This is a genomic window from Stenotrophomonas sp. GL_111, assembly GCF_057835245.1.
The window spans coordinates 1-114508 of record NZ_CM174421.1; the positions used below are offsets into that span (position 1 = coordinate 1).

General features: G+C 66.1%; 92 protein-coding genes and 2 pseudogenes (1 of these 94 cut by a window edge). 66 read left to right on the plus strand and 28 right to left on the minus strand.

Features of this window, described 5'->3' with window-relative positions; translation table 11 throughout:
* The 16 genes from dnaA to AC3IPM_RS00080 all read left to right on the plus strand — a co-directional run bounded on the left by dnaA (nt 1) and on the right by AC3IPM_RS00080 (nt 17781).
* Nucleotides 1-1335 carry a chromosomal replication initiator protein DnaA gene (gene dnaA / locus AC3IPM_RS00005; RefSeq protein ID WP_489301888.1) on the plus strand — a complete coding sequence of 445 codons (1335 nt, stop codon included), beginning with the start codon at nt 1-3 and terminating at the stop codon, nt 1333-1335.
* 276 nt (nt 1336-1611) lie between these two features.
* Nucleotides 1612-2712: a DNA polymerase III subunit beta gene (gene dnaN, locus AC3IPM_RS00010; RefSeq protein WP_019184048.1), complete on the plus strand. Its 1101-nt coding sequence runs from the start codon at nt 1612-1614 to the stop codon at nt 2710-2712.
* An 885-nt stretch (nt 2713-3597) separates the two neighbouring features.
* The gene (gene recF / locus AC3IPM_RS00015) at nt 3598-4701 is read left to right on the plus strand and encodes a DNA replication/repair protein RecF (RefSeq protein ID WP_489301889.1); all 1104 of its coding nucleotides are present in this window, start codon (nt 3598-3600) and stop codon (nt 4699-4701) included.
* A gap of 159 nt (nt 4702-4860) precedes the next feature.
* Nucleotides 4861-7320 carry a DNA topoisomerase (ATP-hydrolyzing) subunit B gene (gyrB, locus tag AC3IPM_RS00020; RefSeq protein WP_489301890.1) on the plus strand — a complete coding sequence of 820 codons (2460 nt, stop codon included), beginning with the start codon at nt 4861-4863 and terminating at the stop codon, nt 7318-7320.
* A gap of 73 nt (nt 7321-7393) precedes the next feature.
* Nucleotides 7394-8236 carry a CPBP family intramembrane glutamic endopeptidase gene (locus AC3IPM_RS00025; RefSeq protein ID WP_489301891.1) on the plus strand — a complete coding sequence of 281 codons (843 nt, stop codon included), beginning with the start codon at nt 7394-7396 and terminating at the stop codon, nt 8234-8236.
* 83 nt (nt 8237-8319) lie between these two features.
* Nucleotides 8320-9126 carry a M48 family metallopeptidase gene (locus AC3IPM_RS00030; protein WP_489301892.1) on the plus strand — a complete coding sequence of 269 codons (807 nt, stop codon included), beginning with the start codon at nt 8320-8322 and terminating at the stop codon, nt 9124-9126.
* Nucleotides 9127-9279: 153 nt separating this feature from the next.
* Entirely contained in the window at nt 9280-10476 is a 1197-nt protein-coding gene (locus AC3IPM_RS00035; protein ID WP_489301893.1) for a tetratricopeptide repeat protein, read from the plus strand.
* A 146-nt stretch (nt 10477-10622) separates the two neighbouring features.
* Nucleotides 10623-11291, plus strand: coding sequence for an energy transducer TonB (locus AC3IPM_RS00040; RefSeq protein ID WP_489301894.1), 669 nt, complete (start codon nt 10623-10625; stop codon nt 11289-11291).
* An 84-nt stretch (nt 11292-11375) separates the two neighbouring features.
* Complete coding sequence (gene exbB, locus AC3IPM_RS00045) at nt 11376-12137, plus strand: TonB-system energizer ExbB (RefSeq protein WP_038691528.1); 762 nt, start codon at nt 11376-11378, stop codon at nt 12135-12137.
* 57 nt (nt 12138-12194) lie between these two features.
* Entirely contained in the window at nt 12195-12620 is a 426-nt protein-coding gene (locus tag AC3IPM_RS00050; protein ID WP_489301895.1) for an ExbD/TolR family protein, read from the plus strand.
* 3 nt (nt 12621-12623) lie between these two features.
* Entirely contained in the window at nt 12624-13037 is a 414-nt protein-coding gene (locus tag AC3IPM_RS00055) for an ExbD/TolR family protein (RefSeq protein ID WP_489301896.1), read from the plus strand.
* A gap of 396 nt (nt 13038-13433) precedes the next feature.
* Nucleotides 13434-14894, plus strand: a complete 1461-nt coding sequence (cls, locus tag AC3IPM_RS00060) for a cardiolipin synthase (protein ID WP_489301897.1) — start codon at nt 13434-13436, stop codon at nt 14892-14894.
* 68 nt (nt 14895-14962) lie between these two features.
* On the plus strand, nt 14963-15220 hold the full coding sequence (locus tag AC3IPM_RS00065; protein WP_489301898.1) for a hypothetical protein: 258 nt from the start codon (nt 14963-14965) through the stop codon (nt 15218-15220).
* 4 nt (nt 15221-15224) lie between these two features.
* Nucleotides 15225-15968 (plus strand): pyridoxine 5'-phosphate synthase, encoded by a 744-nt coding sequence (locus tag AC3IPM_RS00070; RefSeq protein ID WP_489301899.1) that lies wholly within the window; start codon nt 15225-15227, stop codon nt 15966-15968.
* A 231-nt stretch (nt 15969-16199) separates the two neighbouring features.
* Entirely contained in the window at nt 16200-17291 is a 1092-nt protein-coding gene (locus tag AC3IPM_RS00075; RefSeq protein ID WP_489301900.1) for a PA0069 family radical SAM protein, read from the plus strand.
* 55 nt (nt 17292-17346) lie between these two features.
* Nucleotides 17347-17781, plus strand: coding sequence for a hypothetical protein (locus AC3IPM_RS00080; RefSeq protein WP_489301901.1), 435 nt, complete (start codon nt 17347-17349; stop codon nt 17779-17781).
* Between the two features lie 145 nt (nt 17782-17926).
* Here AC3IPM_RS00080 and AC3IPM_RS00085 read toward each other — a convergent pair whose 3' ends face one another.
* Both AC3IPM_RS00085 and AC3IPM_RS00090 read right to left on the minus strand, forming a co-directional pair.
* Nucleotides 17927-18766 carry an AraC family transcriptional regulator gene (locus AC3IPM_RS00085; RefSeq protein ID WP_489301902.1) on the minus strand — a complete coding sequence of 280 codons (840 nt, stop codon included), beginning with the start codon at nt 18764-18766 and terminating at the stop codon, nt 17927-17929.
* A 21-nt stretch (nt 18767-18787) separates the two neighbouring features.
* A complete protein-coding gene (locus AC3IPM_RS00090; protein WP_489301903.1) occupies nt 18788-19171 on the minus strand; it encodes a hypothetical protein in 384 nt (127 codons plus the stop codon).
* Nucleotides 19172-19319: 148 nt separating this feature from the next.
* Here AC3IPM_RS00090 and AC3IPM_RS00095 point away from each other — a divergent pair, with 148 nt between their 5' ends.
* A complete protein-coding gene (locus tag AC3IPM_RS00095) occupies nt 19320-19745 on the plus strand; it encodes a hypothetical protein (protein ID WP_489301904.1) in 426 nt (141 codons plus the stop codon).
* A gap of 84 nt (nt 19746-19829) precedes the next feature.
* Here AC3IPM_RS00095 and AC3IPM_RS00100 read toward each other — a convergent pair.
* Nucleotides 19830-19960: pseudogene (locus tag AC3IPM_RS00100) on the minus strand (2OG-Fe(II) oxygenase); the annotation flags it as partial.
* Nucleotides 19961-20157: 197 nt separating this feature from the next.
* On the opposite strand from AC3IPM_RS00100, the gene AC3IPM_RS00105 reads away from it, so the two are divergent.
* The 3 genes from AC3IPM_RS00105 (at nt 20158) to AC3IPM_RS00115 (ending at nt 21724) form a co-directional block, all read left to right on the plus strand.
* Nucleotides 20158-20577, plus strand: a complete 420-nt coding sequence (locus AC3IPM_RS00105) for a hypothetical protein (RefSeq protein ID WP_489301905.1) — start codon at nt 20158-20160, stop codon at nt 20575-20577.
* A 465-nt stretch (nt 20578-21042) separates the two neighbouring features.
* Nucleotides 21043-21381: a hypothetical protein gene (locus tag AC3IPM_RS00110; RefSeq protein ID WP_489301906.1), complete on the plus strand. Its 339-nt coding sequence runs from the start codon at nt 21043-21045 to the stop codon at nt 21379-21381.
* Between the two features lie 52 nt (nt 21382-21433).
* On the plus strand, nt 21434-21724 hold the full coding sequence (locus AC3IPM_RS00115) for an RHS repeat-associated core domain-containing protein (RefSeq protein WP_489301907.1): 291 nt from the start codon (nt 21434-21436) through the stop codon (nt 21722-21724).
* Nucleotides 21725-22106: 382 nt separating this feature from the next.
* On the opposite strand, the gene AC3IPM_RS00120 is transcribed toward AC3IPM_RS00115, so the two are convergent.
* The 3 genes from AC3IPM_RS00120 to AC3IPM_RS00130 all read right to left on the minus strand — a co-directional run bounded on the left by AC3IPM_RS00120 (nt 22107) and on the right by AC3IPM_RS00130 (nt 25296).
* Nucleotides 22107-22823 (minus strand): 2OG-Fe(II) oxygenase, encoded by a 717-nt coding sequence (locus AC3IPM_RS00120; RefSeq protein ID WP_489301908.1) that lies wholly within the window; start codon nt 22821-22823, stop codon nt 22107-22109.
* A gap of 124 nt (nt 22824-22947) precedes the next feature.
* Nucleotides 22948-23964, minus strand: coding sequence for a class 1 fructose-bisphosphatase (locus tag AC3IPM_RS00125; RefSeq protein WP_489301909.1), 1017 nt, complete (start codon nt 23962-23964; stop codon nt 22948-22950).
* A gap of 129 nt (nt 23965-24093) precedes the next feature.
* The gene (locus AC3IPM_RS00130; protein ID WP_489301910.1) at nt 24094-25296 is read right to left on the minus strand and encodes an amino acid aminotransferase; all 1203 of its coding nucleotides are present in this window, start codon (nt 25294-25296) and stop codon (nt 24094-24096) included.
* Nucleotides 25297-25469: 173 nt separating this feature from the next.
* Here AC3IPM_RS00130 and AC3IPM_RS00135 point away from each other — a divergent pair, with 173 nt between their 5' ends.
* Entirely contained in the window at nt 25470-27599 is a 2130-nt protein-coding gene (locus tag AC3IPM_RS00135; protein ID WP_489301911.1) for a TonB-dependent receptor family protein, read from the plus strand.
* An 11-nt stretch (nt 27600-27610) separates the two neighbouring features.
* Here the strand turns inward: AC3IPM_RS00135 and AC3IPM_RS00140 are convergent, their stop codons facing one another.
* Nucleotides 27611-27949, minus strand: coding sequence for a hypothetical protein (locus tag AC3IPM_RS00140; RefSeq protein WP_489301912.1), 339 nt, complete (start codon nt 27947-27949; stop codon nt 27611-27613).
* 142 nt (nt 27950-28091) lie between these two features.
* On the opposite strand from AC3IPM_RS00140, the gene AC3IPM_RS00145 reads away from it, so the two are divergent.
* Nucleotides 28092-28490: a hypothetical protein gene (locus AC3IPM_RS00145; RefSeq protein ID WP_489301913.1), complete on the plus strand. Its 399-nt coding sequence runs from the start codon at nt 28092-28094 to the stop codon at nt 28488-28490.
* 10 nt (nt 28491-28500) lie between these two features.
* Here AC3IPM_RS00145 and AC3IPM_RS00150 read toward each other — a convergent pair whose 3' ends face one another.
* The 3 genes from AC3IPM_RS00150 to AC3IPM_RS00160 form a co-directional block, all read right to left on the minus strand.
* Nucleotides 28501-28887, minus strand: a complete 387-nt coding sequence (locus AC3IPM_RS00150) for a hypothetical protein (RefSeq protein WP_489301914.1) — start codon at nt 28885-28887, stop codon at nt 28501-28503.
* A gap of 65 nt (nt 28888-28952) precedes the next feature.
* Nucleotides 28953-29591, minus strand: a complete 639-nt coding sequence (gene eda, locus AC3IPM_RS00155; protein ID WP_489301915.1) for a bifunctional 4-hydroxy-2-oxoglutarate aldolase/2-dehydro-3-deoxy-phosphogluconate aldolase — start codon at nt 29589-29591, stop codon at nt 28953-28955.
* Nucleotides 29578-30594 carry a sugar kinase gene (locus AC3IPM_RS00160; protein WP_489301916.1) on the minus strand — a complete coding sequence of 339 codons (1017 nt, stop codon included), beginning with the start codon at nt 30592-30594 and terminating at the stop codon, nt 29578-29580. The genes eda and AC3IPM_RS00160 overlap by 14 nt, the downstream gene beginning before the upstream one ends.
* Nucleotides 30595-30864: 270 nt before the next feature.
* Here AC3IPM_RS00160 and AC3IPM_RS00165 point away from each other — a divergent pair, with 270 nt between their 5' ends.
* Together AC3IPM_RS00165 and AC3IPM_RS00170 are read left to right on the plus strand one after the other, a co-directional pair.
* Nucleotides 30865-33624 (plus strand): TonB-dependent receptor, encoded by a 2760-nt coding sequence (locus AC3IPM_RS00165; RefSeq protein ID WP_489301917.1) that lies wholly within the window; start codon nt 30865-30867, stop codon nt 33622-33624.
* A 149-nt stretch (nt 33625-33773) separates the two neighbouring features.
* Nucleotides 33774-37586 carry a LamG-like jellyroll fold domain-containing protein gene (locus AC3IPM_RS00170; RefSeq protein WP_489301918.1) on the plus strand — a complete coding sequence of 1271 codons (3813 nt, stop codon included), beginning with the start codon at nt 33774-33776 and terminating at the stop codon, nt 37584-37586.
* Nucleotides 37587-37595: 9 nt separating this feature from the next.
* Here AC3IPM_RS00170 and AC3IPM_RS00175 read toward each other — a convergent pair whose 3' ends face one another.
* The 4 genes from AC3IPM_RS00175 to AC3IPM_RS00190 all read right to left on the minus strand — a co-directional run bounded on the left by AC3IPM_RS00175 (nt 37596) and on the right by AC3IPM_RS00190 (nt 41847).
* A complete protein-coding gene (locus AC3IPM_RS00175; RefSeq protein ID WP_489301919.1) occupies nt 37596-38435 on the minus strand; it encodes a PhzF family phenazine biosynthesis protein in 840 nt (279 codons plus the stop codon).
* Between the two features lie 80 nt (nt 38436-38515).
* Complete coding sequence (locus AC3IPM_RS00180) at nt 38516-39106, minus strand: cysteine dioxygenase family protein (protein ID WP_489301920.1); 591 nt, start codon at nt 39104-39106, stop codon at nt 38516-38518.
* Between the two features lie 129 nt (nt 39107-39235).
* Nucleotides 39236-40861, minus strand: a complete 1626-nt coding sequence (locus AC3IPM_RS00185) for a carboxylesterase/lipase family protein (RefSeq protein ID WP_489301921.1) — start codon at nt 40859-40861, stop codon at nt 39236-39238.
* Nucleotides 40858-41847, minus strand: coding sequence for an alpha/beta hydrolase (locus AC3IPM_RS00190; RefSeq protein ID WP_489301922.1), 990 nt, complete (start codon nt 41845-41847; stop codon nt 40858-40860). Before AC3IPM_RS00190 ends, AC3IPM_RS00185 begins: the two co-directional genes overlap by 4 nt.
* Before the next feature lie 140 nt (nt 41848-41987).
* Here AC3IPM_RS00190 and AC3IPM_RS00195 point away from each other — a divergent pair, with 140 nt between their 5' ends.
* The 9 genes from AC3IPM_RS00195 (at nt 41988) to AC3IPM_RS00235 (ending at nt 51456) form a co-directional block, all read left to right on the plus strand.
* Nucleotides 41988-42809 (plus strand): 2-keto-4-pentenoate hydratase, encoded by an 822-nt coding sequence (locus AC3IPM_RS00195; RefSeq protein ID WP_489301923.1) that lies wholly within the window; start codon nt 41988-41990, stop codon nt 42807-42809.
* 38 nt (nt 42810-42847) lie between these two features.
* Nucleotides 42848-43852, plus strand: a complete 1005-nt coding sequence (locus AC3IPM_RS00200) for a TRAP transporter substrate-binding protein (RefSeq protein WP_489301924.1) — start codon at nt 42848-42850, stop codon at nt 43850-43852.
* A gap of 11 nt (nt 43853-43863) precedes the next feature.
* Nucleotides 43864-44397 carry a TRAP transporter small permease gene (locus AC3IPM_RS00205; protein ID WP_489301925.1) on the plus strand — a complete coding sequence of 178 codons (534 nt, stop codon included), beginning with the start codon at nt 43864-43866 and terminating at the stop codon, nt 44395-44397.
* 3 nt (nt 44398-44400) lie between these two features.
* The gene (locus AC3IPM_RS00210) at nt 44401-45684 is read left to right on the plus strand and encodes a TRAP transporter large permease (RefSeq protein ID WP_489301926.1); all 1284 of its coding nucleotides are present in this window, start codon (nt 44401-44403) and stop codon (nt 45682-45684) included.
* Nucleotides 45685-45712: 28 nt separating this feature from the next.
* Nucleotides 45713-47299: a family 43 glycosylhydrolase gene (locus AC3IPM_RS00215; protein ID WP_489301927.1), complete on the plus strand. Its 1587-nt coding sequence runs from the start codon at nt 45713-45715 to the stop codon at nt 47297-47299.
* 42 nt (nt 47300-47341) lie between these two features.
* Complete coding sequence (locus AC3IPM_RS00220) at nt 47342-48403, plus strand: LacI family DNA-binding transcriptional regulator (protein ID WP_489301928.1); 1062 nt, start codon at nt 47342-47344, stop codon at nt 48401-48403.
* Nucleotides 48404-48588: 185 nt separating this feature from the next.
* Nucleotides 48589-49437 (plus strand): 5-dehydro-4-deoxy-D-glucuronate isomerase, encoded by an 849-nt coding sequence (gene kduI, locus AC3IPM_RS00225; protein ID WP_489301929.1) that lies wholly within the window; start codon nt 48589-48591, stop codon nt 49435-49437.
* A gap of 67 nt (nt 49438-49504) precedes the next feature.
* Complete coding sequence (gene kduD / locus AC3IPM_RS00230) at nt 49505-50260, plus strand: 2-dehydro-3-deoxy-D-gluconate 5-dehydrogenase KduD (RefSeq protein WP_489301930.1); 756 nt, start codon at nt 49505-49507, stop codon at nt 50258-50260.
* Between the two features lie 101 nt (nt 50261-50361).
* A complete protein-coding gene (locus AC3IPM_RS00235) occupies nt 50362-51456 on the plus strand; it encodes a GDSL-type esterase/lipase family protein (protein WP_489304228.1) in 1095 nt (364 codons plus the stop codon).
* Nucleotides 51457-51497: 41 nt separating this feature from the next.
* Here AC3IPM_RS00235 and AC3IPM_RS00240 read toward each other — a convergent pair whose 3' ends face one another.
* Both AC3IPM_RS00240 and phhA read right to left on the minus strand, forming a co-directional pair.
* On the minus strand, nt 51498-52154 hold the full coding sequence (locus AC3IPM_RS00240) for a DMP19 family protein (RefSeq protein WP_489301931.1): 657 nt from the start codon (nt 52152-52154) through the stop codon (nt 51498-51500).
* Between the two features lie 82 nt (nt 52155-52236).
* Entirely contained in the window at nt 52237-53133 is an 897-nt protein-coding gene (gene phhA, locus AC3IPM_RS00245; protein ID WP_489304230.1) for a phenylalanine 4-monooxygenase, read from the minus strand.
* Nucleotides 53134-53260: 127 nt separating this feature from the next.
* Here phhA and AC3IPM_RS00250 point away from each other — a divergent pair, with 127 nt between their 5' ends.
* Nucleotides 53261-53743, plus strand: coding sequence for an Lrp/AsnC family transcriptional regulator (locus AC3IPM_RS00250; RefSeq protein ID WP_489301932.1), 483 nt, complete (start codon nt 53261-53263; stop codon nt 53741-53743).
* Nucleotides 53744-53761: 18 nt separating this feature from the next.
* Here AC3IPM_RS00250 and AC3IPM_RS00255 read toward each other — a convergent pair whose 3' ends face one another.
* Nucleotides 53762-54760 carry a patatin-like phospholipase family protein gene (locus AC3IPM_RS00255; RefSeq protein ID WP_489301933.1) on the minus strand — a complete coding sequence of 333 codons (999 nt, stop codon included), beginning with the start codon at nt 54758-54760 and terminating at the stop codon, nt 53762-53764.
* A 269-nt stretch (nt 54761-55029) separates the two neighbouring features.
* On the opposite strand from AC3IPM_RS00255, the gene AC3IPM_RS00260 reads away from it, so the two are divergent.
* Nucleotides 55030-57297 carry a TonB-dependent receptor gene (locus AC3IPM_RS00260; RefSeq protein ID WP_489301934.1) on the plus strand — a complete coding sequence of 756 codons (2268 nt, stop codon included), beginning with the start codon at nt 55030-55032 and terminating at the stop codon, nt 57295-57297.
* 248 nt (nt 57298-57545) lie between these two features.
* Entirely contained in the window at nt 57546-58007 is a 462-nt protein-coding gene (locus tag AC3IPM_RS00265; RefSeq protein WP_489301935.1) for a hypothetical protein, read from the plus strand.
* 22 nt (nt 58008-58029) lie between these two features.
* On the opposite strand, the gene AC3IPM_RS00270 is transcribed toward AC3IPM_RS00265, so the two are convergent.
* On the minus strand, nt 58030-58881 hold the full coding sequence (locus AC3IPM_RS00270) for an acid phosphatase (RefSeq protein ID WP_489301936.1): 852 nt from the start codon (nt 58879-58881) through the stop codon (nt 58030-58032).
* 280 nt (nt 58882-59161) lie between these two features.
* Here AC3IPM_RS00270 and AC3IPM_RS00275 point away from each other — a divergent pair, with 280 nt between their 5' ends.
* Nucleotides 59162-60043 carry a lipase family protein gene (locus AC3IPM_RS00275; protein ID WP_489301937.1) on the plus strand — a complete coding sequence of 294 codons (882 nt, stop codon included), beginning with the start codon at nt 59162-59164 and terminating at the stop codon, nt 60041-60043.
* Between the two features lie 10 nt (nt 60044-60053).
* Complete coding sequence (locus AC3IPM_RS00280) at nt 60054-61253, plus strand: DUF4785 domain-containing protein (protein ID WP_489301938.1); 1200 nt, start codon at nt 60054-60056, stop codon at nt 61251-61253.
* Nucleotides 61254-61390: 137 nt separating this feature from the next.
* On the opposite strand, the gene AC3IPM_RS00285 is transcribed toward AC3IPM_RS00280, so the two are convergent.
* Nucleotides 61391-62221, minus strand: a complete 831-nt coding sequence (locus AC3IPM_RS00285) for an ABC transporter ATP-binding protein (protein WP_489301939.1) — start codon at nt 62219-62221, stop codon at nt 61391-61393.
* A 149-nt stretch (nt 62222-62370) separates the two neighbouring features.
* Between AC3IPM_RS00285 and AC3IPM_RS00290 the strand changes: the two genes are divergently transcribed.
* From AC3IPM_RS00290 to AC3IPM_RS00355, 14 genes and pseudogenes are all read left to right on the plus strand, one after another.
* Complete coding sequence (locus AC3IPM_RS00290; protein ID WP_489301940.1) at nt 62371-63573, plus strand: DesA family fatty acid desaturase; 1203 nt, start codon at nt 62371-62373, stop codon at nt 63571-63573.
* A gap of 3 nt (nt 63574-63576) precedes the next feature.
* On the plus strand, nt 63577-63948 hold the full coding sequence (locus tag AC3IPM_RS00295) for an EF-hand domain-containing protein (protein ID WP_489301941.1): 372 nt from the start codon (nt 63577-63579) through the stop codon (nt 63946-63948).
* A gap of 598 nt (nt 63949-64546) precedes the next feature.
* Complete coding sequence (locus AC3IPM_RS00300) at nt 64547-66157, plus strand: ShlB/FhaC/HecB family hemolysin secretion/activation protein (RefSeq protein ID WP_489301942.1); 1611 nt, start codon at nt 64547-64549, stop codon at nt 66155-66157.
* Between the two features lie 82 nt (nt 66158-66239).
* On the plus strand, nt 66240-77795 hold the full coding sequence (locus AC3IPM_RS00305) for a hemagglutinin repeat-containing protein (RefSeq protein WP_489301943.1): 11556 nt from the start codon (nt 66240-66242) through the stop codon (nt 77793-77795).
* Nucleotides 77796-78434: a hypothetical protein gene (locus tag AC3IPM_RS00310; protein WP_489301944.1), complete on the plus strand. Its 639-nt coding sequence runs from the start codon at nt 77796-77798 to the stop codon at nt 78432-78434.
* 18 nt (nt 78435-78452) lie between these two features.
* Complete coding sequence (locus AC3IPM_RS00315; RefSeq protein WP_489301945.1) at nt 78453-79214, plus strand: hypothetical protein; 762 nt, start codon at nt 78453-78455, stop codon at nt 79212-79214.
* Nucleotides 79215-79295: 81 nt separating this feature from the next.
* Nucleotides 79296-79583: pseudogene (locus tag AC3IPM_RS00320) on the plus strand (helix-turn-helix domain-containing protein); the annotation flags it as partial.
* 174 nt (nt 79584-79757) lie between these two features.
* On the plus strand, nt 79758-80540 hold the full coding sequence (locus AC3IPM_RS00325) for an Imm49 family immunity protein (RefSeq protein ID WP_489301946.1): 783 nt from the start codon (nt 79758-79760) through the stop codon (nt 80538-80540).
* A 191-nt stretch (nt 80541-80731) separates the two neighbouring features.
* Nucleotides 80732-80941, plus strand: coding sequence for a hypothetical protein (locus AC3IPM_RS00330; RefSeq protein ID WP_489301947.1), 210 nt, complete (start codon nt 80732-80734; stop codon nt 80939-80941).
* A gap of 547 nt (nt 80942-81488) precedes the next feature.
* Nucleotides 81489-82112, plus strand: a complete 624-nt coding sequence (locus AC3IPM_RS00335) for a hypothetical protein (RefSeq protein ID WP_489301948.1) — start codon at nt 81489-81491, stop codon at nt 82110-82112.
* 40 nt (nt 82113-82152) lie between these two features.
* Nucleotides 82153-82965 carry a bifunctional DNA-formamidopyrimidine glycosylase/DNA-(apurinic or apyrimidinic site) lyase gene (gene mutM / locus AC3IPM_RS00340; RefSeq protein WP_489301949.1) on the plus strand — a complete coding sequence of 271 codons (813 nt, stop codon included), beginning with the start codon at nt 82153-82155 and terminating at the stop codon, nt 82963-82965.
* Between the two features lie 65 nt (nt 82966-83030).
* A complete protein-coding gene (locus AC3IPM_RS00345; RefSeq protein ID WP_489301950.1) occupies nt 83031-83594 on the plus strand; it encodes an ECF-type sigma factor in 564 nt (187 codons plus the stop codon).
* A gap of 42 nt (nt 83595-83636) precedes the next feature.
* A complete protein-coding gene (locus AC3IPM_RS00350; RefSeq protein ID WP_489301951.1) occupies nt 83637-86174 on the plus strand; it encodes a protein kinase domain-containing protein in 2538 nt (845 codons plus the stop codon).
* Between the two features lie 79 nt (nt 86175-86253).
* Complete coding sequence (locus tag AC3IPM_RS00355; RefSeq protein WP_489301952.1) at nt 86254-87855, plus strand: OpgD/OpgG family glucan biosynthesis protein; 1602 nt, start codon at nt 86254-86256, stop codon at nt 87853-87855.
* A 66-nt stretch (nt 87856-87921) separates the two neighbouring features.
* On the opposite strand, the gene AC3IPM_RS00360 is transcribed toward AC3IPM_RS00355, so the two are convergent.
* Nucleotides 87922-88533 (minus strand): thymidine kinase, encoded by a 612-nt coding sequence (locus AC3IPM_RS00360; protein WP_489301953.1) that lies wholly within the window; start codon nt 88531-88533, stop codon nt 87922-87924.
* 130 nt (nt 88534-88663) lie between these two features.
* Here AC3IPM_RS00360 and AC3IPM_RS00365 point away from each other — a divergent pair, with 130 nt between their 5' ends.
* The gene (locus AC3IPM_RS00365) at nt 88664-90640 is read left to right on the plus strand and encodes a UvrD-helicase domain-containing protein (protein ID WP_489301954.1); all 1977 of its coding nucleotides are present in this window, start codon (nt 88664-88666) and stop codon (nt 90638-90640) included.
* Nucleotides 90641-90703: 63 nt separating this feature from the next.
* Nucleotides 90704-91234, plus strand: coding sequence for a GNAT family N-acetyltransferase (locus AC3IPM_RS00370; protein ID WP_489301955.1), 531 nt, complete (start codon nt 90704-90706; stop codon nt 91232-91234).
* Nucleotides 91235-91263: 29 nt separating this feature from the next.
* Here AC3IPM_RS00370 and AC3IPM_RS00375 read toward each other — a convergent pair whose 3' ends face one another.
* Entirely contained in the window at nt 91264-91932 is a 669-nt protein-coding gene (locus tag AC3IPM_RS00375) for a YceH family protein (protein WP_489301956.1), read from the minus strand.
* A 101-nt stretch (nt 91933-92033) separates the two neighbouring features.
* Here AC3IPM_RS00375 and AC3IPM_RS00380 point away from each other — a divergent pair, with 101 nt between their 5' ends.
* From AC3IPM_RS00380 to plsB, 5 genes are all read left to right on the plus strand, one after another.
* A complete protein-coding gene (locus tag AC3IPM_RS00380; protein ID WP_489301957.1) occupies nt 92034-92969 on the plus strand; it encodes a 5'-nucleotidase, lipoprotein e(P4) family in 936 nt (311 codons plus the stop codon).
* Nucleotides 92966-93697 (plus strand): orotidine-5'-phosphate decarboxylase, encoded by a 732-nt coding sequence (gene pyrF, locus AC3IPM_RS00385; protein ID WP_489301958.1) that lies wholly within the window; start codon nt 92966-92968, stop codon nt 93695-93697. The genes AC3IPM_RS00380 and pyrF overlap by 4 nt, the downstream gene beginning before the upstream one ends.
* A gap of 197 nt (nt 93698-93894) precedes the next feature.
* Nucleotides 93895-94734 carry a S1 family peptidase gene (locus AC3IPM_RS00390; protein ID WP_489301959.1) on the plus strand — a complete coding sequence of 280 codons (840 nt, stop codon included), beginning with the start codon at nt 93895-93897 and terminating at the stop codon, nt 94732-94734.
* 139 nt (nt 94735-94873) lie between these two features.
* Nucleotides 94874-95845, plus strand: coding sequence for a hypothetical protein (locus tag AC3IPM_RS00395; RefSeq protein WP_489301960.1), 972 nt, complete (start codon nt 94874-94876; stop codon nt 95843-95845).
* A complete protein-coding gene (plsB, locus tag AC3IPM_RS00400; RefSeq protein WP_489301961.1) occupies nt 95845-98547 on the plus strand; it encodes a glycerol-3-phosphate 1-O-acyltransferase PlsB in 2703 nt (900 codons plus the stop codon). Before AC3IPM_RS00395 ends, plsB begins: the two co-directional genes overlap by 1 nt.
* A 61-nt stretch (nt 98548-98608) precedes the next feature.
* On the opposite strand, the gene AC3IPM_RS00405 is transcribed toward plsB, so the two are convergent.
* Entirely contained in the window at nt 98609-98812 is a 204-nt protein-coding gene (locus tag AC3IPM_RS00405; protein ID WP_489301962.1) for a YdcH family protein, read from the minus strand.
* 96 nt (nt 98813-98908) lie between these two features.
* Between AC3IPM_RS00405 and ttcA the strand changes: the two genes are divergently transcribed.
* The 3 genes from ttcA (at nt 98909) to AC3IPM_RS00420 (ending at nt 101560) form a co-directional block, all read left to right on the plus strand.
* A complete protein-coding gene (gene ttcA, locus AC3IPM_RS00410; protein WP_489301963.1) occupies nt 98909-99793 on the plus strand; it encodes a tRNA 2-thiocytidine(32) synthetase TtcA in 885 nt (294 codons plus the stop codon).
* Entirely contained in the window at nt 99775-100680 is a 906-nt protein-coding gene (locus AC3IPM_RS00415) for a recombination-associated protein RdgC (protein ID WP_489301964.1), read from the plus strand. The genes ttcA and AC3IPM_RS00415 overlap by 19 nt, the downstream gene beginning before the upstream one ends.
* A gap of 103 nt (nt 100681-100783) precedes the next feature.
* Nucleotides 100784-101560 (plus strand): M48 family metallopeptidase, encoded by a 777-nt coding sequence (locus tag AC3IPM_RS00420; RefSeq protein ID WP_489301965.1) that lies wholly within the window; start codon nt 100784-100786, stop codon nt 101558-101560.
* A gap of 108 nt (nt 101561-101668) precedes the next feature.
* Here AC3IPM_RS00420 and AC3IPM_RS00425 read toward each other — a convergent pair whose 3' ends face one another.
* Entirely contained in the window at nt 101669-102541 is an 873-nt protein-coding gene (locus tag AC3IPM_RS00425) for a methylglyoxal synthase (RefSeq protein ID WP_489301966.1), read from the minus strand.
* Between the two features lie 167 nt (nt 102542-102708).
* Between AC3IPM_RS00425 and AC3IPM_RS00430 the strand changes: the two genes are divergently transcribed.
* Nucleotides 102709-102999: a hypothetical protein gene (locus AC3IPM_RS00430; RefSeq protein ID WP_489301967.1), complete on the plus strand. Its 291-nt coding sequence runs from the start codon at nt 102709-102711 to the stop codon at nt 102997-102999.
* 163 nt (nt 103000-103162) lie between these two features.
* On the opposite strand, the gene AC3IPM_RS00435 is transcribed toward AC3IPM_RS00430, so the two are convergent.
* The 3 genes from AC3IPM_RS00435 to AC3IPM_RS00445 all read right to left on the minus strand — a co-directional run bounded on the left by AC3IPM_RS00435 (nt 103163) and on the right by AC3IPM_RS00445 (nt 109676).
* Nucleotides 103163-104608, minus strand: a complete 1446-nt coding sequence (locus tag AC3IPM_RS00435) for an FAD-dependent oxidoreductase (RefSeq protein WP_489301968.1) — start codon at nt 104606-104608, stop codon at nt 103163-103165.
* Between the two features lie 53 nt (nt 104609-104661).
* Nucleotides 104662-109116, minus strand: a complete 4455-nt coding sequence (gene gltB / locus AC3IPM_RS00440) for a glutamate synthase large subunit (RefSeq protein ID WP_489301969.1) — start codon at nt 109114-109116, stop codon at nt 104662-104664.
* A gap of 182 nt (nt 109117-109298) precedes the next feature.
* Nucleotides 109299-109676, minus strand: coding sequence for an I78 family peptidase inhibitor (locus AC3IPM_RS00445; RefSeq protein WP_489304232.1), 378 nt, complete (start codon nt 109674-109676; stop codon nt 109299-109301).
* 152 nt (nt 109677-109828) lie between these two features.
* Between AC3IPM_RS00445 and AC3IPM_RS00450 the strand changes: the two genes are divergently transcribed.
* The gene (locus AC3IPM_RS00450; RefSeq protein WP_489301970.1) at nt 109829-110896 is read left to right on the plus strand and encodes a DNA topoisomerase IB; all 1068 of its coding nucleotides are present in this window, start codon (nt 109829-109831) and stop codon (nt 110894-110896) included.
* Between the two features lie 17 nt (nt 110897-110913).
* Here AC3IPM_RS00450 and AC3IPM_RS00455 read toward each other — a convergent pair whose 3' ends face one another.
* Complete coding sequence (locus AC3IPM_RS00455) at nt 110914-111255, minus strand: hypothetical protein (protein WP_489301971.1); 342 nt, start codon at nt 111253-111255, stop codon at nt 110914-110916.
* Nucleotides 111256-111280: 25 nt separating this feature from the next.
* Complete coding sequence (locus AC3IPM_RS00460; RefSeq protein WP_489301972.1) at nt 111281-112435, minus strand: serine hydrolase domain-containing protein; 1155 nt, start codon at nt 112433-112435, stop codon at nt 111281-111283.
* Between the two features lie 208 nt (nt 112436-112643).
* Between AC3IPM_RS00460 and AC3IPM_RS00465 the strand changes: the two genes are divergently transcribed.
* Both AC3IPM_RS00465 and AC3IPM_RS00470 read left to right on the plus strand, forming a co-directional pair.
* Nucleotides 112644-113030: a BlaI/MecI/CopY family transcriptional regulator gene (locus AC3IPM_RS00465; RefSeq protein WP_489301973.1), complete on the plus strand. Its 387-nt coding sequence runs from the start codon at nt 112644-112646 to the stop codon at nt 113028-113030.
* A 15-nt stretch (nt 113031-113045) separates the two neighbouring features.
* On the plus strand, nt 113046-114508 hold the 5' portion of the coding sequence (locus AC3IPM_RS00470) for a M56 family metallopeptidase (protein ID WP_489301974.1). The gene runs 298 nt beyond the window's last position; only the first 1463 of its 1761 coding nucleotides appear in the window; its start codon is at nt 113046-113048; its stop codon lies off the right edge, out of view.

Sequence of the window (114508 nt, forward strand, 5' to 3'; positions counted from 1 at the left end):
ATGGATGCCTGGTCCCGTTGTCTCGAGCGCCTCGAAGCGGAGTTCCCGCCCGAGGATGTTCACACCTGGTTGAAGCCGCTGCAGGCAGATCTGCGCGCGGACAGCCTGGTGCTTTATGCGCCAAACGCCTTCATCGTCGACCAGGTGCGCGAGCTGTACCTGCCGCGCATCAAGGAACTGCTGGCGCACTTCGCCGGTTTTGGCGACGTTTTTCTTGAAATCGGCTCGCGTCCGCGTCCGGTAGAGCCGCAGATCGCGTCGAATTCGGGCTTTTCCGCGCCTGCCGCGGTGGCCGAGCCGCTGGTGCCGTTCGCCGGCAACCTGGATTCGCACTACACGTTCGCCAACTTCGTGGAAGGCCGCAGCAACCAGCTGGGTCTGGCCGCGGCGTTCCAGGCGGCGCAGAAGCCCGGCGACCGGGCCCACAACCCGTTGCTGCTGTACGGCGGCACCGGTCTGGGCAAGACCCACCTGATGTTCGCGGCCGGCAATGCGATGCGTCAGGCCAACCCGGCCGCCAAGGTGCTGTACCTGCGTTCGGAGCAGTTCTTCAGCGCGATGATCCGGGCATTGCAGGAAAAGGCCATGGACCAGTTCAAGCGCCAGTTCCAGCAGGTGGACGCGCTGCTGATCGATGACATCCAGTTCTTCGCCGGCAAGGACCGCACCCAGGAAGAGTTCTTCCACACCTTCAACGCCCTGTTCGATGGCAAGCAGCAGATCATCCTGACCTGCGACCGGTACCCGCGCGAAGTCGAGGGGCTGGAAGCACGGCTGAAGTCGCGGCTGGCCTGGGGCTTGTCGGTAGCCATCGAGCCGCCGGACTTCGAAACGCGCGCCGCGATCGTGCTGGCCAAGGCACGCGAGCGTGGTACCGATATCCCCGACGATGTGGCGTTTCTGATTGCCAAGAAGATGCGCTCCAATGTCCGCGACCTCGAGGGTGCGCTGAATACCCTGGCCGCACGCGCCAATTTCACCGGCCGTGCGATCACCACCGACTTCGCCCAGGAAACCCTGCGCGATCTGCTGCGCGCCCAGCAGCAGGCGATCAGCATTCCGAACATCCAGAAAACCGTGGCCGACTACTACGGGCTGCAGATCAAGGATCTGCTGTCCAAGCGTCGGACCCGGTCACTGGCCCGTCCGCGCCAGGTAGCCATGGCGCTGACCAAGGAACTCACCGAGCACAGCCTGCCGGAAATCGGCGATGCCTTCGCCGGCCGGGACCACACCACGGTGCTGCATGCCTGCCGGCAGATCCGGACGCTGATGGAAACCGACGGCAAGTTGCGGGAAGACTGGGACAAGCTGATCCGGAAGTTGAGCGAATGATGCATGTACGCCGCTAAGGCGTCATCGCATAAAACGGTGCAGAATCCGGTAGTAAGCACGGGACAGCTTGTGGATAAAAAAGCCGGTTGATCCGGCGGTAAATTTATCCACAGCTTTCCCCACCCCCTGGGGGCGAGTAATGCATAGGGTTTCGAGGTTGGAAAACCTTTTGTTTACAAATACTTAGATGAGTTTTCCCGCGATTCTGGTCCTACCAGCACCACCAAGCTTTTGATTTATTCCACATTTTTTTAAAGCATAGGGGCACGGAACCACATGCGTTTCACACTGCAGCGCGAAGCCTTTCTCAAGCCGTTGGCACAAGTCGTCAACGTGGTCGAACGCCGCCAGACCCTGCCGGTTCTGGCTAATTTCCTGGTTCAGGTCCAGAACGGCCAGCTGTCGCTGACCGGTACGGACCTGGAAGTGGAAATGGTGTCGCGGATCGCGGTGGAAGATGCCCAGGACGGCGAGACCACCATCCCCGCCCGCAAACTGTTCGAGATCATCCGTGCCCTGCCCGATGGCAGCCGGATCACCGTCTCCCAGACCGGTGACAAGATCACCGTGCAGGCCGGGCGTAGCCGTTTCACCCTGGCAACCCTGCCGGCCAACGACTTCCCGTCGGTGGACGAAGTGGAAGCCACCGAGCGCGTTGCGATCGGCGAAGCCACCCTGAAGGAACTGATCGAACGCACTGCGTTTGCGATGGCCCAGCAGGACGTGCGCTATTACCTCAACGGTCTGCTGTTCGACCTGCGCGGTGATGCCCTGCGTACCGTGGCCACCGACGGTCACCGCCTGGCGCTGTGTGAAACCGAACTGGAAAAAGCCAGCGGCGCCAAGCGTCAGATCATCGTGCCGCGCAAGGGCGTGACCGAGCTGCAGCGTCTGCTGGAAAGCGGCGATCGCGAGATCGAGCTGGAAGTCGGTCGCAGCCACGTGCGGGTCAAGCGCGACGATGTCACCTTCACCTCCAAGCTGATCGACGGCCGTTTCCCGGATTACGAAGCGGTAATCCCGATCGGTGCCGATCGCGAAGTGAAGGTCGATCGCGAAGCACTGCGTGCCTCGCTGCAGCGCGCCGCGATCCTGTCCAACGAGAAGTACCGCGGTATCCGCGTGGAAGTCTCGCCGGGCAACCTGAAGATCAGTGCGCACAACCCCGAGCAGGAAGAAGCCCAGGAAGAGATCGAAGCCGATACCACGGTCAGCGATCTGGCCATCGGCTTCAACGTGAACTACCTGCTGGATGCCCTGTCGGCGCTGCGCGATGAGCATGTTGTCATCCAGCTGCGTGATTCGAACTCCTCCGCCCTGGTGCGTGAAGCCAGCAGCGAGAAGTCGCGTCATGTGGTGATGCCGCTGCGTCTGTGACCGGTTGACGGTTGGTTCCACGTGGAACCGCAGTAATTGAAGAAACCCGGCTTATGGCCGGGTTTCTTTTTGCACCGCTTCTGAGGTTCCACGTGGAGCATTGCAACGTGCAGGGTGTTGCAGGTCCTGGTGTTGTCGTGAACAGAGCGGCGGATCTGGTCTGGGGACCCGTTGCTCAATCGCTTGGTCTTGCTCCGCTCTGCGGCAACCGGGCTCAAGGCAGATTGCGATGTGAGTGGATGATTCTTCCAAACCAAACCTTGCCGGTGAGCGCCGCGCAGATTGTTCTCGCCGCACGTTGGGATTGCCCCTGGATTGCCCTCGAATCACAGCTCTAAGCTTTTAAAAACTGTATATAAATCTAAAGCTAGGTGGTGGTGGTAGGGTCAGATTTGGTTGAAAAGTACCTTAACTGCTTGTATTTAAACAAGAATATGGCCTTGAAACCCCCTGTAGAACAGGTGCTGAGCCTGGGGTTGAACCTGTGGGTATCTTTAAAGGGGTCCCAGGGCGTCCTTTTTATCCACAGCTTGTACATAGATTGTGCATAAGTCATACAGAGCCCCTGTGGATAGCGTATCTGAGACCTCTTCGGATTCTTTGAGATCTGAAAGCAGCTGCCCTGCCCTGCGCGCCAGATTTGAAGAAATTCACGAGCGTGTACGCGACGGCCTCGCGAACGACGTCGACCAAACGCTGAAATTCCTTGAAATCTGCAGGCCTGCACCCCTACCGCGGCAACAGATTTCAAGGATTTCGAGGCATCACCGGGTGACGGCCGCGCTGCGGATAGGGCTTACCGCGACCACGTGGAACCCAATCTATGCAGTAAGCTGATCGATTCCCCCGAACCGACCGCCGCAACCCGCGGCCTTGATCGACCGCATGCACATCCGTCGTTTATCCCTGCACCAGGTCCGCCGCTTCGACAGCGTGGAACTGGCCCCTCAACCGGGTATCAACCTGATCACCGGCGACAACGGGGCCGGCAAGACCAGTGTGTTGGAGGCCCTGCACGTCATGGCCTATGGACGCAGCTTCCGTGGGCGGGTCCGCGATGGCCTGGTGCGGCAAGGGCAAGACGCTTTGGAGGTATTCGTCGAGTGGGATGAACAGCGCGAAGGCGACACCAGCCCGACACGGCGCAAGGCCGGCCTGCGTCACAGCGGGCAGGAGTGGAAGGGGCGACTGGATGGCGAAGACGTTGCCCAGCTGGGAAACCTCTGCGCTGCGCTGGCTGTGGTCACCTTTGAGCCGGGTAGCCACGCGCTGGTCAGTGGCGGGGGCGAGCCCCGTCGTCGCTTCCTCGATTGGGGCTTGTTCCACGTGGAACCAGACTTCCTGGCCCTGTGGCGCCGTTACTCCCGTGCATTGAAGCAGCGCAATGCCCTGCTCAAGCAGGGCGGGCACCCGCACGCACTGGATGCCTGGGATCGGGAGCTCGCAGAGGCCGGTGAGCCGTTGACGACACGTCGCCAGCACTATCTGGAACGATTGCAGCAGCGGACCATCGCGCTGGCCGAGTCGTTGGCACCGAATCTGCAGATCCAGTCGATGACCCTGAGCCCCGGCTGGCGCAAGCACGAGGTTTCGCTGTCCGATGCCTTGCTGCTGGCCCGCGAGCGTGATCGGATGGCGGGCTATACCTCGGTCGGCCCGCACCGCGCGGACTGGAGTGTCGGTTTTGCCAGCATCCCCGGCCGCGATGCGCTCTCGCGCGGACAGGCCAAGCTCACCGCCCTCACCTGCCTGCTGGCCCAGGCCGAGGACTATGCGGAACAGCGCGGCGAGTGGCCGGTGATCGCGCTGGACGATCTGTCCTCCGAGCTGGACCGCCATCACCAGGCGCGGGTGCTGGACCGGTTGAAGGCGGGCCCGGCGCAGATCTTCATTACCGCCACCGAGATACCGGCCGCGCTGGCCAACGCTACCGACGTCACCCGGTTCCACGTGGAACATGGCACTGTGCTTCGCCAGGATCCGCTGTGAAACCGCACTCTCGCCGCCCAGCGCGCATGCTGACGCTGTGCCATAGTGGGTCTCCAGAGGCCACGGTGCCCGGCTGGTATAATTGCGGTTGAAACCCCTTATTCCTCGGCGCCCCGCCCCCCGGCGGTGGCCCGACCTGCGGAGCCTATGGCAAGCGCAATGACTGAAGAACAGAACACCCCGGCAACGAACGGCAATTACGACGCCAACAGCATCACCGCCCTGGAAGGCCTGGAGGCAGTTCGCAAGCGTCCGGGTATGTACATCGGTGACGTCCATGACGGCACCGGTCTGCACCACATGGTGTTCGAGGTCGTCGACAACTCGATCGACGAAGCCTTGGCCGGCCATGCCGACCACGTGGCCGTGACCATCCATGCAGACGGTTCGGTCTCGGTGACGGACAACGGGCGTGGTATTCCGGTCGGCAAGCATGCGCAGATGAGCGCCAAGCTCGGCCGTGAGGTGTCCGCTGCCGAAGTCGTGATGACGGTGCTGCATGCCGGCGGCAAGTTCGATGACAACAGCTACAAGGTTTCCGGCGGCCTGCACGGCGTCGGCGTCAGCGTGGTCAACGCGCTGTCGCAGAAGCTGCTGCTGGATATCTTCCAGGGCGGTTTCCACTACCAGCAGGAATTCGCCGACGGTGCCGCGGTCAACCCGCTGAAGCAGCTTGAGGCCAGCACCAAGCGAGGTACCACCCTGCGCTTCTGGCCGTCGGTGAAGGCATTCCACGACAACGTCGAGTTCCACTACGACATCCTGGCGCGCCGTCTGCGCGAGCTGTCATTCCTGAACTCCGGTGTCAAGATTGTCCTGGCGGACGAGCGTGGCGATGGCCGTCGCGACGACTTCCATTACGAAGGCGGCATCCGCAGCTTCGTGGAGCATCTGGCGCAGCTGAAGACCCCGTTGCATCCGAACGTCATCTCGGTCACGGGCGAGCACAACGGCATCGTCGTGGACGTGGCGCTGCAGTGGACCGACTCCTACCAGGAGACGATGTACTGCTTCACCAACAACATTCCGCAGAAGGATGGCGGTACCCACCTGGCGGGTTTCCGCGGCGCGCTGACCCGCGTGCTGAACAACTACATCGAACAGAACGGCATCGCCAAGCAGGCCAAGATCAACCTGACCGGCGATGACATGCGCGAAGGCATGATCGCGGTGCTGTCGGTGAAGGTGCCCGATCCGAGCTTCTCCAGCCAGACCAAGGAAAAGCTGGTCAGCTCGGATGTGCGCCCGGCGGTGGAAGCGGCCTTCGGCGCGCGCCTGGAAGAATTCCTGCAGGAAAACCCGAACGAAGCCAAGGCCATCTCCGGCAAGATCGTCGACGCCGCCCGTGCACGCGAAGCGGCCCGCAAGGCGCGCGACCTGACCCGCCGCAAGGGCGCGCTGGATATCGCCGGCCTGCCGGGCAAGCTGGCCGACTGCCAGGAAAAGGATCCGGCGCTGTCGGAACTGTTCATCGTCGAGGGTGACTCGGCAGGTGGTTCGGCCAAGCAGGGCCGTAACCGCAAGAACCAGGCCGTGCTGCCGCTGCGCGGCAAGATCCTCAACGTGGAACGTGCCCGCTTCGACCGCATGCTCGCCTCGGACCAGGTCGGTACGCTGATCACCGCGCTGGGCACCGGCATCGGTCGCGATGAGTACAACCCGGACAAGCTGCGCTACCACCGCATCATCATCATGACCGATGCCGACGTCGACGGCGCGCACATCCGTACGCTGCTGCTGACCTTCTTCTACCGGCAGATGCCGGAGCTGATCGAGCGCGGCCACATCTACATCGGCCTGCCGCCGCTGTACAAGATCAAGCAGGGCAAGCAGGAGCAGTACCTGAAGGATGACCCGGCGCTGGATGCCTACCTGGCCAGCAGCGCGGTGGAAAACGCTTCGCTGATTCCGGCCGACGGCGAACCGGGCATCGAGGGCGTGGCGCTGGAGAAGCTGTTGCTTGCCTACGCCGCGGCGCAGGAATCGATCACCCGCAACCTGCATCGCTACGATCGCCAGGTGCTGGAAGCCCTGATCGACTTCACCCCGATGGATCTGGAACACCTGCGCAAGGCCGGCGCCGACGAAGGTCTGGCGGCATTGGCCAAGCGCCTGAACCAGGGCAGCCTCGGCTCGCCGCGTTTCAGCCTGGAACTGCAGGAACCCAACGATGAGCGTCCGGCGGCTCTGCTGGTCACCCGTCGCCACATGGGCGAAGAGCTGATCCAGGTGCTGCCGCTGGGTGCGTTTGAAACCGGCGAACTGCGTGCGCTGCACCAGTCCTCGCTGCTGCTGCACGGTCTGGTCCGCGAGGGTGCCAAGATCAGCCGCGGCGCCAAGTCGGCGGAGATCAGCACCTTTGCCGAGGCGCGCAACTGGCTGTTGGACGAGGCCAAGAAGGGTCGCCAGATCCAGCGCTTCAAGGGCCTGGGTGAAATGAATCCGGAGCAGCTGTGGGATACCACGGTGAACCCGGATACCCGCCGCCTGCTGCAGGTACGGATTGAAGACGCGGTCGCCGCCGACCAGATCTTCAGCACCCTGATGGGCGATGTGGTGGAGCCGCGCCGCGACTTCATCGAAGACAACGCGTTGAAGGTCGCCAACCTGGATATCTGACACAATCGGGACAGGGCCGGCCGGTTGCGACCTGCAACCTGGCCGGCATCCGTCTCCCGATGCCAGGAATCCGATGTCTGCAACTGCTCCGGCGTCCCTGACGCCTCCGCTGCCTCCCGGCTTGCCGCCGTCACCGGCAAAGAAGCCTGGCTCTCCCGTTGCCGGTTTCCTGATCGATATGGGCATCGCCGTGCTGGCGTTGCTTGTGCTGAGCATGCTCAGCGGGCTGGTCTGGGGCCTGTACCGTGCCGTGGTGACCGTGCGCGACGGTGCCGTCATCGACACGACCGCCGGCATCGCGCAGCAGGTCGGCCAACCCGGCGCCCTCGCCCAGATCCTGATGGCGGTGACCGCTACCGGCGGCGCGGCACTGTTGCTGTATTTCCTGCGTCGCCGCGCTGACCGCAGCGAACGCAGCGCGTCCGCGCAGGCGGCACGACGTCCCTCGACGTGGGGATGGACCCTGTTGGTGGCGCTGGGCGTGGTGATCGGCAGCAATCTGATCGCGTGGCTGGCCAAACAGGCCGGGATCGAACCGGTGCCGACCAACCTGACCCTGATGGAACAAGCCCTCGCCCGCTTCCCGTGGTTCCTGGCGGTGTTCGCGATCGTGCTGGCCCCGGCCTACGAAGAGCTGCTGTTCCGGCGCGTGTTGTTCGGTCGCCTGTGGCAGGCCGGCCGGCCGTTGCTGGGCATGCTGCTGAGCAGCTTCGCCTTTGCCCTGGTGCATGAAATTCCCGGTACCAGCGCCAACGGGCCGTGGGAAATCGCGCAGTTGTGGCTGGTCTATGGCGGCATGGGCGCCGCGTTTGCGTGGCTCTACCAGCGCACCGGCACCTTGTGGGCGCCGATCGTGGCGCATGCGTTGAACAACGCCATCGCGCTGGCGGCCCTGGTTTTCCTGGGCCTGCATTGAACCTGCAATGCGCTTGACGCGGCCACAACAAAATTTTACGTCCCGCAGTTCCACACTGCGCATATGAACACGGGGGCTCATCGATGAAACCAGTCCTGTTGGGAATCGCCATCGCACTGCTGGTCAGTGCCTGCGCGACCACCACCTCACCTACCGGCCGCCGGCAGATGGTCGGTGGGGTGTCGCAAGCCGAGCTCGACCAGCTTGGGGCGCAGGCCTTCACCGAGACCAAGCAGAAGGAAAAGGTCAGCACCGATGGCCGCCAGAACGCCTACGTGCAGTGCGTGGTCAACGCGCTGGTCGCGCAGTTGCCGCCTCAGTACCGTGGCGTACGGTGGGAGACGGCGGTGTTCGTCGACAAGGAACCCAACGCCTTTGCCCTGCCCGGCGGCAAGGTCGGGGTCAACACCGGCATCCTGACCGTGGCCAAGAACCAGGACCAGCTCGCTGCGGTGATCGGCCATGAGATCGGCCACGTCATCTCGCGCCACCACGAGGAACGCCTGACCCGGCAGATGGGCGCACAGACCGGCCTGGCCGTGCTTGGCGCGCTGGCGGGCGCCGCGTACGGCGAGGGGGCGGTGGGTACGGTCAACCAGCTCGGCGGCATGGGCGCCCAAGCTGCCTTCCTGCTGCCCGGCTCGCGCACCCAGGAAAGCGAGGCTGACGTGGTTGGCCAGCGGTTGATGGCCGAGGCCGGGTTCGATCCCGCGCAGGCGGTCAACCTGTGGCAGAACATGATGGCCGCCAGTGGCGGACGGTCGCCGCAATGGCTGTCCACCCACCCCGACCCGGCCAACCGGATCCGTGAGCTGCAGCGCGACGCACCGGCCCTGTCCGGGGTGTATCAGCAGGCGCAGTCGGCGGGCCGCAAGCCGAGGTGCGGCTGAGGTGCGGCCGCGGCACGCCACTACGACTAAAGGATGCTGTATTGCAGCATCGGAAACGATTTCTCACGCCATCAGTTTCTGATACGTTTGGCGGCTCAGAGTTTTCTGACAGTCCGTTTTGATGCCGCTGCGGCGGTTCGATCGAGGTGAAAGATGATTTTCAGCAACCACAAGCAAGCCGTCCTTTCCGTCCTCATCGCGACCGCCATCGGTGGCGCCATGGTCACCGATGCCTTTGCACAGTCCTCGCGCTCGTCCGAGCGGGGTGACCGTCGCGGTGGAAAGCAGCAGGCCAAGGCCGAGGTGCTGTATCCGAACGCGACCCGCCAGGAGCCCGGCATCAAGGCCTCGCCCAAGCTCGGCAACAAGCTGCAGAAGCTCATTGACAGCTACAACGACCAGAAGTTCCCGGAGACCCGAGCCCTGGCCGACGAGATCCTCGCCAACAGCGCCGCCAACGAGTACGACAAGTCGCTGGCCGCCCAGCTGGCCTCGCAGGCCGCCTACCAGACCGACGACAACGCTTCGGCCAAGAAGTACCTGCAGCAGGTGTTGCAGTTCAACGGCCTGGAAAATAACGGCCACTTCCAGTCGATGCTGATGCTCGGCCAGCTGCAGCTGCAGGATGACGAGACCGCCGCCGGTCTGGCCACGCTGGACAAGTACTTCGCAGAGAGCAAGTCGACCAAGCCCGAAGAGCTGGTGGCCAAGGGCCAGGCCCTGTACCAGAGCGAGCGCTACGCAGAGGCCATTCCGGTGCTGCAGCAGGCGATCGCCGGCGCGACCGAGCCGAAGGACAACTGGACCCAGTTGCTGATGGCGGCCATGGCCGAAGCCGGTCAGACCGGTGAAGCGGTCAAGCAGGCCGAAGCCATCGTGGCGCGCAACCCGAACGACAAGAAAGCCCAGCTGAACCTGGCCAGCATGTACATGCAGGCCGACCAGATGGACAAGGCCGCAGCGGTGATGGACAAGCTGCGTGTGGCAGGCCAGCTCACCGACGAGCGCGAGTACAAGCAGCTGTACTCGATCTACGCCAATACCGAGAACAAGGAAAAGGACGTCATCGCGGTCATCAACGAAGGGTTGCAGAAGGGCATCCTGAAGCCGGATTACCAGGTATACCTGGCCCTGGCCCAGTCCTACTACTACTCCGACCAGGTGCCGAAGGCGATCGAAGCGTGGCAGAAGGCCGCCCCGCTCTCCAAGGACGGTGAAACCTACTTGAACCTGGCACGCGTTTTGCATGCTGAAGGTCGCATCCCGGAAGCCAAGCAGGCTGCCCAGCAGGCGCTGGCAAAGGGTGTGAAGAACCAGGCGGATGCCAAGAAAATCATCAACCTGAAGTAAGTAGGAATAACGCCTGAACGCCTGCCACATTGATGCGCAGGCGCTCAGGATTGGTATAAGCTTGGAGGTTCCTGCGGTGTCATGCACCGCTGATCATGGGCTACCTGTCCCCGGGTATCCCGGCCCCACTAATGAGCTCTTGGCGCATGACGGAACAACTAGTCGTTCACAGGTACGAACAACGCGATGACACCGGCTTTAGCTGGCCGCGCATCGTGGGTATCGCCTTTGTAATCTCATTGCATCTCGCCGCCTTCATGATGCTTCTGATCCCCGCCGTTGCCCCCAAGGCCGCCGCGGAGAAGGAACGCAACATCATGGTGACCCTGGTCGACGCTCCGCCGCCGCCCCCACCGCCGCCGCCGCCGCCGCCGCCGACTGATACGCCGCCGCCGCCGGTGAAGAATCTGTCGCCGCCGAAGCCGTCGCCGGTTCCGCCGCCGCCGCAGCCGCCGATCGTCGATGTGCCGCAGCCGCGCGCCAACGACATCGTCACGCCGCCGTCGCCGCCGTCCCCGCCGCAGCCGCCGAGCTCCATTGAGGCCAGCGTCGATATCTCCTCGAAGAACATGAATCCCCCGCGTTACCCGCCGGCTGCATTCCGCGCAGGTATCCAGGGTGAAGTCATCCTGATCATTGATGTCGATGCCAATGGCAACGTCACCAATGTGTCGGTCGAACGGTCCAGCCGTAACCGTGACCTCGACCGCGCCGCGATGGACGCCGCACGCAAGTGGAGCTTCCGTGCAGCGGAGTCGGGCGGGAAGAAGGTCGCAGGTCGCGTTCGCGTCCCGGTCAACTTTGCGCTGAACTGATGGTGTCGGTGGCCCGCCGGCCACCGCTCCCTCGGTTATTCAAAGCAACATCATTCATCACCACACACAACAAAGGTAAGCGTCATGCTGCAGGAACTTTTCATCGCCGCTGCTGCCGGGGGCAACCCGTCGAACGCCCTCTCGCAGATGGGCTTCGAGCACTTGATCCACGAAATGACCACCAAGCCGGGTGATTTCGCCGTTTCCTGGGTCGTGCTGCTGACCCTGATCATCATGTCGGCCATGTCCTGGTACTGGACCGTCATCAACATCTTCCGTGCTACCCGCCTCAAGAGCGCTGCCGACAAGGTCGTGAGCCTGTTCTGGGATACCCCGAACGCCCAGGACGCCATCCGTGCGATGGAAGAACAGCCGGCTTCGGAGCCCTTCTCGAAGATCGCTCTTGACGCTGCCCAGGCAGCTGCCCACCACCAGCGTGCCGAAGGCGGCGCAACCGGTGGCCTGGGTGAGAACCTGAGCCGTTCGGAATTCGTCGATCGCGCCCTGCGTCAGGCCGTGACCCGCGAAAGCAACAACCTGCAGTCGGGCATGACCCTGCTGGCCACCGTCGGTGCAACCGCTCCGTTCGTCGGTCTGCTGGGTACCGTGTGGGGCATCTACGGCGCGCTGATCAAGATCGGTGCCACCGGTTCCGCCTCGATCGACGCCGTTGCTGGCCCGGTGGGTGAAGCACTGATCATGACCGCCATCGGTCTGTTCGTGGCTATCCCGGCCGTGTTCGCCTTCAACTTCTTCAGCAAGATCAACAGCGCCACGATCAGCAAGTTCGATACGTTCGCTCACGACCTGCACGACTTCTTCGCTACCGGTTCGCGCGTTCGCTAATAGCGACGCGCGTCACCCTGCGAGAACGTAGTCAACACGATCTAGACGGAGCCCGTTATGGCTTTCAGTAGTGGTAACAGCGGCGGCCCCATGGCCGACATCAACGTTACGCCCCTCGTGGACGTGATGCTGGTGCTGCTGATCATCTTCATCATCACGGCGCCCCTGATGTCCCACAAGGTCAAGGTGGATTTGCCTGAAGCCAACCTGGTGCAGAACCCGGAAGACGCTGAAAAGCGTATGGGCCCGATCACCCTGGCAGTCAAGGAAGACGGCTCGATCTACTGGAACGACGAGGAAATCGACAAGCAGACTCTCGAGTCGCGCTTGGCGACCGCCGCCCAGCAGACCCCGCAGCCGCCGCTCAATCTGCGTGGTGACCGCACCACGAAGATGCGCGTCATCAATGAGATGACCAAGATTGCGCAGGAACAGGGCATGCTCGACGTTGGCTTCGTTGCCACCAAAGAGAAGGGGCAGTAAGCCATGGCTTTCAGTACCGGTGGTAACAAGGGCCCCATGGCCGACATCAACGTCACGCCCCTCGTGGACGTGATGCTGGTGCTGTTGATCATCTTCATCGTCACCGCGCCGATCATGACGTACCCGATCGCCGTGGACCTGCCGCAGCGAGTGCTCAACCCACCGCCGCAGCTGGTTGAACCGCCGCCGCCGATCGAACTGAAGGTGGATGCGAGCAACCAGGTGTCGTGGAACAACAGCCCGGTGGCTGTGGGCGAGCTGCAGCAGCGTATGGAGCAGGAAGTCCAGCGCGATCCGACCAACCAGCCGGAGCTGCGCATCGACGCCAGCCCGGACTCCGAGTACGACGTGATGGCCAAGGTATTGGCCGCCGCGAAGAACGCTCAGATGAAGAAGATCGGTTTCGTGCAGCAGTAATACGCAATACAGCAGTCGTGACGCGACTGAAGGCGCCCCTGGAAACAGGGGCGTTTTTTTTGGTTCTTCTCCCGTCTGTGGGAGAAGTCCACGGCGCTTCTTTCCCGTGTAAGGCCCCGCGGTGCAGATGGCTGGGGCGCGGGCCCTGATGCCCATGCGCGCGAATGTCCCCCGGCGCCGGCCTGCGGCCGTCACCTCCTCCTTTACTTCGCCCGCATGGGCATCGGGGCCCCCAACGCTCGCCCCACACCCAGACGAAGACAGAGCAGTGGTCGGCAACCCAGCACCCTGCAGCTGTTGATCTGGAAGTGAAACGCGAAGAACTATTTCTCGCCCCCAGGCGCCGTGCCATCCCTCCGCCTACGCCGGACACACGCAGCCCGTTATCATCAGCGCATGCTCGCCTTCTTCCCTGCCCTCACCGAATGGCTCGATGCCATCCCGCATCTGCGCGCCCTGCTGGTGGTGGCCTACCTGCTCTATCTGTTCTGGCTCACCGGTTGGATCATGCTGCAGAAGCGCGAGCCGGTGGCCACGCTGAGCTGGATCCTGTCGCTGGCGGCGCTGCCCTACCTCGGGCTCTTCATCTACTACCTGCTCGGCCCGCAGAAAGTGAAGCGGCAACGGTTGCGGCGTGGCCGCGCGCGCTCGGGCATGGAGCACTACAGCGCCGTGTGCCCCCCGGATGCGGACTGCACCGAGCTGGCCAAGATCGCCCAGGCCACCACCGGGCTGGCGCCCAGTTCGGCCACCGAAGTGGAGTGGCTGGTCGATGGCGCGGCCACCTACCGTGCGCTGCTCGCCGCGGTGGCACAGGCCCGCGACCACCTGCATGTGGAGTACTACATCTTCAACCCCGACCATGCCGGCACCGCGCTGCGCGATGCCTTGGTCGAACGTGCCCAAGCCGGTGTGCGGGTGCGCCTGCTGCTCGATGCGGTGGGTTCCTCGGCGATCCGCACGTCCTTCCTGAAACCGCTGCTGGATGCCGGTGGCGAAGTGGCCTGGTTCCACCCGCGGCAGCTGCTCAAGCCGTTCAAACGGCCGTGGTTGAACATGCGCACGCACCGCAAGCTGGTGGTGATCGACGGCCGGCTGGCCTTCACCGGTGGCATCAACATCACCGACGAGGAAGACGAGAGCCGGCGCCCCGACGCCTACCGCGACCTGCACATGCGCCTGGCCGGGCACGTCGTGCGCAGCCTGCAGCTGGTCTTCATCGAGGACTGGATCTACGCCACCGGGCAGACCCCGGAACGTTTCAACATCGCCCAGCTGTGGCCGCACGACATGCCCAGCCGCACCGACGGCAGCATCAATGCGCAGGTGCTGGTGTCCGGCCCCGATTCGTCGTGGGAAACCATCCACCGGCTGCAGGTGGCCGCCATCCAGGAAGCGCGTGAGCGGGTCTGGCTGGTGACGCCCTACTTCGTCCCCGGTGAGGCGGCGCGCATGGCACTGACCTCCGCCGCGCTCGGCGGGCTGGACGTACGCCTGCTGGTGCCGAAGATGAGCGACTCCTGGTTCGTCACCCAGGCCGCGCGCTCTTACTTCGATGAACTGCTGCAGGCCGGGGTGAAGATCTACGAGTACGGCCCGCGCATGCTGCATACCAAGGCCTTCATCGCCGATCACGACGTGTGCATCGTCGGCAGCGCCAACTTCGACCACCGCAGCTTCCGGCTCAACTTCGAGCTGTCGATGATGCTGGTGGATACCGACCGGGTGGCCGCGCTGGAGCGGATCCTGGCCGCCGAGTTCGACGCGGCCGTGCAGGTACGCGACGACCGTCGCCGCTCGCTGTGGCTGCACCGTGTGCCCGAGGCCTTTGCCCGCCTGGCCTCGCCGCTGCTGTAGCGCCATCCACGTGGAACCGGTGGCACTGCCGGCGCTACACTGCCCGGGTCAAATGGGGGAGAAGGACAATGTACTGGCTGTTCCTGCTGCTGGCGCTGGGCTGTTTCACGATGGCACTCAAGGCCACCCATACCGGGATGATGGTGCTGTGGTTGCTGGGCACCCTGGTGCTGCTGCTGGTGTGGGTGCGCGGGCTGTATGTGGCGCGCTTCGGCAACCTGCAGCGCGATATCTCCACCGTCATCGATCCCCTCGAACTGCGCCGGCTGCGCGAACAGGCCCAGGCCCGTCGTGCGACGGATGAAGACGCCTCCAACGCCCCGTAAGCCCATGACCCAGCTGAGTGTCAACGTCAACAAGATCGCCGTGCTGCGCAACTCGCGTGGTGGCACCGACCCGGATGTCCTGCAGGCCGCCCGCGCGTGCCTGGATGCGGGGGCGCATGGCATCACCGTGCACCCGCGCCCGGACCGCCGCCACATCCACGCCGAAGACGTGCTCGCGCTGTCGGCACTGACCGGCGAACGTGGCGTGGAATTCAACATCGAGGGCAACCCGTTCGCGCCGCCGCGCGAGGGTTACCCGGGCCTGCTGCCGTTGTGCGCGCAGACCCGCCCGGCCCAGGCCACCCTGGTCCCCGATGGCGATGGCCAGCTCACCTCCGACCACGGTTTCGACTTCGCCCGCGACGCCGAACGGCTACGCCCCCTGATCGCCGAACTCAAGTCGTATGGCTGCCGGGTCAGCCTGTTCGTAGACGCCGGCAACCCGGACCTGGCCCAGGCCGCGGCGATCGGTGCCGACCGTATCGAGTTGTACACCGGTCCCTACGCCGAGGCGCATGCCGCCGGCGACGCCACTGCGATGCTGGCGGTGTTCGCCGATGCCGCACGCCGCGCCCAGGCGGCCGGCCTCGGCGTGAATGCCGGCCATGACCTCTCGCAGGACAACCTGCGCGACTTCCTGGCAAGCGTGCCGGACGTGCTGGAAGTCTCGATCGGCCACGCACTGATCAGCGAAGCCCTGTATGACGGCCTGCCCGCCACCGTGAAGGCCTACCTGCACCAACTGTAGTGCCGGCCGCTGGCCGGCTCCTCATGACCCCACCGCCAAAGACCCCCACCCTGTGGACAACTCTGGGGGCCAAACCGCGCCACACGCCCGCAAACGCTGCACTGGCCTAGGTTTCGCTTCCCTTCGAGGCTGTGGTTAGTAATACTACTAACCCATGTACCCCCGCTTTCTTCCTCGAATCTCCCCCACGACGTCTCAACCCCTGAGACGTCCCGGCGATAGCCTTTGACGATGGGTATTGCGATCAAAGGGCGAGGTTCCTCCACGCATCTGGCGGGCCGGTTCGAAGTCACCGTCAGCGAAGCGGTGGATGATGGCTGGGACGCCGACCAGAGTGAGGAATTCCAGGCGCCGCGCCTGCGCACCGAAGTGCGTGCCGAAACCGCGCGCAGCATCATCAGCCGCAACAGCTCCCCGGACGTGGGTTTCAGCCAGTCGGTGAACCCCTATCGCGGCTGCGAGCACGGCTGTTCCTACTGTTTCGCGCGCCCCTCGCACGCCTACCTCAACCTCTCCCCCGGCCTGGACTTCGAAACCAAGCTCTTCGCCAAGACCAATGCGCCGCAGCTGCTGCGCAAGGAACTCTCTCGACCCGGTTACGTGCCGCAGCCGATCGCACTGGGCATCAACACCGACGCCTACCAGCCGATCGAGCGCAAGTTGAAGCTGACCCGCCAGTTGATCGAAGTGATGCAGGAGACGAAGCATCCGTTCTCGCTGATCACCAAGAACGCCCTCGTCGAGCGCGATATCGACCTGCTCGCACCGTTGGCCGCGGAGAACCTGGTCAGCGTGCACTTCTCGGTGACCTCGCTGGACCCGCACCTGTCGGCGAAACTGGAGCCGCGCGCCTCGGCACCGCATGCGCGCCTGCGTGCGATGAAGCGCCTGCACGACGCCGGCATTCCGGTCGGGGTGATGGTGGCGCCGGTGATCCCGTGGATCAACGACAGTGAACTGGAGTCGGTGCTGGAAGCCGCCCATGACGCCGGGGCTAGCACCGCCGGTTACGTGCTGCTGCGCCTGCCGCTGGAAGTGGCACCGCTGTTCCGCGACTGGCTCGACACCCACCACCCCGACCGCGCCTCGCACGTGATGAGCACCATCAACCAGCTGCGCGGTGGCAAGGACTACAACAGCCAGTTCGGCAGCCGCATGCGCGGCCAGGGCGTGTATGCGGACCTGCTGTCTAACCGCTTCAAGCTGGCGCGCCGGCGGCTGGGTTTCGATGCGCAGAACAGCCATTGGCCGAAGCTGGACTGCAGCCGGTTCCAGCGGCCGTTGCCACCAAGGGTGGAGTCACCGCAGGGCAGCTTGTTCTAGCTACCCGCTGCAGTATCGGCACCCGTAGGTACTACCATGCGGGGAAAAGCCGCTCATGGCCGAGCGGACAGACGAACGCAGCGAACTGCAGGCGGAGAGTGGATCTGTGATGAAGAATAAATTGCGTAGAACCACCTTCTTGATGCTGATCTCAATCCACCCCCTGGTTTCCAATGCCGCGACACGTACTGCGGATGCCGGGCGTGAGACACAGCCAACCAATGAAGCGGTTGCGATGGCCTATAGACATGCAATCACGCAGTTCATCGAAGATGTCGCGTCCCACGAAGATGATGAAATGGCGGAAGAAAATAAAGTGTTCATGGCGTCTTTAAGCAACTATCGTTCCGAAGTTGCGAAGAATGGCGACGGGTTCTGTATAGCCTTCTCACCGAGAGAGTTTCAAGGAAGTCCGGTGTTCGGAGGGCGAACAGACTATTGTTTCAATGCCACTGGGACGGTCCTTCAGGAAGTCCGCGTGGAAAGATGATGCGCTCAGTCCTTTTTGAGGATGTCCACGACGGGGCTGCATAGGGTCGTGCCAGGCAGATGCCAGTTGCTGTTCCATCCGCCCCCGGCGAATCCAACCGCCTGCGTGAGCGGACAACACAAGCACCGCACTCAACATCCGGGTTCTACCCAGGAAGTGGGACGTCTAGAACAGGCAACGGCGCACCGATCCGGGCAGTCCGCTCGGCCAGAAAGCGCTTGGGCGGCGTGCCGACCGACTTGCGGAACATGGTGACGAAGGCGCCTGAACTTTCATAGCCAAGATCATCAGCAATGGCCTGGATCGACAGCCCCTTGGCCAGCATCGGCAGGGAGGTGATCACATGCATCTGCCGGCGCCAGCGGCTCACGCTCAAGCCCGTCTCCGCCGCGAACAGACGCGACATGTTGCGTGTACTCATCCCGATATGGAACGCGCGCTGGTCGAGCGTGGCTTGATCTGCAGGAGAGGCCATCATTGCATCGGCCAGTTGGCGCAGGCGCGGGTCGGACGGCATCGGTAGATGCAGCCACTCCAACGGCGCGGCGACGAGCTCATCCAGCAGAACGGCAATCAGCCGCTCCTGTGGACCGTCCAGATCGTAGTGCTCAGGCAGCTCCGCAGTACGCGCCAGCAATGCACGCATGAAGGGCGAGACGGAGATCGTGCAACAGGTGTCAGGCAAGCCCGGGGCGACATCGGGTTCGACGAACACCACGAAGCCCTGCGGGCTGCTGCTGCTGTATCCACGGTGCGCAAGGCCACCGGGAATCCAGACCGCGGCCTGCGGCGGCACCACCCACAGGCCGGCGTCGGCCTCCAGGGTGATCAAGCCGGTGTCGGCGAACAGCAGCTGTGCTTTGCGGTGACAATGGCACGGATACTCCCAGCCTTCAGTGATCGCACCCAGCCCAATGACGGTGACGGGACGATCAATCTGATCGGGGTAGTCCGGCGCAATGCCGTTCAAGCCGGTAATAAGCATGGTGGATTCCTCGTGCCGTCTTCAACTGTCCGCCAGTAGTGATCGAGCCTTGGCGTGGCCCTCATCAAGGCTGGCGACAACGAACATGGGGTAGCCCCAGAATCGGGCAAAGCCGGTTGCGAACGCCGCCATGGCGACCTGCTGCGCCACGTCCGGAACAATCTGGACATGGCCTTTGACCAGCCGACGGAGTGCAGCGCTGTTGGCCTTCATCCACTGCGCCACCTTCCGTCGCTTCGCTACGTTGTCGTCCGCGTCGTCTGGCGCGCCCTCGGCCAGAAACGCGAACGGCTCATCGCGCGCGAGCAGCGCCGAGATGCTCGTCAGCACCTCCTCCGCGGGGGCCGCCTTGTCCTCCCCCGTGTGCATCCAGACCATCGGGAATGCACTGGCATCGATGTTCATTACGGCCTCCTGCCGCACCGGAAGTGCGACTTCATTAATGAGAATCGTTATCATATGGAGGCGGGGCCGAGGCGTCATTGGACATTCCAGCCATAAAATTCTCTAATCCGGCCAGGTGCCTGGGCGCGGTGAGGGGCTGCGATAACGAATGGACAGCAGTGGCTCCGTCAGCCAACAATCGGAGTGGGGCCATGCGGCCTTCCAGGGGGGAAGGAAGTTGAATAGTGGTGCGATCACCGCCGTCACGACGGCCGTCAACGCGACGATCATTGCCGTCGTGCAGGAACAGCGCCGCAAGACGCTGGCCCATTTCAGCGATCAGCAGGCGTACTCAACGCAGACTGCGATCGATCGCGCGTCCTTGGACGCGGACCTGCAATCAACGCACGATCAGCTTTGCGCGCAGGGCATCCTCAAGGACGGCGGCGACGCAGGCTCCTACCTCGATGTCGAGGCACTGCTGGCGTATGAGAAGAAGGTAGCCAAGGGCAGTCGCATCGCGCTGGTTGCACTCATTCCGGTGCTGGTGGCAGTTGTAGTGGCCATCGTCGTGGCGATGGTTTCTTCTCGTTGAGAACGCGGCGTGGCGCTCGGCCTTTCATTGAAACGGTCGACGACTACGTGTGTGCGGCGCCGCAGGTGTACTGAAGCGGCTGCCTCAGCCTTCCCCGAACAACGTCTTCGCCTTCTGGAAAAGAATCCAACTGGTGGCAATGAACTTGTCGCCCCCACCGGGCGATTGCCCCGATGGGTGTGGGTGAATGCCGTGGGCGCGATCAGCAGGCTGCCGGGCGAAGTATCCAGCAAGACGACATCGGTGGGCTGAATATCGGCTATCCCGGGCAGCACTTCGACGCTGAATCCGCGCTTATGTACAACGGATTCAGCGATTACGATGCCAGCGTCGGCAGGAGCGCAACGGGCATTGGCGAAAGATGCATATCCGCGTGAAAAACGGCACTCAACGGCTAAGGGGGAAAATAGCAATGGCCTGGATCAAGTTGGCGTCTTATCTTCCAGTTCTGATGATTTCAGTGTGCGCGTCTGGATGCGCTATCGGAGGAAATTCCGAAAGCACTTCTCCAGAAGTTCGGCCCGATGGGCTACTGAGGGTAGTAGGTGAAACCGCACAAACAAAGGGCTTCAAATGCAGCGCCTCCAGCATGGACGAGTCGATCGCCTTCATCGGAGAGTTGAAACGGATATATCCTTCGGGATGGCGCGTGGCCTCACCTGTGACATTCGCGCCAAAATACAAGATCGTACTTGGATCGACCGAAATTCTATTGCTGGAGTACGGGGTAGTAATGATCACCGATGTTGACGGCAAGCGGCAGGCGCTGTTTCAACAGGGAAGTATTGATGAGATCGAGCAAGTGGTAAGAAGGGTGTGTCCAGCAACGTAGCAACGGTGTTGATTGCACCGGCACGGGCTTCCGCGATGATCACCTCTTTGCCATACCTCCGCAGCATATCTGTGTAGTGCCTTCGCAGGGGAACGCGGCACGCTGACGTGGTACGAGATTCGGTGCAAGTGGGTCAGAAGGTACGTCTTCTACAGGAAATGCAGCATCTAGCGCCCAAGTTGCGAACGCTGCGGGGAATGCGGCCGTTGGCCCTACTGGATCTGGAATAGGCATGCCATCGCACGCGACACGTTGGCAGCACAAGGCATCATCTGGAATTGGAAAAGCGCTGCAGCAGGCAGAGAACGGAAGGAACGTTGGGAAAATCCAGGCCCGATGGAGCTCAGCTGGAAGAATAGCGGGTCACCTGACTATCCTTCCCACAATTTGGGAGGGCGGCTGGGATGTTGGGTCGATGGTTTACTGCAGTTGTGCCATCGATTGGCAGGGATACTGGAGAGATAAATGACAAAATTACGAGATGGTGTGAATTCCAGATCTGAGTTGAACGATGATGAATTCTTCAGGATCTTCTACGAGAACTCTGGTTTGGAGAAAGATCTCGTCATCGAGTTACTGGGCTTGGTTGCTTCGGAAATCAGAGTGCCTTCCGGAAAGCTCAGACCGACCGATCGGTTCAATGTAGAACTTTCACCAGGTCGATGGAACGATTTTGATTCTGGCTTCGCGATGCTCATGCATGAGCTGGACGCCATGGCGAAAAAACGCGGCATGCGAATCGAACAGCCCATATCGACCGTGGATGAGTACATTCGTGCAATGGCGTCTTTGTACCCTGCATAAGACTTCCCAGGAAATCGCATCAAGGAATGTCCCCGCGTGACCTGAGCATTATGTGCAGAGTGACCCGATTGGTCTTGTTGTTGGTACGAATACTTATGCTTACGCGAGCGGAAACCCCGTCAGCCGAATCGATCCACTAGGACTTGCTGAGTGCCTGACAGATCCTAAAGTCGATTACGTTGCTGCAGCATTCGGTGGCGCTGATATTGTCGGGAACGGGCAGGTTGTGGCAGGTGGTCTAGTTGCCTTCCTTATTGGCGCGTCTTTGGACCAGGCCGAGGTGACGGCAGCGGGTGCGCTCGCTATGGCTGGCGGCGCGGTATCGGTTTACGACGAAAGGTGAGAAGGAATTTGTCGATGTTCTTTGCAAATGCAGGTGATATATGAACTGGTTCAATTTGTACAGTGGGTTTGCTGGCTTGGTGTTCTTCGCGATGGCGTTCCTGCTAATTTTTCATGTGGCCGAAAAATTGGTTCTTAAACTATCCCTTGCAGGACTTGATTACGCGTTCTTCTTTTTCGGGATGATATTTCTCTATGTGAGTTATATGTTCATCAAGAGGTTACTGATGAGGCGTCCTGGATAAGTCTGTTCCGGGTATGCACAATCCATGCCAGTCAGCGTCGAGAAGTTGCGGGTGCGAGGAGTGTTCGTGCTCATCGAGCAGTGCCTTGATCATGATCTGCAGAGCAACCGTTGCATGTATGTCAGGCACCACTTTTCGCTACCGATCAGGTGTCCCAAACAGCTTCTCCGCACTCTGGAACAGCACCCAGCTGGTGGCAATGAACTTGTCGCCGCCCACCGGGCGGTTACCGCGATGCGTGTGGGTGAACGCCGTCGGGGCGATCAGCAAGCTCCCCGTGCGCGGGGCGATCTTGCGGTACTGGAACAGGAACTCGGTTTCGCCCTGCTCGAAATCATCGTTGAGATAGAGCGTCCACAGCAGGTGGCGATGCAGGGTCTCGGCGCCGGCATCGCGCGGATACAGTTCGCAGTGCCAATAGGGATAGCCACCCTCCCCGGCCGCATACCATTGCAGATTGATGGCAGCCGGACGCAGGCAGGTGCGGGCCAGATCGGACAGCGAAGCATCGTCCATACCGGGGAAATCGTCGGCAGCCAATCGACGTGGGCTACCGTCGCTGTCTTGAACCTGCAACATCAGCGGCGAGATCAGTGCCTGTGGATAACGGCGTAGATAACTCAAAACCCCGCCGAATACGGCCTGCTGCAGCTGGATTTCCACTTCGCGCCACTCAGGCAGGCCGCTGATCCGAAGATCCTTGCTGTGCTTGAGTTCCGGGTACACACCACTGCCCACTTCGCCGGGCAGCAACTGCGCACTGGATCGCATCCTGGCCTGTATCGCCGCACAAACATCGGCGGGGATGGCGTTGTGGATTACTTCGATGAAGTCGCGCTGCGGGTCGGCCGTCATGGTGTCATCCGTGGGCATCTGCTGCCGATGGTGACCTCAGACGTGGCCGATGTCACGCCGTTGCCACGTTCGGCTTCTTGATGACACGGCGGGACCGGGCGCATGCCGGTCCCGTGCGCGGCGATCAGCCCTGTGCGTCGTCGTGCGCGCGGTGATAGCGGGTGGCTTCGGCCACTTCATTGCGCGAGCCGAGGAACACCGGCACGCGCTGGTGCAGGTGGTCGGGCTGGATGTCGAGGATGCGCTCGCGGCCGGTGGTGGCCGCGCCGCCGGCCTGTTCGACCAGCAGGCCCATCGGGTTGGCTTCGTACATCAGGCGCAGCTTGCCGGCCTTGGACGGATCCTTCTTGTCCCACGGGTAGATGAAGATGCCGCCGCGGGTAAGGATGCGGTGCACGTCGGCCACCATGCTGGCGATCCAGCGCATATTGAAGTTCTTGCCGCGCGCGCCTTCCTTGCCGGCCAGCAGGTCCTGCACGTAGCCCTGCATCGGGGTTTCCCAATGGCGCTGGTTGGACATGTTGATGGCAAATTCCTGGGTGTCTTCCGGGATCTGCATGTCCGGGGTGGTCAGCACGAACTCGCCCTTCTCGCGGTCCAGGGTGAAGGCATGGGTGCCGTGGCCGACGGTGAGCACCATCTGGGTGCTGGGGCCGTAGATGCAGTAGCCGGCCGCGACCTGCGCGGTGCCAGGCTGCAGGAAGCTGTCATCGTTGGGCTGTTCGGTGCCCGGCGGGCAGCGCAGGACCGAGAAGATGGTGCCGACGGACACGTTGACGTCGATGTTGGAGCTGCCGTCGAGGGGATCGAACAGGAGCAGGAAGTCGCCGCGCGGGTAGGTGTCGGGGACGGGCTGGCAGTGGTCCATTTCTTCGGAGGCGCAGGCCGCCAGGTGGCCACCCCAGGCGTTGGCTTCGAGCAGGATCTCGTTGCTGATGACGTCCAGCTTCTTCTGCGCTTCGCCCTGCACGTTGCCGGTACCGGCTTCGCCGAGGACGCCGCCGAGGGCGCCCTTGCTGACCGCGATGGAGATGCTGGTGCAGGCGCGGGCGACGACGGCGATCAGCTGGCGCAGGTCGGCGTTGATGCGGCCGGCGTGCTGCTCTTCGATCAGGTACCGGGTAAGCGACGAACGGGACATGGAATCTGGCTGCCTGGGCTGGAGAATCGCCTATTGTCGCCCGAGCGCGCAGCGCTTGTCTGACTCGGTTGCCGTCGCATGAAAAACGGCCGCACAAGGCGGCCGTTCTCCCTGCACTGACGCGATGACTCAGCCCTTGGCGACGGTCGCCACGGCCTGGGCCACGTAGGCCAGGTTGCCCTGGTTCAGTGCGGCCACGCAGATGCGGCCGGTGCCGACGGCGTAGATGCCGAACTCGTCGCGCAGGCGGTCGACCTGGGCGCGGCTCAGGCCCGAGTACGAGAACATGCCGGCCTGGTCGTTGATGAAGGCGAACTGCGGTGCACCGGCGGCGATCAGGTTCTCCACCAGCCCGTGACGCAGGGCGTGGATGCGCTCGCGCATCTCGGTGAGCTCGGCTTCCCACACCTGGCGCAGCTCGACGCTGTTGAGCACGCCGGCAACCAGCGCCGCGCCATGATTGGACGGGCTGGAATAGATGGTGCGGATGATGCGCTTGACCTGCGACTGCACGGCCTTGGCCGCGTTCGCGTCCGGGGCCACCACCGACAGCGCGCCAATGCGCTCGCCATACAGCGAGAACGACTTGGAGTACGAGTTGGCGACCACGAAGCTGTCGATGCCGGCTTCAGCGATGATGCGCACGGCGGCGCCGTCTTCGCTGATGCCCTTGTCGAAGCCCTGGTAGGCCATGTCGATGAACGGGAACAGCTCGCGGTCCTTCAACAGCGCAGCCACCTGCTTCCACTGTGCGACGGTGAGGTCGGCACCGGTCGGGTTGTGGCAGCACGCGTGCAGCAGCACCACGGTGCCCGGCTGCAGCTTGCCGAGGTCGGCGAGCATGGCCTCGAAGTCCACGCCGTGGGTGGCCGGGTCGAAGTAGCTGTATTCCACCACGTCGAAACCAGCGGCACCGAACACGGCGCGGTGGTTTTCCCAGCTCGGGTTGCTGATGGCGATGGTGGCGTGCGGCAGCAGCCGGTGCAGCAGGTCCGCGCCAACGCGCAGCGCCCCGCTGCCGCCGATGGTCTGGGAGGTGGCCACGCGGCCGGCGGCCAGCAGCGGCGATTCCTTGCCGAACACCAGTTCACGGGTGGCCTGGTTGTAGGCGGGCAGGCCGTCGATCGGCAGGTAGCCGCGCGGTTTGGCGTCCAGCGCCAGCTGCTGTTCGATCTTGTTCACGGCGCGAAGCAGCGGGATGCGGCCGCTTTCGTCGTAATAGATGCCCACACCCAGGTTGACCTTGGTCGGACGGCTGTCGGCGTTGTATGCCTCGGTCAGGCCCAGGATCGGGTCGCCTGGGACCAGTTCCACATTTGCAAAGAAGGACACGGCGGTACTCATTCGGATGACGGAAGGGGGAGGATGGCGCGACGCAGTTGCGGCAGAATCGGCCACAACCGGCTCATCGTAACAAAGCCGCGCCGAGGGCGCGGTGGCCACCGTCACAGCCGCTTCCGTACCATGGCGTGCGGCGCACTGATCTATCGAGGACCCCTGCCCGCATGCGACGAATTTCCCGGTTGAACCTGCACGTTTCGCTGCTTTCGGCCGCGCTGTTGCCGATCCTGGCACGGGCCCAGGAGGCTGCACCGCCGCAGGCCCCGATCGCGCGGCTGCCGGCGGTTCAGGTGCAGGCGGGCCGGGTGCAGCAGGTGGCCGATGTCGACCTGCCGGCTTCGATCAGCACGGTCTGGATCGATGAGGACCGCAACGGCCGGCTGGCGCAGCTGTCCGAAGCGCTGTCCGGGATCCCCGGGGTGCTGGCGCGCGATCGCCAGAATTACGCGCAGGACACCCAGCTGTCGATCCGCGGTTTCGGCGCGCGCTCCGCCTTCGGGGTGCGTGGGGTGCGGGTGCTGGTGGACGGCGTGCCGGCCACCATGCCCGACGGCCAGGGCCAGCTCTCGCACGCCAGCCTGCTCTCGGCACAGCGCGTGGAAGTGCTGCGCGGGCCGTTCTCGGCGCTGTATGGCAATTCCTCCGGCGGGGTGGTGCAGGTGTGGAGCGCGGACGGCGCCGCTGGCGATCCGTGGCGGCTGCGCATCGATGCAGGCGGGGACAACACGCTCAGCACCGGGGCCCAGCTGCGCGGCCAGCAGGGGCCGGTGCGCTACAACGTGGCAGCCAACCACTTCCGTACCGACGGCTGGCGCGAACACAGCCGTGCCCGACGCGAGTCGGTCAATGCGCGGCTGGGCACCGACGTGGGCGGGGGCCAGCTGGAGCTGGTGCTCAACTACTTCGATGCGCCCGACGCACAGGACCCGCTGGGCCTGAGCCGCGCCCAGGTGCGCGAAAACCCGCGCCAGGCCACGGCGGTGGCCGAGCAGTACAACACCCGCAAATCGGTGCGCCAGGCCCAGGCCGGGCTGGTGTTCACCCGTACCGACGGCGCACACAGCTGGCGCGCGATGGGCTATGCCGGGCAGCGCAGCGTGCAGCAGTTCCTGGCCATTCCGCCGGGCCCGCAGAACTCCTTTCCACTGCATGCCGGTGGGGTGATCGATCTGGATGGCGGCTACGGTGGCCTGGACGCGCGCTGGGCCTGGCACGGCGATCGGGCCGGGCGGCCATTGGATCTGGTGATCGGTGCCAATGCCGACCGTCAGGCCCAGAATCGGCGAGGTTACGAGAACTTCGTGGGCGATCAGTTGGGCGTGCAGGGTCGCCTGCGGCGCGACCAGCGCGATCGGGTGGAGAATGTCGATCAGTTCGCCCAGGCCTGGTGGCAGTGGGCACCGCGCTGGTCGCTGCTGCTCGGCGTGCGCCACAGCCAGGTGCGTTTCCGCTCCAGCGATCACTACATCACCGCGACCAACCCCGATGACAGCGGCTCGCGCGATTACACCGCCACCACCCCGGTGGCCGGGGTGGTGTTCCGCGCCAGCGAGGCGTGGCGGCTGTACGCCTCGGCCGGGCGTGGCTTTGAAACGCCCACCTTCAACGAGCTGGGCTACCGTGCCGACGGCCAGGCCGGGCTGGCGCTGGATCTTTCGGCGGCGCGCAGCCGCAACCTGGAACTGGGCAGCAAATGGCACACGCAGAGCGGCGCACGGCTGGAGGCTGCCCTGTTCCGCGCCGACACCGACGACGAGCTGGCGGTGGCCAGCAATACCGGCGGGCGCAGCACGTATCGCAACATCGGCCGGACCCGCCGCCAAGGCGCCGAAGCCAGTTACCTGCAGCCGCTCGGCACCCAGCTGGAACTGACGCTGGCCTATACCTACCTGGAGGCGACGGTGCGCGACCCGTATCCGCTGTGCGCGGCGAGCACTTGCGCGGTGGTGGCCGCCGGTGCGCGCCTGCCCGGCGTGCCCCGGCAGCAGTGGAACGCGCAGCTGCAGTACCGCCCCGGCGACTGGCAATGGGCGGGCGAACTGGTGGCCGCCAGCGACACCGTGGTCAATGACCTGGCCAGTGAACGGGCGCCGGGGTATGCGCTGCTCAACCTGGAGGCCGGGCGGCGCTGGCGTACCGCGCAGGGCGACCTGCGCGTGTTCGCCCGCATCGACAATGCGCTGGACCAGCGCTACATCGGCTCGGTGATCGTCAATGACGGCAACCAGCGCTTCTTCGAGCCGGGCCCGGACCGCCGGCTCAGCCTGGGCCTGCAGTGGCAGTGGGCACCGTGATCGGTTGATCGCTACTGCGGGATCTTGGCCGGCACGAACGGCGAAGTCGGGTCGCTGGCCGGGAAAGTCTCCTCCAGGGCCTCGTCCTGGTTGTCGCTGGCGTGCTGCTTGCGCAGTTGGCGCTGGTGTTCGTCCTCGCGGCGGTGATGGCCGGCCGGGCCGGCGGCACCGGGCGCCAGGTCCTTGCGGTCGCGCGCGGGCGCCGGCGGGGTGGCGACGACGGGCAGATGATCCGGCTCGGCGGGGGACGACATGCCGGCGCCGCGGTCCTCGGCGTCCTGCAGGTCGTGCTTGGCGCGCATTTCACCCGGAACCGGGGTGGTGGCTTCGCGCAGGGGATCGCGTGGCATGGGAGTGTCTCCGCAGCGGGGACCCCACTACAGCGCGCGGCGGGTGAACCCGCCGCGAATCCGCCGCACTGAACGGATCTGTCACGGCTGGCTAACGGGGGCGGGGCTATTCCTGCCTGCCCCGTACTGCCGGAGCCGTGCCATGCCCCGCCTGGACCGCCGAACCGCCCCCGCGCTGTTCAACGCCTACCTGCAGCCGGACCGGGGCGGGCGCCGTGCCCGCCGCGACCGCACCGAAGAGGCGCACGCCGTCGCGCAGGACTACCTCCAGTACATGCGCAACGACTACGAGCGCCGCCGTGGCCACGGCCACCGCAGCTGGCGCGATCTGTATCCGGCCTATGCCTTCGCGTTGACCACGCACTACGCCGACTGGCCGCGTGGCACCGACGACGACACCGATGGTGAACTGGCCGAGCATTGGGAACAGATGCGCGGGCAGTCGCGGCTGGGCTGGGCGCAGGCACGTGGTGTGGTGGAAGATGCCTGGCTGGCGCTGGACCACATGCCGGCCGCGGCGGTGCACGGGTTGTTGCAGTAACCCGCAGCCGTCAGTGCGAGCGGTAGCGCGCGCCGAGCCAGATGCCAACCGCCTGGAACGGTAGCGAGACCAGCAGTACCGCCACGAACCAGAACGGGAAATCGCTGCCCAGGTCCCAGGCGGCGTACACCGATGCGGCGGCGATCAACGCCCAGACGATGCCGCCGTGCACATACGGCCACAGCGGCGCATAGCGGCTGGCGAACGCGGTGGCGGCAACCCCGCCGAGAATCGTCCAGGCCAGGTCCCAGGCCAGCCGCGGCTCACCGTCGTCGGCCAGGCCGACCCACGGCGCGATCCAGCCAGCGGCATTGCTGAGCATGCCGAGCACGAACAACGCCACCACCACCGACAGCAGGGACAGCACGACAGTCTTGGCGATCGACAACGCAGGCATGGGCAGGCAACGGCAGCGGGAACACCGCCATTATGGCCCGGTGCGCCAGGCCTGGCCCGAGCGGTTCAGCCGACCAGGGCCGCCGATGCACGAGCCAACTGTTCGATCCCGGCCCAGTCGCGCGCCTGCAGCAGCGCACGCGTGGTGAGCCAGGAACCGCCGATGCACAGCACGTTGGGCAGGTGCAGGAAATCGCGCGCGGTCTGCGCGCTGATGCCACCGGTCGGGCAGAAGCGCACATCACCGAACGGCCCGTTCCACGCCGACAGCATCGCCGCACCGCCGGCCTGCACCGCCGGGAAGAACTTGAAGGTATCCAGGCCGTGTTCCAGGCCCAGCATCAGCTCGGAGGAGGTGGCAACGCCGGGCAGGAACGGCAGGTCGGTCTCGCGCGCGGCCGCATACAGCCGCGCGGTGGCGCCGGGGGACACCGCAAAACGGCCACCGGCCTGCTTCACCTGCTCCATCTGCGCGGCGGTGAGCACCGTACCGGCGCCGACCACGGCATCGGGCACCGCCTCGACCATGGCCTTGATCGCTTCCAGCGCGACCGGGGTGCGCAGGGTCACTTCGATCACCGGCAGGCCACCGTTGAACAGCGCGCGCGCGACCTCGACCGCATCGTCGACGTTTTCCGGGGTGAACACCGGAATCACCGGGGCCAGTTTCAACACTGCGCGTACGCGCGGATCAGCGCCGGACATCGAATCGCTCCTCGCCCACCAGGGCCATGACGTCAGCCTCGCTGACAGGGTTGAAGTCGCCGGGAATCGAATGCTTGAGACAGGCGGCGGCCAGGCCGAAGCGCACGATCGCCTCCGGCGTGAAGCCGCGCATCATGCCATGCAGGATGCCTGCGGCGAAGGCGTCGCCACCGCCGATGCGGTCGACGATGCCGATCATCTCGCGGGTCGGGGCGGTCGCTCGGGTGCCGTCGCGACCCAACAGCATCGCGCCCAACGCGTGGTTGTCCACGCTGTGCGGGGTGCGTTGCGTGCAGGCCATCCACTGCAGACGCGGGAAGGCCGCGAAGGCCTGTGCCGCGGCAGCCTCCACGCGCGCGGCCGGCTCGGCCTGGTGGAAGTCGCCGCCGAGCACGGTGGCGATGTCGCGGTAGTCGGCAAACAGCACGTGCGCACAGTCGAACAGCCCACGCAGGATGCGCGGTGCATCGCCCTGCCAGCGCGCCCACAGCGAGGGCCGGAAGTTGCCATCGAACGACACCGGCACCCCGCGCGCGCAGGCGGCCTGCGCCGCCGCCAGGGTGGCCTCGGCCATGGCCGGGTTCAACGCCGGGCTGACCCCGGACAGGTGCAGCCACTGCGCACCGTCCAGCAGCGCATCCCAGTCGTAGTCCGCGGCCTGGCTGCAGGCGAACGCCGAATCGGCGCGGTCATAGACCACTTCGCTGGCGCGCTGCACCGCACCGGTGGTGAGGAAGTACAGGCCCATGCGGCCGTCGCGCCGCTGCACCGCGCCGGTATCCACGCCCTGCCGGCGCAGCTCGCCGAGCGCGAAGGCACCGAGCGGGTTGGACGGCACCGTGCTGACCATCGCCACCGGATGGCCCAGGCGGGCCAGTGACACCGCCACATTGGCCTCGGCCCCGCCGGCATGCACCGCCAGCTGCGGCGACTGCAGCAGCAGTTCTCGGCCGGGTGCGCTCATGCGCAGCAACAACTCTCCGAAACAGACGACACGACGCATGCGATGGATCCTCGTGGAGGTCGTGTCCCGGGTGGTCACGACCGGTGTGGATGACTAGCGGTGTCATTTTAGCCTTGCGGGGCCTGACGTCTACCTCTCCCGCTGCGTGAAGCCATTGTCCTGCAAGCGTCTACGGGACATTGCAGGTCTGCTGCGGTGCAAGATGCTCCGTCTGGAACGGACTGTTAACGTCCGCCCTGACCAGCGGTGTCATTGCACTGACATGTCGCCGGATAGCTGTTTCATGTAGCACCTTGGGAGAGGGAAAGCATGCAATCTCGAAACATCCAGAAAAAGACACCGGTTACCTTGCTCGCGCTGTCGGTCGCCCTGGCGCTGAGCGGAACCGCGCTGGCCCAGGACGCCGCCAACCCGGCCGCCACCGACCTGGACACCGTCACCGTCACCGGCTACCGCGCCAGCGTCGAGAAGGCGCTGGACATCAAGCGCGGCGAAGCTGGCGTGGTCGATGCGATCGTTGCTGAGGATATCGGCAAGTTCCCCGATCTCAACCTGGCCGAGTCGCTGCAGCGCATCCCCGGCGTGGTGATCACCCGCGAAGCCGGCGAAGGCCGCAACATCTCCGTGCGCGGCCTGGGCCCGGATTTCACCCGCGTGCGCATCAACGGCATGGAAGCGCTGACCACGGTGGGCGCCGGCGACCAGAGCGGCGGCACCAACCGCGGCCGCGGCTTCGACTTCAACGTGTTCGCCTCGGATTTGTTCTCGCAGCTGCTGGTGCGCAAGACCGCCTCGGCCGATGTCGAAGAAGGTTCGCTCGGTGCTACGGTCGACCTGCGCACCGCGCGCCCGTTCGACTATGACGGCTTCACCTTCGCCGCCAGCGGCCAGGCCAGCTACAACGCCATGGCCGAAAAGGCCGATCCGCGCATTGCCGCGTTGATCTCCAACACCTTCGCCGATGGCACCTTCGGCGCGCTGTTGTCGGTGGCCTACTCCGAGCGCCAGGCGCTGGAAGAAGGCTCCAACACCGGCCGCTGGGCCAACGGGCCGAGCAACAACAACTTCAACGCCGCTTCGCCGTTCGCGGCCGCGCGCAGCGCCGACGTCTACCACCCGCGCTTCCCGCGCTACGTGCAGATGGAACACGAGCAGAAGCGCCTGGGCGTGACCGGCACGCTGCAGTGGAAGCCCACCGACGCCACTGAAATCTCGCTGGACGCGCTGTACTCCAAGATCGACGCCAAGCGCGACGAGCACTACATCGAAGCGATCTCCTTCAGTCGCGGCAACAGCACTACCCCGCGCCTGGTCGGCAAGCCGGCGATGATCGTCAAGAACGGTGCGATCGAGAACAATGCGCTGGTCTACGGCGAGTTCGACAACGTCGACATCCGCACCGAAAACCGCCATGACGAGTGGAGCACCGAGTTCAAGCAGCTCGCGCTGAACGGCCAGCATCGCTTCGGCGATGACTTCACCTTGTCCGGCAAGGTCGGCATCTCGCGCTCCAAGCACGAGAACCCGATCCAGACCACGATCATCATGGACAAGTACGACGTCGACAATTACAGCTACGACTACCGGGGCAACAGCCGGTTCCCGACGCTGAACTACGGCATCGACCCGACCAATCCGGCCGGCTGGGAACTGGCCGAGATCCGCATGCGGCCGCAGTACGTGGACAACGACTTCGACACCGGCCAGATCGACTTCAACTGGAACATCAGCCCCGGCTTCCGCCTGAAGGGCGGCGTGCTGGCCAAGAACTACACGTTCAAGACCGTCGAGCTGCGCCGTGCCAGCGAGTTGGCCGTGCCCAACTTCCCCAATGGCAGCAAGATCGTGCCGGTGGACATGACCCAGCAGGAAGGCCTCAAGGGCATCGCCGGCAACCCCAACAACTGGGTGGTGCCGGACCTGAACGCGATCGCCAACGAATTCGACATCTACAGCAACACCGGTATCTTCGCCGTCGCCCCGCGTGCCAACAACGTGCGCAGCGTGGAGGAAGAGGATCGCGGCGGCTACCTGATGGGCGAGTTCTCCACCGAACTGGGCAGCATCCCGTTCTCGGGCAACTTCGGTGTGCGCTACGTGCGGACCAAGCAGACCGCCACCGGCCTGTCCACGCTCACCACCACCACGGTGTCCACCACCGCCAGCCGCACCTACGACGACACCCTGCCCTCGTTCAACCTGGTGGCCGAAATCACCCCGGACTTCCTGATCCGCCTGGGCGCGGCCAAGGTGATGAGCCGCCCGGGCCTGGGCAACCTGACCCCGGGGTCCACCGTGGCCGTGGCGGGTGCGGCGCGCACCATCGCCACCGGCAACCCGGACCTCGACCCGATCCGCGCCACCAACGTGGACCTGGGCTTCGAGTGGTATTTCGCCGAAGGCGCCATGGCCGGTGTCGGACTGTTCTACAAGGACATCGACACCTTCATCCAGACCACCCGCGAAACCCATCCGTACAGCTTCAGCGGCCTGCCCGATGCGCTGCTGATCGGTACCGGCGCCAGCCCGGACAGCGACTTCACCTACACCAAGCCGGTGAACACGCCGGGCGGCGAACTCAAGGGCGTGGAGGTCAACTACACCCAGCCGTTTACCTTCCTGCCCGGCAAGTGGTCCAACCTCGGCGTGCAGTTGAATTACACCTGGGTCGACTCGCAGATCCAGTACATCAACTCCAGCGGCCAGCCGGTGCTCAAGGCCGATCTCACCGGTCTGTCGCGCAATTCGTGGAACGCCACGCTGTTCTACGAAGGCAAGGTGTTCTCCGGCCGCGTCTCGGCGACCAATCGCGATGACTACCTGACCCAGGTAGCAGGCACCGAAGCCGGCTTCAATCTCGATGGCTACCATGGCATGACCGGTACCACCTTCATCGACGCCTCGATCCGCTATGCGATCAACGAGAAGCTGGAGCTGAGCCTGGAAGGCATGAACCTCACCAACGAAGCCAGCGACGAGTGGGTGTATTCGCCGGCCACCGGCCGCCTGCCGCTGCAATACACCGAAACCGGGCGGCAGTTCATGCTCGGCGTGCGTTACAAGTTCTGATCGGCAATCCGTAGCGGCGGCGTGCGCGATCGCGCCGCCGCTGCTGCGTCGCAAGATGTTGGGGAACCCTGGCTTTGCTAGCGTGCGTTGCTGGCCATCAGGCTCCGCGTTCCATCGCTGTACCGTTGCGCTGTCGAAAGGAACCTGCCATGCCGTTGCACGCTGTCCGTTTCCACGGTCCTCGCCGTTGTCTTGTCGCCCTACTGCTGTTGGTGTTCGCAGGTGGCACGGGCGCAGCGACACCGCAGGCACCGCAGCTGCTGTTCCACGTCTCGGCCGATAGCGGCTTCACCGCGGACACCGCACGGGGCGATCCGGTGCCCAACTTCCAGGACAAGGTGACGCGCGTGCCCGATGGCGCGCGCGGTGCGGCCATCCAGTGGGAAGACGATGGCGTGCTGTCGTGGAACGCACCGGGCAACATTCAAGCCCAGCGCGGCACGCTCGGCTTCTTCTGGCGTCCCCGCTACGCGGTGGGTGAAGCGCCGTTCGTGATCTTCCGCGTGGGCTACGCCGACCACAGCAGCTGGGACATGGCCTGGCTGCGCATCGACTGGAATGGCCACGGCTTCGATGCATTCGTCACCGATGCCAACCTGGCGCGTACCCGCATCTCGTTCAAATTGAAACAGAACCCGTCGCCCCGGCATTGGCAGCACATCGCCTTCGGCTGGGATGAAGACCATGGCGTGCGCCTGTATGCGGATGGCAGGGAAGTCGCCCGCCAGGACGCGACTGCCGACTACGACGCCGCGCTCGACCAGCTTGGTCTGGCCGGCCGGGTGATGGCGCCCTACCAGGTACAGAGCCGCTACAACTTCCTGCGTGGCAGCGACCTGGACGAGATCCGCGTCTACGACCGTCTGCTCGATCCGGCCGGCATGGCCGCGCTGGCCAACAACGCGGCACCGAAAACGGCCGTGGCAGCGCCCGATCCGATGCGTGCATGGCGCCACCGCTTCGGCTGGGACAGCACCGCACCGCCCGCGCTGACCGCAGCGACCACCACGATCCGCAAGATCGAGTTCGCCGACACCAAAGACCACAAGCAGTGGATGTGGAAGGCCACCGACGGCATTGCCGAAACCACCTGGCCGGGTGTCTACAACCGCTCACGCCTGCCCGGCCGCAACGACTACTTCCAGCTGCCGGACTGGAATACCTATGTTGACGGCGGCCAGCAGCTTGACCTCAGCGTGCCCGATGGCGAAACCGTCAATCGCATCGAGGTGCGTGGCGCGGCGTTTGGTTCGCTCAGCCACAGCCGCGAGGGCCAGCCCGCACAGACGCTGCTGCAGCGTGGGCCGGGCGTGGTGCGCAGCGTCGATGCCATTCCCGCGCAGACCGGCGGCGTGCTGCACTTCCGCAATACCGCGCAGGAAACCCCGATCCAGGAGATCTGGGCTTACCAGGTCAGCGATGCGCCGGAACCTGCGGGTACGGTCAAACAGCGCTATCTGATCGACAGCCAGGCGCTGCCGGATTACCTCAACATCGCCACGCTGCGCACCTATATCGACGGCCGCTACCCGGCCGCCGAACGCAGCACCGTGATGGCGCTGCCCAAGGGGGCCGGCACACGCCGCCGCAGCGCCGATACCCTGCCCGCACAGCCGCTGCCGATCGTGCACGTGCTGATTCCCTCTGGGGTCGGTGATGCACCGGCCGCGCAACCGTTGATCCGCAGCTGGGCCTACAGCTGGGAGAACATGCATGATGGTCTGGATGGCGTGGCCATCGACCTGCCCGCGCTGGACCTGCCGGCCACCCACGACGGGCTGATCCCGCTCAACCTCCGCATCAAGGACCCGATCTGGCCCGCGCGCGACATGATCGATGTGTCGGTGTCGGTCAAGCCCGGCGAGAAGCGCACGCTGTGGCTGGACCTGCGCGACCGCATCCTCACTGCCGACAGCCTGTGGATCACCCTCGCCTCGGCCGCACCGGGCTTCAACGCCGCCACGCTGGACGGCGCGGAGATCCGCATGGTCTACAAGGACCGCGCCGAAGCGAAGAAAGAGCACCTCGCCGACCGTTTCAACCAGGTCCGCGACAACTGGGGCTTCCTGGTGGAAGAGCACACCACCTCCAAACGCCAGCGCCTGTACGCACGCGTGTATGCGGACCTGACCGACCTGCTGCGGGTCGACCCGGACCACGAACTCGGCCGTCTCTACTGGAACTACATCAGCTACAACAGCCAGGGCCGGTCCCCGTTCACCCAGCCGGTGGCGCCCAAGGGCGTGCCGCTGTGGGCGTTCCGCCAGACCGAAGACCTCAAGTACGTGCGCCGCTTCGTGGACTGGTGGATCGACCACCGCCAGATCGCCTACGGCGATTTCGGCGGTGGCATCTCCGATGATTCCGACCTCACCCAGCAGTGGCCGGGGCTGGCGCTGATGGGCGTGCAACCGGACAAGCTCAATGCCTCGCTCACCGCACTGTCCGATGCGGTGTATCGCAATGGCATGTTCAGCCATGGCCTGAGCACCATCGAGACCGACGAGCTGCACGCCTACGAGGAAGGCATCAACACCAACAGCGCCATGCTCTACCTCAACTGGGGCGATCCACTCACCGTGGAGCGGCTGATGGAAACGGTGAAGGCGTTCAACGACCGCATCATCCTGCCCAATCCGCAGGGCCAGTTGCTGTTCTCCAGCAACTGGTATGGCGGCAACAAGGTGTACCGCGAGCCGAACTGGCAGTGGCAGAAGCCGTACTCGTTCCCGGCGCTGCATCCGGCGTTCCTGGTCGGCCAGTACAACGCCGATGCCACCAGCCGTGCTTTGGTCACCGGTTTGGCCGACAGCTACCTGGCGCACGCCTACACCGATGACAAGGGGCGCTGGACGCTGCCCAACGAGATTCACTGGGCCACCGGCAAGACCCGCGGCGGCGAGCTCAACAACGGCTCCGGCGGCGGCGATGTGATGCACACGTTCTGGGCCGCGTGGCGCTGGAGCGGTGACGACAAGTACCTCCAGGCGCTGGACTACCGGGTCGAGCGCGGCGGCCCGGGTGCGTTGTCCAACCTGGGCGAGAACTACGTGGAGGTGCTCGGCCGTGGCGCGGTGTGGAACCCACGCCTGATCGCCGATGCCGACGCCGGCAACACCGGCTTCGCCAGCCTGATGGCGTGGCAGGCCACCGGCAACAAGGCCTACCTGGAAGCGCTGCATGCCGAGGGCATCCAGGCCAAGGCGCAGCGTGAGTACATGAACACCGAGGGCCACTGGTGGTCCGACCGGGTCGAGGCACCCAGCGAATTCCTGCAGCGCGCGCGGCTGGGCGGCATCGCGCTCAAGCGCAACCAGAGCTGGCCCGGGCATACGGTGAGCTGGCGCTTCGCCCAGCCCGATGCCGCCGAGCAGGTGGCGTTGCTGGTGCATGCGCCCTCGCCGGAGCGCTTCACGGTGATGGCCTACAACCTGGGGCCGCGCGCGCTGGAGGCACAGATGAGCACGTGGAATGTCACCGCCGGCCGGTGGCAGGTCCGCAGCGGCGTCGATCGCGATGGCGACGACCGCATCGACGGCACGCCGAGCGTGCATGAGCTGAACCTGGAACGCAGCGCCTCCACGACGCTGCGCTTCCCGCCCGGTCAGACCCAGGTGTTCGAGTTCGAACTGGTCCAGGCGGGTACACCGGCGGAGCTGCGCCCGGACCTGGGCATCGGCCGCGGCGATGTGCGCGTGGAAGGTCGCCAGGTGCAGGTGACCGTGCACAGCCTCGGGCATGTGGCCACCCCGGTGGGCGTGGCGGTGCTGGAGGATGCCAACGGCCGCGAAGTCGCGCGGATCGAGGTGCCTGCGCTGGCCGCGCCGCGCGATCTTCTGCCGGTCACGCACACCGTGGGCCTGCCGCTGCCGGCCGGTGATCGTCGCGGTCTGCGCGTGCGCGTGCTGCTGGCCGACGGCAGCGCCGAGGTGACCCAGCTGAACAACCGGGTGGCGCTGTAGCGCGGGGCCTTACAGCGTCACCGTGCCTTCGATGCAGGTCACGCAGTCGCCGCCGATCCACAGGTCCTCGCCGATACGCTCGACCTGCAGCCGGCCGGCGCGGCCCAGCACCGTGCCCTGGCTGATCACGTAGCGGTCGGGGGTCTGCCCTTCGGCCTGCAGCCAGCGCGCGATTCCGGCGTTGAGGCTGCCGGTGGCTGGATCTTCCGGTGCGCCATCGCCGGCAATGAAGGCACGCGTTTCAAACTGCGCCCCGCTCGCGTCGTTCTCCGGGCAGGCACCGAACACGCCGACCTTCAGGCCTTCCAGCTGCGCATAGTCCGGCTGCAGTGCCAGCACCGTGGCGCGGTCGCGCAGGCGCAGCGCCAGCCAACCGGTGCCGTTGTCCACCCAGCGGGCATCCAATACGTCCTCGGCTGACAGGCCCAGCCCGCAGCGCACGCGCTCGCGCAGCACCGGTTCCAGTGGCATGCCACGCAGCAAGGGCGGTGCCAGGAACGCCAGGCCGGCAGCGCTGCGGCGAATGTGCACCAGGCCGATACCGCATTCCTGCACGATCTGTTCGCCCTTGGGCTCCCCGCCGTGCGCCAGCCACGCGTGGCAACTGCCGAGAGTGGGGTGACCGGCAAAGGGCAGCTCTTCCAGCGTGGTGAAGATGCGCACCCGGTAGTCCGCACGCGGATCGGTGGGCGGCAGCACGAAGGTGGTTTCGCTCAGGTTGGTCCATCGGGCGAACGCGGCCATGCGTGCAGGGTCGATGGTGGTGGCCGCTAGTACTACCGCCAGCGGATTGCCCCTGAGGGGATCGGGGCTGAAAACGTTGACTTGTTGGAAGGGATGGGTGGACATCTGGGGCTCCGGGGGCGTCGGTGGATTATCCGTTGGCCTTGCTCCGGATGTTGTTGCCGAGCATGGCTCGGCACTACCGCTTACGCGGCGTCGGTTTCCATTGCCTGCACGCGGCGCTGGTACCAACCCTCGCCCTCGGGCTCGAAGATCGCGCTGCGGGTCATCTCGCCTTCGTAGACATGCACCGAAATCGCCAGTTCTTCTTCGCTGGTGTTGCGGATGGTGTGGTACTCGTGCGGCGGAATCAGGCTGCCGGCACTGCCGCAGTCGCCCACGATCGCCGGCTCGGCGCGGAAGTTGAAACGCTCACCGTCGCGGTGCAGCAGGCGGTACTGGGTGATCTCCAGCTGGCCCAGCCACACCCCTTCCACGCACCACAGCCCGCTGTGGTCATGCAGCGGCGTGCCCTGCCCCGGGCCCCAGCTCATCGCCACGATGCTGTACCCGTGTGCGCTGCTGCGGTAGAGCTCGCGGCGGGCGTAGTGGTCGCTGATCGGGCGGTGCACGCAGGCCGGCAGCTGGATGCGGCTGTCGGCGATGGCCTCGCGCAGCGCCTGGCGCAACGTGGTGGCGATCCGATGTGGATCGTCGTGCTGCACCGCGTGGTCGATGGCGGCGATCAGTCGATCGCGCCCATGGAACGGAGGAAACGGCGTGCAGGTGGCTTGCATGCCTGCAGTCTAGGCGATCGGGGTTAACAACATGTTTGACCGGATTCACGTTGAATCGCCACACGATCCGCGACGTAGTGATCAGATCGCGTGTTTCAGTTGGAATTGCCTATTGCTGCACGTGCGCGCTCAGAACGTTCCGCGTTGTACGAACGGGACCTGCCGATACAGTTCGCGCTCGCCGCCGCGCGGGTCATCGGCCAGCTGTGGGGTGAGGTCGAACAGCATCGTTTCGCGGCGTGTCAGCGAATAGCCGCGCCACGCCGGCAGCCCGGCATGGTTGGGATCGCCATGCCGGGCGAAGGCCAGCAGGGCCTCGCTCATCAGTGTTGCCATGCGCGTGGCGTCCGCGCCCGAGCCGGTGCGTGAGCCGGCCTGGGTGGTGGTGTCGAACACCAACGGGATATCCAGCGTATGGAACGCGCCCAACCGGCCACCGTCCAGCGGAGAGCCCCAATCCAGCTGGTAGGCCCAGGTGGGCGCGCGCTGGCGTGCACGCGCTTCCAGCTCCTCCACCGCACCGCGCCAGGAGCGGCCGGCCGTGGTGGCGGCAAAGAACACCTGTGAAGGCGTGTAGTGCGGGTACATCCGCCGGTAGGCGGCGATCACCGTGGCCGGCAGCAGATCCACGAACTGCTGCTGTTCGAGCTTGGCCGGCAGCGTGTCCCAGGTGAGGGCGAAGTTGGCCGGATCGTGGCCCAGGAATGCACGGGTCTCATCGCGGGTGTTGCCGATCACCATCGGGATCGCCGCGGACTGCGCAGCGGCTTCGGGCCAGAACGGATGCACCGGCAGCGCGCCGCCATCCAGCACCGGGCCAAAGTACAGGCCGGTGTCTTCCACCCGCGACGGATCGCGCGCGCGGGTGGCCGCCAGCAGCGCTGCCATCGGCATGCTGCGCAGGGCCTCGACATCACGCGCGCCCACCGCCTGCATCGCGATGCGCGCGCGCTGGGTGGCCGCGCGCGGCCCGGCGGCGGTGACCTGCTGGCCGCTCATGGTCCAGGCGCGCTGGAACAGCCCGCGCGCGGCGGGCATCGCCATCAGCGTGGCGATCTTGGCGCCGCCACCGGATTGACCGAACACGGTGATGTTGTCGGCATCCCCGCCGAACGTGTCGGCATGTTCGCGTACCCAATGCAGCGCCTGGATCAGGTCCAGCTGGCCGACATTGCCCGAATCGGCCATGCGCGTATCGCCGAGCTGGGCCAGGTACAGATAGCCGAATACATTGAGCCGATGGTTGACCGTCACCACCACCACGTCGCCGCGCCGGCACAGCGCGCTGCCGTCGTACAGCGGGTCACTGCCTGAGCCGTTGTTGTAGGCGCCGCCGTGGATGTAGAACAGGATGGGCCGCTTGCCGCTGTCGCGCAGTGCGGGGGTCCACACGTTGAGATACAGGCAATCCTCGCTGCCGGGGCCGTCACTGCCGGTCTGCGGTGCGGCGTCGCCGTAACGGCGTGCCTCGCGAATGCCGCGCCACGGCAGCTCCGGCAAGGCCGGCTGGAAGCGTCGGGGTCGGGTGTCGGCACCGTAGGGAATGCCACGGAACACGTTCACGCTCTGCTGCAGTTCCCCGCGCAGGCGGCCGCTGCGGACCTGCACCACCGGCGCTGTGCCCATTTGCGACACGGGCGCAGCAATGGCCGCCGCCGACAGCAGCGGCAGGCTGCCCGCCGCGAGCAGCGCGGCATAGCGCGCACTGTCCTGCAGGAAGCGGCGGCGTTGCAGGTCGCTGGGCGCATCGCTCATCGGCGGCCTCCTACGGCCTGCGCATCGATCCAGCGCAGCGCCAGCGCCGGCCATTGCGCGGTGGTCGAACCGGGTGGAATACGCACGCCGAAGCCATGTCCGCCGTGGGCGAACAGATGCATCTCGGTGGGCACGCCGGCCTGCACCAGCGCCTGGTAGTAGGCCAGGCTGTTGCGCACCGACACCACCGTATCGTCCTGCGCGTGCACCAGGAAGGTGGGCGGCATGTCCGGGCGCGCGTGGTCCTGCATCGAGAACTGGGCCACCAGCGCGGCATCGGGATGCTCGCCGAGCAGCCGCTTGCGCGAGCCGGTGTGCGAGTGCGGGCCCATGTCGATTACCGGATACAGCAGCAGCGCGACGTCGGGGCGCGCGGACTGCGCGTCGATGGCATCGCGTGCGGGATACACCGGCAGATCGAATCCGGTGCTCAGCCGGGCCGCGATATGGCCGCCGGCGGAAAAGCCCATCACCCCGATGCGGCCCGGGTCCAGCTGCCAGCGGCGGGCACCGGCGCGGATCACACGCAGGGCACGCTGCGCGTCGGCCAGCGCGGCCTGGCGGTCGCTGCGCCCGGCTGGCAGCCGATAGCGCAGCACGAACAGGGTAATGCCCGCACGTTCGACGAAGTCCGGCACCAGTGCGGTGCCCTCCTTGTCGAGCACGATGCGCTGGTAGCCCCCGCCGGGAATCACCAGCAGCGCAGTGCCGGTGGGATGGGCGGGACGGTAGGCGACCAGGTAGGGCGCGTCGACATCGTCGATGTAGCGGTCGGGCAGCGCGGCATCGCTGCTGCGTTCGATCACGTTGGGCACCCGCGGCGGGCCCTGCTCGCCCGGTACCTGGCCGGCCGGCCATAGCGCGATGCGCTCGGCACTGCCCGGTGCCGGTTCGGTATCGGGCACGCTGCGCGGCGCGGCCTGCAGCAGGAGCGGGGCGCCGCACAGCAGCAGCCAGGCCAGCAACTTCAACGGAACGCGGGGCATCGAGGAGTCCTTTGTGGATGAGGCGCACCGTCATCGTGCCCGATTCTGACGCGCTGCACATTGCCAATGACACCGGTTTACCATATACAGCTCATCCAGGCGCTGTCGATGGGCAGCGCACCATTCACCGGGAGACCCGCTTGAGCAACGACCACGGCACACAGGACCTGCCCGAACCGGGCTGGGGTGATATCGCCCAGGCCTTCGTCAGCGCCCGCCAGCAGGGCCGCGCCCTGCCCGACTTTCCCGGCGAGATACCGTCCGACCTGGTCAGCGCCTATCGCGTGCAGGACCTGGCGATCGGCCTGTGGGACGACACCGTGGTCGGCTGGAAGGTGGGCTACATCGCCGCCGAACGCCGCGACAGTTCCGGCGACGACCGCCTGCTGGGCCCGATCTTCGCGCGCCGGCTCTGGAATGCTACCGGTGGAACAGTGGATATCCCGGTGTTCGTCGGCGGCTTCGGCGCGGTCGAGGCCGAGTTCGTGATCCAGCTGCTCGAGGACGCACCGGCCGACCAGCTGCACTGGACCCCGGAACAGGCCGAAGCCCTGCCCGCCCGCCTGTTCATCGGCGTGGAAGTGGCCAGCAGCCCGTTGGCCACCATCAATCAGCTCGGGCCGCGCGTGGTGGTCTCCGATTTCGGCAACAACAACGGCCTGGTGCTCGGCGCGGAGATCCCCAACTGGACCGCGCTGGACGATGCCGACCTGCGTGCGGAAACCCGAATCGAAGGGGCGGTGGTGGGTACCGGTGGCGCGACGCTGCTGCCCGGTGGCCTGCGCACCGCGTATGCGTTCGCACTGGCGCGCTCGGCGCAGCGCGGACGGCCGCTCAAGGCCGGCGACCTGATCGCCAGTGGCAATGCCACCGGCATCCATGACATCGCCGTGGGCCAACAGGCGTTGATCCGTTTCGCCGGCTACGGCGACATTACCTGCAGGGCCATCGCCGCCGGGTAAGCCGGGCGGACATGGCGAGTACGCTTGGGAGGGCGCAGATGATTACTCGCAGAAGGTTTCTCAGTACCAGCCTCGGCGCGCTCAGCGCGCCGGTATTGGCGGGGTGTTCGCGCCCGTCCGGCAGCGCTGCCGACGGCACGCGGTTGCTCACCGCCACCGATGTGCATGTGGCCGACTACCCCACCGTGACCGCGGTGAAATGGATCGGGCAGACCCTGGAAGCAAAGACCGGCGGCCGCCTCAAGCTGCGCCAGTACCATTCTGGCCAGCTCGGCCGCGAATCGGAGGCGATCGACATGGCGCGCTTCGGCGCCATCGACATCACCCGGGTGTACTCCGGCGCGCTCAACAACGCCTTTCCGCTGACTCAGGCGCTGTGCCTGCCGTACGTGTTCGAATCGGTGGCGCACATGCGCCGCGCGCTCGACGGCGGCATCGCCGATGCGGTGCTCGGCGGCTTTGAACGCCGCGACCTGGTGGGCTTGGCAATCTACGATTCCGGCGCGCGCTGCTTCTACAACACCAAGCATCCCATCGTGGAACCGCGCGACCTGCACGGGTTGAAACTGCGCGTGGCGTCCTCGGACATCTTCATCCAGCTGATGCGCCTGCTCGGGGCCAACCCGACGCCGATGTCGCTGGGCGATACCTTCTCGGGCATGGAAACGCACATGATCGACGGTGCGGAAAACAACATGCGCAGCTTCCACTCCAGCCGTCATTTCGAAGCCGCGCATTACTGGTCGCAGAGCGATCACTCCTATGCGCCGGACGTGCTGCTGATGTCGCGCACCAGCTTCGACGCGCTGACCCCGGCCGACCGCCAGCTGCTGCTGGAAACCGCGCGGGAGTCGGTCACCGTGATGCGCCAACAGTGGGATGCCTCGGAAAACAGCGCACGCCAGGCCGTGGCCGACTTCGGCATCCGCTTCAACGAGGTCGACATGCCGGCCTTCCGCAAGGCCGCCGATCCGTTGCTGCAGCAGTACCTGCAGCAGCCGGACCTGGCCGCGCTCACCCGTCGCATCCGCGACTTCGCCTGAGGTCTGCCGCGATGTCCGAACCCGTTTCCGAACTGACCGTGATCGTTCCCAGCGCGCCGCAGCGCCTGCTCAACGGCATTGCCGAGGTCGCCATCCACATCGCCGTACTGGCCCTGCTCGGGCTGGTGGTGGTGCAGGGCTGGCAGGTGTTTGCCCGCTACGTCATCAACGATTCGCCGAGCTGGACCGAGCCGGTCACGCTGCTGTTGCTGGCCACCGCGATGAGCCTGGGCGCAGCAACGGGTGTGCACACCCGGCGCCACTTCGGCTTCTTCCTGCTGGCCGAGCGCCTGCACCCGGCCGTGCGCCGCGCGGTGGACCTGTTCTCGGCCCTTGTGGTGGCGGTGATCGGCGTGGTGATCGCCTGGTGGGCCGCGGTGCTGCTGCTGGATGGGCTGGACATCAAAGCCGCCGGCGCGCCGCTGCCACAGAGCATCAACTACCTGCCGCTGGCCGTCGGTGGCGCGCTGATGGCGTTGTTCGCCTTGAACCAGATGGTGCAGGCGATCTCGCCGGCCGACGTCGCTGCTGAAGGAGACCGTTGAGTCATGGGTATCACGATCCTGTTCATGGTTTTCGCGCTGTTGCTGCTGCTCGGCGTGCCGGTGGCCTATGCCCTGGCCGCTGCCGCGCTGGCCACGCTGTGGTATCTGGACCTGCCCACGCTGGTGCTGGTCCAGCAGATCTCCGCCGGTACCGGCTCGGCCTCGCTGATTGCGATTCCACTGTTCATCTTTGCCGGTGAAATCATGATGCGCGGCGGCATCTCCGAACGCCTGATCTCGCTGGCCTCGGCGCTGGTGGGGCGCCTGCGCGGTGGCCTGGGCCAGGTCTCGATCCTGTCCTCGCTGTTCTTCGGCGGCGTGTCCGGCTCGGCCATTGCCGATGTCTCGGCGGTGGGCGGCACGATGATTCCGCAGATGGTCAAGCGCGGCTACGACCGCGATTTCGCCGTCAACGTCAGCATCACCGCCGCGCTGGTGGCGCTGCTGGTGCCGCCTTCGCACAACCTGATCCTGTTCTCCGCTGCCGCCGGTGGCGGGCTGTCCATCGCCGATCTGTTCGCGGCGGGCATCGCCCCGGCCCTGCTGATGACGGTGGCGCTGATGGTCACCGGTTACGCGGTCGCGCGAAAGCGGGGCTACGGGGTGGAAGTGTTCCCGGGCATGCGCGCGGTGCTGCTGCGGCTGGTCTCCGCCCTGCCCGGGTTGGGCCTGGTCGCGCTGATCTTCGTGGGCATCCGTGCCGGCATCTTCACTGCGGTGGAGAGTGCGGCCATCGCCGTGGTGTACGCCCTGCTGGTCACCAGCGTGCTGTACCGCCAGCTCAACTGGCGTGCGTTCCTGGGTACCGTCACCCATGCCGCGCGCAGCACCGGGGTGATCCTGTTCGTGATCGCCACTGCGGCGGTATTCGGCTGGCTGCTGGCCTACCTGGAAGTGCCTGCCGCGGCGGTGGATTTCCTGCAGTCGTTCGCGCACAGCCGCTTCATGGTGCTGCTGATGATCGTGGTGATGTTGTTGCTGCTGGGTACCTTCATGGACCTGGCACCGATGATCCTGATCTGCACGCCGATCTTCCTGCCGGTGGCCAAGGCCTACGGCATCGACCCGATCCACTTCGGTCTGGTGCTGGTGCTCACCGGTGGGTTGGGACTGGTCACACCGCCGGTGGGATCGGTGCTGTTCATCGGCACGGCGATCGGCAAGATCAGTGTCGGCGAGAGCATGCGTTCGATCTGGCCGTTCTGGTTCGCGGCATTGTCGGTGCTGCTGATCGTGACCTTCTTCCCGCAGCTGTCGCTGTGGCTGCCGCAGCTGCTGCGCAGCTGAGCCGTCGGCCGCCTACTGGAGACAGACCATGACACTGCACCACCTGCTGGCCGGCATCGTTGCAGGCTGCCTGCTGCTGGCCGGCACCGGCCACGCCGCCGAACCCGGCGCGGCGCCGGCCTGGAAACGCGGCATCGAGCACCAGCGCCAGGCCGATCTCGGCAATGGGACGTTCCTTAATCCGGTGCTGGCCGGTGACCGCCCGGACCCGTCCGTGCTCAAGGACGGTGAGGACTACTACCTCACCCTGTCCTCGTTCGATGCCTACCCCGGCCTGCCGATCTGGCATTCGCGTGACCTGGTCAACTGGCAGCCGCTGGGCCATGCGATCACCCGCAACGTGGGTGCGATCTGGGCCCCGGACATCGTCAAGCACGATGGCCGCTACTTCATCTACTTCCCGGCACGCACCGCCACCGGGCGCAGCAACTTCGTGGTCTGGGCCGACCGGATCACGGGGCCATGGAGCGAGCCGATCGATATCGGCCTGGGCAGGTACATCGATCCGGGCCATGCGGTCGGCGAGGACGGCAAGCGCTATCTGTTCCTCAGTGGCGGCGACTACGTGCAGCTCGCTGACGACGGTCTCAGCGTGGTCGGCACGCCGCGGCATGTCTACGACGGCTGGCAGTATCCGCAAAGCTGGGACGTGGAGGCCTACGCGCAGGAAGGCCCGAAGATCCACCGCCGCGATGGCTGGTTCTACATGACCACCGCCGTGGGCGGCACCGCCGGCCCGCCGACCGGGCACATGGTGATCACCGCGCGTTCGCGCTCGATCCATGGGCCGTGGCAGAACGCGCCGAACAACCCGATCACCCGCACCCGTTCGGCCGCCGAGCCGTGGTGGTCGCGTGGCCATGCCACCGTCATCGAGGGCACGGATGGGCGTTGGTGGATGATGTACCACGGTTACGAGAACGGCTTCTGGACGCTGGGCCGGCAGGCGCTGCTGGAGCCGATCGAGTGGACCGACGATGGCTGGTTCGTGGCCAAGGGCGGCGATCTGGGCCAGCCGCTGGCCAAGCCGGCGGGAAAGGCGCTTGGCCCGCATGGCATGGCACTCTCGGATGACTTCAGCGGCCCGGCGCTGGGCGCGCAGTGGTCGTTCTTCAATCCTGCCCAGGACGAGTACCAGCGCCTGGACTTCGCCGGCGATGGCCTGGCCCTGCAGGGCAAGGGCGACACCCCGCGCGATGCCTCGCCGTTGACCGCCATCGCCGGCGACCCGGCCTACCAGTTCGAGGTCGAGATGGAGATCGCGCCCGGCGCGGTCGGCGGTGCCCTGCTGTTCTACAGCGAGCGCCTGTACGCCGGGGTGGGCAGCAATGGTGAGGCCTTCATCCTGCACCGCTACGGGGAAGAGCGCCCTGCCCGGCTGGCGCCCAGTGCCACCGGCGGGCGGCTGTGGCTGCGGGTGACCAACAACCGCCACATCGTCACCGTCCACTCCAGCACCGACGGCAGGACCTGGCAGAAGTACCCGGTTCAGATGGAAGTCTCCGGCTACCATCACAATGTGGCGGGCAGGTTCCTGGCCCTGAAGCCGGCGCTGTATGCGGCGGGCAACGGCCAGGTGCGGTTCCGCCATTTCCGCTATCGGGCCCTGGATTGAACGGCCCGCTAGAATCCCCCGACTCATCCCGGTTCGAACGACATGTCATTGCGCAGCAAAACCGATCCGACCCAGCCGCATGGATTGACCAAGGGCAAGGCCGCCACGATCAACGACATCGCGCGTCTTTCCGGGGTCTCCAAGAAGACCGTTTCGCGCATCATCAACAACTCCCCGCTGGTGCGCAAAGACACCCGTGAGAAGGTCGAGGCGCTGATGCGTGAGGTGGGCTATTCGCCCGATCCGCTGGCGCGCGGGCTGGCGTTCCGGCGTTCGTTCCTGATCGGCATGGTCTACGACAACCCCACCGCGCAGTACATCGTGGACATGCAGTACGGCGCGCTGGACGCGCTGCGCGGCTCCAGTTTCGAGCTGGTGGTGCATCCCTGCGATTCGCGCAGCCCCGGCTACATCGAGGGCGTGCGCCGCTTCGTGCAGCAGCAGAAGCTGCACGGGGTGATCCTGGTGCCGCGTGCCTCCGAAGACCAGGCGCTGGTGGACATGCTGGATGAGATCGGCTGCCGCTTCACCCGCATCGCCGCGCTGCCGCTGGATGACACCTCGCAGATGGTGGTCACCCATGACCGCGATGGCGCTGCCGAAGCCGCCGATTACCTGCTCTCGCTCGGCCACCGCGATATCGCCTTGGTCACCGGCCCGAGCGCCTACCGTTCGGCACATGAGCGTACCGCCGGCTTCATCGACGCCCTCGCCCAGCGTGGCATCGAACTGCCGCCGGGGCGCATCGTCGAGGCTGGCTATACCTTCGAATCCGGCGTGGCCGCGGCCGAGAAGCTGCTGCTCGGCAAGCAGCGCCCGACCGCGATTTTCACCGGCAACGATGAAATGGCCGCCGGCATCTACAAAGTGGCGCTGCGCGCGGGCATCAACATCCCGCGCCAGTTGTCGATCATCGGCTACGACGACAGCCCGCTGGCCTCGCGCCTGTGGCCCTCGCTGACCTCGGTGCGCCGGCATACCCGCGACACCGGGCGCACCGCCGCGGCGATGCTGATCCAGCCCGAGGCCCAGGTCGCGTTGCAGATTGCCAGCGTGCGCCCGCACCTGATCGTGCGCGATTCCTGCCAGCCGCCGGAGGATTAACCCCTACGGGGGTAATCCTCGGTAGGTCACGACCGTTGGTCGTGACGCCTTTTCCGTCCTGACCCCGCCCCCGGGCCATCCGGCCCATCGTGCGCTGCAAAATGACACCGGTTTCCTAACTGACTAGAATGATCGGAAATCGCGCCGGGGCCGACCCGTCGGCCCACCCCTGCCCTGGAGACGCCATGTACTGCAAAACCCACTACGCCACCCATCCCGACGCCATCAAGGGCGCCAGCAATGACGACCTGCGCGAGCTGTACCTGCTCGACGGCCTGTTCAACGCCGATGCGGTGACGCTGAAGTACACCCACTACGAGCGCTTCGTGCTCGGCGGTGCCGCCCCGGTCACTGGTCCGCTGGCCCTGCCCGTGCAGACCGAGCCGGCCTCGGCCGCTGGCCACCCGTTCCTGGAGCGTCGCGAACTGGGCGTGATCAACGTCGGCAGCGGCGGTGGCACTGTCACCGTCGATGGCACCGTGTTCACGCTCGGCCCGAAGGATGGCCTGTACGTGGCGATGGGCAGCAAGGAGGTGGTGTTCGCCTCCGACGATGCGGCCAACCCGGCCCAGTTCTATCTGGCCTCGACCCCGGCGCACGCGCGCTTCGAGACCAAGCAGCTGTCGATCAAGGACGCGGTCGCGTTGGAGCGTGGCGCGCTGGAAACCAGCAACGAACGCACCATCTACCAGTACATCGTGCCGGCCACCTGCCAGTCCTCGCAGCTGCTGCTGGGCCTGACCGTGCTCAAGCCGGGCAGCGTCTGGAACACCATGCCGCCGCACCTGCACGACCGCCGCAGCGAGGTCTATTTCTACTTCGACCTGGGCGCCAACGACCGCGTCTACCACTTCATGGGCGAGCCGGACGCGCAGCGCCACATCGTCATCCAGAACAACGAAGCGGTGGTGTCCCCGCCGTGGTCGATCCACATGGGCGCCGGCACCAGCAACTACGCCTTCATCTGGGCGATGGGCGGCGAGAACCTGGATTACACCGACATGCACGTGCTGGACATCTGCCAGCTCAAGTAACCCACCGCGCACCGTCCGCTGCACGCGGGCGGTGCCTGTTCCGCATTGGAAAAGGACCGCATACGCAATGGCTAATCCGTTCAGTCTGGAAGGCAAGGTCGCCCTGGTTACCGGTGGCAATACCGGCCTGGGGCAGGGCATCGCGGTGGCGCTGGCACAGGCCGGCGCCGACGTCGCCGTGGCCGGCATCGCGCCGCCCACCGAGACCATCGCCAAGATCACCGCGCTGGGCCGTCGCTGCCTGGCCATCGAAGCCAACCTGATCAGCATCGAGCCGGTGGAGCGGGTGATCCGCGAAACCATCGAAGGCTTGGGTGGGCTGGATATCCTGGTCAACAACGCCGGGCTGATCCGCCGCGCCGACGCGGTGGATTTCAGCGAGCAGGACTGGGATGACGTGATGAACGTCAACATCAAGTCCGCCTTCTTCATCTCGCAGGCGGCCGGCAGGCACTTCATCGCGCAGGGCCGTGGCAAGATCATCAACATCGCCTCGATGCTGTCCTTCCAGGGCGGCATCCGCGTGCCGTCCTACACCGCCAGCAAGAGCGGCATCGCCGGCATCACCCGGCTGCTGGCCAATGAGTGGGCCAACAAGGGCATCAACGTCAACGCGATCGCGCCCGGCTACATGGCGACCGACAACACCGCCGCGCTGCGTGCCGACGAAGACCGCAACGCGTCGATCCTGGCGCGTATTCCAGCCGCGCGTTGGGGCACCCCGGAGGACCTTGGCGGTACGGCGGTGTTCCTGGCGTCCAGTGCATCGGATTACGTCAACGGCGCGGTGCTGCCGGTGGATGGCGGCTGGCTGGCGAGATAAGCCACACCCCGGCACGCTCCCACGCGTGGGGAGCGTGCTGGCCCACGCGAACAGGCGTACAAGAGCAGCCGAGCATGGCTCGGCTCTACCGGGACTTCTTCATGCTGCGCTTGCTGCTGTGCTCATTGCTGCTGGTCAGCACCGCTTATGCCGCCCCGCAACGCATCTTCATCGCCGGTGACTCCACCGCAGCCGAATACGGCCCGGAGCGCGCACCGCAGGCCGGTTGGGGCCAGGCCCTGCAGAGCTATCTGGATCCGGCGGTGTGGGACGTGCGCAACCACGCCAAGGGCGGGCGCAGTACGCGCAGCTTCATCGATGAGAAGCGCCTGGACGCGATTGCCGCCGAACTCCAGCGCGGCGACGTCCTGCTCATCCAGTTCGGCCACAACGATGCCAAGCGCGAAGATCCCACGCGCTATACCGACCCGGCCACGGAGTACCCGCAGTACCTGCTGCGCTATGTGCAGCTGGCCCGCGAAAAGGGTGCCACGCCGGTCCTGATCACCCCGGTGGCGCGGCTGCTGTACGACTTCGGTTCGCTGCTGGATACGCATGCGCTGTACACCCAGGCCATGAAGCAGCTGGCCGCACGCAAACAGGTTGCACTGATCGATCTCAACGACAGTTCCAGCCGCTGGATCCGCGCGCTGGGCGAGCAGGGCGCGCGCCCGTATTTCCTGTTCGTCCCCGAGCAGAACAAGGCCGATGGCACGCACTTCAGCGTGGCCGGCGCGAACGCCGTGGCGTGCCTGGTGATGCGCGACTGGGTGGCGCTGCGCCCGGACCTCAAGGCCGCACTAACGCGGGATATCGACTGCGAGGTGCGCGCAGGGCAGGGCAGTGAGGTGGTGAAACCATCGCGCGTCGTCCACGAACGCGACATCGCGGTGACCCAGCCAGGTCCGCATGGCGGGGCAGGGCCGACCACGGCGTACCCTTTCTTTGCCGAAGACACCGACCTGCCGTTCGTGCTGCGCAAGCGTGTACTGCACAAGGGCGCGGGCATCGGCCTGCATCCGCAGCACAAGGATGAGATCTACTACATCGTCAGCGGGCAGGGCAGCTATGTGCTGGATGGGAAGCGGCATGACGTCGGCGCAGGCGATGCGCTGCTGACCCGCACCGGTAGCTCACACGCGCTGCAGCAGCGCGGTGACGCGGATCTGGTGGTACTGCTGGCGTATCCGCGCTGACCAGGGCAGGCACTGAAAGGAAACCGATGCGCGCATGCGCTTCATACCGTGTCGTCGGTCGGTCCGGGGCCGAAATGCAGCAATCCCAGCCGCGCCAGATCCTCCGGCCGCGCGTAGTACGCTTCCTCAAATGCTCCCAGTGTCTGCTGTTCCAGCTCCGTCATCGCGCCGTATAGATCGGCAAGCTCGGTGACTGCCGGATCGTCTTCGAAACGATCCAGCAACCCACGCATGCCGGCCAGCGCGGCGCGTGTCTGCACCGCGCCGATGTCACCCAGCGCCTGCAGGGCAAGCTGACAGGTGCGGTCACCCCAGTTGCACAGGAACTGCATGAAACCGCCATTGTTGATGTCGGCCTCCATCCGCCACAGCGCGACCAGCTGCTGGTCTTGCGGGGACACCGCATCCAGGTTCCAGTCCAAGGCGTGCAGGCGTTTCAGTGCGTTGTCGTAGCGGGCATCCCACAGCAGGTCCAGCGCGTAGATCGTGCCGGTCGGCGATACCGGGCACAGCGCTGGCCAGTTGACCCCGAAACCATCGTCGGTCAGCACCCACTGTGCGCGCCGCTCGTCGGAGGCCTCCTTCAAACGCGGGTTCTGCGTGAGGAATCCGCTGAGCTGCTGGCCATTGGCCAACTGCAGGTGCAGGTGGGTATCGTCGAAGTGCAGGCTTACGATGCGGAGCGCTGAAAGGGGCATGGGCACTGAACGCCGCGGGTGATCGGGCGTTCGACCTTAGCAGAGCGCGGCGGTACGCGACTGCGCACCACCGCCGTATCCCTTACACGTCGCCGCCGTCCGCCCAACCTTCGCCGGTGCCCGTGTGGAACACCGTGTCGCCGTCCTGCACGTCACCGGCTGGCAGGTGTTCCAGCTGCTCCAGCGAGGCATAGATCGGGGTGAAGTCCGGCGAGGTTGCCTGCATCAACTGCTCGAAGCTGTCGATGACGAAGTAGGTCTTCTGGAAGGTGTCGATGCGGTACTTGGTGCGCATGATCCGCGCCAGGTCGAACCCGATCCGGTTCGGCGCGTCCGACTCCAGCGAGTACAGCGATTCGCCCTTTGAAGACACGATGCCGGCACCGTAGATGCGCAGGCCTTCGTCGGTGTTGATCAGCCCGAACTCCACCGTGTACCAGTACAGCCGGGTGAGGTGCTGCAGCGCCTCCGGGCCGATCGCATGCGCTTTCACGCCGCCGCGCCCATAGGCGGCCATGTAGTCGGCGAACACCGGGTTCATCAGCAGCGGCACATGCCCGAACAGGTCATGGAACATGTCCGGTTCGGCGATGTAGTCGATCTGGTCCGGGCGACGGATCCACCAGGTCACCGGGAAGCGGCGGTTGGCCAGGTGGTCGAAGAAATCCAGTTCCGGCAGCAGCCCTTCCACGCCCACCAGGGTCCAGCCGGTGGCGGCCCCCAGCACCTCGTTGAGCTGGTCGAAGCGCGGAATCATGTGCGCGCTCATGCCCATCTCGTCCTGCGCCTGCAGGAACTCCTTGCTGGCACGGCCCACCAGCAGCTCACGCTGGCGCTGGTACAGCGTGCTCCAGGTGGCGTGGTCGTCGGCGGTGTAGCTGTCCCAAGGCTGTTCCACGAGGGCGGTGGTATAGACCGGCACGTATCCCTTGTCGGTCTGCTGGTGTTCGACGCGGCGCGGGGTGGTGGCGGTTTCCATCGTGGTGGTCTCCTGGGAAGTCATCCCACGATGCTAGGGCAGGGCGCGCGCAAGAGGATTGCAAAGTTGCACGGATACGCTGGATTGGCGCAATATCCTTGCGTCCACCTCATGTTGCGGAGCAACAATGGCCGGAGATAACCAGTTCGACCGCACGGATCTGCGCCTGCTGGCCGAAATCCAGCAGCACGGCCGCGCCACCAACGCCGAGCTCGCCGCCCGGGTCAACCTGTCGCCGTCGGCCTGTCTGCGCCGCGTGCAGCGGCTGGAGAACGAAGGGGTGATCGCCGGCTACGGGGCACGGCTGGAGCCACGCCTGATCGGCCTGGGTCTGCAGGCCTTCGTCCGCGTCCAGCTCGAGAAGCACGACCAGCATGCCATCGGCGTGTTCGCCGACAGCGTGCTGGTGTGGGATGAAGTAGTGGCCTGCCACGCGCTCACCGGCGACATGGACTACCTGCTGCACATCTACGTGCGCGACCTGGCGCACTTCTCCAGCTTCCTGCTGGACAAGCTGCTCAACGCGGCAGGGGTGGCCGACGTGAACTCCAGCTTCGTGCTGCGCACGGTGAAGGATTTCCGCGCGCTGCCGTTGTCGCAGCTGGAATGAAGCGGGTAGCGCCGGCCCTCAGCCCTCGCACTTTTCCTTGCGCCCCATCAACTTGCCCATGCGCGAAGGTTCATCGCACCTGGGCTTGGCCGGCGGCGGCGCCAGTGCAGCGGCGCGGGCCTTCTGCAACTGCTGGATCTTGGCGCGGATCTGCGGCATCGCGGCCATCGCGGCCTTCTCGCCTTCCAGGATCGCGTTGTTGCGCTGGCTGAAATCGGCCGCGCCGATGTCCAGCACCTTCGGGCGGATGATGATGTCCGCGCGCGCCAGTTCCTGCTCGCCCAGGCGCTGGCCCATGATCGAGATCGACTGGTTGACGATGCCGAGCATGCCGGTCGGCGCCTTGCCGCTGGCCTTGCTGGAGATGTCCACGGCGATCACGAAGTCGGCGCCGAGCTGGCGCGCGGCATCCACCGGTACCGGGCTGACCACGCCGCCGTCGATGTAGTTGCCCTTGCCGATCTTCACCGGCTCGAACACGCCGGGGATGCTGCTGGAGGCGCGTACCGCCTGGCCGGCATTGCCACGCACGAAGATCGCGCGGTCGCCGGTTTCCAGCTGGGTGGCCACGGCCGCGAACGGCTTGCTGAACTTCTCGATCGGGCGGTTGCCGACCTGCGCGTTGACGTAGTCCTGCAGCTTCTGGCCCTGCACCAGGCCGCCGGAGAACAGGCGCACGTCGCGGATGCTGGTTTCATCCAGCGCCACCGCCTTGGACTGCATCTGGAAGGCATTCATGCCACTGGCATACAGCGCACCGACCACGCTGCCGGCGCTGGTACCGGATACCACCACCGGTTCGAACCCGTTGGCTTCCAGCATCTTGATCACGCCGATATGCGCAAAGCCCTTGGCCGCACCGCCACCCAGCGCGATGCCGATCTTGACCGGCTTGGCCGGTACCACCGTGGTGACCACCGGCGGCGGGGTCGGGCGGACGGGATCACCGCCGCAACCGGCCAGCAGGCCGAGCAGGGCAACGGACAGCGTGAGACGGGTGCGGCGCAGTGATTTCATCGGGATCGCAGAAAGTGAATGGGCATTGAGGGCGCCAGCATACCGGTAGCGCCGGCCGCTGGCCGTCCAGCGCAGGCGATGCGGTCAGATCGTAGCCAGAATCGCGCCTTCACTGCCGAACCGGCCGGTCCTGCCCCACGGCGGCGGGAGGCCCCAGCGCCATGTTCAGCGCCAGTAATGAATAGCCGTGATTTGCGGCGTTGTTGTTGTACTGCAACAATTGTCTGGTAGCGCCGGTCCACCACCCCTCCCAACACAGCCTAATCGCCATGTTCCCGAACCGCACTGCCCACGGCCGTACTGCGTCCGTGCATCCGCTCGCCATCGCCCTTGCCGCCCTGCTGCCATTGACGGCCGCAGCCCAGGACGCCCCCGCCACCAAGGATCCGGTCGCCCTGGATACCCTGCAGGTGACGGCCCAGCGCCGTGTCGAGAACGCCAAGGACGTGCCGGTATCGATCTCGGCCATCCAGGGTGAAAAGCTCGACGTGCTCGGTTCCGCCGGCGACGACATCCGTTTCCTGTCCGCGCGCGTGCCCAGCCTGAACATCGAATCCTCCTACGGCCGTGCCTTCCCGCGCTTCTACATCCGCGGCCTGGGCAACACCGATTTCGATCTCAACGCGTCGCAGCCGGTCTCGCTGGTGTATGACGATGTGGTGCAGGAAAGCCCGCTGCTGAAGGGCTTCCCGCTGTTCGACCTGGCCGGCGTGGAAGTGCTGCGTGGCCCGCAGGGCACGCTGTTCGGCCGCAATACCCCGGCAGGCGTGGTCAAGTTCGATTCGGCACGTCCCTCGCAGGATGCCGACGGTTACATCAAGGTGGCCTACGGCAGCTACAACACCTGGAACACCCAGGCCGCCTACGGTGGCCCGCTGACCAGCCGCTGGTCGGCCCGTGTGTCGGCGTTGTACCAGCGCCGCGACGACTGGGTCACCAACACCCGCGCCAATGCACCGGCGCAGGGTTTTGAAGGCTATGACGAAGCCGCCGCACGCGTGCAGTTCCTGTACGAAGGCGATGATGTCGAGGCGCTCTTCAACCTGCACAAGCGCAAGCTCAACGGCACCGCGCGCCTGTTCCGCGCCAACATCCTCAAGCCGGGCACCAACCAGCTGGTCGAGAACTTCGACCGCGATGAAGTGTCCACCGACGGGCAGAACTTCTCCGAGCTGGAAACCTGGGGCGGCAGCGCGCGCCTGAAGTGGGACCTGGGCCGGGTCACCCTGCACTCGATTACCGGCTATGAAACTGCCGAATCGCTCAACCATGGCGACATCGATGGCGGCTACGGCGCCAGCTTCCTGGGCGCGGGCAACTACGGCCCGGGCAACATCCCGTTCGCCTCGGAGTCGGCCGACGGCCTGCCGCACCACCGCCAGTGGACCCAGGAATTCCGCATCGAATCCAACGAATGGGGCCGCTTCGACTGGCAGGCCGGGCTGTTCTACTTCGATGAAGACGTCACCATCGACAGCTTCAACTACGACTCGCTGACCCCGGGCAATCCGCAGAACGGCCATGCCGTGCAGAGCCAGCGCAACAAGGCCTGGGCGGCCTTCGTCTCCGGCGATTTCGACGTGACCGAGCGCTTCAAGCTGCGCGGTGGCGTGCGCTACACGCAGGACAAGAAGGACTTCAGCGCCAGCGTGCTGCAGGCCGTGCCGTTCGGTACCCCGGTGAGCGGCCCGTACCTGGCCAACACCGACGTCAACGACGTCAGCTGGGACCTGAGCGGTGTGTACCAGATCACCGACAACCTCAACGCCTACGCCCGCGTCGCCAAGGGCTTCCGCGCTCCGTCGATCCAGGGCCGCCTGGCCTTCGGTGGCGTCTCCCAGGCCGACTCGGAGAAGGTGATCTCGTATGAGGCCGGCATCAAGGCCGACCTGTTCGACCGCCGCGCCCGCCTGGGCTTCAACGTGTTCCGCTACAACGTGGACGGCCAGCAGCTGATCGCCGTGGGCGGCAGCAACAACACCGCCACCCTGCTCAACGCCGACAAGACCCTCGGCCAGGGCGTGGAGCTTGATTTCGAAGCCTATCTGACCGACCACGTGCTGCTGACCCTGGGCAGCAGCTACAACGACACCGAGATCAAGGACCGCGACCTGGCGGTGGCGATCTGCGGTGGCGGCTGCACCATCACCGACCCGACCACCGTCATCGATGGCGCCACCTATGCACTGGTCAACGGCAACTCGCTGCCGCAGGCGCCGAAGTGGATCCACAACCTGACCCTGCGTGCCGGCTTCCCGCTCAGCGATGCCAGCGAGCTGTACGTGTACACCGACTGGGCTTACCGCAGCGAAGTGAACTTCTTCCTGTACGAGTCGCCGGAGTTCCGCAGCCGCTCCTCGCTGGAAGGCGGCCTGCGCCTGGGCTACAACTGGGATTACGGCCAGTACGACGTGGCCGTGTACGGCCGCAACCTGACCGACCAGGTGCGCGTGGTGGGTGCGATCGACTTCAACAACCTGACCGGCTTCCTCAACGAGCCGCGCACGTTCGGTGTGGAGTTCACCGCGAAGTTCTGATGCCTGTCATCGGTAGGTGCCCACCGTTGGTGGGCACGCGATAGGTACCGACCGTTGGTCGGTACAGCACCTTGAAAAACGGCGCGGAGAGATCCGCGCCGTTTCTGTTTCCGCACCGTTCTGCAACTTCTTGCATTCTCCGCAACCGGCACGTTGTCCCACACTGCGCGGCCCACGCTCGGTGGATCCACCCGGTGCCCTTCGCCAAAGCTGCAGGAGAGCTGGACGTGACCGATCACCCACGCCCGATGCGCAACACCGCCTTCCTGTTCTGGGGAGGCATGGATGCGGCACAGATACTCCTCTACGTCATCGCAGCACTGCGCAGCGGGCGCACGCCGTACCTGGATGATGTTCGCGGCTCGCTCGCCGTTCTGGACAGTCATGGCGGTACCGCGACGCTGTTGCTGATGCCCACATGGGCGTTGCAGGCAAGCCTGTTCGCCTCCTGCGCGCTACTGCTTTGGCGCAGCAGGTATGGCCGTTACCTGGCCTACCTGCAGGTTCCGTTGCGCCTGTGGCTGCTGCTGCCATCGCTGCCGTTCGTGCTGCTGCTCGTACGCGATCCGCGCATTTCGCCCATCACCCAGCTGGTGCTGGCCGGTGGACTGCTGCTGCTCATCGAGTCGGTCAAACTCTGGACCCTGGGCCGTCAGCGTCAGCGCGCCGCGGAGATATCGGCCCAGGGCGGCATCGATACGGCGCGCTGACGCGATGGGCGTTGCGGAGGCCTTACAGCGCGCTTGCCGGACGCACCTTCAACACCGCCTCTTCGGTGGCGCAGTCGCGGCTGGAATGCAGCCCGGCCTTGCGCGCTGCCGCGATCTCCTTGCGTGCAGCAATCAGGTCGCTATTGAAGGCTGCATTGTCATGCAGGCGTGCCACCGCAGCGGCCCCCATGAAGCGGCCTTCCAGAATGTCGCTCTGCCAATGCACGTTGCACACCAGCCGGCTCTCGCCATAGTTGCGGCCACGTGCCTGGATCGCGTCGGCACGGTCGGGCGCAATCTCCGACAGGATCAACGCCCAGGCCCAGCCGATCGAGGTGTGGCCGGACGGGTACGAACCATTGCCGCGCAGGTCCTGCTCGTCTTCCGGGCTGCAGGTAGGTTCGTTGTTGACCATGAACGGACGGGCGCGCTGATAGTGCTTCTTGGCCGTGCGCGTGGCGGCACTGGCGTCGATCCGGCTGCGTTCGAGCAGGCGGTACAGCGCCGGCGTCTTCTGCGCGTCCACGTCGATATCGACCGCGCACGAGAACTGATTCGCCCCGGCCGGGAAGCCAAGCTCTGCATCGCGATGGGCTTGCTCGAAACGCGCGCTGCCGCGCAGTGCTCGCCCCTCACGGCTGACCTGCTCATCGAGCGCGAAGCCGGCCGAGCCCGCTGCCGGCGGCGCCGGTACCAGGGCCAGGCTGGCCGGTACCGCGTCCGCGTGCAGGTAGCCCACGGCGCGGGTCACCACAGAAGCTTCCACCGGCGTGCTGGCGGGCGCGGTGCCGGTGGCGCAGCCGGCGAGGGTGGCCAGCAGGGCAACGCCCAGCAACGGGCGCAGCGCAGCGGTGGTAGCGGAAGACGACGACATCGGCAGGTCTCGGCACGGGGGAAGCGGCCATGATCGCAGCTTGATTGGCGGGCGGCAGTGGCCGTTGGTCATGCAGCCAGATCCGGCATGGTGAGTGCCGGGTGAAGGTTGGGACTGTGTGCGGATCCTGGAAACCCTCTACTGGTTCACGGAAATCAACGTGCGCGCGACATAGCTTCCGCAAAGGCGCCATCAACCGTCACACGCGTATGGATAGATGCATGCCATGCCGCCGTGGGAGCGCCGGTCATCAGGGGGACCATCAGCAATGGAGATAGCGATGCGAAGCAACGCAGCAAAGACGGGCGGTGGACTCGCCCTGGGCTTGATGCTGTCCTGCACCAGCGTGCAGGCCGCGGACGTGGTGGGAGTCGCGTTCGTGCATGGCACCGGCAAGCAGACCGACGCACGTACCGATTACTGGCAGCCGGCAATCATCGATACCGTGCGCCAGGGCCTGCCGAACAGCGCCAACTACACGGTCATCAACTGCGATTTCGAGCAGTACATGTGGAAGCCCGAGGCCGCCGGTTGCCTGGCCGGGCAGCTGACCAGCTTCATCAACGGCAAGGGCATCACCAAGCTGGTGGTGATCACCCATTCCAACGGCGGCAACGTGGTGCGCTGGATCCTGTCCAACCCGACCTACGACAGCCGCTACCCGAAGATCATCCAGACCATCAGCAAGGTGACCGCGCTGGCGCCGTCCTCGGCGGGCACACCGCTGGCCGATGCGGCGCTCAACGGCAATGCGTTTGAAGCCTCGGTGGGCTGGTTGCTCGGCTACACCAACGACGCCGTGCGCCAGCAGCAGGTGGGGCATATGGCGACTTACAACGCACAGAACCTGTACGGCACCGCAGGCCGGCCCGCCCTGCCCAAACCGTTCCGCGCGGTGGTGGGTTCGGATGTCGAATCGGCGGTGTGGGACAGCAACAGTTACTGCGGCGGCTATGCGCAGAACGTCGGGCTGGAGCTCACCCAGAACTGGCTCAACAGCTGCTCCGACGGGTTCCTGGAGTGCAGCAGCCAGAAGGCTGCCGGCAGCCTGTGGTTCACCGACAAGGCGCGCACCAAGGGCGCCGAACCGCTGAGCCACAACCAGAGCCGCCGCGAATGTTTCGGCCTCGGCGCGATCCTGCGCAACGACCTGACCCTGTGAGGAGCACGCCATGACTTCAAGACTGACGATTGCCGTGGCGGTGGCCGCCGCCGTGCTGGCCCTCCCGCTGCAGGCCGCGCAACCGCTGCTCACCGCGCGCGCCGCCGACCAGGTGCCCAGCCGCGTGGACGCCGCGCCGCTGCTGCCCAACGACGCCAGCGAGCGCGCACCGCTGAGCCTTGCCTGGGCGCTGGACCCGGCGCAGGCGCTCACGGCCCCGGCCCCGTTCGCCGCCACCAGCCGCAGCTACTGGGAAATGGTGGACGCGCCGGCCCTGCAGCAGGGCCTGGAACTGCCGTTGACCGCACCGGATGCGGTGATCCAGGTCAGCCCGGTGCAGGGCGCGCGCCGGCTCACCCCGGAGCAGTGGCAGGTACGTGATCCGGCCGGTGCGCTGGCGGTCGACAAGGGCGTGGATGCACAGCAGCTGCGTGCGGCCGGCATGACCGTGGCCGAGGGCAGTGCGATGGTGCGCACCGGGCGCAGCGCCGTACTGGGTACCTATCGCCTGCAGAGCGCACAGGCGCAGGGCCGCTACGTGGTGCAGGTACTGGAACCCAACAGCACCGTCGCGCTACGCCTGCAGGCCAGCCGCCAGCAGGTGCTGGCCGGGGGCAGCCTGGAGCTGGACGCGCGCCTGGTCGACGACGGTGGCAGCACTGCACTGGCCGCAGGCCGGGCTTTGCCGGCCGGTGGCGAAGCGCTGCTGGTGGCGCCGGACGGCCGCAGCTGGCCGGTACCGCTGCAGGCCTCGCGCGACGGACTGCGTGCGCGGGTGGCCATTCCGCGCGATGTCGGTGCGGTACAGGGGCTGTGGGAGCTGCAGGCGTTCGTGACCGGCAAGGGTGTGCAGCGCGACGCCAAGATCGCCTTCGCGGTAGCCCAGCCGACCGCGCGCTTCGATGGCCAGGCCGAGGTGGACACCGCCACGCGTGCGGTGCGCCTGCCGCTGCAGATCGGTGCGCCCGGGCGCTATGAAGCCCGCGGCACCCTGTATGCGACCGGCCCGGACGGGCGCCTGCACCCGGTGGCGCAGGCCCACAGCGCGGCGTGGTTTGCCGGTGCCGGCAAGGGCGAGCTGGCCCTGCCGTTTGCCAGCGTGGCGCTGCCGCGCGGTTACGCCGCACCGTTCGAGCTGCGCGACCTGCAGCTGCAGGACCAGAGCCGAATGGCTCCGATCGAAGCCCGCGCGGTGGCGTTGACGTTCTAGGCAAGGCGGGAGACGGGGGCGATGGCCTCCGTCTCCCAGGTAACGCCATGCCATGCATGGCTGCCTTTACCTCGAGCACCCGCGCAGCCCGCCAGCCACGCATGGTGTGGCTCTACCCTCAGACGACGGGGCCGCGCTCAGCCGGCGACGGCGCTCAGGTGCCCGTCCTGTTCCAGCACCCGGATCGGCCCGCCGAATACCTCCGACAGCGGTCCATCGCGCAGCAGGTCGGCACGGCCGCCGTCGGCGACGATCTTGCCGCCGCGCAGCAGCACCACGCGCTCGATCTCCGGGATGATCTCTTCGATATGGTGGGTGACCAGCACCAGGGTGATGCCCTGGGCGGCCAACGCGCGCATGGTGGCGATCAGGTGCTGGCGGGCGATCAGGTCCAGGCCGGTCGAGGGCTCGTCCAGCAGCAGCGCCTGCGGCCGGTTGACCAGTGCCCGGGCGATCAGCACGCGGCGGGTTTCACCGGCCGACAACTCGGCATAGCCCCGCTGCAGCAGTGCCAGCGCGCCTGTCAGGGCCAGCGTCTCGCGTACCCGCGCCCGCATGTCCGCACTGACCTCGCGGAAGGCCGGCACCACGAAGCTGGCGAAGAAGCCCGACAGCACCGCTTCCTCCACGGTCAGCCCGGGCATGTCGGCCAGGTTGCTGCTGAGGTCGCCGGTGACGATGCCCAGCTGCGCGCGCAGCCGGTCCACCTGCCAGCGGCTCTGGCCGAGCACGCGCACCGCCACGCTGCCGTCGGCATGCGCCAGCGGGTACAGCTCGCGGGTGATCAACTTGATGAAGGAGGATTTGCCGCAGCCGTTGGGGCCGAGCAGGGCGGTGTGCTGGCCTTGGGCGATGCGCAGGCTGAGATCGTGCAACACCCGCACCTGGCCGCGGATCACGCAGGCGCGGTCGAGCTCGATCAGGGGGGCGGTGGCGGCCGGAGCGGCGGGGGAGGCGGCAACTGTCATGAATGCGTGGGCATGCTCACGAAGAGGGAAATCAACTGAATGACGGCGTAAAAATCGCATCAGACGGATGAAGTTTGCAACCTCAGGCCCCATGATGTGCCCAGGTGTACCCGTTTCCTTGCTGGCCGACTGCGGCCTGGAGTCCTGCGATGCTCGATACGCTCCTCAACTTCCTGACCGGCGGTGTCGTCGGCCTCGGCTGGTGGGGCATGGCGCTGGTGCTGCTGGTATTCACCCAGCTGACCATCTTCGCCGTCACCTTGTACCTGCATCGCAGCCAGGCGCATCGCGGCGTGGATTTCCACCCGGTCATCGCGCACTTCTTCCGGTTCTGGACCTGGCTGACCACCTCGATGATCACCAAGGAGTGGGTGGCGATCCATCGCAAGCACCACGCCAAGGTGGAAACCGATGAAGACCCGCACAGCCCGGTCACCAAGGGCATCGGCATGGTGTTCTGGCGTGGCGTGGAGCTGTACCGCGAGGCCCGCGCGATGCGCGCGGACATTGAACAGTACGGCCGCGGTGCTCCGGACGACTGGATCGAACGCAAGCTCTACACCCCGCATGCCAATCTCGGCCCGGTCGCGCTGCTGGCCATCAACAGCCTGCTGTTCGGCCTGCCCGGCGTGGCCCTGTGGGCGATCCAGATGGCCTGGATCCCGTTCTGGGCGGCCGGCGTGGTCAATGGCCTGGGCCACTGGTGGGGCTACCGCAACTTCGAATCGGCCGACACCTCCACCAACCTGACCCCGTGGGCGTTCTGGATTGGCGGCGAAGAACTGCACAACAACCACCATGCCTTCCCGAGCTCGGCGCGTTTCTCGATGCGCCGCTGGGAATTCGATATCGGCTGGGCCGCCATTCGTGGCCTGCAGGCCCTGCGCCTGGCCAAGGTGCTGCGCGTGGCGCCGAGCATGGACGTGCGCCCGAACATCGCCGTGCCCGATGCCGAAACCCTGAAGGCGCTGCTGTCGCACCGCTTCCAGGCGATGACCGATTACCAGCGCAACGTGTTCGTACCGGCGCTGCGTGAAGAAGCGTCCATGGCCGGTGCCAAGCTGCGCAAGCTGCTGCCGCGGCGGTTGCGCCGTGGCCTGGTCAATGATGGCCGCTGGCTCAAGCCCGATTGCCGCGCCCAGCTCAGCAGCTGGGTCGAACAGCGCCCGCGCATCCAGGTGCTGGTGGAACATCGCGCCCGCCTGGCCGCCCTGCTGGAAGCCCGTGGCAACGACGCCGCCGAACGGCTGAAGCTGCTCCAGGCCTGGTGCCACGAGGCTGAAGCCAGCGGCATCGCCGCCCTGCAGAACTACGCTGCGCGGCTCAAGGGCTACGCACTGACGGCGCACTGACGAATGCCGTCAGTGCTGCATCACCGTTTCGCGAAACGCCGCCCCGTGCGGCGTTTTTCGTGGCTGGCACTGCTGCTGGTGGCCAGTGCCGTGCAGGCCCAGGTCACCGACACCGGCAGCTACCTGCAACGCATGGATACCGACGGCGATGGCCGGGTCAGCGTCGAGGAGTACGTGCAGTGGATGCTGTACGCCTTCGAGCGCATGGACCGCAATGGCGACGGCATGCTCAGCGCCGACGAACTGCCCGGCGGCAAAGGCACCCCGATCACCCGTGAGCAGCAGCGGCAGACGCTGATCCAGCGTTTCCACAAGCAGGATGCCAACGGCGACGGGTACCTGAGTGCCCGGGAACTGGCGGCGCCGCCGCGCTGAGTCTGGTGAGCACCATTTGGCCTTGCTAATTTTGACGCAAATTTAACTTTTGCTATTCTGTAGCCTCGATGTTCGCGCAAGCCTCAAGTCCTCCGGTCTCTGGCCGATAAGCTTCCTTGATGGAAGCTTTTCGGACAGATGACGGTACGTGGGCGCCGATGAAAGCACGCAGTTGAGGAGCAGGTAGCAGGAGCACAAGGTTGTGCAGGTGTGTGCGGACCCGGTGATGCGCCGGCGCTCCGCCGCCTATGCGCGTTGTTGCAGAGAGCGACCTGGAACGGGGGCAGTAGTGGGCGAACGGGCCGTGTGTGGCCGCGGACGTCCGGCTGCCGCAACATCACGATCCCGGTTTCATGGCAGTCGATCAGGTTGTACCGCACGCTTGGTGTATTGGCCGCGATGGAGAGCGGCTTGATGGGCACGGGCAGGACGCGGTGCGGTCGCGACGACGCACATGACCAGGACAATGGCAGGACGGTCTGGTTGAATGGATGCAGTAGCAGTGTCGTCTTGGCGCCCGCGGGGTGTCATGTTGTTTGCGCTATGCGCATGGCTTGCAGTCCCTGTAGTTGCCTGGGCGCAGCAAGGCCAGCCCTCGTTGGCCGATCAGCAGGCGTTGCGTGACCGCGCCGAGCGCGAGGCGCGCGAGCGTGCCGAACGCCAGGCCATTCCAGAAGTGACCCTGCCGGCGACGGCGGAGGTTTCCGATCATCGCGTGACCCGCCTTCCAGAGGAGTCGCCGTGCTTTCGGGTCGACGCGATCCTGCTTGAGGGCGCACACCGCGACACCTTCAGGTTTGCCCAACGCTACCTCGACAAGTACGCCGGACGTTGCATCGGCCAGGAGGGCATTGCCCTGATGGTCCGCCGGGCCTCGGACCTTATCCTGGCCAAAGGCTACGTCACCACCCGGATCGGACTCCCTGAGCAGAACCTTGGTGCCGGTACCCTGCGCCTGCAACTGGTACCCGGCGTGATCCGCCAGATCCGCTTCGCCGAAGGCGACCACCGTGACACGATGTGGAAAAGCGCGTTCCCCGCCCGTGCTGGCGATGTGCTCAATCTTCGTCAGCTGGAACAGGGCCTGGAGCAGCTCAAGCGCGTGCCGTCCCAGGACGTGGAAATGGAGCTTGTTCCCGGGGCACAGCCCGGTGAATCGGACGTGGTGATCACGCTGAAGGCGGCCCGTCGCTGGCGCGGTGCGCTGTCGCTGGATGATGGCGGCAGTGAAGGCACCGGCAAGCAGCAGGCAGGCGCCACGGTGTGGGCCGACAACCTGCTGGGTATCAACGATCTGTTGAGCATCGGCGTCAACAGCGACGGCAGTGCCGAGCGCGGCAAGGGGACCCACGGTTACAACGCCTCGTGGAACGCGCCGTTGGGCAACTGGCGTTTCTCCACCAGCACGTATGGGTCGCGCTATGCGCAGATCATCAATGGCGGCAACGAAGACTTCAGCAGTACCGGGCGCTCGCGCAGCATCGACCTGGGTATCGAACGGCTGCTCTGGCGTGGGCAGAGCTACCGCACCGCAATGGAATTGCGGATCGCGCAGCGTCGCTCGCGCAGTTTCATCGAGGGCAACGAGCTGCTGGGACAACGTCGCCGCACCACGTCGGCCGAGCTCGCACTGTTGCATCGCCAGTACATGGGCAGCCTGCAGGCAGACGTGCGTGTGGCGCACCGTCGCGGTTTGCCATGGTTGGGCGGGGACGATGATGCGCCGGGCCTTGGCGAACAGGCCCCCACCTTCCGGTATGCGATGACCGTGCTGGACATCGGCGTTGCTGCTCCGCTGCTGCAGGGCGCGCGCCCGATCTACTGGAACAGCGCGCTTCGCTACCAGTGGTCGTCCGATCCGCTATATGGCTCGGAGTTCATCAGTATCGGCGGCCGTTACACAGTCAACGGCTTCAATGGCGAAGTGGTGATGGGCGGTGGGACCGGTGGCTACTGGCGCAACGGTCTGAGCTTCAACCTGCATCGTCGCTTCGCGCCTTACGCCGGCGTGGACATCGGCCACATCGCCAACAACGCAGCCCAGGGCATTGCCGGTGGCGACCTGGTCGGTGCCCACGTGGGCGCGCGTGGGCAGGCGCTGGGCCTGGACTGGGATGCGTTCATCGGATTCCCACTCGAGGCACCGCGTGCCATCCGCGAACAGAGCGACGCCCGCGTGGTTGGGTTCCGCCTGGCAACGCAGTTCTAGTTCCCGGAACGCCGTAGTAGGCCGGTTGGCGCAGCCCGCCGGTGAAACCGTAATACCACGTGTCCCACATGGAAGACCCGTCATGATGACCCGCACCCGCCCCGCCGCCTCCCTGTCGCTGTCCGGTTCTCGCTTGCGAACCGGTGTGCTGGCCGCTGTGGTCACCCTGGTCTTCGGCGGACCGTTCAGCTCCTTTGCACAGGTGCAGCCGCAGGCCGGTGGGCAGACCCGCCAGGAACCGGCGGCAAACGGCGTGCCCGTAGTGCAGATCGCCGCCCCCAACGCGGGCGGGGTATCGCACAACCGTTTCGAGGACTACAACGTCGGGCGCCAAGGGCAGGTGCTCAACAACAGCGCTGTCACCACCCAGACCCAGCTTGCCGGCTATGTCCAAGGCAACAGCAACCTGTCGTCGGGGCAGTCGGCGCGGCTGATTCTCAATGAGGTCACCTCCAGCAATCGATCGCTGCTCCAGGGCCACGTCGAAGTGGCCGGTGCCGCCGCACAGGTGATCATCGCCAATCCCAACGGCATCACCTGTGACGGCTGCGGCTTCATCAACACCACCCGTGGCGTGCTGACCACGGGTACGCCACTGTTCGGCGGTGACGGCAGCCTGTCTGCATTCCAGGTTGGGCGCGGCACCATCCGTCTGGAAGGTGCTGGCCTGGATGCCGACAACCTGCAGCGGATCGACCTGCTTGCGCGTGCGGTGGAAATCAATGCTGGGCTGTGGGCCAAGGAAGCCAACGTGGTGGTGGGTGCCAACCAGATCGACTACGCCACCCTCGCCACGCACGCCATCCAGGGCGAAGGTGCCACCCCGGGCTTCGGCCTGGACGTGGCTGCGCTGGGCGGCATGTACGCCGGAAAGATCCGCCTGGTGGGCACCGAGGCGGGTGTCGGGGTGCGCAGCGCCGGTGCGTTGATCGCTACCGGCGGCGACTTCGTGCTGACCAGCGGCGGGGATGTGCAGCTGACGGGCCGCACCGCGGCAGCGGGGGATGTGGTGGTGGAAACCGGCGGCACGCTCACTGTCGCCGGCGTGACCCAGGCCGGCAACGATCTGCGATTGACCGGCCGCCAGTTGCAGCTGGCCAGCGAGGTGAGCGCTGCCAACCGGCTCGACGCGCATGCGCGGGATGGCCTGGAAACTTCCGGCAGCCTGCTTGCTGGCCGGGTCCAGCTGGGCGCGGACGGCAGCTTGAAGCTGGCCGGGCGAATTGAAAGCCGCGGTGATATCGACCTGCGTGGTGGCCTGCGCCTGGACAACAACGCCCAGGTGATCGCGGCGGGTCAGTTGCAGGCACGTGCCGAACGTATCACTCAACAGCAGGGCGCGCGCCTGGCAGCACAGGGCAGGGTGCAGTTGCAGGCCACTTCGCATATCGACAACGCTGGCGTGGTGATCGGTGGCGGCAGCACCCGCATCGAGGCGACGAGTCTGGACAACAGCGGCCAGCTTTACGGCCAGCGCGACGCTGCGCTGGCGGTCACCGGGACGATCGACAACCGTGGCCTGATCGGCGCCGCGCAGCGCCTTGATGTATCGGCGGGGGACCTGCGGCAGTCGGTGAGCGCCGAGCTGTCCGCCGGTGCCGATGTGCACCTGGACATTGCCGGCACGCTGGACAACGCCGGGCAGTTGATCGCCGAGAACGCGCTGCTGGCGCAGGCTGGTGTCTTCAACAACACCGGCACCACCGCAGCGGGCAATGCCACGCTGGTGCTGGGACAGCTGGACAACCGCGGTGTCGTTCTGGCTTCGGATACGCTGGACATCCAGGCCGCGCGTCGCCTCGACAACGCCGCCGGCGCGCGGCTGCGCGCGGGGGCGGCAATCGTGCTCGGCGCCGCCAACCTCGACAACGCCGGCGAGATCATCAGTGACGGCGATCTGCGGGTGAACGCTGCGACCCTGCTGAATCGCCAGCGCCTGGAGGCGGGGCGACGGCTGCAGCTGGACGCCGACGCTCTGGTACAGACCGCGCAGGGCCTGGCGCTGGCCCGTCAGCTCGACGTCAACACGATCGGCCGCCTGGAAAATGCCGGCCGCCTGCATGCCATCGACGCGCTGGCGCTGAGCGCCGGCAGCCTGGACAACACGGGCACCCTGTATGGCGCGAAATCAGCACGCCTGGACAGCCGCGGCGAGCTGCGCAATGCCGGCATCATCGCCAGCGATGCGACGCTGACCCTGCGCGCGCAAGCGCTGCAGAACCTGGCCGACGGCGATATCTCCAGCGCCGACCTGCTTGATATCGAGGTGCTGCAGGTGGCCGCCAACGCCGGCAATCTGTATGCACGGCAGGCACTGGCGCTGCGTGCAGGATCCATCGACAACACCGGCGCCGCCTATAGCGCCGGCCTGGCCACCGTGGTGGCGGCCGACACACTGAGCAATCGTGGCAGTCTGGTTTCGGTGCAGACGCTGGACGTGCAGGCCGGCGCTGTGGACAGTCGTGGCGATCTGGGCAGCGAGCAGTCCGACGTCGTGCTGACCACCACCGGCGACCTGGCGATCACTGGAAAGACGATCGCCGCCGGGCAGGTGCAGGCTCGGGCTGGTGGCACCCTGCGGCAGGGGGGCAAGGTCTACGCTGCGGCCGGCGTCGATCTGCGCGCGCAGCGCGATCTGCTGCTGTCTGGCAACCTGGACAGCAGCGCGGATATCGCACTGCACGCCAGCGATTCCCTCATCACCGAAGGCGAGGTCTATGCCAGTGGCGCCGTCACTGCCACGGCCGGCACCGTGCTGCGCAATACCGGCAGTGTGCAGGCGAGCGACCTGAGCCTGCAGGCCGGCACCGTGGAAAATCGTGGTCGGCTGCTGTCCAGCGGTGACGTGGACCTCGCCGGGGCCAGCGTGGACAACAGCGGGCAGATCGTGGCGGGATTGGGGGCCGATGGTCGCCTGGGCAGTACCGGGCGGGTCAGCATGACCGCGCAGGGATTGCTGCTGCAGTCCGGCAAGGTTCACGCGGGCCAACAGGTGGTACTGCAGGGGAGCGGCCTGGACCTGCGCAACGGCCTGGTCTGGTCTGGTGGCGATCTGGTGGCGCGTGCCACGGCCGGCAACCTTGACAACCGCAACGGCAGCCTCGCCGCGACCACGACCCTGCAGTTGGAAACCACGGGTGAACTGGTCAACCAGGGCGGCTCGCTGCAGGCCCGCCAGCTCGGCATCCTGGCGGCCGCACTGGACAACCGTGCCGGTGAGCTGATCCAGACCGGCAGCGATGCCCTGGTGCTCACCTTGAGCGGTGCACTGCGCAATGACGGTGGCCGCATCGCCGCCAACGCCACCGACCTGACCCTGGCAGTGGCGGTATTGGACAACGCAGGGGGTCGGATTGAACACGCCGGCACCGGCAGTGCGACCCTGCGTGCGTCCCAACTCGACAACCGCGACGCGGGTTTGATCGTCAGCAATGGTGCGCTGCTGGTGGATGTGGTGGAGCGCTTGAGCAACACCACCGGCAGCCAGATGAGTGCCGGCGGCGGCGCAGACATCCGCGCGCGCTGGATTGACAACAGCGGCGGCCGCATCGATGCGGTCGGCAACCTGCAGTTGCGTGCCCTCGAGACGCTGCAGAACAGTGCCGGCACCCTTGCCCAGCGTCAGGCTGGCACCCTGCAGCTCACCGCTGGCAGCGTGGACAACCGCAATGGCTTGATTGGCGGCGAAGGCACCGCCAGCGTCATCACCGCCAGCCTGGGCAACCAGAACGGCAATCTGTATGCGAAGCAGAATCTGACCCTGGATATCAACGGCGATCTCAGCAACGTCGGCGGCCTGCTGTACGCCGGCGGCCAGCTGCAGGTAGACGTCGATGGCGCGCTGGACAATCAGGGCGGCAGCATCGAAGCCTATTCCGCCTCGCGCGTTGCGGCATCCACGCTCGACAACCGTGGTGGACGGCTGGTCGTGGAAGGCGGCAACGACCTGACCGTCACCACGACCGGGACGATCAACAACGTCGACGGCGTATTGGGCACCGCTCAAGGCAGTCTGCAGCTCAGCGCGACGCACATCGACAACCAGCGCGGCAAGCTGGTCGCAGGACAGAGCGCAACGCTGCAGACTGCGTACCTGGACAACCGCAATGGCCGTGTCCACGCAGGCGCCGACCTGGTGCTGGACAACGCCGCTGCCACCGTCCTCAACGGTGCAGGGGAACTCTCTGCCGGCAATCTCTTCACCTTGCGTGCGGCTACCCTGGACAACAGCGGCGGCCGCCTCGTCACGCGCAGCAGCCGTCTATATCTGGGGGCATTGAACAATGCCAGCGGCGAGATCAGTGCCTACCAGCAGCTGTGGGCACAGCTGCAGGCGTTCCAAGGGGCGGGCCGCCTGTTTGGCGGTGCCGACCTGGAGCTGCACCTGGCCGGCGACTACCTGCACCAGGCTGGCCAGCAGCTGCAGAGCAACGGGCGCCTTGCGCTGAACGTCGCCGGTACGCTGACCAACCAGGGGCGCATCGAAACCAACGGCAGCCTGGAACTCAACGCAAACCAGATCAACAACACCGGCGCCGGCACAGTCAGCGCAGGCAACGGTGCCGGTACCGCCAGCGCCACGTTGAATGCCCAGCAGGGCATCGAGAACCAGGGCCGCATCGACGGCGATCGTGTGCAGACAAGCAGTGCGTGGCTGACCAACACCGGCACGGTGATGGGTGACCAGGTCACGCTGACGGCCAGCACGGTCACCAACGGTCGCGAACTTGGCAGTACCGTGCCCGTGCGCGACTACAACGAAGGCCTGATCGCCACTACCGGCACGCTGGCCATCAACGCCGATGTCTTCAACAACCTCGACGGCGAGCTGTACAGCATCGGCGACATCCGCATAGGGGGCCGCCACGGCGGCAACGCGCAGCAGATCACCAACCGCTCCGGTCGTATCCAGGCCGAACGTGACCTGGTACTGCTGGCGTTGGGCGTGCGCAATGAACGTCGCGTGCTGCAATACGAGACCAAAACCTACGCTGCCGCCGACCAGGCGGGCGATCCGGATGCAGGTGAGCATGGGGAAGAAGGTGTCCCCTACGAGATCTACGAACGCTTCTGCGGTGACGCACGCAATCCGTGTTTCATCTGGCGCCCGCAGGGCGTTACCCATGTAGATACCGTGCTCTCCGGTACGCGCGTCTATGCCGCCAGTGCCGCTGGTCAGTTGCTGTCCGGTCGCAACATGCAGATCGCCGGTACGGTCGATAACCTGTACTCGGCCATTGCCGCCGGCACCAACCTGACAATCAGTGGCCGCGGCTCGTCCAACAGCGACAACCCGGCCGATTGGGCAGGCGTGGTCAACAACGTGGGTTTGACGGCGACCAAGACCATTCGTCGCGTATCGACCTGGGAAGTCGAGTATCAGACCTGCGCCTCGCGCATGACCTGTGACGAAGAGCCAAACTGGGCGCGCGGCGAACTCGGTACAAGCACCGTCACCAAAGAGGTGGCACTGCCCGGCGGCAATGCCAGCATCACCGCTGGCCGCAACGTCACCATCGAAGCGCGCGAGGTCAACAACAGTGTCGTCAACGCCGGAAACGGCGGAACGGCTGCCGATATCGGCGGTTGGAACGGCGTGGGTGCTTACGTGCCGGGGCTGGGCAACGGCAGCCAGGCTGGCACGGCCACCGGCAGCACCGGGGCCCCCGATCCGGTGACGGGCGTCGCCACAGGCCCCGCCACGGGCACCTTGACCGGCTCTGGCCAGGCACCGCAGGTCGGCGTTCCTGCACCCGGTTCCAGCGGCGTGGTCAAGCCACCGCAGGTGGTGGGCACCGTACAGAACCCGCTGCCGGGCCTGCTGCCGCCGAGCAGCGGCCTGTACACCGTCAATCCGGGCGACCAGCGTTGGTTGGTGGAGACCGATCCACGCTTCGCCAACTACGGCCAGTGGTTGGGTTCCGACTACATGTTCGAGCGCCTCAACCTCAATCCGGATCAGCGCCTGAAGCGGCTGGGCGATGATTTCTATGAGCAGCGCCTGGTGCTGGAGCAGATCACCGGTCTGACCGGTCGCAAGTACCTGGATGCCGATCTCGACAATGGCATGGACCAGTACCGCGCCATGATGGACGGCGGTGTGGCCGAGGCCGGTCGTCTGCAGCTCACCGTGGGCATCGCGCTTTCCGCCGAACAGATGGCGGCGCTGGATGAGGACATCGTGTGGATGGTGGCCCAGGAAGTCGGCGGGCAGCAGGTTCTGGTGCCCGTGGTGTACCTGAGTCAGTCCACCGCCGACCGCCTGCAGTTGGGCGGCGCCGCGATCGCGGGCGAAAGCGTGGATATCCGTGCCGGCAACGTCACCAACCAGGGCATGATCAGCGCGGACTACCGCCTGTCGATCGATGCCGGCAGCCTGCTCAATGATCGCGGGGCCATGACCTCCGGCGGCAGCGTGCGCGTGTCGGCCGTGGAAGACATCATCAACAAGGATGGCCTCATCCAGGGCGGCAGCATCAGCCTGGTTGCCGGTCGCGACCTGCAGAGCGTGGCGAGCCTGGGCGTGGCCCGGATCGAATCCGCCGGTGGCCTGGAACTGGTCGCCGGCCGAGACCTGTCGCTGGTAGGCGCGCAGACCAGTGCCAAGGGCAACGCGGCACTGCAGGCCGGTCGCGACCTCAACCTGACCACCCAGCAGAGCGGCGCCTCGGGCGAAGTGTTCAACCGCACCACGCTGGACGTGGGTGGCAGCCTTGGCCTTCAGGCCGGGCACGACCTGACCTTGACCGCCGTGCAGGCGAAGGCAGGCAACGGCCTGAGTGCGGTTGCCGGCAATGACATCAACCTCAACGTGCTGACCACGCAGCAGGACAGCAACAACGGGCGCACCCAGAGCACGCGGCAGACCCTTCAGACCAGTGGGCTGGAGGCCGGCGGCAGCATGGCATTGCAGGCGGGACAGGACGTCAACCTCAACGCCGCCAACCTGACCGCCGGCAACGCGCTGGCCGTGGTGGCCGGGCGTGACCTCAACGTGGGCGAGGTCACCACCACCAACACCAGCGCAACGGACATTCGCCGCAAGCGCTACTCCCAGCAGACCGAAACGCTGGATGAAACCGTCCACGGCAGCGCGCTCAAGGCAGGCGGGGACATAGCGCTGATCGCCGGCCGGGACGCCACCCTCACCGCCGCCGGCGTGTACAGCAACGGTGGCACCGTTGCCGTCTCCGCAGGCCGCGACGTCGTGCTGGCAACGGCGGAAGAGGATCACAGCTTCGAGCAGGACACCTACAGCAAGAAGAAGAAAACCTTCTCCAGCACCACCACCACCACCCGCGAAACGTCGTCGGACACCTATGCGGTGGGTACCACGCTCAGTGGTGAAGGCGTGCAGATCGCCGCTGGCCGCGACATCAGCGCCACCGGCGTACAGGTCGGCGCAACCGGTGACGTGCTGCTGGCTGCAGACCGCAACATCACGGTGGAAGCGGCCACCGAACAGCACAGTGAATCGTTCGAACAGAGCAGGAAGAAGTCTGGCGTATTCGGCGGCGGCGGTGCCAGCGGCTTCGGTGGCATCGGCATCACCGCGGGCAGCCAGAAGGGCAGTACGGCCACTTCGCTGGAACAGACCACCCGCTCGGGCAGCATGATCGGCAGCCTGGAAGGCAACGTCAGCATGATCGCGGGTGGCGACGTCACCCTCAGTGGCAGCGACGTGCTGGCCGGCCGTGCGGCCGACGATGTGCTGGGCTTGGGGGGAAACATCGCCATCCAGGGCAAGAACGTCACCATCAATCCGGCCGAGGAAACCGAGCAGTACCGGGCCAGCCAGAGCAGCCGCAGCAGTGGCCTCTCCGCCACGCTCACCGGCACACCCATCGACACCATCCGCAACCTGCAGCAGGTCAGCAACAGCTCGGGCAGCACCGCGGACAAGGCCGGTGGCTACATCAAGGAACTGGGCGCGGCCTCGCTGACCCTGCCCGGCATCAACGTCGGCTATGGCAGCAGCAAGAGCCAGGGCAGCGTTGCGGTGGACACTACCACCCAGCGCGGCAGCAGCCTCAACGCCGCTGGCAACGTCAGCATCCGCGCCACTGAAGGCGACATCACCGTGGCGGGCAGCTCCATCGCCGCCGGCGGCACCGCCACCCTCGATGCCCAGCGCCACGTGATGCTGCTCACGAGCATCGACACCCAGTCCAACGACCGGGCGGGGTCTTCAAGCAGCAAGCAGTATGGTGCCAGCTCCATCTCACCGGGCGACATGATCCGCCATGTCCAGGGCGGGCCCAACAGCAGCGGCGTACGCATGTCGCCATACAACAGCGGCAACAGCGAAGGTGGCAGCAACCAGCAGGTTGTTGGCCAAACCGGCAGCACCATCAACGCCGACAAGATCAACCTGGTCAGCCGCGAAGGCGACATCACCCTGCAAGGAGCACAGGTCGCAGCGGAGAATGCGCTCAACGTGCTGGCCCAGAAGGGCGGTATCGAACTGCTGCCCGGCGAGATCACCCGCACCTGGCAGGAGACCCAACGCAGCAAGCAGATCGGCGACCTCGGTGGTGACGGCTATACGGGCAGCACCGGTGTGCGCACTGAGCTGCACGATGTCAATGGCCGCCAGACCGAGCAGAACAGCGTCCGCACCAGCCTGAGCAGCAACAAGGGCGACATCAGCGTGGTGGCCAAGCAGGACCTGATCGCGCGCGGCGCCGATATTGCTGCCGGCCACGACGTCACTCTGGTCGGTCGCAATGTCATCCTCGACGCGGCAACCGATACGTTGACCCAGGCCGAGCGTCACCGGGTCCATCAAGCCGGCGGCACCATCGCCCTGTCTGGTTACGGCGTACAGGCCGCGCAGGCGGCTGAAGCGGCGCAGCGTGCCTCCGACGCTGGCGACGACCGCATGGCAGCCCTCTATGGCGCACAGGCCGGCTATGCCGCCAAAGACGCCATGCAGGGCACTGGCGCAGCGGTGAAGGTGACCGCGAGCGTTGGCAGCAGCAGCGGCTCCAGCAGCAACACCCTGCACCAGTCCACGGAGCAGGGCAGCACGGTGTCGGCCGGGCGCAACGTCACCGTCATCGCCACCGGGGACGGTACCACCGGCGCCGATGGCTACGCCGCCAACGGCGACATCACTCTGCGCGGCGCGCAGATCAGCGCGGGCAACAACGCCAGCTTCGACGCTGCGCGCGACATCAACTTCCTGTCCAGCCAGAGCAGCAACCAACAGGACGGTACCCACAAGAGTGGCAGTGGCAGTGTCGGTGTGGGCTTCGGCCTGGGTGGCTCGCAGAACGGCTTCACCATTGAACTGGCAGCGTCGGCTGCGCGCGGTGATATCCAGGGCAATGGCACCACCCATCAGGCCACCCAAGTGGAGGCGGGCAACCAGCTGTCGCTGATCAGCGGCCGCGACGCCACCCTGCAAGGCGCCCAGGCTACGGGCGACAGCGTGCTGGCCGACATCGGTCGCGACCTGACCCTGACCAGCAGCCAGGATCGCCAGGTCTATGACCAGAAGGACCAGAGCGGCGGTTTCGGCGTCTCGCTGTGTATTCCACCGCTGTGCTACGGCACCAGCAGCGGCAGTGTCAGCTATGGCCAGACCGATATCCGCAACAACTACAACAGCACCACCCAGCAGACCGGTATTGCTGCCGGCGCTGGCGGCTACCAGATCAATGTGGGCAACCACACCCAGTTGGATGGCGCGGCCATTGCCAGTACGGCAGATGCCTCCAAGAACCTGCTTTCCACCGAAAGCCTGGGCGTTACCGATCTGGTCAACGTCGCCAAGTACAGCGGTAGCAGCCTTGGGGCCTCGGTCGGGTTCAGTGGCTCGATCGGTGACCAGAGCAATGGGGGGGGCAACCCGGGCGCTCCGACTGACAGCCGTTGGAACAACCCTGGAGCCAGTCCAACCTTGGGCATCGCGCAGGGCGACTCGGCCACCAGCATCACGCGTAGCGACATCTCCACTGGCACGGTGATTGTTCGCAACGGCGATGGCTCCGCCATAGACGGGTTGGAGCGTACGGCGACCGAGCTGCAGCAGGAGGGGCTGGCGAACAAGTTCGACGCTCAGAAGATTGAGCAGAACCTGGAGGCCGGGAAGATTGCCGGCGAAGTTGCATTCCGTACCGCCGGAGCTGTGGCAGAGAAGATGCAGCGCGATGCAATCAATGAGCTGATTGCCGCAGGCGCGGACCCTGAGGCGCAGGAAGCTGCCCGGGCCCGCATTGCAGCCTGGAGTGAGGGTGGAACGAACAAGGCCCTCCTGCACGGGCTGACGGGCGCTGTGGTGGCTGCGCTGGGCGGCGGCGATGCGTTGGAAGGAGCACTTGGTGCGGGTACGGTCGAGAAGGCAAAGGGTGCAATGGGGGAATACCTCCAGAAGACACTGGGGCTGAGCCTTGGTGACCCGATGTACAACGCACTGATGGAGGCCAGCAGCCTTGCTCTTGGCGCAGCAGCGGGGGGGGCTACTGGAGGAAGCACCGCGCTATCCGGTGATCAGTTCAATCGGCAGCTGCACCCCGACGAAATCATGTTCCTTGCCAGCAAGGCTGGCGAGTTCGCGAACGTACTTTTTGCATGCGGTAACCAATGCACGCCGCAGCAGGTAGCACAGGCCCGCGACAGGCTCATCCGAGAGGGATACGCCAGCGTCGACCTGATTGCGTCTGAAAAATACGAATCGGATTCGCTTGCTCAAAACTTCATCCGAACGAATCCTGTGATGTTCAGTTGGGGTGAGGGCTTCATCGAACCTGACTCCAGCAAAGTTCGCGACCCCAACATCTACAAGGATCTCTACGTCGGCAACCATCAGGCGTTTGATCTGCTGACCAGTGCCCTGATGACCGGCGGGATGACAGAATCCGCTGTACGCGTTACCTACAACAAGCAGCTTGGGGAGATGGCACAGGGCGCTGTCGGGCGCGACGGTCTCATGATCCTGGAGAACTTCACTGGCGACCTCGGGACCCTGCTGACCTTCGTTACTGGGTTCTTCGAAGGCAATGGAGACAAGTCGAGCATTGCGGCGATATCGTTGCTGATACCCGTAAAGCTGCCGGGTACGGGCAACACAGTCGCTGCGGTAGGTGAGTCGATTGCGCAGCAGGCGCTAAAGCAGGGAGAGCATGCGGCGGAGCAGATTGCTGCGGATGTTGCTGCAGCCGCGCAAAAGGCTCCACCACCGAGAACGCTCGATCAGCTACTGTCCGACGGGAGGGTCCCGGGTCCTGAGAACGGTGAATTCGCTCGATGGTTTGATGATCTTACGGTTGAAGAGCTTGATCTCATCTGGCAGAACCCAACTATAAAGCGAGTGGTCGAGCGCAGAATTCGTGCCCCAGGTGGACTGCACGAGTGGTGCATGGTCTGCAGGGCACCTGAGTTCAAAGAATGGGGCGTGCCGATGAGCGAAATTCAGCGATTCAGAACCGAGACAAAGTCGTTAGAATGGATCAACCCCTCAACTGGCCTACCAGGCAAGCACGGCGGGCATGGCTCTGGCTCCTTCCACAATGAGCTGAAGGATGTAATCGACAGTAGTAAATCCTTGGAAGAGTTTAATCTACGCGTCATCGAGCTTCGTGATCGATGGAAAATTGACCCGAGTTTGTTGCCCCCGCTGCCTAAAAAGACCTAGATGAACGATTTGCTAAAAGACTGGATCCTATTTTCAGAAGGAAAGCGTGACTTTGAAAAGTCGCACTTCCTTGGGCTGTTTAAGAATCAGCTTAATGAAAAACAGCTGCTCTCTGTCTTTGCTGGAATTCCGTCCGGGGCAACGCTGTATCAGAGAACTAAGAATGTTCTCGATTCTTCCAGCCTAGATAGCTATCTCTACTTCCAGCCCAAGAGCGACGCTAATCGTCTACTCATGGTGTCTGCGGCCAAGACATGGCTGGAGGAGCTTTCCAGGTTTTGTGTCGAGCGGGGAAATTCAAAACTTCACGGGATAGTGGCAGGCTCACGTGTTGTCGTCCAGGATCGTAAATCATTCCAGATGCCTATAAGTTCGGACACCCCAGCCGGATGGATGCTCTCATTTGTAGGCGATGAAGTTGATTATGCTCTTGGGGATGTAGGTCCAGTAATTGATGGTCTTATGGAGGCGCTTTACGGAATTGCGGCTGACTACTATCTCTGTTGGTACGTAATGATGCCCATGATTCCGCTTTCGCTGAACTTTGATCCGTACTTCTCCATCTGGAGCCAAGGCGCCCGACCAGTGCTGACGGAAGATGCCTTGGTGCTACTTGTGGAGACTGATGGGGGGCTGTAGACCAGCATGGCTATCCTAATGAAGACATACGTCAAAACTGCGCTTCGTAGCCGCATCGATACGAAGTCACAGGAGGTTGGAAGGGCGTTGCTAAACGTACTCTCCCTGGGCGACGGGCATCTGTATCCGCAGCAGGTGTCCCACAACCCAGATAGATTCAAGGATGGTTTTAAAGGCGCTGATGCCTTGGATCTCTGGTGGAACGAAGTGGCGCAGATGCGGGTTGAGGGTACTGTCTCTGATTTCAGCCTTGACTTTGCGTGGAGGCGAAAGGACGCAGTGAAGTCGACCGGCTACGTTCGCCATACGATGCGAAACAACCGGGGAGCAGTGGTGCCTGGGACGGTTAGCCTTACGGCCCAGTGGAGTCCGGAGATAGAGTGGATTGAAGTCTTTCGCGCGCTCATTGGCGTCTTTCCCCCTCGTTTGGCGATGCTCCATCTTTTCACCTCTCCGGAAATAGGGCGGCCGAGTTCATGGTCGTCTTTCGAAGCGGGATCGTTTGGGGCAGCTTTGAATCCAGATATCACCAATATCGCGTGGGCTATGTACTACGGAGATGAGTTCGCAGATGAAGGAGATCGTCAGAAGATGCGCGAACGGGGATTTTCTGTAGACGAGCAGTCCAATGGATACCTCGTCACCGTGATCAAAAGGTTGGAAGATGTGACGAATGATTTCGATTCCTTCTCACGTCGCCGCGCAGAGCTCAAGACGTTGTACCGCCCCGGAAGATTTCGGATTGAGGAAGAGCCCATGCTTGAGCGCGATGTCACCTGATCAAAAGAGGGCGGTCTCAAGAATCAAGTGCTTGGACTCAACTTCCAAGTGCAATACCCCGCAATCACTTGGGGTGGCCGCATGGGAAAGCAGTACAGTCATGTGAGTTCCCAAGAGCGTGCCGTGCTTCAGATCGAGCGCGGTAACGGTGCGAGCATCCGCTCCATCGCGCGCCGCCTCGGTCGTAGTGCGTCCACGTTGGCGCGTGAAACGGCTCGGCAGCATGGATCTGTCTACGCTGCCAGGGTCGCGGCACAGAACTATAGGTTGCGCCGCTGAGCCTGCGTTCGTAGGCGCAAGCTCGTTGAGGACAGCGTGTTCTTGCAGGAGATCGGTGACCACCTCGTTCTGTACCGCTGGTCGCCTCGACCTTGAACTCCTGCGTGTATCGCTTGCTGCTCATAGACACCCCTAGTGCTGCTGTGAATTATGGCTGCAAGGTGTCTAGGAAAGTCGGGGCGATTCAGTGAGGGTTGGCTCGGCGACGGTAGACAGGACAATAAGAGAGGCTGTCGCGGTGAGTGAAAGTCGGTGGTGACGAACGTGAAGAGCGCTGACTACCTCAGTGACATAAGCGGCGCGATTGAGCTGCTGCGCCATCGGATGCAGCCGGGTCAGTTCTATGACGCGGAATCCTGTCTTCGTTTCATCGGGACAAATACGGGTGACCCGTACGCCTGCAAAGAGCGTCTGCACATGTATGCAATCGCTAAGGCGATGCTCTCGTGGTTCGAGGGGCAAGACCTGGAAGGGATGAAGCAGTGGTCGTACGTTGCAGCAAAGATCAGGCGCATCCTGTTTCAGGAGCGTCCAGCAAAAGACTGCCGTACGTCCATGTATTTGACGCCTTTGCTTTCCGACAACGTGGACCTCGTCGAGTGGTTCTCGCGTTTCGACTATCCATTCACGCCGGGAAGTGGCTCGCTATCTGGGAAGCGTCGTAACAATCCAAAAATGGATGAGTACTACCACTACAACACCCTGCTGGCGTTGCGTGGTGATTGGGAAACCTTGGTCCCGCGCTGCGAGGTATTTCTGGGGGATGTGCCTGCCAAGCTTGGAAGCTACCAAGCTGACTATCGCTTTCACATGGCGCTCGCGGAAGGGGACGTCGCCGGCATGGAAGCCTCCCTGGACGATTTGGTCGAGCCAAAGCTGATGAAGCGTCGGCAGGAAGAGGAAAGCGGTACCACCGGGCCATTCATATGCACGTTCGCGGTTGTCTACGCAAAGATTGCATGGCTTCACGGTCATCAGGTACAGGTGTCATCTCCATACGTGCCGAAGGAGTGGTTGCCCATTGCGCCGCTACCGAAGTACGAATAGGCGTTTGCGTTCATGACGGAGTCTGACGACTCGATGCCGGTTCCAAGCACCTGATGATGGATTTGATCGTGAGGCCACCGCGCCTCGACCATGGAGCAGCCGGTGTTTGCCATCCGCTCGAGTCGTATCAAGAACCTGCAGACGGGTGAAGAGCTCCGCAAAGAGAGTCCCTACACCTGCAACGCAGCGAAATGACGCGCGAGGTGGCCGAGGCTCATGGTCCGATCAAGCTCAAGGTCATGGCGGACTACGGGTGCTTTGTCATCTGGGATGACGGGTTCCCGACCGGTGCCATCGATCCTGCATCGCTGCCATTGACGCCTTGGTTGGTCGACGATCTGCAGCAGTGGGCGGATATCTTCGATTCCATGCTCAATTGGGACGATCCGCATGAGGACTAGTGGACTGCAGAAAGGGAGCAGGCCTTCAATGCGCAGGGCAGGATGCTGACTTGCCGCGTTGCGGTTGAGCTCCGCAGTGGATACGCCGTCCGATACTGGCGTGGGGCGGAATCGCATGACGCGCGGCATTTTGAGCTCTAGGAGAAGATGCAGTGATTCCGGAAGACGTTGTCATTTGCCAGAAAATAGTCGCGCTCATCGATCAGGGTATCGTCGATGGTTACGACGCCTTCTCCTACGCCTGCAAGGTGGCGCAGGCTTCATCCACACGGAGCTGGCCGTTGAGCTGGATGGAATTACCAGCAGCTCGGTCCGGGAAGAGATTGACGGTTTGGGGATGATCAGAGCAGCGACCGGGTTACAGAAGAGCGCCGCGAGCCGTGGCGAAGGTTGGACATCGTTCGTGATGTGCTATCGGCGCGGCGGGAAGGTTGCCGTGAACTACGTTCGCGGCGACGCTTTCATGAGTGCGCCATGACTACTGACACGTATCCGCAACTTGGAACGCGGCGCCGTTGCTCGAAGAAGCTGTCAAGGAAGCTGGGAAATGAATGAATACCTTGATGAATGGCTGGAGTACTGTGCTGGCAGACGCGACCGGGATTCCTGCAACCTTCTGGGTCTGTTCAAGTTGGACTTGAGCTCAGAGGAATTGGATCTGGCGCTTGCTTCGTTTCCCCATGCGGAGGAGATGAAGGCTAGGCTGGTGAAGCTGCTGGACACGGGTGAACTGGGGAACTATCTCTATCTTCATCCGCAGGGGCGTGCTTCCCGCGACGCGCTGGAACAGGCGGCGAAGGCGTGGCTGGGCGAGCAGGCAAGGTTCTGCCTTGAGTGCGGGAACGCAGAGCTTCATCAGCTTGCTTCAAACGTGGCTGTCACATTTGTAGGCGAGGAGGCGTACTACGCAGCGCTGATGCGTGATCATGCTGGCAGCTGCATATCGGAGTTCGTAAGCGACACGCTGATTGCGTCCTACAGTGAATTGCCACCTTCGATCTACGGGCTCGGCGAGGCGCTCTACGGGATCGCCGCTGATTACGATCTGGCTTGGTACGTGATGCAGCCCTTGCTGGAGGTCTCAATTGACTTCTCGATCTACTATGAGTTCTGGCGAATGGGCGGGCAGTCTTTGCTGAGTGACGAGGGCCTGTTGGTTCGTGCGGATTGATTCCGTGAACGACTGGGAGGGCGTGCCTTAGAATCTCCCCATGCCCGAGCTCCCCGAAGTAGAAACCACCCGCCGCGGCCTTGCCCCCCACCTGGAAGGCCGCCGCGTGCATGGCGTGATCCTGCGCCGGGCGGACCTGCGCTGGCCGATTCCGCCGGAGATCAGCGCGCTGCTGCCCGGCCAGGCCATCGACGGCGTGCGCCGCCGCGCCAAGTACCTGCTGCTCGATACCGCCATCGGCAGCGCGCTGCTGCATCTGGGCATGTCCGGCAGCCTGCGCGTGCTGCCCGGTGATACCCCGGTACGGGCGCATGACCACGTCGATATCAGCCTGGACAACGGCCGCCTGCTGCGCTTCAACGACCCCCGCCGGTTCGGCAGCCTGCTCTGGCAGCCGGCCGGGGAAACCCACGCGCTGCTGGCCGCGCTGGGCCCGGAGCCACTGGAGCCGGCGTTCGACGGCGAGTACCTGTTCCAGCGCAGCCGTGGCCGCAGCGCCTCGGTGAAGACCTTCCTGATGAACCAGGGCATCGTGGTCGGGGTGGGCAACATCTACGCCGCCGAGAGCCTGTTCATGGCCGGGATCAACCCGCTGCGTGAAGCCGGGCGGATCTCCCGCGAGCGCTACGAGCGGCTGGCCATGGCGGTCAAACAGATCCTCGGCCACGCGATCACCCGCGGCGGCACCACCCTGCGCGATTTCATCAACCCGGACGGTGCGCCGGGCTATTTCGAGCAGGAACTGCTGGTGTATGGCCGTGAAGGCCAGCCCTGCCGCCAGTGTGGGCGGCCGCTGCGCCACGCCACCATCGGCCAGCGCGCCAGCGTGTGGTGCGCGCACTGCCAGCGCTGAATCCTCGCGCCTTCCTCGCTTCGGCGGCGGTATAGTCCGCCCAACATCACCGGCGGGGGTGTGCGATGGACGAAGGCCCGGATATCACCGTATGGCTGGATTCGGCCCGTGCGGGCGACCGCGCCGCATTGGACCGGGTGCTGACCCTGCTCTACCAGGAGCTGCACAGCATGGCCCGGCGCCAGCTGGCCGGGCAGCAGGGGCGCACCCTGGATGCCACCTCGCTGGTCCACGAGTCCTACCTGAAGCTGCTCGGCGCCCGGGGCGCGGCGCGCTTCGAGGACCGCGCGCACTTCTTCGCCTATGCCGCCTCGGCGATGCGCAGCGTAGTGGTGGACTACGCGCGCAACCGGTTGGCGCGCAAGCGCGGCGGTGACCTCAAACGGGTGGAGCTTCCGGAGAACAGCAGCAGCGGCGTGCGCATGGACGAAGACCTGCTGGCGCTGGACGTGGCGCTGGCGCGGCTGCAGGCGGTGGATGGGCACCTGGCCAAGGTGGTCGAGCTGCGCTATTTCGCCGGATTGTCCGAACAGGAGATCGCCGACCTGTGCCAGCGCTCGGAGCGCAGCATCCGGCGCGACTGGCAGAAGGCGCGCATGTTCCTGCTGGCCTCGGTGCGCGAGGACTGATCCACCGGTAAGCCCAGGGCCCCGCGTGGCGGCGTGGGCGGCATGCAGCGTTCGGGGAGCGGAGCGATGGAGGCGTCACGCTGGCGGCAGCTGTCCTGCCTGCTGGACCAATTGCTGGAACTGCCCGAAGCGCAGCGTGAGGTGCGCCTGGCGCAGCTGCACGCGGCCGATCCCGTGTTGGCCGAGGACCTGCAGCGGCTGCTCGCACACGAGCGCGACAGCCGCGAGTTCATGGCCCAGCCGCTATGGACGGCCGCGCCGGAGGACAGCCGCGCCGGTACCCGGATCGGCCCCTACCGGCTGCTCCGGCCGCTGGGCGAGGGCGGCATGGGCGAGGTCTGGCTGGCCGAGCGTGCCGACGGGCTGTACCAGCGCCAGGTGGCGCTCAAACTGCTGCGCAGCGGCTATGCCGACCCGGGCCTGCGCCAGCGTTTCAGCCGCGAACGCGAGATCCTGGCCCGCCTGCAGCACCCGCACCTGGCGCAGCTGCTGGATGCCGGGGTGGATCTGCAGGGCCAGCCCTACCTCGCCCTGGCCTATGTCGAAGGCGAGCCGATCACCGACTACTGCCAGCGCCTGCAACTGCCGCTGGAGCGCCGCCTGCAGCTGATGCTGCAGGTCTGTGCGGTGGTCAGCCACGCGCACGCCAACCTGATCGTGCACCGCGACCTGAAGCCCTCCAACATCCTGGTCACCGCCGAGGGCGAGGTGAAGCTGCTGGATTTCGGCATCGCCAAGCTGCTCGATGGCCAGGACACGCGCGACACCGGCCCACATCCGCCTACCGAAGCGCGCGCGTTCACCCTGCACTACGCCGCGCCGGAGCAGGTCCGTGGCGAGCCGGTGACCACGCTGACCGATGTGTATTCGCTGGGTGTGGTGCTGTTTGAAGTGATCACCGGGCGCAAACCCTACCGGCTGCGCCGGCACAGCGATGCCGAGTGGGAGCGCTCGATCATGGAGGTCAATGCACCGCGCGCCTCCAGCGTGGTGCTGCGCGCCAGCGGCGACGGTAAGCCACCCCCGGCAGCCGCACGGCGGCTGGCGCGGCGCCTGCGCGGCGACCTCGATACGATCCTGCTCAAGGCGCTGCAGAAAGACCCGGCGCAGCGCTACACCTCCATCGAGGCGCTCGCCCAGGACCTGCACCGCTTCCTGGAAGGCCGCCCGATCCACGCGCGCCCGCAGCGCAGCCTGTACCGCCTGCAGAAGTACATCGGCCGGCACCGCTGGGGCGTGGCACTGGGGTCGTTGAGCGCGCTGGCACTGGTCTCGCTGGCGGGGGTGGCGCTGTGGCAGATGCAGCAGGCACAGCGCGAGATCGCCCGCGCCCAGGCCATGCAGGAATTCACCGTGGGCTTGTTCGACCGTGCGGCCGGTGTGCGCCACGGCAGTTTCGACGTGCGCCAACTGCTGGCCACCGGGCAGCAGCGCGGCGAGGCCGAACTGGCCGATCAGCCGTTGTCGCTGGCCGACCTGGAGGGGGTAATCGGGCGGCTGCGCATCGGGATGGGCGACTACCAGCTGGCACTGCAGACACTGGACCGGCAGCGCGCGTTGCTGGAACAGGTTCCGCAGGTGCCCCCGACCCTGCAGCTGGAAGCGGTGACCCAGCGCGGCCGCGCGCTGCGCATGCTCGGGCGTTCGCGCGAGTGCGTGGCGCACATGACCCCGATGCAGGTCCTGGCGCTGCAGCAGCGCGCGAGCCTGCCCAGTCTGGTCGCCGAATACCAGGCCCAGCTGGGCCGCTGCCAACAGCTGCTCGGTTACCGCCAGCAGGCGCGCGCGGCCTTCAACGCGGCCCTGGCACTGCGTCGCGACGTGCTGCACGACGCGGTCGGCAGCGCCGACAGCCTGGCCGACCTGGCCGCGCTGGACAGCGATGAAGGCCACGACCAGGCCGCGCTGTCCGGCTACCGGCAGGCGCTGGCGCTGCTGCAGAGCCGGGTCGGCGCACGCCACCCGCAGAGCATCACCCTGCGCCGCCATCTGGGTGAAACCCTGGCCGCGCAGGGCGAGCTGGCCGCGGCCGAGCAGAGCCTGGACCTGGCCTTGTCCGACGCGCTGCGCCTGTATGGCCCTGAACACCCGGAAACGTTGTCGATCCGCCGGTTGCACGGGGTGTTGGCGATGCGTCGCGGGCAGCTGGTGCAGGCCGAACAGATGCTGCAGGAGGTGCTGCGCTCGACCCGCCAGGTGGTGGGGGAACAGCACCGCGACACCGGGCTGGCCTGGCATGCGCTGGGCCAGCTGGCCCTGCAGCGCGGCGACGTGGAGGCGGCCGTGGCCGACCTCGCCCGCGCCGTGGTGATCTGGCGCCAGCCCGACTGCGTGGGACTGTTGCCGCAGGGCCTGTACGACTATGGCCGCGCGCTGGCCCAGGCCGGGCGCGACCGCGATGCCCTGGCCGCGTTGCACGAAGGGCGCCAATGGCAGGCCGCCCAGCGCGGCGAACACGACCCGCTGGTGCAGCGGGCCGACCACCTCAGCGCGCAGCTCCTGCGCGCGCGCACGGACACCGTCCCGGCCGCCAGCCCCGCCGTGGCCGACGCCGCGTACGGCCCGCAACCGCCTGGCTGAACGCCGCGCACGCACCACCTCGGCGAATTAACGTTCGCCTGCCTATGATGGCCGGCCCTTTCCTGCCATCGCTGCCTGCATGCAACGTCGCGACTTCATCCGCAATGCTTCCCTGGCCCTGGCTGCGATCGGCCTTCCCGCGCTGCCGGCCTGTGCCGCGCAAGGCTCCCAGGTGGGGCTGCGCCGGCTCGGCCAGCCGCAGCCGTTCGACTTCGCCACCCTCAAGGGCCAGGCGCGGGCGCTGTCGCAGGCCGCCTACCAGACCCACAAGCGCACCCTGCCCGGGCCGCTGGAGGCGCTGGACTGGGACCAGTACCAGTCGATCAGCTACCGCCAGGACCACGCCTTGTGGGCGGACAAGCCCGGCAAGTACCAGGCCAAGTTCTTCCACCTGGGCCTGTACTTCCATTCCCCGGTGCGCATGTACGACGTGGTCGATGGCACCGCGCAGGAGCTGGCTTACGATCCCGCCGCGTTCAATTACGGCAAGAGCGGGCTCAAGGGCAGCCACCTGCCGGCCGACCTCGGCTTTGCAGGCTTCCGCCTCAACACCCGCCAGGACACCGACCGCGACTTCGCCGCGTTCCTGGGCGCCAGCTATTTCCGCGCGGTCGGCAAGGAAGGCCAGTACGGCCAGTCCGCGCGTGGCCTGGCGATCGACACCGGGATGGGCCGGCCGGAGGAATTCCCCGACTTCATCGCCTACTACCTGGAACAGCCGGCCGCCGATTCCAACACCCTGGTGGTGTACGCGCTGCTGGATTCGCCCAGTGTCGCCGGTGCCTACCGTTTTGCGATCACCAACGGCGATGTGCTGCTGATGGATATCGATTGCGCGCTGTACCCGCGCAAGGCGATCGAGCGGCTGGGCATCGCCCCGTGCACCAGCATGTACCAGGTGGGCGAGAACGACCGCCGCATGGCCTGGGACTGGCGCCCGGAGATCCACGACACCGATGGCCTGTCGCTGTGGACCGGCGCTGGCGAGTGGATCTGGCGCCCGCTGTGCAACCCGGCCAACCTGCGCTTCAACATGTTCGTGGACAACAACCCGCGCGGTTTCGGCCTGCTCCAGCGCGACCGCAACTTCGACCATTACCAGGACGACGGCGTGTTCTACGAGAAGCGCCCGTGCCTGTGGGTGGAGCCCAAGGGTGAATGGGGCAAGGGCTCGGTGCAGCTGGTTGAAATCCCCACGGTGGATGAAACCTTCGACAACATCGTCGCCTTCTGGAACCCGGAAGCGAAACCGCAGCCGGGCCAGGAGCTGCTGCTCGGCTATCGCCTGTACTGGGGCGCCGAGCCGCCGGCGCGGCCGCCGCTGGCGCACTGCGTGGCCACCCGCACCGGCCTGGGTGGGGTGATCGGCAAGAAGCGCGAGTACTTCTCCTGGCGTTTCGCGGTCGATTTCGAGGGCGGCGAACTGGCCGCGCTGATCGACAAGGGCGAAGTGGAAGCGGTGGTCCAGACCAGCCGTGGCCGCACCGAGATCGTCTCGGCGCGCCCGCTGCGCGAGATCAAGGGCTACCGCGCGATGTTCGACCTGGTGCCGCCGGACACCACCACCGAGCAGATCGACATCCGCCTGTACCTGCGCAGTGGCGGCAAGACCCTGACCGAAACCTGGCTGTACCAGTACAGCCCGCCGCCGGTGGGTGCGCCGGAGCGCACGTTGTATTAAGGATGATGGTGAGGCGGGGCCCACGGTTTGCGTCGCAAATCGTGGGGTGAACACGCGAATGCGGGTTCAAACCGCCTGCATGGGGTCGATCCGGCCTTCACCCCGCGTGATCTTCTTGAACTCCGCGCGGCTCACCGACACGTAGCGCTCGTTGCCGCCGATCTCCACCTGCGGGCCGTCCTGTACCGCGTGGCCGTGTTCGTCCACGCGCACGGTCATGGTGGCCTTCTTGCCGCTGTGGCAGATGGTCTTGATCTCCTGCATCTCGTCGGCCCAGGCCAGCAGGTACTGGCTGCCTTCGAACAGCTCACCGCGGAAATCGGTGCGCAACCCGTAGCACAGCACCGGAATACGCAGCTGGTCGACCACCTCGCTCAGCTGCCAGACCTGGCTGCGGGTCAGAAACTGCGCCTCATCCACCAGCACGCAGCCGAGCTTGCCCTGGGCGTCCCGGTCGTCGGCGATCAGCCGTTGCAGGTCGGTGTCACGGTCGAAGGCCACCCCATCGGCCTTCAGCCCGATCCGCGAGGCCACCACGCCGCGCCCGGCACGGTCGTCCAGGCGCGGGGTGAGGATGGCCACGCGCATGCCGCGCTCGCGGTAGTTGTGCGCCGACTGCAGCAGGGTGGTGGTCTTGCCGGCGTTCATCGCCGAATAATAGAAATAGAGCTTGGCCATCGGCCAATTCTAGACGCCCGGCCGGTTCCCGTCGCCGCCTGACCTCTGTCGCGGACGAAGCTGTCCACCTCGGCCGACCGCTGCGACCGGGCCGGGCACCCGGCTACAATGCCCCTCCCCCGGAGATGGCATGCACGGTCTCAATCCCCCCCAACACGCGGCAGTGATGCACTGCGAAGGTCCCCTGCTGGTGCTCGCGGGCGCGGGCAGCGGCAAGACGCGCGTGATCGTGGAGAAGATCGGCCAGCTGATCGCCAGCAAGCGCTACCCGGCGCGGCGGATCGCGGCGATCACCTTCACCAACAAGTCGGCCAAGGAAATGCGCGAGCGCGTGGCCAAGCGCCTGCGCGGCGAAGACGGCGACGAGGTGACCATCTGCACCTTCCATGCGCTGGGCTTGAAATTCCTGCAGATCGAGCACGCCTCGGTGGGCCTGAAACGTGGTTTTTCGATCTTCGATGCCGATGACGCCACCGCGCAGGTCAAGGACCTGATGTACGGCGCCAAGCCGGACGACATCGAGGACGTGAAGAACCTGATCTCGCGCGCCAAGAACGCCGGGCTGTCACCCGAGCAGGCGATGGCGGCCGCGCGCAGCAACCGCGAGAAGGAAGCGGCCAGCGTCTACGAGCGCTACCAGCTGCGCCTGACCGCGTTCAACGCGGTGGACTTCGACGACCTGATCCGGCTGCCGGTGCAGGTGCTGGAGGAAAACCCGGACATCGCCTTGGCCTGGCGCGAGCGGATCGGCTACCTGCTGGTCGACGAATGCCAGGACACCAACGATGCGCAGTACCGGCTGCTCAAGCAGCTGGCCGGCAGCAAGGGCAACTTCACCTGCGTGGGTGATGACGACCAGTCCATCTACGCCTGGCGCGGCGCCAATCCGGAAAACCTGCAGCAGATGGCGCGCGACTACCCCGCGCTGGAAATCATCAAGCTGGAGCAGAACTACCGCTGCTCCAACCGCGTGCTGCGCGCGGCCAATGCGCTGATCGCCAACAACCCGCACGAGCACCTCAAGAAACTGTGGAGCGACCAGGCAGACGGCGAGCGCATCCGCGTGTGGGAGTGCCGCAACAGTGAGCACGAGGCGGAGAAAGTCGCCGCCGAGATCGCCTACCTGGCCACCTCCAAGCAGATTCCGTGGAGTGATTTCTGCATCCTGTTCCGCGGTAATTTCCAGTCCCGCCCGTTGGAAAAAGCCCTGCAGCTGGTGCGCGCGCCGTACCACATCACCGGCGGCACCGCGTTCCTGGAACGCCAGGAGGTCAAGGACACCCTGGCCTGGCTGCGTCTGCTGGTGAACCCGGACGATGACACCGCGTTCATGCGCGCGGTGCAGTCGCCCAAGCGCGAAGTCGGCGCGGGCACGCTGGCCAAGCTGGCCGAACTGGCTTCGGAAAAAGACCTGCCGATGGCGCATGCGGCCGAGGCGATCGGCGCGTTGTCGCAGCTGCCACCGCGCGCGGCCAATGGCCTGAGCCGCTTCACCGACATCCTGCGCGATCTGCGTGCCGGAATGCCGCAGCTCAGCTCGGGCGATCTGGTACGCCGGCTGGTCAAGGAATCCGGGCTGGTCTCGGAACTGCGCGGCGCCTGCAAGGAAGAATCGGTGTACCAGCGTCGCCTCGGCAACCTGGAAGAATTGGCGCAGTGGTTTGAAGGCGGCCCCCGCGGTGCCACCACCGCCGACCTCGCCGCGCAGCTGGCGCTGTTGTCGCGCAACGACAAGGACGATGGCGGCAACCAGGTGCGCATGATGACCATGCACGCCTCCAAGGGCCTGGAATTCCCGTACGTGTTCATCATCGGCTGCGAGGACGGCGTGCTGCCGCACCAGGTCAGCCTGGACGAAGGCAATCTTCAGGAAGAACGTCGCCTGCTGTACGTGGGCATCACCCGCGCCAAGGTGCAGCTGTGGATGAGCTACAGCAAGCTCACCCGCAAGTTCGGCGAGCACGTGCGGCTCAAGCCGAGCCGTTTCTTCGATGAAATTCCGGCCGAGGAAATGCAGCGCGACGGCGCCGATCCGGTCGCCGATGCCGTGCGCAAGAAAGAGCGCGCCAGTGCCGGCCTGGCCGCGATCCAGGCCCTGTTCGACTGAGCATGGCCCCCCACGGGGTGGCGCTACGGCACAATCGCGGTATCGCCACCAACCGGTACCCGCATGTCCGCCGTGATCCAGACCGAACGCCTGCAACTGCGCCTGATCGACCCCGACCACGATGCGGCCGACATGCTGGCTCTGCTCAACGAACCCGGCTTCATCCGCAACATCGCCGACCGCGGCGTGCGGACCCTGGCGCAGGCGCGTGACTACACCGCCGAGCGCGTGCTCGGCAGCTATACCCTCAATGGTTTCGGCATGTACGCCATCATCCGCCGCAGCGATGGCGCGTGGTTGGGCAATGCCGGTCTGGTCCGCCGTGACGGCCTGCCCGCACCGGATATCGGCTATGCGCTGCTGTCGCAGTACGAGGGCAACGGGTATGCGTTCGAAGCCGCGCGCGGGGTGATGCACTACGCCCGTGACATGCTCGGGTATACCGATCTGTATGGCATCGTGTCACCGGACAACCTGCGCTCGGCAGCGTTGCTGCGCAAGCTGGGCATGGAGGACCGTGGTGACCTGCGGTTGCCACCGCCGCACGAGGACGTGGTGCTGTTGTTCGCCACGCCCGGCGCACCGGATGCCTGAGGCTGCAGCCGAGCATGGCTCGGCTGCTTTCACCCACCCAATTGCGCGCGCAGTTCCGCCAATTGTTCCTGCAGCTCGGCCACCGTGGCCTCCAGCTGCTGCACGCGCGATTCCAGCGCCGGGTTGCCGCCACCACCGCCACCGCTGGACGAAGACCCCTTGTAGCTCTCCGCCAGCGCCTGCCCATCCACCGGGCCGCCCAACAGGTGCATGTAGCGGTCCTCGCGCTGGCCGCTGGCGCGCGGCAGCAGCACCGCCATGCCGCGCTGGATCATGCGCTCGATGTGGTGGCGCACTTCCTCCGCGTCCTGGAACTGGAACAGGCGCTCGCTGCGGGTCAGCAGCTCGTTCACCGTCTGGGGGCCGCGCAGCAGCAACAGGCCCACGATCGCCAACTGCTGCCGGGTCAGGTCCAGCGCGCTGCCGGCACGGTGCTCGTAGCGTTCGGCGCGTGAGGAGAACTGCTGGCGGGCCAGCCCCAGCGTTTCCAGCTGGCGCAGGGCGTGGTGCACATCGCCGGCCGACAGCGCCATCACCGGCTCGCGCGCGGTTTTCTGGTTGGCTGCCACCTGGGCCGCATTGACGGTCAGCGGGTAGGCATCCGGGGTGGTCGCCTCCTTCTCGATCAGGCAGCCCAGGGCGCGGGCCTGGGCCGCGCTGAGCACGGGCAGGGCGGGGGTCTGGGTGTCGTCGGTCATGGTGGGCTCCGGGTGGATCAGGGGCGTGCAGCATAGCCGAGCCCTGCCAGGGTCATGAACCGAAGCGGCCAAGCCGGTAAACTGGCGCGAATCTGTTGCTGGTGAACCCGATGCGCCGTACTGCTGCTGTTTCCCTGTCCGTGCTTGCCTGCGCCGTGATGGCGTTGACTGCCTGCAAGCGCACCGAAGCCCCGGCCGCCGCTGCGGCACCCGCACCCGCCGCCACGGCCAGTGCCCCGGCCGCCACCGGCGATGCCGCCGTGGCCGCCAATGACAACCTCAACGCCGTGTTGTGGATGCAGCGCTCGCAGGAATACCGGGCGGTCACCGAGCAGACCTACCGCGCCGCCGCCGACCGCCTGGACGCCGCGCTGAAGGAAGCCCACTGGGACGCACTGGTACCGGAAGAGCGCGGCAACGCGGCCAAGGGCCTGAAGCCGGCCGTGGTGCTGGACGTGGATGAGACCGTGCTGGACAACTCGCCCTACCAGGCGCGCCTGGTGCGCGACGGCGGTGAGTACGACGAACTCAGCTGGGACCAGTGGGTGGCCGAAAAGAAGGCCAAGGCGATTCCCGGCGTGGTCGATTTCGCCAAGGCCGCCAACGCCCGCGGCGTGACCCTGCTGTACATCTCCAACCGCGCCGTGCACCTCAAGGAGGCCACCCTGGCCAACCTGCGCGCCGAAGGCCTGCCGGTGGCCGATGACAGCGTGTTCCTTGGCCTGGGCACCGTGGTGCCGGGTTGCGAGCAGGCCGGCAGCGAGAAGAACTGCCGCCGCCGCCTGGCCGGGCAGAAGTACCGCGTGCTGATGCAGTTCGGCGACCAGCTGGGCGACTTCGTGGAAGTCACCGCCAACACCAACGACGGCCGTGACGCGCTGCTGCAGCAGTACCACGACTGGTTCGGTGAGCGCTGGTGGATGCTGCCCAACCCGACCTACGGCGGCTTCGAGCCGGCGCAGTTCAACAACGATTACTCCCAGTCGCGCCAGGTCCGCCACGAGGCCAAGCGCGCCGCGCTGGACTACGCACCGTGAGCCGCGCGCCGCTGCCGCTGCGTGACGACGAGCGCCTGATCTTCGCGCTCGACGTGCCGGGCCGCGACGACGCGCTGGCCTGGGTGGACCGTCTCGGCGATGCCGTGTCGTTTTACAAGATCGGCATGGAACTGCTGGCTTCCGGTGAGTACTTCCAGGTGCTGGATGCGCTGGCCGCGCGCGACAAGCGCGTGTTCGTCGACCTGAAGTTCTTCGATATCCCGGCCACCGCCGCAGCGGTGATCAAGCGCCTGTCGCAGTGGCCGGTCAGCTACGCCACCATCCACGGCTGGCACCCCGCGATGATGGAAGCCTGCGCGGCCGCCAACCCAAGTGACATGCGCCTGCTGGCGGTGACCGTGCTGACCTCGATGGGCCGTGAGGACCTGCGTGGCATGGGCATCGACCGCGAACCGGTCGAGGTGGTGGTCGAACGCGCGCTGGCGGCCCAGGCGGCTGGCATCGACGGGGTGATCGCCTCCGGCCAGGAAGCCGGCCCGATCCGCGCCGCTACCGGCGATGGTTTCTCGATCGTCTGCCCGGGCATCCGCCCCGGCGGCCCGGTCGGCGACGACCAGAAGCGCACCGTGGGCGTGGCGCAGGCCTTCGCCGACGGCGCCGATGCGATCGTGGTGGGTCGTCCGATCCGGCTGGCCACCGACCCGCGTGCAGCCGCCGAGGCGATCCAGCGGGAAATCAGCACCGCCTGGCATACGCGCCAGGGCTGAGGGCACCGCATTGCGGCAATGCCGTGCCTTGCCGAAGGGTAAGGGCCGGCGTTTGCCGCGTGCGCGCCTCGGAAAACGCCGCGTAGGGCGTGAAGCGGGCAGCGGCAAACAGTTCGCAGGCCGGCGCTGCGTTGGAATGGGTGTTACCGGCGCACAGGGAGCGCCGGCCCATCCCAACCTTGCAAAGGAGGTGCAGCATGCGTCTGCGTACCCCGGTGGCGGTTGCCGCCTGTCTACTGAGCCTTTCCTTCATCTCGCTGGCGGCGTCACCGCCGCAGCCCGAACAACGCGACCAGCCGAAGATCATCGGCGGTGGCGACGCCGCCGAAGGCCAATACCCGTTCATCGTCAGCCTGCAGAAGCTCGAGCGCGGCACCACCCAGCGTTCCCGGCATGACTGCGGCGGCAGCCTGATCTCACCGTCCTGGGTGCTCACGGCCGGCCACTGCGTGGAAGGCGTCCGCGCGCAGGACCGCGCCGTTGTAGCGGGCATCACCACGCTGGGCACCACCGCGCAGCCGCATCGTTCCAACATCAAGGCGATCCACCTGCACCCGGCCTACAACGGCAACACCTACGCCAATGACGTGGCGCTGATCCAGCTGACCGAGCCGATCACCGATGTCGCACCGGTGGCGCTGCTGGACGGCAGCGATGCCACCTGGTTGAAACCCGGGCGACGCTTCACGGTGATCGGTTGGGGTGACACCGGCCTGGAAGGTGAGGCCGGCGCACCGACCCGCCTGCAGACCGTGCAGACCCCCTTCGTGCCCTTCAATCAATGTCGCCAGGCCTACGCCAGCGTCGGTTTCAACGTGGAGGCCGGACGCATGCTCTGCGCCGGCGAAGAGGGCATCGACAGCTGCCAGGGCGACTCCGGTGGCCCGCTGCTGGTGCAGCGCCGTGGCCAATGGACCCAGCTGGGCGTGGTCAGCTGGGGCCGGGGCTGTGCGCTGGCCGGGTTCCCGGGGGTGTATGCACGGTTGGCCGACGGCTACATCCGCGATTTCATCCGTACGACCTGGACGCGCGACTGAAGAAGTTGATATGAAACAGTAGGTTGGTCGGCGAGAAGAGGCCACGACCGACAGCGGTCGGGCCTCGTTACCAGGGCCCGGCTTGCCGCTGTAGGGCCGCAGGCCGCAAGATGCGGACCGGCCCGGGGAGTCCGAATGCATGTCCATGTCGTTGAAGTCGTGGCAGTACCGAGGGCCCGCGTTGCTGCTGGCGCTTGGCGGCGTGCTGTTGCTGCTCGGCGCCTGCAAGGGCGACCGGATCGATCCGGATGCACCGGCCGCCGAGCCGGTGACGTCCCTGCAGCAGCTTGCCCGGGAGCTTGTCGACAACGATCTGGAGGGCTACGCGCGTGCGGCGGTGCCGCCGGCCCAGTACGCGCGCCTGCAGGCCGCCTGGGTGCAGGGGCATAGCCGTTGGCCGCTGAGCGAGCTGCCGCTGGATGGCCAGCTGCTGCCGATGATGGCCGCGCTGTCGCGACCAGACGCCGCCCAGCGCCTGCAGCGCTCCTTCGACACCCAGATCGCCGGCCAGGCCGCCGGGGTACGCCAGGCGGCGCACTCGATGGGGCTGTTCGGCGTGCAGTACCTGCGCAACCAGAGCGATTACACCGATAGCCAGCGCGCCCACTACGCCCAGGTCGTGGATGCGCTGAGCCGCTGGGCGGCCGCTGCGCCGCTGACCGACAAACAGCGCGCCAAAACCACCATCACCTTGCTGACGGCCACCGCGCGCACCACCGACCTGTCCACCGACGCCCAGTTGCAGGCGGCCGGCATGGAGGGGGCGTTGCGCCGCCTGGGCCCGTTCTTCAAGGCATTCAAGACCGCATTGGCGAGTTACGGCCTGTCGCTGGACGGGGCCCTGACCGGGCTGCGTGGCGAACTGGTGTCTGAACTGGGCAACGACGCGGTGGTGCGGATCCAGTACCCGTTGGCCGGTGAGCAGATCGAGGCGCAGGTGCGGATGACCCGCCGCGACGGCCATTGGTACGTGACGCGGACGCTGGAAGAGGTGGATGCGCTGCTGAAGGCGGCGGACACCGCGCAAGCTGAACATGACGCGCGCCAGGCCGCCGAAGCAGAGGCCGCCGCCCAGGTCAAGGACGCGGATTCCGCATCGGCTAAGCCATAATGAAGCCGATGCCGAACCAGAATCCCCTGCCTTTCCCCGGCGAAGAGCCGCCCAAGACGCCGAACGATCCGTCCGCGTCGCCTGCCCCCGCGTCTGCGGCCGAGACCGGCGCCGCGCCGGCCCCCGGTACCGCTGATGCCGCCGTGGGCGCTGACCCGGCCGCCGTTGTGCCGGGCGCGATCGTGCCTGGCCCCCGCGCCCCGGTCGGCCGCCGCCCTTGGTGGGCGCGCCTGCTGGGCCGGTTGGTGGAGCCGTGGCTGTCGCTGAAGATCGAACCCGAGCACCCCGGCCAGTACAACGATGGCCGCCCGGTGGTGTACGTGCTGGAAGACTACGGTCTGTCCAACGCGCTGATCCTGGACAAGGCCTGCCGCGAGGCGGGCCTGCCCTCGCCGCTGGTGCCGATCGCCGGCGACCCGACCGGGCGCAAGCGTGCCTACCTGGCGCTGTCGCGGCGGAGCAGCAGCAACTCGCTGATCCCCGAACAGCGCGGCGCCAAGACCCACTCCGATTCGCTGGCCAAGGTGCTGCAGGCGCTGCGCGCCCGCGATGAGCTGGATGTCCACCTGGTGCCGGTGTCGATCTTCGTCGGCCGCGCGCCGGACAAGCAGAGCGGCTGGTTCGCGGTGCTGTTCTCGGAAAACTGGGCGCTGGTCGGCCGCTTCCGCCGCCTGCTGGGCCTGCTGTTGAACGGCCGCAGCACGATTGTCCGCTTCGCGCCGCCGATCTCGCTGCGCGCCACGGTCAACGAGGGGCTGGACCCCGAGCGCACCGTGCGCAAGCTGCAGCGTGTGCTGCGCACCCATTTCCGCCGCATCCGCGAGTCGGTGATCGGCCCGGATCTGTCCACCCGCCGCCTGCTGGTGGACAAGGTGCTGGAGGCCGATACCGTCCGCGAGGCGATCAACTCGCAGGCCAAACGCGACAACTCCAAGCCGGCCGATGCCTGGAAGAAGGCGCATGCCTACGCCTGGGAAATCGCCGCGGACTATTCCAGCCCGGCGGTGCGCTCGGCCAGCTTCATGCTCAGCCACGTCTGGAACCGCATCTACGCCGGCGTGCTGGTCCACCACCTGGACAAGTTCAAGGCGGCCGCGCCCGGGCACGAAGTGGTCTACGTGCCCAGCCACCGCAGCCACATGGACTACCTGCTGCTGTCCTACCTGCTGTACGACCGTGGCATCGTGCCGCCGCACATCGTGGCCGGCATCAACCTCAACCTGCCGGTGGTCGGCACGCTGCTGCGCAAGGGCGGGGCGTTCTTCATCCGTCGCTCCATCCGCGGCAACGCGCTGTATTCGGCGGTGCTCAGCGAGTACGTGGCGCAGCTGGTGGCCGGTGGCTATTCGATCGAGTACTTCGTCGAAGGCGGGCGCTCGCGCACCGGGCGCCTGCTGCAGCCCAAGGGCGGCATGATCTCCATGACGCTGCGCGCGTTCCTGCGCCAGCCACGCAAGCCGGTGCTGTTCCAGCCGGTGTACATCGGCTATGAAAAGCTGATGGAAGGCGGCAGCTACCTGGACGAACTGTCCGGGCGGCCGAAGGAGAAGGAATCGATCTGGTCGCTGCTGTGGTCCATTCCCAAGGTGCTCAAGCAGAACTACGGCCAGGTAGTGGTGAACTTCGGTGAGCCGATCGCGCTCAACGACGTGCTCGCCCGGCAGGCGCCGGAGTGGGATGGCCAGCCGGTGGGCGAAGACGAGAAGCCCTCGTGGCTGTCGGGCACCGTCGACCACCTGGCCGAACGCATCCAGGTGCACATCAACGGTGCGGCCGACGTCAATCCGATCAACCTGCTGGCGCTGGCGCTGCTGTCCACGCCCAAGCATGCGATGGGCGAGGCCGACCTGATCGCGCAGATCGAGCTGTGCAAGACCCTGCTGGTGGAAATGCCGTACTCGGACCGCGTCACCGTGACCCCGCATTCGCCGGAGCGGATCATCGCGCATGCCGAGGAAATCAACGTCCTCACCCGCATCAAGCACCCGCTGGGCGACGTGCTCAGCGTCAGCGGCGACACCGCAGTGCTGCTCAGCTACTTCCGCAACAACGTGATCCACCTGTTCACCGCCTCGTCGTGGGTGGCGTGCTGCTTCCAGAACAACCGCCGCATGAGCCGCACCGGGCTGGTCCAGCTGGGCCGCACGGTGTACCCGTTCCTGCAGGCCGAGCTGTTCCTGCCGTGGACGGAAGACGAGTTCGCCCAGCGCATCGAGCAGACCATCAACGTGTTCGTGCGCGAAGGCCTGCTGCAGAACGTCAATGACGATGACGGTGGCATCCTGGCGCGCAACACCGGGCAGACCGACGAAGTGTTCCGCCTGCGGGCGATCGGCCACTCGTTGCAGCAGGCGTTCGAGCGCTATTACATCGCCATCTCGGTGCTGGTGAAGAACGGCCCGGGCACGCTCGGTGCTGCCGAGTTGGAGAGCCTGTGCCAGCAGGCGGCGCAGCGGTTGAGCCTGCTCTACGCCCCGGCCGCCCCGGAGTTCTTCGACCGCACCCTGTTCCGCGGCTTCATCCAGAAACTGCGCGAACTGCGCCTGGTGTGGCCGGACGAGAACAGCAAACTGCTGTTCGACGACCGCCTGGACGCCTGGGCCAAGGATGCCAAGTTCATCCTCGGTCGCGAGCTGCGCCACACCATCGAACGGGTCAGCCCGGAAGCGGCCAAGCCGGAAGAACCCATCGCGCAGGATTGACGACGGCCCTCACCCCTCCGCGCCGGTAGTGCCACGCCATGCGTGGCAACGCGCGCGGCGCCTACGCCGGCTCGTCCGGAATCAACATGTCCTCGAGCTTGGTGATGCAGTCCTTCAACTGCAGCTTGCGCCGCTTCAGGCGCTTGGCTTCCAGCTCGTCATCGCCATTGGCGGCCATGCGCAGGATCTGTTCGTCGAGCGCGCGATGCTCCTGCCGAAGGTCGGCAAGGAGGGTGCTGATCTGCTCGGGCGTCAGGGTGTCCACAGCCTCCGAGCATACACATCCGCGATGACGCCCGGGAGTGAACGCAGTCACTTCCCGGTCTCCGTGAGCGTCGGCGCGAGCCGGTAGAATGGCCCCATGAGTGCCGTCATCCACCTGCCCGATCCGATCCCCCGCGCGCCGCGCACGGGCGATGCCGTGCAGGACAAGCTGGCGCGCCGGCTGCGCCACCAGGTCGGCCAGGCCATCGCCGATTTCGGCATGATTGAGGCCGGTGACAAGGTCATGGTCTGCCTGTCCGGGGGCAAGGACAGCTACACCCTGCTGGACCTCCTGCTGCAGCTGCGCCAGAAGGCGCCGGTGCCGTTCGAGCTGGTCGCGGTCAACCTGGACCAGAAGCAGCCGGACTTCCCCGCGCATGTGTTGCCGGCCTACCTGGAATCGATCGGGGTGGCCTACCAGATCATCGAGCAGGACACCTATTCGGTGGTCAGCCGGGTGATCCCGGAAGGCCGCACGATGTGTTCGCTGTGCTCGCGGCTGCGCCGGGGCGCGCTGTACCGGCATGCCGCCGAACACGGCTTCAGCAAGATCGCGCTGGGCCACCACCGCGATGACAGCGTGGCGACGTTTTTCCTGAATCTGTTCCACCACGCCAAGCTGTCGGCGATGCCCCCCAAGCTGCGCAGCGACGATGGCCAGCACGTGGTGATCCGGCCGCTGGCCTATGTGGCCGAAGCCGACATCCAGGCCTACGCCCAGGCCCGCGCGTTTCCGATCATCCCGTGCAACCTGTGTGGCAGCCAGGACAACCTGCAACGCCGCCAGATCGCGCAGATGCTGCAGCAGTGGGAGCGCGACAGCCCCGGCCGCATCGACCAGATCGCACGCGCGCTGGGCAACATCCAGCCTTCGCAGCTGGCCGATCCGGCCCTGTTTGATTTCCTGGCCCTGGGGCGTCGCGACGCCCGGCCTTCCCTTCACGACCTTCACTCCGGAATTCCATGTTCTTTCGCAACCTGACGCTGTTCCGTTTCCCGACCGCCACCGATTTCTCCGACGTGGACACCCTGCTGCCGCAGGTGCTGCTCAAGCCGGTCGGCCCGCTTGAAATGAATTCGCGCGGCTTCATCTCGCCGTTCGGCCGCGAGGAAAAGTCCGTGTTCTCGCACCGCGTCGGTGACGCGCTGTGGCTGACCGTGGGTGGTGAGGACAAGATCCTGCCGGGCGCGGTGGTCAATGACCTGCTGGCGCGCAAGCTTGAGGAGATCGAAGAGAAGGAAGGGCGCAAGCCCGGTGGCCGCGAGCGCAAGCGGATGAAGGACGACCTGCTGCATGAACTGATGCCGCGCGCCTTCGTGAAGAGCTCGCGTACCGATGCGCTGATCGACCTGACCCACGGCTACGTGGCCGTGGACAGTTCCAGCCGCAAGACCGGCGAGAACGTCATGTCCGACATCCGCGGCCTGCTCGGCAGCTTCCCGGCGATGCCGCTGAACGCCGAAGTGGCGCCACGTTCGATCCTGACCGGCTGGATCGCCGGCGAAGCGCTGCCGACCGGGCTGAGCCTGGGCGAAGAGTGCGAGATGAAGGACCCGGCCGAGGGCGGCGCGGTGGTCAAATGCCAGCACCAGGAACTGCGCTGCGACGAGATCGACAAGCACCTGGATGCCGGCAAGCAGGTCACCAAGCTGGCCCTGGTGTTCGAGGACAACCTGTCCTTCGTGCTCGGCGACGACCTGATCGTGCGCAAGCTGAAGTTCCTGGACGGTGCGCTGGACCAGCTCGAACACGCCGACGATGACGGCCGCCGCGCCGAGCTGGATGCCCGTTTCGCCCTGCAGAGCGGCGAAGTGCGGCGCCTGTTCCTGCTGCTGGAAGAGGCCTTCAAGCTGAGCAAGGCCGACTGACCGCCCGGCCGGGATGCGGCACGCCGTCGCCAAGGGCGGCGCGCCGCAGCGGCTGAACAGCGCGCAGTCATGTGCCGGTCACCGCCGGCGCTATGCTGTACCCATGTCTGGATTCCTCCGTCGCCTGATTTCGCCGGCTGCCCCCACCCTGCAGCGCGACACGGTACGGCTGCGCCTGGAGGATGCGGAGATCGATGTGCTGCGCGTGCGCGATCCGCGTGCGCGCCGGATCAAGCTCAGCGTCGACGAGCGCGGTGTACGCCTGACCCTGCCGCCGCGTGCCAGCCTGGTGATGGGCGAACGTTTCCTGGAACAGCACCGCGACTGGCTGTCCACGCAGCTGCGCAGTTTCCAGTCCACCAACTTGCCGCCGGCCCTGGTGATCGGCGAGCCCGGCGTGGTGCCGCTGCGCGGTGAACTGCTGCCGCTGCGCTGGGAAACCGGCCGTTACGCACACCTGGAACTGGAGGCGGACGGTGCCTGCATGCACTGGCCCGCACGCGGCACCGATGCCACGCTGCGCCGCACCCTGCGCGAGTTCTACGAAGCGCAGACCCGGGCCGACGTGGGCCAATGGCTGCCGCGCTACCTGCCGAGCCTGCCGCGCGCACCGGCGCGGCTGCGCCTGAAGGTGATGTCCTCGCAGTGGGGCTCGCTGGCCCCGGACGGGAGCATGGCGCTGGACCTGGCCCTGGTGCTGGGCCGGCCGTCGGCGTTCGAGTACGTGCTGGTGCACGAGCTCTGCCATCTGATCCAGGCCAACCACTCCCCGGCGTTCTGGGCCGAGGTGGAACAGCGCTTCCCGAACTGGCACGCCGAGCGCGATTACTTCCAGCTGGAAGGGCGACGTCTCAAGGCCATGCTGCGGCAGCTGTTGTGAGCCGGCGGGGTAGAGCCGACCGTTGGTCGGTCGCTTGCCGGTAGTGCCGGCCGCTGGCCGGCTCCCCGTAAATCCCACCATCGCGAGGTTGCCGGCCAGCGGCCGGCACTACCTGTGGGCGCGTAGGGTTGCTGCCTGCGCCCACCGTGCCGCCACGCGCGGGGCGGTGATGCACACGGCCTGGTCGGTGACGGTGGTGACGGCGCGCTCCAGCAGCTGGATGTCGGCTTCGTGCTGGCGGGCCACGTGCGGGTCCTCGAAGAAGATCGCGCGCTGGCAGTCTCCTTCCAGCACGCGGTCGGCAATCTGCGCATCGCCGCCCATCGGGCCGCTCTGGTAGCGCTCCACCCAGGTCTGGTCCTGCGGCCAGCCGCGGCTCCAGGCCAGCTCGTTGAGGCGCTGGCCGGTGGTGCCGGTGCCGATCCGGTGGCGGAACCGCGACAGCAGCGCGAAGTGCTCGTCGGCGAAGGCCAGGATCGCGGGCTTCATCGCATCGTGGGCGATCAGGGCCAAGGTCTGCTGTTCGAACGCATGCAGGTCATCGGCACCGGGATCGGCCGTCAGCCCGGCGTGGATGCGCTCCACCTCGACCCAGTCGCGCGCGGTGGCTACGGTGGAAATGAAGGGCTTGCCGTGGATCACGCACTGGCGCTTGAGCGCGGTGGCCTCGGGAAAGACCGAGGACGGATCGACCGGGTCCATCAGGTAGATCGCCCCGTCCAGGGTGCGCTCGGGCGTGCCCATGCCGACCACCTCGGCCACCAGTTTCATCAACCCGCCCTGGCGACCGTTGGGATAGCGCTGCAGCGCCGGGAAATCCTGCAGGAAGCCCAGCCGCTGGATCGCATCGAAGGTGCGCCCGACCGCGTGCAGTTCCACCCCCAGCTCGCGCAGCCCGCTGTCGCTGGCGCGCAGCCAGCGGAACAGCGCGGCGTGCTTGTCGTGGTGGTGCAGGCGGTTGGCGGCCAGGCCGATGCGCATGGGAATCATCCGGGAAGGGGGAGGCGATTGGCATTCTATGCCGCAGCGGTACCGCTACGACGGCGAAGGCGATGACGGGACCTTCACGCTTTTTCGTACTAGTTGCATGGTGGCGGAGCGGGCCACAACCGACAGTGGAGGCCGCCAGTCAATCAGGAAACCCTGCCATGACCCTCAAGCACTCCCCCGATACCTTGTCAGCCACATCCGCCGCTGCCGACCGCAGCGCGCGTATCCGCGCGCTGGGCCGCCTGCTGCGGCATGCCGCCGTGGGCGATGCCGACGTCCTGCTGGCGGGACTGGCGCGCATGCTCGATGCGCATATCGATGGCCGCGGTGACGATGCCGCGCGCAACGCACGGATCCGCAGCCAGCTCGATGACATCGAACTGCTGCTGGCCCTGGAGATCGAACGCGCCGGCGTGCGTACCGCGCCGCTATTGTCGAACGCGGCCTGATCGCGCCACCAGCGCAGCCGAGCATGGCTCGGCTCTACCCCAGCGCGCCACGCAACCCCACCAGTAGTGCCGAGCCATGCTCGGCAACCCTCGGCAACCCCAGCGGTAGTGCCGAGCCATGCTCGGCAACCGCGCGCCACGCGGCCCCACCTCCGCCCAGCACTCAGACCGACAACAGCTGCACAATGCCCGCAGCCGCGTCACGGCCCTCGGCCACGGCCGTCACCACCAGATCCGCACCGCGCACCGCATCGCCGCCGGCGAACAGGCGCGGGTGGGCGGTCTGGAACGGAAGGCGGTCCTTGCCACCGGCAATGATGCGGCCGTTGTGGCCGGCTTCCACACCCTGCGCGGTCAACCACGCCGGGGTGCTCGGCGAGAAGCCGAACGCGATGATCACCACGTCCGCTTCCAGCAGGGATTCGCTGCCCTCGATCGGCACCGCGTTGCGGCGGCCCTGGGCGTCCGGTTCGCCGAGGTGGGTTTCCACCACCATCACCCCGATCACCTCGTCGTCGGCGCCGGCTTCGATGGACTGCGGCTGGCGGTTGAACAGGAAGCGCACACCTTCCTCGCGCGCATTGGCCACTTCGCGCGCCGAGCCGGGCATGTTGGCCTCGTCGCGGCGGTAGGCGCAGGTGACCTTGGCCGCGCCCAGCCGCACCGCGCTGCGCACGCAGTCCATGCCGGTGTCGCCACCACCGAGCACCACCACGCGCTTGCCGTTGAGATCGGGCAGGGCGATCTGGTCTTCCCAGCCGGCGATCGGCCGGCCGTGCGCGTCGCTGCCGCCGACGATGCGGCTGTTCTGCACCAGGAACGGCAGCGCCGGCAGCACACCCTTGAGGTCCTGGCCGATCAACCCGCCATCGGTGTAGCGGTAAGCACCAGTACCGACGAAGACCGCGTCGTACTCGGCAAGCAGTTCGTCCACGCTGACATCGCGGCCGATCTCCACGCCCAGCCGGAACTGCACACCCATGCCTTCGAGCACGTTGCGGCGGCGGCTGATCACGGCCTTGTCGAGCTTGAAACTGGGGATGCCGAACTGCAGCAGCCCGCCAATCTGTTCGTAGCGGTCATACACCACCGCCTGGATGCCGGCGTGGGCGAGGCGGTCGGCGCAGGCCAACCCGGCCGGGCCGGCACCGATCACCGCCACGCGCTTGCCGGTGGGCTCCACGGCGGCCATGTCCGGGCGCCAGCCGGTGGCGAGCGCGGTATCGACGATGTACTTCTCCACCGCGCCGATGGTGACCGCGCCGAATTCCTCCAGCGTGCAGCTGCCCTCGCACAGGCGGTCCTGCGGACACACCCGGCCGCATACTTCCGGCAGCGGGTTGGTCGAATGGCACAGCGTGGCCGCCTCGTGGATGCGGTTTTCCTGCACCAGCTGCAGCCACTGCGGAATGGCGTTGTGCACCGGGCACTTCCAGCTGCAGTACGGGTTGCCGCAGTCCAGACAGCGGCCGGCCTGGTACTGCGCATCGTCCTTGCCGAACTTGCCGTACAGCTCACCCCAGTCGCCGGAGGTGCGCAGTTCGACCGGGATGCGCTGTGGCATGGTCCGGGGCAGATCGAGGAACTGGAAGGCTTGCTTGCGGCTCATGGGTGGGCCCTGGAATGATGGTTTGCCGGCCAGCGGCCGGTGCTTCGCCGCGCTTACGCCGCGCGGCGCAGCGACTCGGTCAGCGATTCGATGCTGGCGGCCTTGGGTTTGACCAGCCAGAACTTGCCGACGTAATCGCGGAACTCATCGAGGATCTGCTGCGCCCAGATGCTGCCGGTCAGCTCGCGGTGGCGGCTGATCAGCGTGTGCAGGTGCTGGCGATGGTTCTCGAAGCCTTCGGCGGAGATGCGGTGGATGTCGATCAGTTCGTGGTTGTAGCGGTCCACGAAGTCGCGGTCGATATCCAGCACGTAGGCCAGGCCCCCGGTGAAGCCGGCGCCGAAGTTCAGCCCGACCTTGCCCAGCACCAGCACGATGCCGTCGGTCATGTACTCGCAGCAGTGGTCGCCGGCGCCTTCGATTACCGCCAGCGCGCCGGAGTTGCGCACGCCGAAGCGCTCGCCGGCACGCCCGGCCGCGAACAGCTCGCCGCCGGTGGCGCCGTACAGGCAGGTGTTGCCGATGATGGCGGTGTTGCGTGCCTCGAAGCGTGCGCCGCGTGGCGGGCGTACCACCAGCCGGCCGCCGGCCATGCCCTTGCCGACGTAGTCGTTGGCTTCGCCTTCGACTTCCAGCTGCAGGCCGCCGACATTGAACGCCCCGAAGCTCTGCCCGGCGGTGCCGCGGAAGCGCAGGCTCAGTGGCGCATCGCTCATGCCCTGGTTGCCGTGCGCGCGTGCGATCGCACCGGCCAGGCGGGTGCCGATCGAGCGGTCGGTGTTGTGGATCAGGAAGCGGTGCTCGCCGCCCAGCTTGCCGGCGATCGCCGGGGCCAGCAGGCCGTCCATCTGCGTGGCCAGGCTGTCCGGCGATTCGTACAGGCGCTGCGCGGCGCAGTGGCTGCCCGGGAACTGCGTGGTGTGCAGCAGGCGCGACAGATCCACCTTGACGCCTTCGCGCGGGGCGATGTCCAGCTGCTGCAGCAGGTCGGTGCGGCCAATGATGTCATCCAGCGAGCGCACGCCCAGGTAGGACAGCCAGCCACGCACTTCCTCGGCCAGCAGGCGGAAGAAGTTCTCCACGCGCTCGGGCAGGCCGGTGAAGTACTGCGCGCGCAGGCGCTCGTCCTGGGTGGCCACGCCGGTGGCGCAGTTGTTGAGGTGGCAGATGCGCAGGTATTTGCAGCCCAGCACGATCATCGGCGCGGTGCCGAAGCCGAAACTGTCCGCACCCAGCAGCGCGGCCTTGATCACATCCAGGCCGGTTTTCAGGCCGCCGTCGGTCTGCAGCAGGGTGCGCCCGCGCAGGTCGTTAGCCACCAGCGCCTGGTGCGATTCGGCCACGCCCAGTTCCCACGGCACGCCGGCATAGCGGATCGAACTGACCGGGCTGGCGCCGGTACCGCCGTCATGGCCGGACACGGTGATCAGATCGGCGCCGGCCTTGACCACGCCCGCGGCGATCGTGCCCACGCCCGCATGGCTGACCAGCTTCACCGACACCAGCGCCTGCGGATTGACCTGCTTGAGGTCGTAGATCAGCTGGGCGAGGTCTTCGATGGAGTAGATGTCATGGTGCGGCGGCGGCGAGATCAGGCCGATGCCCGGCTTGGCATAGCGCAGCCGCGCGATCAGTTCGTTGACCTTGTGCCCGGGCAGCTGGCCACCTTCGCCGGGCTTGGCGCCCTGGGCGACCTTGATCTGCAGCACTTCGGCATTGACCAGGTACTCGGCGGTGACGCCGAAACGCCCCGAGGCCACCTGCTTGATCTTGCTGCGCTTGTTGGTGCCATAGCGCAGCGGGTCTTCGCCGCCTTCGCCGGAGTTGCTGCGCCCACCCAGCTTGTTCATCGCGATCGCCAGCGCTTCATGCGCTTCGGGCGAGAGCGCGCCGAGGCTGATGGCAGCGGTATCGAAGCGGCGGAACAGGTCTTCGGCCGGCGCGACCTCTTCCAGTGGCAGGGGCGTGGGCGCGGCCTTGAGCTGCAGCAGGTCGCGCAGCGCCGACACCGGACGACCGTGCACGGCTTCGCAGTAGCGCTGCCAGTCCACGGCATCGCCGCTGCGCGCGGCGCGCTGCAGGGTCATGACCACGTCCGGGTTGTACATGTGGTATTCGCCACCGTGCACGTACTTGAGCACGCCGCCCACGTCCGGGCGCAGCAGGTCGTTCCAGGCGCGCACGGTGAGTTCGCGCGCCTCGTGATCGAGCCGCGCGAAGCCCAGCCCGGCCACGCGCGAGGCGGTGTCGGGGAAGCACAGCGCGACCACTTCATCGTCGAGCCCGACGATCTCGAACAGCTGCGCGCCGCGGTAGCTGGCCACGGTACAGATGCCCATCTTGGAGATGATCTTGGACAGGCCCTTGTAGATGCCCTTGCGGTAACTGCGCCCGATCTGCGACTGCTCGCCGCCCTTCTTGAGCTGCAGGATGCCGCGCCGGCCCAGGTCGAACAGGGTCTGGTAGGCCAGGTACGGGTACACCGCGGTGGCACCGAACCCAAGCAGGCAGGCCATGTGGTGCGGGTCGCGCGCGGTACCGGTTTCCAGGATCAGGTTGACCTCGCAGCGCAGGCCCGCGTTGGACAGGTGGTGATGCACCGCGCTGGTGGCCAGCAGTGCATGCACCATCGGGCGGTCGGCCACCGGGTAGCGGTCGCTGAGCAGCAGCATCACGATGCCCGCGCGCGCGGCGGCTTCGGCCTCGGCGCAGATGCGTTCGATACCAGCCTTCAGGCCTTCCTCCAGGCTATAGGAGAGATCGATCAGGCGGTTGCGCTCGGCGTACTGGTCCATCTTCAGCAGCTGGCGCAGCTTGCGCTGGCTGAGCACGGGCGAGTTGAGGATGACGTGGTTCACCGTCTCCGTGCCGGCATGGAAGATGTTGGTCTCCTTGCCGAGCTGGGTGGTGAGCGACATCACGCAGTCTTCCCGCAGCGGGTCGATCGGCGGGTTGGTGACCTGCGCGAACGCCTGGCGGAAATAATCGTAGAGCGGCCGGCTGTGCTGGCTGAGCACCGCCATCGGGGTGTCATCGCCCATCGAGCCGGTGGCTTCCTGCTCGGTTTCTGCCAGCGGCCGCAGGATCTGTTCGACCTCTTCGGTGCTGAGCTGGAACAGCTTGTGATAACTGCGCAGCGTGCGCTCGTCGAACGGTTCTTCCACCAGCGAGGGATCGATCAGCTCGGTCTGCAGGTAGGTCACGCCCTGCTGCAGCCATTGCTTGTACGGCGCGCGGCCACGGTTGATGCGGTCGATCGCCTCGGAATCGAGCAGGTCACCGCGCTTGAGGTCGATGGCCATCATCTCGCCCGGGCCAAGCTTGCCCTTGCGCACCACGCGCTCGGCCGGCACTTCCCAGACCCCGGCTTCGGAGGCGACCAGGAAGTGGCGGTCGGAGGTGAGCATCCAGCGCGCCGGGCGCAGCCCGTTGCGGTCCAGGGTGCAGGCGGCATAGCGGCCATCGCAGGCGACGATGCCGGCCGGGCCGTCCCACGGCTCGCTGTTGAGCCCGTAGAACTCGTAGAACGCGGCCAGGTCGGGGTCCTTGAACTCCAGCGACTGGGTCGCCGGCGGCACCAGGATGCGCAGCGCCTGGATCAGTTCCATGCCGGCGCTGACCATCAGCTCCAGCATGTTGTCCAGGCTCTGCGAATCGGAGCCGTGCATGGAAATCACCGGGTTGAACTCGCCGATATCAAAACGCGGCGTCTTCCATACCTTGCTGCGCGCCTGCGCCCAGCGCCGGTTGCCTTCGATGGTGTTGATTTCACCGTTGTGGGCGAGCATCCGGAACGGGTGCGCCAGCGGCCAGCGCGGCAGCGTGTTGGTGGAGAAACGCTGGTGGAACACCACGGCACTGGAGGCCAGGTCGTTGCGCTGCAGATCGACGTAGAAGCGGCTGAGCTTGTCCGGCAGCACCATGCCCTTGTAGCTGATCGCATTCGGGCTGAGCGTGGTGACGTAGTAGTCGGCGTGTTCGCGCAGCTGTTGTTCGCTGCGGCGGCGGGCCAGGAACAGCGCCAGGGTGAAGGCGACCTCGTCCTGGTCGGTGCCGGCATCGACGAACACCTGCTCGATGCGCGGCAACGTATCGCGCGCCAGTTGCCCGCACACGCTGGGATCGGTCGGCACCACGCGCCAGCCCAACGGCTGGCAGCCGGCGGCGTGCAGCTGCTGCTGGAGCGTTTCGCGGCACTGCTGCGCCGCGGTGTCATCGTGCGGCAGGAACACCACGCCCGCGGCAAAGCGCGCGCCTGGCGTGATGCCGGCTTCGGCGGCGAGGGCCTTGAGGAACACATCCGGGCGGCGCAGCAGCAGGCCGCAGCCGTCGCCGGTCACGCCGTCGGCGGCGACGCCACCGCGGTGGGTCATGCGTGAGAGGGCGGCAATGGCGGTATCCACCAGCAACCGGGAGGGCTGGTCGTCGAGCTGGGCGACCATGCCGAATCCACAGGCGTCGCGCTCATCTTGCGGGTCGTAAAGCCCTTGGCGGTTGCGGGGGGCCATCTTTAGCCTCTGCGATGTCAGGTGAACGGCGACACTCGTCCCCGCTCATTCCCTGCAGCGCGTATCGAGGCACCGGATGACTTGACTAGATCACAGTTGCTGCAACGCCGCAATACACGGTTGCAAGCGCAACCAAACCCCTGAAAAACCCGCGTGGAAGCGGCCCGCAGGCCGCCCCCGATTCAGCCGCAGCGCAGGCCGCTGATCACGTTCTTGGCGTCCACTTCGACATTCAGGCGTTCGCCCAGGAACTCCATGGTGGTGACGTCGGTGGGGTGCAGCACGCGCAGCTGTTTGGCGCTGGCGTCCTGCTGGGCCTGCGCACCGATCGCATCGGTATAGGTCTGGCCGACCAGGCTCTGCACCTGGGTGGCATCGCAGTTGCCGACCGGCGGGGCTTCCAGTGCCTTGCCCGCTTCATCGGTTGGCGCAGCGGCCGCTTCAGCGGCTTTCTGCGCATGGGTGGCGACGGCTTCCTGCTCGTCCATGGGCGGTGCCTGGCAGGCGGCCAGCGCCAGCAGGGTGGGGAAGACAGCCAACAGGCCGAAGGAACGCCGCATGCGGCGGAACGACAAGGACGACATCGAGGCTCCGAACATCCAACCAGGGAAAGGGTGAGGATATCGCCAAGCGGCCGCTGAGGTGTTCGGGTTGCGTTATTGACGCCGCGCCGCACCCGCAACGCGGACACTGCAGGCCCGTTGCCCTTGTCATGCCCATGCCCCTGCGCGCCGACACCCCCGAAGCCGTTGCCGCCCGCGAGGCCGGCCTGCGCCATGTCAGCGACGACCAGCCCGGGCTGCAGCGGCGCCGGGCCGGCAAGGGATTCAGCTACCGCGATGCCGATGGTGCGGTGATCGGCGATGCCGCCACGCTGGCCCGGATCCGCGCGCTGGCGATCCCGCCGGCCTATACCCAGGTGTGGATCTGCGCACTGCCCAACGGTCATTTGCAGGCCACCGGCCGCGATGCGCGTGGGCGCAAGCAGTACCGCTACCACGCCGATTGGGCGCGGGTGCGTGGTGATGGCAAGTTCGACCGGGTGATCGCCTTCGGCAAGGCGCTGCCGGCGTTGCGCCGACGCCTGCGCCGCGACCTCAAGCTGCCCGGCTTCCCGCGTGATCGGGTGCTGGCGGTGGTGGTGGCGTTGCTGGCCGAGACCCTGGTGCGGATCGGCAATGCCGAATACGCGCGCGATAACCGCTCCTATGGCCTCACCACGCTGCGCAACCACCACCTGGCCCTGCTCAAGGGCGGCCGCGCGCGCATGCGCTTCCGTGGCAAATCCGGCCAGGCGCACGAGGTCGACGTTGATGACCGGCGCCTGGTGCAGGTGATCCGCCGCCTGCAGCAGCTGCCCGGGCAGGCGTTGTTCCAGTACCGCGACGACGCGGGGCAGGTGCAGCCGGTCGACTCGGGCCAGGTCAACGCCTACCTGCGCGATGCGATGGGCGAGGACTTCAGTGCCAAGGATTTCCGTACCTGGGGCGGCACCGTGGCCGCGCTGCGCCAGCTGGCGGCCACGGCACTGCCGGAACCGCCCAGCGAGCGTGCGCTGGCAGCGTTGCAGAAGGAGGTGGTGGGCACGGTGGCGGCGTTGCTGGGCAATACGCCTGCGGTGTGCCGGAAGGCGTACATCGATCCGTGCGTGTTCGACGGCTGGCGTTCGGGCGCGTTGGCCCGCCTGGCCGGTCTGCGTGGCGAGCGCCAATGGGAGCAGGCCACGCTGCGCTTCCTGCGCGCCTCGCGCCGCAGCGCACGGCCGGCTGCCGCGCGCTGAGCGCTGAGCGCGGGCAATCAGCCGCAGTAGAGCGCGGTGATGTTGTTGGTACGGCCCTTTTCGATGGTCAGGCGATCACCGCCGCTTTCCGCACCCGGGCTGGGGTCGGCCGCGCCGCTGGCGGTGGGGCCGCTTTGGCGGGCCTGACCACGCACCACGTTGAGCTGCAGGCTGTCGCTGTCCACGCGGGCACGTTCGACGGTGGCGGCCGAGGCGGCCAGGCCGACCGCGCCGCGTACCTTGTCGATATGGCACTGGCCGGAGATGACGCCGTCGATGGGCTGCACCTGTGCCATCGGGGCGGTGCTGCAGGCGGCCAGGCTGGCTACGGTGGCGAGTGCGAAGAGGGTGCGGTACATGGCGGGCTCCAACGGGATTCGATGCTCAGGGTGCAACCGCTGGCGTATGCGGGGGATGAAGCCCGGCCTTCGCCGCAGCGCGTTTCCCGACCGGTGCGGCCGCGTAGAAATCGGCGATGGTGGGGATGAAATTCTGCGGATTGGCGCCCACCAGGTTGCTGAGCACGATCACCGCCACACCGCGGTCGGGGTAGACGATGAACGCCGAACGCGCGCCGCCGACGCCGGCCAACTGGCGGTCCGGCGCACCGGCCAGTACCGGCCAGCCGGCCGCCCACGCGCCATCGATGCCGGTGTTGAGTTTCTCGGCGGTCCACATGCGGCCGCGCCCACCGCTGCTGAGCAGCTGCCCGCGCGACAGCGCCAGCATCCACTGCGCGACGTCATCGGCCGTGGTGAGCAGGCCACCGCCGGCCCACAGCCCCGGGGTCATGTCATAGAACCAGTGCGACAACCGCGGCGCTGCATCGGCCGCATCGGTGCGGCGCGGGAACCAGCTGTAAATGGTGGCGGCATCGGCAACCAGGTCATAGCTGTCACCGAAGGTGGTCCGTGGCATTCCGGCGACGGCGAACTGCTGGGTCGCCAGGTAGTCCTCGTAGGGCATCGCCGACAGCTTGGCGATGATCCGCGCCAGCAACACGTAGTTGGTCTGGTTGTACATGAAGCGCGCGCCCGGCGCGGCCTCCATCGGCAGCGCGGTCACCGCGGCCCAGGCCTGCGCTTCAGTGCCACCGCCGAGCAGGCCCTGTGCATCGAGGATGTCCGGCAGCCCGGAGGTGTGGGCCAGCAGCTGACGCACGCGGATCGCACCCCAGGCAGCGGGCAGGTCGTCCAGATAGCGCGAGACCGGCGCGTTCAGATCGACGCGGCCGGCATCGGCCAACTGCGCCATCGCCACGCCGGTGAAGGATTTGGTGGCCGAGTTGAGCGGAAACCGGGTGCTCGGGGTGGCCGCGACCTGGTTTTCGACGTTGGCCAGGCCAAAGGCTTCGGACAGCACCACGCGGTTGTCCTGGATGACTGCGATCTGCAGCCCGGGGATGCGCTGGGCCTGCATGGTCTGCTGTACGAACTGGCGGGTGCGCGCGTTGGCCTCGTCCCAGCGCTGCGCGGCCAGGCACTGCAGTGGCAGCAGGAGGGCGGTCACCACGATCACGCTGATCTTTCCGAAATGCATGCAGCTTCCCTTGGCGGTTTCGCCAGTGTTGGGGCGAGGGGCGATGTCCGGTGGTGGATGCCGGTGGTTCGCAGGCTTGGATGCCGCAGGTGGGCAGAAGGTTTAGAGCGCGGTGGCGATGACCGTTCGTCGGGTGATCACCATCGGCACTTGACGACAGTTGTAGTCACGGGCACGTTAGCGACACGTGTAGTCATCGGAGTGCGCCATGCGCGGCAAGACCATCGGGGACCAGGAACTGGCCCTGTTGCAGTACGTAGCAGAACAAGGCGGCGCCACCGTGGGTGAGGTGGCGGCCGGGTTTGGTGAGGAGCGCGGCCTGGCCCGTTCGACCGTGCTGACCATGATGGAGCGCCTGCGCGGCAAGGCTTACCTGCAGCGCCAGCAGGTGCAGGGCGTGTACCGCTACGCCGCCACCAGCGGGCAGGAGAGCGTGGTGCAGGGCGCGGTGGCCAGCTTCGTGGAGAAGACCCTGCAGGGCTCGGTCTCGCCGTTTGTTGCGTTCCTTTCGCACAAGGCCGAGGTCAGCGACCAGGAACTGGCCGAGCTGGAAGCACTGGTCGCACAACTTCAATCACGCAAGCGGGAGGGCTGAGCCATGGACACGGTGATGACTGAAATGATCACGCGGCTGGCCTGGACCAGCCTGCAGAGCGCGGTGCTGGTGGGCCTGGTGTGGGGCGCGTGCCGGTTGCTGCCGCGACTGCCGGCCGCCACCCGCTGCCGGTTGTGGTGGCTGGTGGCCGTGCAGGCCGTGCTCGGCCTGGTCTGGAGCAGCCCGCTGGAACTGGCGGTGTTGCCGGCCCCGGCGGTGGACACCATCACCGTCGCCGCGCTGCCCGTGGTGGGTGAGGCATTGACGGTAGCGCCGACGGCGCTGGAGCAGGTCAGCGTGGCCGGATCGTCTGCGCCGGCGCTGCCGTCCTGGCCCTCGCTGCTGCTGGCGCTATGGGCGGCCGGGGTGCTGCTGATGCTGTGGCACAGCCTGCGTGGCTACCGTGCCAGCCGCGCGCTGGTTCGCGAGGCCGCCGTGTGCACCGATGCCAGCCTGCAGCAGGCGCTGCAACTGGCCGCCGAAGCCCACGGCCTGCGCCGCGCGCCGCGCCTGAAACTCTCCGCACAGATCCGCTCGCCGCAGTTGATCGGCCCGTGGAACCCGGTGCTGCTGCTGCCGACGCGCGAACTGCCGGCGATGGCTGCCGACGACCTGGACATGGCCTTGACCCATGAACTGGTCCATCTGCAGCGTCGCGACCTGTGGTGGGGGTTGCTGCCCGCGTTGGCCCAGCACCTGTTGTTCTTCCACCCGCTGGTACATCTGGCGGCGCGCGAATATGCGCTGGCCCGCGAAGAAGCCTGCGACGGTGCAGTGGTGGCCGGCCACGGTCATTGCCGCCACGACTACGGCCGCCTGCTGGTGCAGCTGGGGGTCGCGCCGCGGCCTGCAGTGGGCGTCGCCAGTGCCTCGCCGAACTTCCGCAGCCTCAAACGCCGGCTGCTCAGCCTGCAGCAGACCGGCAGTTTCCCGCGGGTGGCCGCGCTGGCGATCACCGCCGTGTTCGTGCTGATCGGGGTGGCGCCGTTGCGACTGGTGGCTGCGGTTCCGCCGCCGCCACCGCCGCCGACCGTTCCTGGTGCACCCGCCGCACCGAAGGCGCCTGCTGCGCCCGTCGTCGCAGCACATGCCATGCCCGCGGCCCCCAGCGCACCGGTTGCGCCGCGTGCTCCGGCAGCGTTGCAAGAACCGGCGCCGCTGCCGGCACCATCTCCGCCGCCTGCGCCTGCGCCCCTGGACGGCGCACAGGACATGGTCACCCATGGCCGCCTGGACCTGTCGCGGCAACCAGCGCAGGCCTACGTGTTGATGGGCGACGGCAACAACTTCGTCGATGCATCGTTGGCCGACCTCAAGCAGGCTCACCGCGATGCCAACGACAGTGAGCGCGTGCTGTGGGTACGCCGTGGCCAGGACCGCTACCTGATCCGTGATCCCGCGCTGCTGCAACAGCTTTCCCACGCCTATGCCGAAGTGGGTGAGCTGGGCACGCGCCAGGGCGAGATCGGTGACCGCCA

What these genes read in the sequence shown, in the direction of transcription:
- AC3IPM_RS00150 (WP_489301914.1), bottom strand. Translation starts at nt 28,887, where the DNA reads ATGCCTGCGTTGTCGATCGCCAAGACTGTCGTGCTGTCCCTGCTGTCG.
- AC3IPM_RS00430 (WP_489301967.1), top strand. Translation starts at nt 102,709, where the DNA reads ATGACCCTCAAGCACTCCCCCGATACCTTGTCAGCCACATCCGCCGCT.
- AC3IPM_RS00050 (WP_489301895.1), top strand. Translation starts at nt 12,195, where the DNA reads ATGGCTTTCAGTAGTGGTAACAGCGGCGGCCCCATGGCCGACATCAAC.
- AC3IPM_RS00210 (WP_489301926.1), top strand. Translation starts at nt 44,401, where the DNA reads ATGGGTATCACGATCCTGTTCATGGTTTTCGCGCTGTTGCTGCTGCTC.
- AC3IPM_RS00265 (WP_489301935.1), top strand. Translation starts at nt 57,546, where the DNA reads ATGCGCAACACCGCCTTCCTGTTCTGGGGAGGCATGGATGCGGCACAG.
- AC3IPM_RS00175 (WP_489301919.1), bottom strand. Translation starts at nt 38,435, where the DNA reads ATGTCCACCCATCCCTTCCAACAAGTCAACGTTTTCAGCCCCGATCCC.
- AC3IPM_RS00080 (WP_489301901.1), top strand. Translation starts at nt 17,347, where the DNA reads ATGGCCGAGCGGACAGACGAACGCAGCGAACTGCAGGCGGAGAGTGGA.
- AC3IPM_RS00145 (WP_489301913.1), top strand. Translation starts at nt 28,092, where the DNA reads ATGCCCCGCCTGGACCGCCGAACCGCCCCCGCGCTGTTCAACGCCTAC.
- AC3IPM_RS00160 (WP_489301916.1), bottom strand. Translation starts at nt 30,594, where the DNA reads ATGCGTCGTGTCGTCTGTTTCGGAGAGTTGTTGCTGCGCATGAGCGCA.
- AC3IPM_RS00255 (WP_489301933.1), bottom strand. Translation starts at nt 54,760, where the DNA reads ATGAAATCACTGCGCCGCACCCGTCTCACGCTGTCCGTTGCCCTGCTC.
- AC3IPM_RS00285 (WP_489301939.1), bottom strand. Translation starts at nt 62,221, where the DNA reads ATGACAGTTGCCGCCTCCCCCGCCGCTCCGGCCGCCACCGCCCCCCTG.
- AC3IPM_RS00165 (WP_489301917.1), top strand. Translation starts at nt 30,865, where the DNA reads ATGCAATCTCGAAACATCCAGAAAAAGACACCGGTTACCTTGCTCGCG.
- AC3IPM_RS00305 (WP_489301943.1), top strand. Translation starts at nt 66,240, where the DNA reads ATGATGACCCGCACCCGCCCCGCCGCCTCCCTGTCGCTGTCCGGTTCT.
- AC3IPM_RS00350 (WP_489301951.1), top strand. Translation starts at nt 83,637, where the DNA reads ATGCAGCGTTCGGGGAGCGGAGCGATGGAGGCGTCACGCTGGCGGCAG.
- AC3IPM_RS00040 (WP_489301894.1), top strand. Translation starts at nt 10,623, where the DNA reads ATGACGGAACAACTAGTCGTTCACAGGTACGAACAACGCGATGACACC.
- AC3IPM_RS00310 (WP_489301944.1), top strand. Translation starts at nt 77,796, where the DNA reads ATGAACGATTTGCTAAAAGACTGGATCCTATTTTCAGAAGGAAAGCGT.
- AC3IPM_RS00220 (WP_489301928.1), top strand. Translation starts at nt 47,342, where the DNA reads ATGTCATTGCGCAGCAAAACCGATCCGACCCAGCCGCATGGATTGACC.
- AC3IPM_RS00260 (WP_489301934.1), top strand. Translation starts at nt 55,030, where the DNA reads ATGTTCCCGAACCGCACTGCCCACGGCCGTACTGCGTCCGTGCATCCG.
- AC3IPM_RS00295 (WP_489301941.1), top strand. Translation starts at nt 63,577, where the DNA reads ATGCCGTCAGTGCTGCATCACCGTTTCGCGAAACGCCGCCCCGTGCGG.
- AC3IPM_RS00205 (WP_489301925.1), top strand. Translation starts at nt 43,864, where the DNA reads ATGTCCGAACCCGTTTCCGAACTGACCGTGATCGTTCCCAGCGCGCCG.
- AC3IPM_RS00250 (WP_489301932.1), top strand. Translation starts at nt 53,261, where the DNA reads ATGGCCGGAGATAACCAGTTCGACCGCACGGATCTGCGCCTGCTGGCC.
- phhA (WP_489304230.1), bottom strand. Translation starts at nt 53,133, where the DNA reads ATGGAAACCGCCACCACCCCGCGCCGCGTCGAACACCAGCAGACCGAC.
- AC3IPM_RS00235 (WP_489304228.1), top strand. Translation starts at nt 50,362, where the DNA reads ATGCTGCGCTTGCTGCTGTGCTCATTGCTGCTGGTCAGCACCGCTTAT.
- AC3IPM_RS00185 (WP_489301921.1), bottom strand. Translation starts at nt 40,861, where the DNA reads ATGAGCGATGCGCCCAGCGACCTGCAACGCCGCCGCTTCCTGCAGGAC.
- AC3IPM_RS00355 (WP_489301952.1), top strand. Translation starts at nt 86,254, where the DNA reads ATGCAACGTCGCGACTTCATCCGCAATGCTTCCCTGGCCCTGGCTGCG.
- AC3IPM_RS00275 (WP_489301937.1), top strand. Translation starts at nt 59,162, where the DNA reads ATGCGAAGCAACGCAGCAAAGACGGGCGGTGGACTCGCCCTGGGCTTG.
- AC3IPM_RS00415 (WP_489301964.1), top strand. Translation starts at nt 99,775, where the DNA reads ATGTTCTTTCGCAACCTGACGCTGTTCCGTTTCCCGACCGCCACCGAT.
- AC3IPM_RS00030 (WP_489301892.1), top strand. Translation starts at nt 8,320, where the DNA reads ATGAAACCAGTCCTGTTGGGAATCGCCATCGCACTGCTGGTCAGTGCC.
- AC3IPM_RS00240 (WP_489301931.1), bottom strand. Translation starts at nt 52,154, where the DNA reads ATGCCCCTTTCAGCGCTCCGCATCGTAAGCCTGCACTTCGACGATACC.
- AC3IPM_RS00120 (WP_489301908.1), bottom strand. Translation starts at nt 22,823, where the DNA reads ATGACGGCCGACCCGCAGCGCGACTTCATCGAAGTAATCCACAACGCC.
- AC3IPM_RS00035 (WP_489301893.1), top strand. Translation starts at nt 9,280, where the DNA reads ATGATTTTCAGCAACCACAAGCAAGCCGTCCTTTCCGTCCTCATCGCG.
- AC3IPM_RS00085 (WP_489301902.1), bottom strand. Translation starts at nt 18,766, where the DNA reads ATGCTTATTACCGGCTTGAACGGCATTGCGCCGGACTACCCCGATCAG.
- AC3IPM_RS00025 (WP_489301891.1), top strand. Translation starts at nt 7,394, where the DNA reads ATGTCTGCAACTGCTCCGGCGTCCCTGACGCCTCCGCTGCCTCCCGGC.
- AC3IPM_RS00105 (WP_489301905.1), top strand. Translation starts at nt 20,158, where the DNA reads ATGGCCTGGATCAAGTTGGCGTCTTATCTTCCAGTTCTGATGATTTCA.
- AC3IPM_RS00065 (WP_489301898.1), top strand. Translation starts at nt 14,963, where the DNA reads ATGTACTGGCTGTTCCTGCTGCTGGCGCTGGGCTGTTTCACGATGGCA.
- AC3IPM_RS00395 (WP_489301960.1), top strand. Translation starts at nt 94,874, where the DNA reads ATGTCCATGTCGTTGAAGTCGTGGCAGTACCGAGGGCCCGCGTTGCTG.
- AC3IPM_RS00460 (WP_489301972.1), bottom strand. Translation starts at nt 112,435, where the DNA reads ATGCATTTCGGAAAGATCAGCGTGATCGTGGTGACCGCCCTCCTGCTG.
- AC3IPM_RS00390 (WP_489301959.1), top strand. Translation starts at nt 93,895, where the DNA reads ATGCGTCTGCGTACCCCGGTGGCGGTTGCCGCCTGTCTACTGAGCCTT.
- plsB (WP_489301961.1), top strand. Translation starts at nt 95,845, where the DNA reads ATGAAGCCGATGCCGAACCAGAATCCCCTGCCTTTCCCCGGCGAAGAG.
- AC3IPM_RS00215 (WP_489301927.1), top strand. Translation starts at nt 45,713, where the DNA reads ATGACACTGCACCACCTGCTGGCCGGCATCGTTGCAGGCTGCCTGCTG.
- AC3IPM_RS00455 (WP_489301971.1), bottom strand. Translation starts at nt 111,255, where the DNA reads ATGTACCGCACCCTCTTCGCACTCGCCACCGTAGCCAGCCTGGCCGCC.
- AC3IPM_RS00360 (WP_489301953.1), bottom strand. Translation starts at nt 88,533, where the DNA reads ATGGCCAAGCTCTATTTCTATTATTCGGCGATGAACGCCGGCAAGACC.
- recF (WP_489301889.1), top strand. Translation starts at nt 3,598, where the DNA reads ATGCACATCCGTCGTTTATCCCTGCACCAGGTCCGCCGCTTCGACAGC.
- AC3IPM_RS00135 (WP_489301911.1), top strand. Translation starts at nt 25,470, where the DNA reads ATGCGACGAATTTCCCGGTTGAACCTGCACGTTTCGCTGCTTTCGGCC.
- dnaA (WP_489301888.1), top strand. Translation starts at nt 1, where the DNA reads ATGGATGCCTGGTCCCGTTGTCTCGAGCGCCTCGAAGCGGAGTTCCCG.
- kduD (WP_489301930.1), top strand. Translation starts at nt 49,505, where the DNA reads ATGGCTAATCCGTTCAGTCTGGAAGGCAAGGTCGCCCTGGTTACCGGT.
- AC3IPM_RS00335 (WP_489301948.1), top strand. Translation starts at nt 81,489, where the DNA reads ATGAATGAATACCTTGATGAATGGCTGGAGTACTGTGCTGGCAGACGC.
- AC3IPM_RS00090 (WP_489301903.1), bottom strand. Translation starts at nt 19,171, where the DNA reads ATGAACATCGATGCCAGTGCATTCCCGATGGTCTGGATGCACACGGGG.
- kduI (WP_489301929.1), top strand. Translation starts at nt 48,589, where the DNA reads ATGTACTGCAAAACCCACTACGCCACCCATCCCGACGCCATCAAGGGC.
- eda (WP_489301915.1), bottom strand. Translation starts at nt 29,591, where the DNA reads ATGTCCGGCGCTGATCCGCGCGTACGCGCAGTGTTGAAACTGGCCCCG.
- AC3IPM_RS00180 (WP_489301920.1), bottom strand. Translation starts at nt 39,106, where the DNA reads ATGCAAGCCACCTGCACGCCGTTTCCTCCGTTCCATGGGCGCGATCGA.
- AC3IPM_RS00315 (WP_489301945.1), top strand. Translation starts at nt 78,453, where the DNA reads ATGAAGACATACGTCAAAACTGCGCTTCGTAGCCGCATCGATACGAAG.
- cls (WP_489301897.1), top strand. Translation starts at nt 13,434, where the DNA reads ATGCTCGCCTTCTTCCCTGCCCTCACCGAATGGCTCGATGCCATCCCG.
- exbB (WP_038691528.1), top strand. Translation starts at nt 11,376, where the DNA reads ATGCTGCAGGAACTTTTCATCGCCGCTGCTGCCGGGGGCAACCCGTCG.
- AC3IPM_RS00425 (WP_489301966.1), bottom strand. Translation starts at nt 102,541, where the DNA reads ATGCGCATCGGCCTGGCCGCCAACCGCCTGCACCACCACGACAAGCAC.
- AC3IPM_RS00070 (WP_489301899.1), top strand. Translation starts at nt 15,225, where the DNA reads ATGACCCAGCTGAGTGTCAACGTCAACAAGATCGCCGTGCTGCGCAAC.
- AC3IPM_RS00110 (WP_489301906.1), top strand. Translation starts at nt 21,043, where the DNA reads ATGACAAAATTACGAGATGGTGTGAATTCCAGATCTGAGTTGAACGAT.
- ttcA (WP_489301963.1), top strand. Translation starts at nt 98,909, where the DNA reads ATGAGTGCCGTCATCCACCTGCCCGATCCGATCCCCCGCGCGCCGCGC.
- AC3IPM_RS00370 (WP_489301955.1), top strand. Translation starts at nt 90,704, where the DNA reads ATGTCCGCCGTGATCCAGACCGAACGCCTGCAACTGCGCCTGATCGAC.
- AC3IPM_RS00270 (WP_489301936.1), bottom strand. Translation starts at nt 58,881, where the DNA reads ATGTCGTCGTCTTCCGCTACCACCGCTGCGCTGCGCCCGTTGCTGGGC.
- AC3IPM_RS00140 (WP_489301912.1), bottom strand. Translation starts at nt 27,949, where the DNA reads ATGCCACGCGATCCCCTGCGCGAAGCCACCACCCCGGTTCCGGGTGAA.
- AC3IPM_RS00055 (WP_489301896.1), top strand. Translation starts at nt 12,624, where the DNA reads ATGGCTTTCAGTACCGGTGGTAACAAGGGCCCCATGGCCGACATCAAC.
- AC3IPM_RS00095 (WP_489301904.1), top strand. Translation starts at nt 19,320, where the DNA reads ATGGACAGCAGTGGCTCCGTCAGCCAACAATCGGAGTGGGGCCATGCG.
- AC3IPM_RS00170 (WP_489301918.1), top strand. Translation starts at nt 33,774, where the DNA reads ATGCCGTTGCACGCTGTCCGTTTCCACGGTCCTCGCCGTTGTCTTGTC.
- AC3IPM_RS00420 (WP_489301965.1), top strand. Translation starts at nt 100,784, where the DNA reads ATGTCTGGATTCCTCCGTCGCCTGATTTCGCCGGCTGCCCCCACCCTG.
- AC3IPM_RS00125 (WP_489301909.1), bottom strand. Translation starts at nt 23,964, where the DNA reads ATGTCCCGTTCGTCGCTTACCCGGTACCTGATCGAAGAGCAGCACGCC.
- AC3IPM_RS00280 (WP_489301938.1), top strand. Translation starts at nt 60,054, where the DNA reads ATGACTTCAAGACTGACGATTGCCGTGGCGGTGGCCGCCGCCGTGCTG.
- mutM (WP_489301949.1), top strand. Translation starts at nt 82,153, where the DNA reads ATGCCCGAGCTCCCCGAAGTAGAAACCACCCGCCGCGGCCTTGCCCCC.
- AC3IPM_RS00375 (WP_489301956.1), bottom strand. Translation starts at nt 91,932, where the DNA reads ATGACCGACGACACCCAGACCCCCGCCCTGCCCGTGCTCAGCGCGGCC.
- gltB (WP_489301969.1), bottom strand. Translation starts at nt 109,116, where the DNA reads ATGGCCCCCCGCAACCGCCAAGGGCTTTACGACCCGCAAGATGAGCGC.
- AC3IPM_RS00345 (WP_489301950.1), top strand. Translation starts at nt 83,031, where the DNA reads ATGGACGAAGGCCCGGATATCACCGTATGGCTGGATTCGGCCCGTGCG.
- AC3IPM_RS00330 (WP_489301947.1), top strand. Translation starts at nt 80,732, where the DNA reads ATGACGCGCGAGGTGGCCGAGGCTCATGGTCCGATCAAGCTCAAGGTC.
- gyrB (WP_489301890.1), top strand. Translation starts at nt 4,861, where the DNA reads ATGACTGAAGAACAGAACACCCCGGCAACGAACGGCAATTACGACGCC.
- dnaN (WP_019184048.1), top strand. Translation starts at nt 1,612, where the DNA reads ATGCGTTTCACACTGCAGCGCGAAGCCTTTCTCAAGCCGTTGGCACAA.
- AC3IPM_RS00465 (WP_489301973.1), top strand. Translation starts at nt 112,644, where the DNA reads ATGCGCGGCAAGACCATCGGGGACCAGGAACTGGCCCTGTTGCAGTAC.
- AC3IPM_RS00450 (WP_489301970.1), top strand. Translation starts at nt 109,829, where the DNA reads ATGCCCATGCCCCTGCGCGCCGACACCCCCGAAGCCGTTGCCGCCCGC.
- AC3IPM_RS00435 (WP_489301968.1), bottom strand. Translation starts at nt 104,608, where the DNA reads ATGAGCCGCAAGCAAGCCTTCCAGTTCCTCGATCTGCCCCGGACCATG.
- AC3IPM_RS00075 (WP_489301900.1), top strand. Translation starts at nt 16,200, where the DNA reads ATGGGTATTGCGATCAAAGGGCGAGGTTCCTCCACGCATCTGGCGGGC.
- AC3IPM_RS00445 (WP_489304232.1), bottom strand. Translation starts at nt 109,676, where the DNA reads ATGCGGCGTTCCTTCGGCCTGTTGGCTGTCTTCCCCACCCTGCTGGCG.
- AC3IPM_RS00190 (WP_489301922.1), bottom strand. Translation starts at nt 41,847, where the DNA reads ATGCCCCGCGTTCCGTTGAAGTTGCTGGCCTGGCTGCTGCTGTGCGGC.
- AC3IPM_RS00290 (WP_489301940.1), top strand. Translation starts at nt 62,371, where the DNA reads ATGCTCGATACGCTCCTCAACTTCCTGACCGGCGGTGTCGTCGGCCTC.
- AC3IPM_RS00365 (WP_489301954.1), top strand. Translation starts at nt 88,664, where the DNA reads ATGCACGGTCTCAATCCCCCCCAACACGCGGCAGTGATGCACTGCGAA.
- AC3IPM_RS00200 (WP_489301924.1), top strand. Translation starts at nt 42,848, where the DNA reads ATGATTACTCGCAGAAGGTTTCTCAGTACCAGCCTCGGCGCGCTCAGC.